This window comes from Bradyrhizobium oligotrophicum (assembly GCF_051168495.1).
GTDB classification, from domain to species: Bacteria; Pseudomonadota; Alphaproteobacteria; order Rhizobiales; family Xanthobacteraceae; genus Bradyrhizobium; species Bradyrhizobium oligotrophicum_A.
The window spans coordinates 283,351-395,330 of sequence record NZ_JBNPVB010000002.1 but is presented as its reverse complement, the minus strand read 5'-3'; the positions used below and the strand labels follow the sequence as shown (position 1 = coordinate 395,330).

The window sequence follows — 111,980 nt, the reverse complement described above, 5'->3', positions numbered from 1 at the left end:
AGATCAGTTGGTCCGGGCGCGGAATGCCGAGCTTCACGCCCTGCGGGAATGTGGTCACGGCCGCCAGAGGTCGGTCGCGCGAGAACGGATCGAGCGCGTCGGGCGCCGCCATCACCGACAGCGCCGCGACGGCGTCGTCGACGGTGAGCGCAAACACCGAGATGCAGTCGAGCGTGCGGCAGGCCGGCACCAACCCTGCGGTCGAGATCATGCCGAGGCTCGGCTTCAGCCCGACGATGTTGTTGAGCATTGCCGGCACGCGGCCGGAGCCCGCCGTATCCGTTCCGAGGGAGAGCGGCACGAGACCGGCTGAGACGGCGACCGCCGAGCCGGAGCTCGACCCACCCGGGACCAGATCAGCGCGCACAGGGTTGTTCGGGATGCCGTAGGGCGAGCGCACGCCGACGAGGCCGGTGGCGAACTGGTCGAGATTGGTCTTGCCGATGATGATCGCGCCGGCCGCGCGCAGTCGCGCGACGGCCGTGGAATCCCGCGCAGGCGTATAGGCGAAGGCGGGGCAGGCCGCCGTGGTCGGCAGGCCCGCGACGTCGATGTTGTCCTTGATGGCGACGGGGACGCCGCAGAGCGGCAGCGCCGCGGTGTCCTTGGCCGCAAGGGCTTCGGCTTCGGCCAATGCGTCAGCTTCGTCGCGCAGGCTGATGAAGATGGCGGCGTCGTTGTGCGCGCGGATGCGGGCGAACGTGCGCGCGACCGTGTCCCTCGGCGTCATCAGGCCGGCGCGGTGGGCGGCGACGATCTCGGCAACGGTTTCGGTCACGCGGCGCACCGCGTCTGTCGTGAGCCCGCTCTCTCGCCTGCCATTCCCTTGCGCTCCGCGTCCGCCAATCCTGCTGCGAACGTAGCAAGGCACATGCCATTGTGTACACGGCGGGAGCGCCGATGCTGGGATGAAAATTCTTGTCTGTCAGAGGCTTGGCACGGCGCTTAGCGGGGGCTTGGCGGGCGGTGGGGCGCGCTTCTCAGCGATTTGCCCAATCGATAGGCAGTCGCGCCTCGCTACACCGAGGCCGTCTACCACCCGCGCCGCCCCGCGTCGCTGCCGCCGGTGATGCGGGCGAGTCGGGCTTCCGTCGCCGATCCCGCGCTGCGGGCGCTCCGGGACGGCGCGGAGGGTGTGCGGCTCACAGGGGGGCCACCGTAGGATGATGCGTCATCGGCGCCGCTCGGGAAGAACAGCAGCGCCACGCTCAGGCCGAGATTGATCAGCCCGCCGACCCAGGTGCCATGATGCGACGACGTGGCCGCATATTCCGGAAACCGGCCGGCGACGACGTAGTCCAGCACCATGATGGCGATCCAGGCCGGGATCACGCAGACCGGATCCCAGCCGATGTCGCGGAAACGCATCGCCTGCAGCATCAGGTTCGCGATCAGGAACAGGCCGATCATCGCGATGATCGGCCAGCCGAACGCCGCGCCCGAATTCTGTGTGGTCGCGCCCGCGAGCCCCATGACCATCACGACGGCCAGAATGGTGAAAACGGCACCGAGGCCAAGCGAGGCCAGGAAATATTGCAGCCGCCCGAGGCGCATATTGAAACCGAAGATGAATCCCAACATCCGCTTCACCCTGCCGGCCGCGCCACAGTTCACGAGGGCGCCGTCCCGATGAGGCATAGCAGGGCGAAATTGCCGCGCGCCTTCGCCGATGATTAAAAATGTAACGATCGCGCATCATGGGTTTGCCGCGCTGCGAAAGTCAGGCCGCCTGAATTTTATAGTTGCTAAAGCAACTAATCCGTGGAACGATCGAGACCGTGAAGAATGGCGGCTGCGGGATGACTGCGCCGCGAAGAAGAAGGGATGGAGACGCCATGCGCAGCCTGCTCGCCGCAGGCGCGGCAGCTCGCGCGCGCGCCGGCACGTATCCTGGGCGGACAGGTCAGCCGCTCGACGGCTTTTGTCACCGCGGCTCAACTCGCGCCGGTAACAGCGTCGAGATTGTCGTGGATGCGGCGCAGCAACGCGATCAGCACTTCCTGCTCATTTTCGTCCAGGCACGCCAGGAGGCGCCGCTCGCGCTCCAGCGCAGCGACGATGACCTTGTCGTGGGTCGCACGTCCCTTGGCCGTGAGCGAGATCGAATGGCTGCGGCCGTCCTGCGGGTCGTTGCGGATCGCGATCAGGCCGTGGCTCTTCATCGCCGCCAGCGTGCGGCTGACCGGCCCCTTGTCGAAGCCGATCACGCTGCAGATGCGCGAGGCCGGAATACCAGGCTCGATCGCCAGCAGCGACATGATCCGCCATTCCGTGACGTTGACCCCGAAATTGCGCTGGTAGAATGCGGTGGCGCTGTTCGACAGCTTGTTGGCGATGAAGGTGATGAAGGCCGGCACATAGCGGTCGAGATCGAGCGTGAGGCCTTGCCCCCGACCTTGACCCTCAGGCTCGCGCGGCGGCGCTTTGCGCGGCGTCCCGGATTTCTCGCTCATGACCAGCGTCCCTGCATCGTCCGACATAGGGATACGAAAAGCCGCATGACAAGGCCAAATTTCGGGAGCAACGCATGAACACAACAGGTCTTTCCGCCGATGCCGGCGCGCCGCCGTCCGCGATCCCGCATCTCGACATCGATCCGTTCTCCTATCCCTTCTTCGACGATCCCTATCCCGCGCATCAGGAGATGCGCGAGGCCGGTCCGGTCGTCTATCTCGACAAATGGAGCGTCTACGGCGTCGCGCGCTACGCCGAGGTCTATGCCGTCTTCAATGATCCCCAGACCTTCTGTTCCAGCCGCGGGGTGGGCCTCAGCGACTTCGCCAAGGAGAAGCCGTGGCGGCCGCCGAGCCTGATCCTCGAGGCCGATCCACCGGCACACGGGCGCACGCGCGCTGTGCTGAGCAAGGTGCTGTCGCCGGCGGTGATGAAGCGGCTGCGCGACGGCTTCATGGCGGCGGCCGAGGCCAAGGTCGACGAACTCGTGGCACGCGGCTCGTTCGACGCCATCTCCGCTCTCGCCGAGGCCTATCCGCTGTCGGTGTTCCCCGATGCGCTGGGTCTCCAGGCGGAGGGCCGCGATCATCTCATTCCCTATGCGAGCCTCGTGTTCAACGCGTTCGGGCCGCCCAACGAATTGCGGCAGCAGGCGATCGAGCGCTCGGCGCCGCACCAGGCCTATGTCACCGCGCAGTGCCAGCGCGACAATCTCGCGCCCGGCGGCTTCGGCGCCTGCATCCATGCCTTCAGCGACAGCGGCGAGATCACGCCGGCGGAGGCGCCGCTGCTGGTGCGCTCGCTGCTGTCGGCAGGCCTCGACACCACGGTCTATGGTATCGGAGCAGCGGTGTATTGCCTCGCGCGCTTTCCCGATCAATGGGCGCGGCTGCGCGCCGATCCGTCGCTGGCGCGCAACGCGTTCGAGGAGGCGGTGCGGTTCGAGAGTCCGGTGCAGACCTTCTTCCGCACCACCACCCGCGATGTCGAACTCGGTGGCGTCACCATTCCCGAAGGCGAGAAGATCCTGATGTTCTTAGGTGCCGCGAACCGCGATCCGCGGCGCTGGGAGCAGCCGGACAGCTACGACATCACGCGAAAAGTCTCCGGCCATGTCGGCTTCGGCTCCGGCATTCACATGTGCGTCGGCCAGCTCGTCGCCCGGCTCGAGGGTGAGGCGGTGCTGACGGCGCTCGCGCGCAAGGTCGACAGCATCACGATGAGCGGCGCGCCGAAGCGCCGCTACAACAACACGCTGCGTGGGCTCGAAAGCCTGCCGGTCATTTTCACGCCAGCCTGAGCAATGTCATGACGACGATTACCTTCATCCATCCCGACAACCGCAGCCAGACCGTCGAGGCCGAGGACGGCGCCAGCGTCATGCTGGCCGCGCTGACCCACGGCGTCGACGGCATCGTCGCCGAATGCGGCGGCAATGCCGTCTGCGCGACCTGCCACGTCTATGTCGACGAGGCCTGGACGTCGAAGCTCGATCCGGTCACGGACGACGAGGACGCGCTGCTCGACGGCACCGCCGCCGAGCGCCTGCCGAACAGCCGGCTGTCCTGCCAGCTCAAGGTGCAGCCGGCGCTCGCCGGACTCGTGATCCGGATTCCGGACCGGCAGAGCTGATTCCTTTGCTCACGACAACAATCAGAACAAGCAACACACGGGGAGGAACTTCATGAAACCACTCAATTCCTGCGCATTGGCGCTCGCGGCATCGCTCGGTCTGGCAGCCACGGCGTCTGCCGGAGAAATTTCGGACAACGTCGTGCGCGTCGGCGTGCTCAACGACATCTCCGGCATCTTCCAGGACACCAACGGCATGGGCTCGGTCGAGGCCGCCCGCATGGCCGCGGAGGATTTCAACGGCGGCGGCAAAGGCATCAAGGTCGAGATCGTCTATGCCGATCACCAGAACAAGGCCGATGTCGGCTCGGCGATCACGCGCAAATGGCTCGATGTCGACAAGGTCGATGCCGTCGTCGACGTGCCCAACTCGGCGGTGGGCCTGACTATCAACGAGTTGCTGCGCAACAGCCGGATGACGTTCCTGGCGTCGTCGACCGCAAGCTCGGATCTGACCGGCAAGGCGTGTTCGCCCAACACCATCCAGTGGGTCAACGACGCCTGGGCGACCGGCAACACCACGGCGGCCGCGATGATGGGCCGCGGCGGCAAGGATTGGTACTTCATCACGGTCAACTATGCGCTCGGCCAGGGCATCGAGGCCGAGGCGACCAACTACATCGACAAGCACGGGGGCAAGGTGCTGGGCTCGGCCAAGCATCCGCTCGGCACGACGGACTTCGCCTCGTTCCTGCTGCAGGCGCAGGGCTCGAAGGCCAAGGTGATCGGGCTTGCGAACGCCGGCGGCGATACGATCAATGCGGTCAAGCAGGCGTCCGAGTTCGGTATCCAGCAGAGCGGGCAGTCGCTGGTCGCGTTCCTGCTGTTCATCAACGACATCCACGGCATGGGCCTGAAAGCGGCGCAGGACCTGCAACTGCTCGAAGCCTTTTATTGGGACATGGACGACGACACCCGCGCCTTCGCCAAGCGTTTCGCCGCGCGTCCCGGAATGAACGGCAAGATGCCGAGCGGCAACCAGGCCGGCGTCTATGCCGCCACGCTCGCTTATCTCAACGCGGTCGCTGCGACCGGCAGCGATAATGCCAAGGACGTCGTGCCGCAGATGAAGTCGGTCAAGGGCAAGGACAAGCTGTTTGGCGACGTCACCATTCGCGCCGACGGCCGCGTGATCCATCCGATGTATCTGTTCGAGATCAAGAAACCGGAGGAGTCCAAATATCCCTACGACTACTATCGGCTGGTCGCGACGATCCCGGCCGAGCAGGCATTCCGGCCGATGGCCGATGGAGGTTGTGCGTTGGTGAAGTGATGCAGTCCGCTACCAATGGCGACGTATATGGCGTTGAGAGACAGATCCTCCGAGAGCTGCTGCTGATCAGTTGCTCCGTCATGCCCGGGCTCGTCCCGGGCATCCACGTTGGGCGGCGGTCGTCGAAAGACGTGGATGGCCGGGACAAGCCCGGCCATGACGTCGTGTGTGGGAGGCGTTTTCCCCTTTCACGAGCTTCTTCCCGCCCGCCTTCTGCTGTGCTGCAAAATCCTTAACAAGCACTATAGTTCTTGCGTTTGCCCGTTTCCGGGAATTATGGTGCATGGATCGGTGGCGCGCGGGACAAACTGGCGCGACGGGACGCTGCGGCGAAACGCCGCCGCCCGCCAGGGTGCTGCGTGCCGGTGACGAAACAACGATAAGAACTGAGCGTGATCAGGGGAGGGAAGACCATGAAGACGAGCTTCTGGCTGGCGGGTGCTGCGGCGCTCATCGTTTCAAATGCCGCCTTTGCCGGCGACACCATCAAGATCGGCTTCGTCTCGACGTTCAGCGGTCCGACCGCCGTGATCGGCAACGACATGCGCAACTCATTCGAGCTCGCGCTCGACCATCTCGGCCGCAAGATCGACGGCAAGCCGGTCGAGGTGATCTACGAGGACGACCAGCAGAAGCCTGACGTCGGCAAGCAGAAGACCGAGAAGCTGGTGCAGTCCGACAAGGTCGACTTCATCGTCGGCTACATCTGGTCGAATGTTCTGCTGGCCTCGCTCAAGACGGCGGTGGATTCCCAGACCTTCCTGATCTCGGCCAATGCCGGCCCGTCGCAGCTCGCCGGCGAATTGTGCTCGCCCTATGTATTCTCGACCTCCTGGCAGAACGACCAGACGCCTGCGGCAATGGGCCTCTACATGAACCAGAAGGGCGTCAAATCGGTGTTCCTGATCGGCCCGAACTATGCGGCCGGTAAAGACATGCTGGCGGGCGTGAAGAGCACCTTCAAGGGCCAAGTCGTCGGCGAGGAATATACGGTGTGGCCGAGCCAGCTCGACTTCTCGGCCGAGCTCTCCAAGGCCCGCGCCTCGGGTGCCGAGTCGATCTTCGTGTTCTATCCGGGAGCGGCCGGCGTGCAGTTCCTCAATCAATATTCGCAGGCCGGCCTCAAGGAGAAAATGCCGCTCTATACCGCCTTCACGGTCGACGAATTGTCGCTGCCGCTGCAGAAGGACAATGCGATCGGCGTGCCCGGCGCGCAGGAATGGGTCAATGATCTGCCGAATGAGCAGAACAAGAAATTCGTTGCCGACTACCGCAAGAAATACACCGGCCTGCGTCCGACCTATTACGGCGCCCAGGCCTATGACGCGGCGCAGCTGATCAACAGCGCCGTGGTTGCGGTCAAAGGCGACACCTCCAAGAAGGATGCGATGAAGGCCGAGATGGAGAAGGCCAGCTTCAAATCGCTGCGCGGCTCGTTCAAGTTCGGCAACAATCACATTCCGATCCAGAATTTCTACCTGCAGGACGTGGTCAAGGATGCCGACGGCCAGCTCTCGCTGAAGACCGTCGCCACCATCGTCGAGAACGACCAGGATCGCTTCCACGACAAGTGCCCGATGAAATAGGCGGAAAGAAAGTTCCTCGTCCGGCCCTGACCGGCCTGGAATTTGCTTGAAGCTTAAAACATCTCCGTTCTAAGATCGGAACGGGCATGGCGGCAGCGCCTGAAACGGTTCTGCCGCCGTCTTTTTGAGCGTGAAGTGAGGGGCATGCTGCTCGTCGTCGAACAATTCCTGAACGGGCTGCAGTTCGGACTGCTGCTGTTCCTGCTGGCTGCCGGCCTGACGCTGGTGTTCGGCATCATGGACCTCGTCAACCTCGCCCATGGCTCGCTCTACATGATGGGGGCCTATTTCGCGGCGACCTTCGTTGCCTGGACCGGCAGTTTCGTGTTTGGCGCGGTCCTGGCGCTTGGTGCCACGCTTCTGCTCGGCATCGTGCTCGAATATGCGGCACTGCGGCATCTCTATGGGCGGGACCATCTCGACCACGTGCTGGCGACCTTCGGTCTGATCCTGTTCTTCAACGAGGCGGTCCGGCTGATCTGGGGCCCGGCCGGGCTTGCGTTGCCGCTGCCGTACTGGCTCGCCTTTCCGGTGACGATCATGCCGGGCATCCAATATCCGGCCTATCGGCTCGCCATCATCGTCGTGGCGCTGCTGGTCGCGCTGCTGCTGTATCTCGGCGTGATGCGCACCCGCATCGGCATGCTGATCCGCGCCGGCGCCTCCAACCGCGAGATGATCGGCGCGCTCGGCATCAACATCAAGCTGCTCTACACGCTGGTGTTCGGTCTCGGCGCTGCGCTCGCCGGGCTTGCCGGGCTGATGCAGGCGCCGATCCTCACGGTGCAGATCGGCATGGGCGAGAACATCCTCATCCTCGCCTTCGTCGTGATCGTGATCGGCGGCATCGGCTCGATCCGCGGCGCCTTCATCGCCGCGATCATGATCGGCCTGATCGACACGATGGGCCGCGCCTTCCTGCCCAATCTGCTGCGCCAGGTGCTGAACTCGGCGGCAGCGTCCACGGCGGCGCCGGCGATGTCGTCGATGCTGATCTACCTCCTGATGGCGATCGTGCTGGTGGCGCGGCCTGAAGGTCTGTTTCCGGCCAATCGCAGATGAAATCCCAGCTCAACGTCCAGACTATTGTCGCCACTGCGGTCGTGGCCGGCCTCGTGCTGCTGCCGGTCTATTCGAACCTGTCCGGCAACATCTTCATCCTCACGCTGTTCACCCGGATCGTGATCCTGGCGTTGTCAGCCGTCAGCCTGAACCTGATCATGGGCTATGGCGGCATGATGAGTTTTGGCCACGCCGCCTATCTCGGCATCGGCGGTTACGCGGTGGGCATCCTGGCGCAGGAGGGCATCGGCTCCGGCTGGGCGCAGTTCGCCGTCGCCATCGCGGTGTCAGCGCTCTATGCGCTGGTGATCGGCGCGCTCAGTTTGCGCACCCGCGGCGTCTATTTCATCATGATCACGTTGGCCTTTGCGCAGATGGCCTATTACGTCGCCTCCGGCCTCGCCCGCTATGGCGGCGATGACGGCCTCACGGTCTACAAGCGCAGCGATTTCGGCGGCCTGATCAATCTCGGCAACCGCGTGCAGTTCTATTATCTCTGCCTGTTCTGTCTGCTCGCCGTCGTGGCGCTGGTCTGGCGCATCGTCAATTCGCGCTTCGGCCTGGTGCTGCAGGGTCTGCGCTCCAACGAGCAGCGCATGCAGGCGATCGGTTTTCCGTCCAAGCGCTACAAGCTCGCCTGCTTCGTCATCGCCGGCATGCTGTGCGGACTCTCAGGCGCGCTGCTCGCCAACAACACCGACTTCGTCAGCCCCGCCGTGATGTACTGGACCCGCTCCGGCGACCTGATGGTGATGGTGATCTTGGGCGGCATGGGCACCTTGATGGGGCCGGTCGTCGGCTCGGTGGTATTCCTGGTGCTGGAGGAAGTGCTGTCGCAGCTCACCGAATATTGGGCGCTGATCATGGGGCCGCTGCTGCTGCTGATCGTGCTGTTCGGCCGCGGCGGCATCATGGGCATGCTCGGGAGGTTGAACCGTGGCTGAACCTCTGCTTCGCGTCGACAATCTGGTGCGCCGGTTCGGCGGCATCATCGCTACCGATCACGTCTGCCTCGACGTTTTCAAGGGCGAGATCCACGCCATCATCGGCCCGAACGGCGCCGGCAAGACTACCTTGATCAGCCAGCTGACCGGCCATCTCGCGCCGCATGCCGGCCGTATCCTTCTCGGCGGGCGCGACATTTCGCATTTCCCGGCCTACAAGCGCAGCGCGCTGGGGCTGGCACGCTCGTTCCAGATCACCTCGCTGCTGACCGACTTCACCGCGGCCGACAACGTCGCGCTCGCCGCGCAGGCGCATGACGGCAAGCATTCGTTCCGCTTCTTTGCCAATGCGCGCAAGGAAAAGCCGCTGCGCGCCGCCGCCCACGCCACGCTGGAGCGCGTCGGTCTCAGTCATCGCGCCGAGGTTCCGGTGTCGAGACTGAGTCATGGCGAGCAGCGCGAGCTCGAACTGGCCGTGGCGCTTGCGACCAGGCCGCAGCTCCTGCTGCTGGACGAGCCGATGGCGGGCCTCGGCGTCACCGAGTCGCAGCGCATGGTGAAGCTGCTCGCCGAGTTGCGCCGCGAGGTGTCGATCGTGCTGGTCGAGCACGACATGGAGGCGGTGTTCGCGCTGGCTGACCGCATTTCCGTGCTGGTCTATGGCCGCATCATTGCGTCGGGATTGCCGGACGAGATCCGGCAGAACGACGAGGTCAAGCGCGCCTATCTCGGCGATCAGCACGTGGTGGTCGGCCATGGGTGATCAGAAAGCGAACGGCATGCTGCTCGAGGTCGACGGCATCGAGACCTGCTACGGCCTGAGCCAGGTCCTGTTCGGTCTATCTTTGTCGATCCGTCCCGGCGAGATGGTGTCGCTGATGGGCCGCAACGGCATGGGCAAGACCACCACCATCCGCTCGATCATGGGCCTCACCCAGGCCCGCGCGGGGACCATCCGCTTCAGCGGTCAGGAGACGCGCCGGCTGCCGGCCTACAGGATCGCGCAGCTCGGCATCGGCCTCGTGCCCGAGGGGCGGCAGATCTTCCCGAATCTGACCGTCACTGAAAATCTCGTGGCCGCCTCGACCAACCGGCTCGGCGCGGCCGATCCCTGGACGCTGGACAAGATCCATGCGCTGTTTCCGCGGCTGGCCGAGCGCGGCAGCAACATGGGCAATCAGCTCTCCGGCGGCGAGCAGCAGATGCTGGCGATCGGCCGGGCGCTGATGACCAATCCAAAACTCCTCATCCTCGACGAGGCGACCGAGGGGCTGGCGCCGCTGATCCGCGAGGAGATCTGGAATTGCCTGTCGCTGCTGAAATCGCGCGGGCAGTCGATCCTGGTGATCGACAAGAACGTCGAGCATCTGACTCGGATCTGCGACCGCCACACGATCATCGAACGCGGCCGCACGGTTTGGAGCGGGACCTCGGAGCAACTGATGGCCGAGCCCGAGCTGCAGCACCGCTATCTCGGGATCTGAAAGTTTCTCCCGTCATTCCGGGGCAATCGTCAATGCGAAGGCGCGGAGCGACGACGCGTTGACGATTGAACCCGGAATGACGAGATGGCGGAAAGTGGATGCAAAACAATCTCCAGATTCCGGGTTCAAGGCCTGCGGCCTTGCCCCGGAATGACGGCGGTTGACTCGCTCGGTTTGCATGCGGCTGGACTGGCGAATCCGGCGGTCATGCCGCCATGCGCCGTTTTTTCGCATTGAGATGCAGCTCAGGGAAGCCTATTCTCCAGGGTAGTGGTTTGTTTTTCCTTTTATCAAAGGTTGAGCAAATGCGTGCGCGTCATCTGGGAATCGAGGCGCCGAAAAAGGCCGCATCCGGGCTGCGCAACTTCTTGTCGGGTGACTCCGATCTCGAGACGGTGCTGTGTCTCGCCTTCATGCTGATCGTCGGAATCGTCGTGAAGTTCACGCCGCCACCTTAGGCGCGCCCGGCCGGCGCTGTGCCGGGTCCGATCTCAGCGGTCGAAGGGAATGTACTTCTGGTACTCCCTCGGTACCTGGCTGCGGTAGCGCGACGGGACGGTGCCGCTGCGAAGCGAGTCCTCAACTTCCTTGCGCGTGCTGGTCCGGGTCCGCTTCTTCTTCGGTGCGGTCGCTTCGCTTGCGGGCTTGGTGTCGCCGGCCTTGTCGGGGGAGGCCGCAGGCGGTGGCGCAGGGGGAGACGTCCCGGCAGGAGCGGGGCTCGCGGCGGGAGCGGGTTGGGCCGGCGCATCTGCGGCCGGTGCGCCCTGCGCCAAGGCTGCTCCGGCTGAGAGACCCAGGGCCAAGAGGGTGACTGCAATCCCCGAGAACTTGATCATAACGGCGAGACTCCGAACCAAGGCGGCTGACGTGGCCTGATGAGGTCGTTCGTACGCGTCGACGGGTTCATGCGCCCTGCGCATGGCGTCGCCTGCCTCCGGCCTCATCGCTCAAGATGAATTCCTGGTGCCAATTTTTTGAGCACATGCTGCGATTGGATTCCTTGAATCGCAAGCATTTTTCTCTGGCACAGGGATTGCTGACCTCAGTGCTCAGAGTTGGCAGCTAGGGTTCCGGTTCTCCTCGAGAACGCTGGTCCGAGAGCAGCCGCCGGGGGAGAGCCCTGGTGCACGGCGGGATAAAAGCCCGGGAGACCTCAGTGGCCGCGCTTGGCAGGCTCGAGGTTGTTCATGCCAGTCCGCGGTCAGAAAACCGATGAGGGACTGGACATGGGAAAAGCGCGAAATCTGTTGGTTGCCTTGATCGCTGCTACGACGCTGGCGAGCACGTCGCTGTCGCCGGCCTTCGCTGAGAAGAAGAAGGAATTCAACATCGCCTGGACGATCTATGTCGGCTGGATGCCGTGGCCCTACGCGGCCGAGTCCGGCATCGTTAAAAAGTGGGCCGACAAATACGGCATCTCGATCAAGGTCACCCAGATCAACGACTACGTCGAATCGATCAATCAATACACGGCCGGCAAGTTCGACGGCGTCACCGTCACCAACATGGACGCGCTGACGATCCCGGCCGCCGGTGGTGTCGATACGTCGGCCATCATCATGGGCGACTATTCCAACGGCAATGACGGCGTCGTGCTCAAGAAGGGCAAGACGCTGGCCGACATCAAGGGCCAGAAGGTCAATCTCGTCGAACTCTCGGTGTCGCATTATCTGCTGGCGCGCGGCCTCGATACGGTGAAGCTGTCCGAGAAGGCCATCAAGACAGTCAACACGTCCGACGCCGACATCGTCGCGGCGGCGAAGTCGCCCGACACGACCGCAGTCGTCACCTGGAATCCGCAGCTGCTGGAAGTGAAGGCCGAGCCGGGCGCGACGCTCGTCTTCGACTCCAGCAACATTCCCGGCGAGATCGAGGATCTCCTGGTCGTCAACAGCGCCACGCTGAAAGACAATCCGGAACTCGGCAAGGCGCTGACCGGCATCTGGTACGAGACCATCGCGCTGATGAAGGACCAGGGCGAGAAGGGCAAGGCCGCGCGCGAGGCGATGGCGAAACTGTCGGGCACCGATCTTGCGGGCTTCGAGGCCCAGCTCAAGACCACGTTCATGTACTACGAGCCGAAGGACGCGCTCGCCTTCATGACCGGGCCGGAGCTGCCGAAGATCATGGATCACGTCCGCACCTTCTGCTTCGACCACAATCTGCTCGGCGAGAATGTGAAGTCGAAAGACTCGGTCGGCATCTCGACGCCGGCGAAAGCGCTGGGCTCCGCGACCAACGTCAAGCTGCGCTTCGACCCGACCTACATGAAGATGGCGGCCGAAGGCAAGCTCTGATCGCGTTTCCGCTGAGCACCTGCGTCACCCCTCACCCTGAGGAGCTTGCGTCAGCAAGCGTCTCGAAGGGTGAGGCCCCAGCTGGGGCCTCATGGTTCGAGACGGCGCTGGCGCGCCTCCTCACCATGAGGAGTTAGGGAGGCCTCCATGCCGCGTGCCATGAACGTCGTTCCAAACCGGGGCAGCCGGCTGCTGCTGGCGTTGCTGCCGTTCCTGCTGATCGCGCTGATCTACGTGGTCGGCTCGGCGCAGCGGCGCGCGGACAATCCCGACGACAAGCTGTTGCCGCCGGTCTCGGAGATGGTCGCGACATCGAAGCGGCTCGCGATCGAGCCCGACCGGCGCTCCGGCGACTACGTGCTGTGGTCGGACACGGCGGCGAGTCTGCAGCGCCTCGCGCTCGGCCTCGGCATTTCCGCTGTCATCGGCCTTACCCTCGGCCTTGCGATCGGCCTGCTCCCCATCGCAGGGGCCGGCTTTGGCACGCTCGTCGCGGTGCTGTCGATGATCCCGCCGATGGCGGTGCTGCCGGTGCTGTTCATCGTGTTCGGCCTCGGTGAATTGTCCAAGGTGGTGCTGATCGTCATCGGCGTCACGCCGACCCTGGTCCGCGACCTGTCGCTCGAGGTGCAGAGCATGCCGCGCGAGCAACTGATCAAGGCGCAGACCCTGGGCGCGTCGACCTGGCAGGTCGCGATCCGCGTGGTGCTGCCGCAGGCCATGCCCCGCCTGATCAAGTGTTTGCGGCTGATGATCGGCCCCGCCTTCCTGTTTTTGATCTCGGCGGAGGCGATCGCCTCCGATGTCGGGCTCGGCTATCGCGTCTTCCTGGTCAGGCGCTATTTGTCGATGGACGTGATCCTGCCCTACGTCGTCTGGATCACGCTGCTCGCCTATGTGTTCGATCTAGCTCTGGTCTGGATCGGGCAGCGCGCATTCCCCTGGGCCTACCAGCAGGGCTCGCGCTGATGAGCACGCTGTCCTTCCGCAACGTCTGGGTCGAGTACGGCAACCAGGTCGTGCTCGAGCGCATCAATATCGAGATTGCCTCCGGCACGTTCCTGTCGATCGTCGGTCCGTCAGGCGCGGGCAAAAGCACGTTCCTGCGTCTGATCCTCGGCCAGGAGAAACCGAGCCAGGGCGCCGTTCTGCTCGATGGCCAGCCGTTTCCCGCCGAACCCGGACCCGATCGCGGCATCGTCTTCCAGCGCTACTCGGTGTTCCCGCATCTCACCGTGCTCGGCAACGTCCTGCTCGGCTATGAGCTCGCCGCCAGTCCGTTCACAGCGCGCCTGTTCGGCACGGCGCGCAAAGAAGCGCTGGAGAAGAGCCGCGCGCTGCTCAATGCGGTCGGGCTTGGTCCTCACGGCGACAAATATCCGAGCGCGCTGTCGGGCGGCATGCAGCAGCGGCTGGCGATTGCGCAGGCATTGGCGAAGCAGCCGCGCGTGCTGCTGCTCGACGAGCCGTTCGGCGCGCTCGATCCCGGCACCCGCGCCCAGATGCACGCGCTGATCAAGCCGCTGTGGCACGAGCACCGGATGACCATTGTGATGGTCACCCACGACATCAAGGAGGCGTTCGGCCTCGCAACGCGGCTGATCGCGCTCGACCGGCCGCGCAAGGACCCGCAAGCGCCTGAACGATTCGGCGCGCGCATCACCTACGACCTCGATCTCACCCGCGACAGCGCCGTACCCGTGCTCGGATTCATCCGCGCCAGCGTGCACGCGGCGCAATAACTGCACCAGAAGAAACGAAGGAGAATTCCATGTCATTCCCCGCCATGCGGCGCACCCGCCGTGCCGGCTTGCAGCCGCAGCGCCAGAGCCTGCGCCGTCACCATCCGGACTTTGACAAGATGGCCACGCAGGGCTGGCAGGCGCTGGAGGCCGAGGGCAAGCTGCCGACGAACGGCTGGCGCAAGGAGCGGCAATGGGCGCTCGATATGGGCCTGCCCGGCGCCGACACGCTGACGGATCGCGACATCCCGACCTTCGCGCGCGGCGAGCTACCGCATTTCGCGGGGATCAACACCTTCATGAAGGCGCCCTATGTCGAGAACGTCCGCGACGTGGGCAAATACGACGCCGCGGTGATCGGCATCCCGTTCGATTCCGGCACGACCTATCGCCCCGGCACCCGCTTCGGGCCGCAGGGCATCCGCCGCATCTCCGCGCTCTACACGCCCTACAATTACGAGCTCGGCGTCGACCTGCGCGAGCAGATGACGCTGTGCGATGCCGGCGATGTCTTCACGATTCCTGCGAATCTGGAAAAGAGCTTCGACCAGATCAGCCGCGGCGTCGCGCATGTGGCCTCGTCCGGCGCGCTGCCGATCATGCTCGGCGGCGACCACTCGATCGGCTTTCCCTGCGTGCGCGGCATCGCGCAATGCACCGACAAGCGCATCGGCATCATCCATTTCGACCGCCACATCGACATCCAGGAAAAGGATCTCGACGAGCGCATGCACACCACGCCGTGGTACTGGGCGACCAACCTGCCGAACGTGTCGCCGACCAATCTGGTGCAGCTCGGCATCGGCGGCTGGCAGGTGCCGCGCGAGGGCGTCGAGGTCGCGCGCAAGCGCAACACCAACGTGCTGACCATCGCCGATATCGAGAAGATCGGCCTGGAGAAGACCGCCGAGATCGCGCTGGAGCTGGCCTGGAAGGATGCCGACGCCGTCTACATCTCGTTCGACGTCGATTCCATTGATTGCGGTTTCGTGCCCGGCACCGGCTGGCCGGAGCCCGGCGGCTTCCTTCCGCGCGAGGCGCTGAAGCTTCTGGGACTCGTCGCAGCCGAGGGCCTGTGCGGGCTGGAAGTGGTCGAGGTCTCGCCGCCCTACGACACCTCGGATATCACCGCGCTGATCGGCGTCCGCGTCGTCGTCGAGGCGCTGGGCTCGATGGTCGCCCACGGCAAGCTCGGCAGCCATAAGCACATCATCAACAAGCCCGTCAGCTATTGAGGCCCGCGATGCGCCACCACCACCACCATCACGGCCATCCCCATGATCACCACCACGATCATGGCCATGACCATCATCACGACCATGATCACCCGCCGCACGGGCCCGGGCACAACCATGCGCACGGCCGCTCGCCGGTGCAGTGGCAGACGCCGCATCAGCCGGAAGGCGCCAAGCCCGCACCGGTGCTCGAGCCCGATCTCGACAAGGTCGAGGCGGCGTTCGTCGACGGCTTCATCGCCGCGCCGGATCCGACCAGCTTTCTCAGATTGGCCCGTGTGCCGTTCGAGATCCTGCGCGACGGCGAAAGCCTCAAGCTGCTGCGCGTGGAGATCGACGCGCTCACCGACGTCGGCAGCCTGACGCCGCATCTCGGCGGCAGCACCTTCCGCTACGATCCGCTGCCCTCGAACTTCATCTCCCGCCGCCGCCGCCTGCGCTTCATCTTTTTCGACGGCGCGGGCCTGACGTCGTTGAGCTATGCCGAGCTGCGGGAGATGGAGACGCGGGGCTAGATTATGATGCGCTTCCTCGGAATTGAATCATGATCTCATCTCTGTGTTCGAGCATGATCTTTTCGGAAAACCGGTTTCCATCTTTCCGGATCATGCTCTAGCGGATCGCGCCGTTCGGACTCACGGCGCAGTCCCAGTCCCCACGTCTGCCCCGGGGCTTGCTACGGAGACATTGCAACCAGGGCGCGATTTGGCTAACAGCAGAGCCCATGGAGACGAACTCTGAGGGGAGCGGTGGCGGCGGGCGCTGGAGATTCGCTCTCCTTGCGCTCGTGCTGATTCCATTCCTCCCCGAAATTGCGATATGGCTCGTCTCCTTCGGTGCGCAGCTGGGCGGCTGCGAGCCCTCCGCCAACGCGCCTTGCCATCTTGGCCCGCTCGCGGCCAGCGCCCTGATCCGCGGCGCGCTCCGGGCCGGCTCCATGGTTGCGATCGGCTTCTCGTTCGGTCTCTCCGCGGTATGGCTGGCCCTGTGCTACCTGGCGATCGTCCGGGGATGGCGGCGGCGTTGGAGCCGCATTCTGCTTGCGCTGGCAACGAGCCTCCCGCTGGCGGTGCTTCCCTATTTCGGGCCGATGTTGTCGATCTCGCCACTGGTGAACGCCGAGTGCCATCCCAATGAGGGCGGTATTCCGCCCTGGTGCAGAATCTACGGCGGAGACGTCGGCGATCCCGCGCATGAAGCCGTGCGGATCGGCTGGAATGTCTTCATCGGGGCCCCCGTGGCCTTGGTGGCGTTTCTCGTGTTCGTCGTCGCGTTGCTCGTGGCGGGCAGGCGGACGTCACCGCAGCAGGGTGAACGGGTGTCAGGGTAGGGTTCTGCAGCAGCGCCCCGGTCGAACCATATTGCCGCTCGCGAGCGGTCGTGTTCATATGCATCCCCAGATTGATTTCAATCGTGAGATGCTGCAATGCGCAGAAAATTCATTTCGGCGGCACACCTTGTCATTTCGATCTTCCTTGGATTGCTGATCGCCTGCCCGGCCCATGCGCAGAAGGCGTCCGATGAAGACGTCCAGCGGATCAAGGCCTCACCATTCGTGAAATACGCGCGCTACTATGCGCCCTATGCCATCCAGGCCGCGGCGGCCTATCTCGCGATCGATGATCTCGACCGCTACAGGTTCAAGCAGGACGATGACGGAGTTGGCGCCGACGTCAATTTCGTGGTCGGCAACATCTTCGAGCCAAAGGCTGCCCCGTTCGGCCAAGCCGCGCTGAAGGGATGGCAATATCAGTTCGGAAGCGACAGGCCGTTGACGTGCGTCGTGCCCACCGATGCCGCATGTCAGGCAGCCTTCAAGAACCGGGGATGGGAGTTCGGCAGCGGGCCCGCCTTCCAGGTCTGGGCCCGCAAGCGTTCGCCGGCCGTCGATCACACTGCGTGCAGCGAAGTCAATCTCGTGTTTCGCGGTACTGTCGGCCTCAGCACCGGCGACTGGCTGTCGAACGCCAACCGCTTCTATTCGCCCTACGATGACTACTATCAACAACTGCGCCGCAACATCGACGGCATTCTTGGCGTGATTCAGGGTCTCGACTGCTACCGTGTGGCGCGGAGGAAGCCGCAGATCGTATCGACGGGGCATTCGCTCGGCGGCGGCCTGGCGCAGTTCGTCGCGCTCGCTCACGACCCGAACGGCCCGAAGATCGTGAAGGTGTTTGCGTTCGATCCCTCGCCCGTAACCGGCGCGCATCTGCTCGCCAAGACGATCCGCACCGCCAACTCCCAGCAACTCGTGATCGATCGCATCTATCAGGAGGGCGAGATCCTGGCGTGGCCGCGCTGGGCGGTCCAGGAATATCCGTCGGCGAGTTCGACCTGCGGCCCGTTCGTCAGGACCGTCAAGGTCGACGCAGTCCCGGGCTCCGGACTGCTGAACCTTCATGGGATTCGCCCGCTCGCCGTCAAGACGGTCGAGCTATCCTATGACGGCGATCGCCTGAAGACCTATCAGGTGCCACCGTCGCCCGTGGACTGCAGGTTGAGATACGAGCCGCCTGGTGAGGATGGCGACGTGCTGGTGTCGATGGCCGATGGCCAGCAGCCGACGCGCTACGCCTCGACACATGTTCGCGCGCGAACGACCGTGGCGGTCTCGCCAGATGCGCTGCCGCCGGGATGGCGGACGCGGCTGGACGGTTCGACCGCACGGCTGGTGTCGATGCGTTCGCATCAGAAGCTCAAGCTCGGATCCTCGAAAGTTCGCAGGCAGCGCGTCGCTCACCTCTGAGCGTCAGTCACCCGCGCGCAAACATCCTGGCCTCATTCGCAATCACCGGCTTCACCGCGTCGCTGAGCCGCGCGGCCGCCGCATCCACCGTAAGTCCCGCCGTATCGACCACCGCATTGGCGCGGGCATAGAGCGGCTCGCGGCTGGCCAGGATGTTGCGCAGCTCGGCCATCGCCGAGCGGTCGTCGGCCATCGGGCGCAAATCGCCCTGGCGGCGCACGCGGGCCATGTGCTCCTCCGGCTCGGCCTTGAGCCAGATCGTGTAGAACGCATTGAGGATGAGGTCGAAGGTGACGGGCTCGGAGACGATGCCGCCGCCGGTCGCCAGCACCATCAGTTCGTTGCGTGCGAGCAACTGCACCAGCGCGGCCTGCTCCATGCGGCGAAAGCCTTCCTGGCCGTACAGCGCGATGATCTCGGCGACCGAGAGCCCGTTCTGCCGCTCGATCTCCTTGTTGAGCTCGACGAAGCTCCAGCCGATCCGCTCCGCCAGCATCCGGCCGAGCGTGGACTTGCCGGCGCCGCGCAGTCCGATCAGGGCAATGCCGGAGAACGTGCGCCGCAGCGGCGCCGACGGGCCGCCCGCCAGCAACTCCTTGACCTGCGCGATCTGGCTCGCGCTCGCCTTCTTCAGGAGATCACGGATCACGGGCCAGTCCTGGGACGGCTCACCACCGGGAATGATGTCGTCGAGCGGCGCGTTGATGGCATTGGCAATCCGGCGCAGTAGCACGATCGAGACGTTGCCTTTGCCGCTTTCGAGCTGGGCAATATAGCGTTCGGAAATACCGGAGACCTCGGCCAGCACCTTGCGCGACATGCCGGCGAGGCCGCGCATCCGCCGCACCCGCTGGCCCAGCTGGTCGAGGAAGTCGGTCTCGGCCGCAGACTGGCCGTCGTCGTCTCGCGCGGCGTCGCTGGGTAGCGTCATATGGCTGTGACACTCATGTGAATCGGAAACATAATGCCGGGCGGGATTGACAGCAAGCGCCGATAGTGGCCTTCTATGAATTATAATGCAAAAATCCGGGGAGAAATGCCGTGAAATCGTACAATGCGGTGTCGTGGTTGCTGGACCGCAATGTCGAGGCGGGCCGTGGCGACAAGCTTGCCTACACGGACACGGTCTCCGAGCTGAGCTATCGCGCTTTGCAGCAGCAGAGCTGCCGCGTCGCCAACATGCTGCGCCGCCTCGGCGTCCGCCGCGAGGAGCGCGTGGCAATGATCATGCTCGACACGGTGGATTTCCCATCCGTCTTTCTCGGCAGCATGCGCGCCGGCATCGTCCCGGTGCCGCTCAACACGCTGCTGACCTCGGAGCAATACGCTTATGTGCTCGCGGATTGCCGCGCCCGGGTGCTGTTCGTCTCCGAGGCACTGTATCCTGCCGTGAAGGATATCGTCGGGCGGATGCCCGATCTCGACTGCGTCGTCGTGTCCGGCACGAACGCCTTCGGCCACAAGCTGCTGGCTGAGGAGCTCGCGCGCGAGAGCGATCAGTTCGAGACGGTGGCGACCCACGAGGACGAGCCGGCGTTCTGGCTGTATTCCTCCGGCTCGACCGGCATGCCCAAGGGCGTGCGCCACCTGCACGGCAATCTCGCCGCCACCGCCGAGACCTACGCCAAACAGGTGCTCGGCATTCGCGAGAGCGACACCTGCCTCTCCGCAGCAAAGCTGTTCTTCGCCTACGGCCTCGGCAACGCGCTGACCTTCCCGCTCTCGGTCGGCGCCACCACGATCCTCAATTCCGAGCGGCCGACGCCGGCGCTGATGTTCAAGCTGCTCAACCGCTACAACCCCACCATCTTCTATGGCGTGCCGACCTTGTTCGCGGCGATGCTGCATGACGAGTCGCTGCGTCACGAAACTGCCGGCAGCGGCTTGCGCATCTGCACCTCGGCCGGCGAGGCGCTTCCCGAGTCGGTCGGCAATGCGTGGCGCGCGCGTTTCGGTGTCGACATTCTCGACGGCGTCGGCTCCACCGAGCTCTTGCACATCTTCCTGTCGAACGCGCCCGGCGACATCAAATACGGCTCCTCTGGCCGTCCGGTGCCGGGCTATCAGGTCCGCCTCGTCAACGAGGCCGGCGAGGGCGTGCCGGACGGCGAGGTCGGCGAGATGCTGGTGCATGCGCCCTCGGCCGGCGAGGGCTATTGGAATCAGCGCCACAAGACCCGCTCGACGTTCGAGGGCTATTGGACGCGCACCGGCGACAAATATGTCCGCGACGCCGAGGGCCGCTACACCTTCTGCGGCCGCTCCGACGACATGTTCAAGGTCTCCGGCATCTGGGTGTCGCCGTTCGAGGTCGAGAGCGCGCTGATCACGCATCCGTCGGTGCTGGAGGCTGCCGTGGTGCCGGAGGCCGATCCGGAGGGGCTGCTCAAGCCGAAAGCCTATGTCGTGCTGCGCCCGAGCGTCGATCGCTCCACCCTTCACGAGGCGTTGAAGGACCACGTCAAGCAGAAGATCGGCCCGTGGAAATATCCGCGCTGGATCGAGGTGGTGGACTCCTTGCCGAAGACCGCGACCGGCAAGATCCAGCGCTTCAAGCTGCGCGAGGGCGCTAATTAGAACGATATCTCGCCCGGGCGGCACTGCGCTCCCTCTCCCCGTTCTTCACGGGGAGAGGGTTGGGGTGAGGGGCAGCCGCACGGGTGGTGCGATTTGTTAGATCTCTCCGGGTCAGCCACAAGCGCCGACCGTGCGGAGAGCCCCCCTCACCCGGATGGCATCTGGCGATGCCATCCGACCTCTCCCCGCGCGCGGGGAGAGGCGAGCACCGAGCGCGCCGGGATGGCACCTTCCTTCATACGACCTCATTCAGTGCGGAGATCGCGATGACCTTGGCTGCATCTGGCTTCCTCACCATCGACGGCGCCCAGCTCGAATACCGCCTGATCGGTCCGCAGCCGTCCGACGCTCCATGCATCGTGCTGCTGCATGAAGGCCTCGGCTCTGTCGGCCTGTGGGGCGACTTCCCCGACAAGCTGCAAGCCGCGACCGGCGCTTCCGTATTCGCCTATTCCCGCGCCGGCTATGGCGCCTCCAGCCCGGTGACCTTGCCGCGTCCCCTCGACTACATGCAGCGCGAGGCGCGCGAGGTGCTGCCGACGCTGCTCGACGCGATCGGTTTCCAGCGCGGCCTGCTGGTCGGCCACTCCGATGGCGCCTCGATCGCCGCGATCTATGCCGGCAGCCGCGCCGACCATCGTCTCGACGGCATCGTGCTGATCGCGCCGCATGTCATCGTCGAGGACGTCTCGGTCTCTGCCATCGCCGCGATCAAGACCACCTACGAGACCACCGATCTGCCCGCCAGGCTGGCGCGCTGGCACAAGGACGTCGACAACGCATTCCGTGGCTGGAACGGCGCTTGGCTCGATCCGGCGTTCCGGTCCTGGGACATTACCACCGAGCTCGCCTACATCCGCGTCCCCGTGGCCGTCATCCAGGGCGTCGATGACCAGTACGGCACGGCCCGCCAGGTCGAGATCATCCAGGAGGAGTGCTATTGCCCGGTCGAGGTGGCCATGCTGCCGAAAGTCGGCCATTCCCCGCACCGTGAGGCGCCCGAGGCCACCCTGCGGGTCATTGCCGAATTCGCGGCGGCCACCTTGCCGGCGCCGGTATCACAAACATGAAACAAAGTGCATGTTTCGGCTTTTCGGCGTAGACGCCAGCCAAAACATGAATTATTGTGCATCTCAACGATAAGCACTCCAACGCAAGGGTGACTCATGGCCGGGGAAGACCGCGTGCTCGCGGGAGGCAAGACGTTCATCGATTTCCAGACTGATCCCTCCCGCTACAGGCATTGGAAGCTCTCGATCGACGGCGAGGTGGCGACGCTCGCCATGGACGTCGACGAGAATGGCGGCCTGTTCGAGGGCTACCAGCTCAAGCTCAATTCCTATGATCTCGGCGTCGACATCGAACTGGCGGATGCCGTCCAGCGTCTGCGCTTCGAGCATCCCGAGGTGAAGGTCGTCGTGCTGCGCTCGGCCAAGCCGCGCGTGTTCTGCGCCGGCGCCAACATCCGCATGCTCGCCGGCGCCACCCACGCCCACAAGGTGAACTTCTGCAAGTTCACCAACGAGACCCGCAACGGCTTCGAGGACTCATCCGAGAATTCCGGCCAGCGCTTCATCACCGTCGTCAACGGCACCGCAGCCGGCGGCGGCTATGAGCTCGCGCTCGCCACCGACCACATCATCCTCGCCGATGACGGCTCGTCCTCGGTGTCGCTGCCGGAAGTGCCGCTGCTTGCGGTGCTGCCGGGCACCGGCGGTCTGACGCGGGTCGTCGACAAGCGCAAGGTCCGCCGCGACCGCGCCGACGCATTCTGCACGACGGAAGAGGGCGTCAAGGGCAAGCGCGCCGTGCAATGGCGCCTCGTCGACGAGATCGCGCCAAATTCCAAGGTCGATGCCAAGGTCGCCGAGCGCGCCAAGGAATTCGCGGCCGCCTCCAAGCGCAACGGCAGCGGCAAGGGCGTCGCGCTGACGCCGCTGAAGCGCGTGATCGATGCGTCGAGCGTGCGCTACGGCTTCGTCAATGTCGACATCGACCGCGCCGCGCGCATCGCCACCATCACGATATCAGCGCCCGAAGCCGCACCGCCGACCGACATCGATGGCATGATCGGGCAGGGCGCTTCGTTCTGGCCGCTCCAGGTCGCGCGCGAACTGGATGACGCCATCCTGCATCTGCGCATCAACGAGCTCGGCATCGCGATGCTGGTGTTCAAATCGCATGGCGACCGCGCGCAGGTGCTGGCGCATGATGCCTTCCTCGAAGCCAACAAGGCGCATTGGCTGGTCAACGAAATCAGGCACTATTGGAAGCGCGTGCTGAAGCGCATCGACGTCACGTCGCGCACGCTGGTGACGCTGGTCGAGCCGGGCTCCTGCTTCGCCGGCACGCTCGCCGAACTCGTGTTCGCCTCCGACCGCTCTTACATGCTGATCGGCACCATCCAGGGCGACAACCGGCCGGCGCCGGCGATCGAATTGTCGGCGATGAATTTTGGGCCCTATCCGATGAGCCACGGCCTGACGCGGCTGCAGTCGCGTTTCCTTGACGATCCCAACGGGCTCGCGCGCGTGCACGAGCATGTGGGCAAGCCGCTGGAGGCGGAGGACGCCGAGGAACTCGGGCTCGTCACCTTCGCGCTCGACGACATCGACTGGGAGGACGAGATCCGCGTGTTCCTCGAGGAACGCGCCAGCTTCTCGCCGGACAGTCTCACCGGTCTCGAAGCCAATCTGCGCTTCGCCGGTCCCGAGACGATGGAATCGAAGATCTTCGCCCGCCTCACCGCCTGGCAGAACTGGATCTTCCAGCGTCCCAACGCGGTCGGCGAGGAGGGCGCGCTCCGGCGCTACGGCACCGGCGAGCGGCCGAGCTACGATATGACGCGCGTGTAAGGGAAGCGAATAGGGAGTGGCGAATAGCGACTAGGGAAGAATGTAGCGAAGCGCCATTCGCTACTCGCCATTCGCTGCTCGCCTCCAACAGATCAAAGCCCCCGGGAGGTCTCCATGAACATGAACATCATGAACGTCGACTACTCGACCAAGATTCCGAACAACGTGAATCTCGCCGAGGACCGTCAGGTCCTGAAGGCGCTGGAAGGCTGGCATCCGGGCTATGTCGACTGGTGGAACGACATGGGGCCCGAGGGCTTCCAGCAGTCGCTGGTGTACCTGCGCACGGCCTATTCGGTCGATCCGCGCGGCTGGGCCAAGTTCGACTACGTCAAGATGCCCGACTATCGCTGGGGCATTCTCCTCGCCCCGCAGGAAGAAGACCGCAAGATCCCGTTCGGCGAGCATTACGGCGAGCCGGCGTGGCAGGAGGTCCCCGGCGAATACCGCGCGCTGATGCGCCGCCTGATCGTGATCCAGGGCGACACCGAGCCGGCCTCGGTCGAGCAGCAGCGCCATCTCGGCAAGACCGCGCCGTCGCTCTACGACATGCGCAATCTGTTCCAGGTCAACGTCGAGGAGGGCCGTCACCTCTGGGCGATGGTCTATCTGCTGCAGAAATATTTCGGCCGCGATGGCCGCGAGGAGGCCGACGAGTTGCTGCGCCGCCGCTCGGGCGACGCGGATTCTCCGCGCATGCTCGGCGCCTTCAACGAGAAGACGCCGGACTGGCTGTCCTTCTTCATGTTCACCTATTTCACCGACCGCGACGGCAAGATGCAGCTGCACTCGCTCGCGCAGTCCGGCTTCGATCCGCTGTCGCGCACTTGCCGCTTCATGCTGACCGAAGAGGCGCACCACATGTTCGTCGGCGAGACCGGCGTCGGCCGCGTCATCCAGCGCACGGTGGAAGCGATGCGCGCTGCCGGCATCGATGATCCCTCCGACATCGCCAAGGTCCGCGCGCTCGGCGTGATCGACCTGCCGACCATCCAGAAGAAGCTGAACCTGCACTACACGCTGTCACTCGATCTGTTCGGCTCGGAGGTCTCGACCAATGCCGCCAACGCCTTCAATTCGGGCATCAAGGGCCGCTATCACGAGACCCAGATCCAGGACGATCACCAGCTCAAGAACGCGACCTATCCGGTGCTGAAGTTCGTCGACGGCGAGATCAAGCGGGTCGACGAGCCGGCGCTGACCGCGCTCAACATGCGCCTGCGCGACGACTACTCGCAGGACTGCATCAAGGGTCTGCTGCGCTGGAACAAGATCATCACCGCGGCCGGCTACCAGTTCGAGCTCAAGCTGCCGCACACCGCCTTCCATCGCGCGATCGGTGAGTTCAAGGACATCCATGCGACGCCGGATGGCATCCTGATCGACGAGGGCACGTGGGCGAAGCGCAAGGGCGACTGGCTGCCGTCGACCGACGACGGTGCCTACATCGCCTCGCTGATGAAGCCCGTCACCGAGATCGGCGAATACGCCTCCTGGATCGCCCCGCCGAAGGTCGGCATCGACAACAAGCCGGGCGACTTCGAGTACGTCAAGATCGAGACCTGATCCTCAACACAGGTGTCGTCCCGGGCAAGCCTGACGCCGCGGCAGCGGCGTCGGGCGCCGACCCGGGACCCATACCGAGTGATCTCGCGGTGTGAGCGTTGTGGCAGTCGCCGTGCGCTAAGATTGTCAGCGGTGGTTATGGGTCCCTGCGTTCGCAGGGACGACACTGGTTGTGTAGTTGCAGTCTTGGCCTCAACTATCCCATCCCGCGCCGGGAATGCCCGGGTTCGCGTAGACGATGCCGCCGTCCACTGCGATCGTATTCCCGACCACGTAGTCCCCCGCGCGCGAGGCGAGGAAGATCGCGGTGCCTGCCATGTCCTCGTCGGTGCCGATGCGGCCGGCCGGCACGCGCGAGGCGACCTCGTCGGCGTTGTCGCGCGCCGCCTTGTTCATGTCCGACTTGAACGGACCCGGCGCGATCGCCGTCACCACGATGTGGTCGTGGATCAACTTGGCCGCCATCCGCCGCGTCAGATGGATCAGTCCGGACTTGCTCGCCGCATAGGAATACGTCTCGAGCGGGTTGACGAAGATGCCGTCGATCGAGGCGATGTTGATGACCTTCGCCGGCCGTTCGGCGCTGGCCGCCGCACGCAGGGGAGCTGCGAGCGCCTTGGTCAGGAAGAACGGCGTCTTGAGGTTGAGGTTCATCACCTTGTCCCAGCCGCTCTCGGGAAATTCGTCGAAGTCGGCGCCCCAGGCCGCGCCCGCATTGTTGACGAGGATGTCGAGCTTCGGCTCGCGCGTCTTGATCTCACTCGCAAGCATGTCGATGCCGGCCATCGTCGAGATGTCGATCGGAAGCGCGATGCATTCGCCTTCATACTCGGCCGACAGCGCCTTGGCCGTCTCCTCGCACGGGCCGGCCTTGCGCGCGGTGATGTAGACCCGCGCCGCGCCATGGGCGAGCAGGCCGGTCGCGATCATCCTGCCGATGCCGCGCGAGCCGCCGGTGACGAGCGCGATGCGCCCCTCGAGCGAGAACAGGTTCCTGAGCATGACGCCTCCCTTTGATTGATTGTCGATTGCGCTTGTGGGCGTGGCGCAGCGGCACTGTCAAGTGAGACGCAGTCGCACGATCGCGCCGCAATCAGTCGGAGGGCGGGGGCGTCAAGCCAGGGTCACGCCGCGTCGATGCGGCGGAAACCGTTCCACATCGCGGTCGCGGCGCCGGAGGTCAGCACCGGCAGCACGCGGGCGTCCTGATAGTGGCCGTTGAGCGAGACGCGCGACAAGGCGGTGAGATGATCGGCGCTCTCGGCGAAGATCATGCCCGGGCGGGTCGTGACGGCGGTCTTGTAGCCGCTTGCGGCGGCCAGCACGAATTCGCGCTGCGCCGCGGCAGCGCGGTCGCCATAGGGGTAGGCCATGTGCCGCACCGGCCGCTGCAATTCGGTCTCGATCCGAGTTCGGCTTTCGGCGATCTCGATGCGGGCCGTCTCTTCGGTCTGCTTGGCGAGATTGCAGTGGCTGATCGAATGCGCGCCGATCGAGACGAGCGGCTCGGCGGACAGCGCCCTCAGCTCATCCCAGGACATGCAGAGCTTGCGACAGATCGACGCCTCGTCGACGCCGTGGCGCGCGCACAGCGCGCTGATCTCGCGCGCGACGTCGTGCTCACCTGGCAGCGAACGCAGCCAGTCGTGCAGGCGCTGGAACGTCACGCATTTGGCCGCCGGCGTCGAGGCGTCGAGCCGCAATGCGAGGCCGCCGATCGCGACCTCGATCTCGCGCGCCTTCGCCACCACGAGCTCCAGCGTGATCCACCACAGCCTTCCGCGGCCTGCCGCGAAATCGCTGGTGACGTAGATCGTGAAGGGCGCGTCGAATTCGCGCAGCACCGGCAGCGCGAAGTCGCGGTTGTCGCGATAGCCGTCGTCGAAGGTGAAGCAGGCGAAGCGGCGGGCGAAGTCGCGCTCCACCAGCCGGTGATGCAGCTCGTCGAGCGTGATGATGTCGATGTCGAGGTCGCGCAGATGCGACAGCATCTCGCGCAGGAAATCGGGCGTGATCTCGAGATGGCCGTTGGGCTGGAAATCGGCGTCGCGGCGCGGCCGCACGTGATGCAGCGTGTAGATCGCGCCCACGCCTGAGAAAATCGGTCGCAGCCAGACATGCGCGCCGCTCAGATAGAGCGCCTCCAGGCCGGCGCGAATGAATGTCTTGCGAAATCGTCTCATCTGAAACGCGCGGCCCGGTGCAGTGTCGGACGACATTACCGACGAAACGTTGAACAAAACCTTAGTCCGATCGCCGGCCCAATCGGGACGCCTGCGCCATTTCCGGTTTGACAGGCCCCCAAGGGTTTGTTTTCTCTCTGCTTCCTCGATGCGACGGATGACGAATGCGCGGACTTTTCAGGTGGAGCGGCAAATGGTGGCCTGGAGTCATCCCGCTGATGGTGCTTTGGGGCTTTGCGGCCTGGACCAGCACCGTTCCGCTCGAAAATGATCTCGCCGGCCGCAGTTCGGCCGCACTCAAGGGCTCCGTTCTCGACAGGACCAGCATCACGGTCGACGGCCGCGACGTCTATCTGCGCGCCAATGCCTTTTCCGAGGCGGGACGCCGCGACGCGGTGGCGGCGGTCGATGCGGTGGCCGGCGTGCGTCTCGTCAATGACGAGACCCGGCTGGTGCCCGAGGCCAAGCCGTTCGTGTGGTCCGCCGAACGCGACGTCGTCAGGGTGACGCTCGGCGGTAATGCGCCGCTGCCGGCGCTCAAGGGCCGGCTGGTGGAGGCGACACGCGCGGCGCTGCCCGGCGTCGAGGTTGCCGACCAGATGGGGCTGGCGCGCGGTGCGCCGCCTCGCTTGGAGGACGCCGCGCTGCTGCTGATCGGCCAGATCGGCAAGCTCAAGGACGGCAAGTTCACGATCTCCGACGGCGACGTCACGCTGACCGGCATGGCGCGCGAGCTCGGCGGCCGCGAGTCGATCGCAGTTGCGCTCGGCAAGCTGCCGGACGGCTTCAAGGTCGCCAGCAACGAGGTCAAGGCGCCGCCCTACATCTTCCAGGCCTACAAGGATCCGGTCGCCGTCACCGTGACGCTCGCCGGCAACGTGCCCGACGAGAACATCCATGCCGTCGTGGTCGGCTCGTCGTCGCGCAAATTCTTCAGCGAGAAGGTCGTCGACAATCTCAAGAACAGCATCGGCGCGCCGGCGAATTTCGTGAACGCGGCGGTGCCGGCGCTGGGCGCCTTGTCGCGGCTGTCGACCGGCACGCTGGTGGTGTCCGACCGCGACATCAAGATTTCCGGCGATGCCCTCTATGACGCCGCCGCCGCCCAGATCCGGACCGGGCTCGCCAAGGACGTCCCGCAGGGCTGGCAGGTGAAGGCCGACATCACGGTCAAGCCGGCGGCGGCGCCGGTCGACCCCACGGTGTGCCAGCAGCTGTTTTCGGACCTGCTCGGCAAGGCCAAGATCCGCTTCGAGACCGGCCGCAGCGACCTCGACCGGGATTCCACCGGGCTGCTCGATCGCCTCGCCGAGATCGCCTTCCGCTGCCCTGGTGCCAATGTCGAGATCATCGGCCACACCGATGCCGACGGCGATGCTGCGGCCAATCAGGTTCTGTCGCAACGGCGAGCCGAGGCCGTGGTCGACTATCTGGTCAAGGCCGGGCTGCCGGCGGACCGTTTCACTGCGGTCGGCTACGGCAGCACCCAGCCGGTCGCCTCCAACGACACCAGCGACGGCCGGGCGCAGAACCGACGCATCGAATTCCTGGTGAGGTGACGGACATGGCCTATCTCGTTGCCTTCCACTGGAGCTGGCTGGCCGGCGCGTTCGCCATCGGGCTGGCGATGGGCTGGATTGCCGTGGTTCACCGTGCGCCCGGCGTCTCGGGGTGGCTGACCTGGTCGCTGGCGGCGCTGGCCGCGGGTCTGGTGGCGGCGGCCGTGGCCAGCCTGATCCCCGGCCGGGCCGGCTACTGGCTCGAGCTGCTGCTGATCCTGTTCGTGCCCTATCTCGTCGGCTGCGCGATCGGCACCTGGCTGCGGGCGCTGGTGGTGAGGCGCAGCATGCGGCGGCGGTCCGCGGTCTGACGCCTGTTCGCTTCCGCGGCATTGAACTGGCCGGACCCTCGCCGCAGTGCGGTCGCGGGACACGAAGGTTTGACAGCGGCCGAGCCTGTGAAAGCGGCAGCGGACGCTTATCGTTGAGGCCGGCGTCTCCCCATCCTGTCGCCCCCGGACCGCCGGAGGCGCCGCTCCTCACCGAAGTTTAACCCCGGGGCGCGCAGGTTGAACGGGATCGCCGGCTGCCCATGTCCCCCTGCCTCGTCTGCTTGCCTCATGTGCGGCAAAACGGTGCATCGTATTTTTGCGAAGCCTGCTAAGTATATCCATGTGTACGCTTTTGTTCGCACGCCCCGTGTTCCCCAATGCGCCGAAACGCGCTACGAGGGCGTTGTATGCGCACATGACGAGGCGACCTCCAGGGCGCCATGTCCCCGGCCGTCGTGATTGGATCACGGTGAGAGGTGTAGATGCTTGAAGCCATACGCGGAGCGGTCACGTTCCTGCGCGAGAAGCAAGTGCTGCACAAGCTTGGCGTGCTGATCAGCATCGCGGTCATCGCGGCCGCCTGCTACGTCCTCTACCACATGCTGCGCGGGATCGACACCTACGAGGTGCTCGAAGCGATCAAGAGCACGGAGCCGCATCAGATTGCGCTTGCCGCCTTGTTCGTCGCCGCCGGCTATTTCACGCTGACGTTCTACGACCTGTTCGCGGTGCGCGCGATCGGACACGACCACGTGCCCTACCGCATCAATGCGCTGGCCGCCTTCACCAGCTATTCGATCGGCCACAATGTCGGCGCCAGCGTCTTCACCGGCGGGGCCGTGCGCTACCGTATCTATTCGGCTCATGGGCTGAACGCGATCGACGTCGCCAAGATCTGCTTTCTCGCCGGCCTCACCTTCTGGCTCGGCAACGCCGCCGTGCTCGGTCTCGGCATCTGCTATCACCCGGAGGCGGCGGCCTCGATCGACCAGCTGCCGCCCTGGGTGAACCGCATGGCCGCGATCGGCATCCTGGTCGGTCTGATGGGCTATGTCGCCTGGGTCTGGACCAAGCCGCGCGTGGTCGGCCGCGGGCCGTGGACCGTGGTCTTGCCGGGCGGCCCGCTGACCCTGCTGCAGATCGCGATCGGCATCGTCGATCTCGGTTTCTGCGCGCTCGCGATGTACGTGCTGGTGCCGGACGAGCCCAATCTCGGCTTCGTCGTGGTCGCCGTGATCTTCGTGTCGGCGACCCTGCTCGGTTTTGCCAGCCATTCGCCGGGCGGGCTCGGCGTGTTCGATGCCGCGATGCTGGTCGGGCTGTGGCAGATGGACCGCGAGGAGCTGCTGGCCGGCATGCTGCTGTTCCGGATTCTGTATTATCTGGCGCCGTTCCTCATTTCTGTAATCCTGCTGACGTTTCGCGAGGTTATTCTTAGCGCCAGGTCGAAGCGGCTGCGCCAGGCGGCGCTCAGCCTCGACCCGGGCCCCCCGCCTGAAGCCGCTTATGTGAGGAAGCGCAGCGATTCCGGTGCCTGACGCGACTTCAAGGGAACAATAGGACGCGATGGCCCTCGACGCTCCCTCCGCGACGCCACTCTCGATGTTCACCCCCTGGCCGGACCGGCTGCGCCATTCCGCGATCATCCTGCTCGCCGCGGCGCTCGCGCTGGCCGGGCTGGTGCTGCTCGACGAATTGCTGCCGCTGCGGGCTCTGGTGGTCTTCCTGTGCATCGCCGGCGCAGCCCTGGTGCCGTGGCGGCTGCACGGCGCGGTTGCCAAGCGGGAGGAGGAGCGCCACGCCAATCCGGTCGAGGCGCCGGCCGTCAGCGCCGTGGTCGAAGGCATTCCGGATCCCGCCGTGCTGCTCGACCGCGCCGGCCGCGTTATCCACCTCAATGCCGCCGCCGCCGAGCTCGCGCCCGCCTTGCGCAAGGGCGAGCTCGCCCAGTTCGCGCTGCGCATGCCGGAGATCATCACCGCATTGCGCGAGGCGATCGCCACCACCGAGATCCGCCGCGCCAGCTACCACGACCATGTCCCGGTCGACCGCTGGATGGAATTGGTCATCACCCCCGTTCCGGTGCCGACGGCGTTCGGCGGCACCGACAAATGCATGCTGATGACCTTCCACGATCTGACGCCGCTGCGCCGGGTCGAGGAGATGCGCGCCGACTTCGTCGCCAATGCCAGCCACGAGCTGCGCACGCCGCTCGCCGCGCTGTCGGGCTTCATCGACACCCTGCAGGGCCCGGCCAAGGACGATCCCAAGGCGCGCGAGCGCTTCCTCGGCATCATGCACACCCAGGCGACGCGCATGGCGCGGCTGATCGACGATCTGTTGTCGCTGTCGCGCGTGGAATTGTCGGCGCATGTCCAGCCGCACACCATGGTCGACGTCGTCGCCATCATCCGCCAGGTCACCGACGGGCTGGAGTCGCTGGCGCGCGAGCGCCAGGTCGTGATCGAGACCAGCCTGCCGGACGCCCCCGTCACCATCGCCGGCGACCGCGAGGAGCTGTTGCGCGTGTTCGAGAACCTGATCGAGAACGCGCTGAAATACGGCGCCTCCGGCGAGCGCGTGGTCGTGTCGCTGGAGCAGGCGGTCTCCGCCGACAACGCGCCGGAGATCCGGGTCAAGGTGCGCGATTTCGGCCCCGGTATTGCGCCCGAGCATCTGCCGCGCCTGACCGAGCGCTTCTATCGCGTCGATGTCGGCGACAGTCGCGCACAGGGCGGCACCGGGCTCGGTCTGTCGCTGGTGAAGCACATCCTCAACCGCCATCGCGGCCGGCTGCTGATCGAGAGCGTGCCGCGCAACGGCGCCGCCTTTACCGCGTGCTTCCCGCAGGCGAGATCCGCGCGCAGCGCCTGATCAGAACGCAATCGGCCCGGCGCAGGCCGGGCCATCGTGATCTCTGGCCGTTGGTCGACGCTTGCAGCCGCCGGACACGCGGCGCTGCGAAAGCGTCCTCATCGCCGGCCATCGCCGAGTGATCAGCGCGGGCTCGACTTCGACGGCTGGCGGCGGCGGTCGGCCGCAGGCTGATAGGCGACGCGCGAATGCTGCGCGCAATAGGGCAGGCCGGCGAGCGCCTTGCCGCCGCAGAAGAAGAAGTCCGGGCTCGACGGGTCGCCGACCGGCCAGTGGCAGGTCGCCTCGTTGAGCTCCAGCAGCGACAGCCGCTGATTCATCGGCACGACGTTGTCGAATGCAACCGGATCGGGCTCCGCTTCGACTTCGAAAACCTGTGCGAGTGCGGTGTTGCCGCGCGCCACCGGACGCGTCACCCGCATCATCGGCTGCGCCGGACGGGCGGGCTTGCGCTGGCGCGGTGCCGCGGTCGCCGGGCTCTTGGCACGGCCGGACAAGCCCAGCCGGTGCACCTTGCCGATCACGGCGTTGCGCGTCACGTTTCCGAGTTCCGCGGCGATCTGGCTGGCCGACAGTCCGGCCTCCCAGAGTTTCTTCAACTGCTCGACGCGATCGTCGGACCAGGTCAATACCGTCATCGAACCCTTCCCTTCGCGGTGCGCCGGCCAATTCCGGGACGGCGCTGCGATCTCTGTCTCAAGAAAATCCCTGACGGCAGAATCCCTTATCCCTCGCCGGGCACGCACATGGCACCCGGACGTTTACGCGAACAAAAACTCCTGAGGGATCAGAACTGCCGCACGAGATGTCGTACTCGACGTTGAAAACGCTACAATATGGCGTGACTCTCGCGCAAGAGTCGGCAAACACCGTCCACACATTCCGCGGTTCCGCGCGGCGTGTCTCGCGCGTGTCATGCGTCCGCAATCACACGGGTCCGCGCTGGCGCAGGGCAGACGACGCGTAGTTGACTCCGAGCGCCGCCAGCATACAATAGCTGTACGTGCCGCCTTGAAAAGGCGGCACATTTTGTTTTCCAGGGTGGGGTCCCTGATGCGCGATGGCGCCACGTGGCGCGTGTCTCGGCCAGCCCGTCAGCTCATGTGATCGCAATGACAAGTGTTGCTGCTACGCATCTTCTCCCCGTATTCGCCCGGGTCGATCTTTCCTTCGAGCGCGGCGAGGGCGCGTGGCTGATCGCGACCAATGGCGATCGCTATCTCGACTTCACCTCCGGCGTCGCCGTCAATTCGCTCGGCCATGCGCATCCGCATCTGGTCAAGGCGCTGCAGGAGCAGGCCACCAGGCTCTGGCACATGTCGAACCTGTTCAAGAGCCCGGACGGCGAACGGCTCGCCGCACGGCTGTGCGAGCAGAGCTTTGCCGACTACGTGTTCTTCGCCAATTCCGGCGCCGAGGCGATGGAAGGCGCGATCAAGATCACGCGCAAATATCAGGCGTCCAAGGGCCATCCCGAACGTTATCGTATCATTACGTTCGAAGGCGCGTTCCACGGCCGCACGCTGGCGACGCTCGCCGCGACCGGATCCGCGAAATATCTCGAGGGCTTCGGCCCGCCGATGGACGGCTTCGACCAGGTGCCGCTCGGCGACATCGAGGCCGTGAAGAAGGCGATCGGGCCGCACACGGCCGGCATCCTGATCGAGCCGGTGCAGGGCGAGGGCGGCGTGCGCACCGCGCCGCTGTCGTTCTACAAGGCGCTGCGCCAGCTCTGTGACGACCATGGCCTGCTGCTCGTCGTCGACGAGGTGCAGACCGGCATGGGCCGCACCGGCGATCTGTTCGCGCATCGCTGGCTCGGCGTCACCCCTGACGTGATGTCGCTGGCCAAGGCGCTCGGCGGCGGCTTCCCGATCGGCGCGGTGCTTGCCACCGCCGAAGCCGCCTCCGGCATGACACCCGGCTCGCACGGCTCGACCTTCGGCGGCAATCCGCTCGCGGTCGCCGCTGCCAATGCCGTGCTCGACGTGATGCTGGCGCCCGGCTTCTTCGATCACGTCCGCAGGATGTCGCTGCTGCTCAAACAGAAGCTCGCATCCGTGGTCGACCGTCATCCTGATGTCATTTCCGAGATCCGCGGCGAAGGCCTTTTGATCGGCATCAAGGCGGTGGTGCCGTCGGGCGATCTGGTGGCGGCGCTGCGCGACCAGAAGCTGCTCACGGTCGGCGCCGGCGACAACGTCGTCCGTTTCCTGCCGCCGCTGATCGTCAATGAATCCGAAATCGAACAATCGGTCGAGATGCTCGATCGCGCCTGCACGGCGCTGTCGGGCGGTCCTGGAAAGCAGGCGGCCGCATCATGAGCAAGACCATGGGCAACACGCCGCGTCATTTCCTCGATCTCACCGAGATGCCGGTCGAGGAGCTGCGCAACATGCTGGCGCTGTCCAGCGCCATGAAGAAGACGCTGAAGTCGCGCGAGCCGGCCCGGAAGCCGCTCGACGGCAAGGTGCTGGCGATGATCTTCGACAAGCCGTCGACGCGCACCCGCGTGTCGTTCGACGTCGGCATGCGCCAGCTCGGCGGCGAGGCGATCATGCTGACCGGCACCGAGATGCAGCTCGGTCGCGGCGAGACCATCGCCGACACCGCGCGCGTGCTGTCGCGCTACGTCGATGCGATCATGATCCGCATTCTCAGCCACGAGGCGCTGCTCGAGCTCGCCGCGCACGCCACCGTGCCCGTCATCAACGGCCTGACGCGGCGCTCGCATCCCTGCCAGGTGATGGCCGACGTGATGACCTTCGAGGAGCATCGCGGCCCGATCGAGGGCCGCACCGTGGCCTGGACCGGCGACGACAACAACGTGCTGGCGTCATGGGCGCATGCCGCCGAGCGTTTCAAGTTCCGCCTCAACGTCGCCACCCCGCCGCAGTTGTCGCCGGGCAAGCCGATGAAGGATTTCATCCGCGCCACCAGGGCCGACATCCATCTCAGCCACGACCCGGAGGCGGCGGTGACCGGCGCCGACTGCGTCGTCACCGACACCTGGGTCTCGATGGGCGACAAGGACGGCGAGCACCGCCACAATCTGCTCAAGCCCTATCAGGTGAACTCCAAGCTGATGTCGCTCGCCAATCCGGAAGCGATCTTCATGCACTGCCTGCCCGCCCATCGCGGCGAGGAGGTCACCGACGAGGTCATCGACGGCCCGCAGTCGGTCGTGTTCGACGAAGCCGAAAACCGCCTGCACGCGCAGAAGGGCATCCTGGCCTGGTGTTTCGGTGAGCGGGCGTAGATCGTCGCCAGCAGGCTCTAGTAGTTAAATAATCTTTGAGCCACGCATCCGGTGCACCCTCTCCCCTTGTGGGAGAGGGTGGTTTCCCCCTTGTGGGAGAGGGTGGTTTCCATGCGCAGCATGGAAACCGGGTGAGGGGTTGCCCCGGGCTCAGGCTTGAGTTTGTGGCACCAACCCCTCACCCGAGTGAGCTTGGAGTTGCCGACTGTGTAGCCCTCTCCCACAAGTGGAGAGGGCGCAGTCATGAGCGCTGCGATGGGGCTGATCGTTCGATCGTCATGGGCCGATGAAATGAGTTCAATGTGAGCCGACATCGCGCGGCATCCTCGGTGCACCCTCTCCCCTTGTGGGAGAGGGTGGTTTCCATGCGGGAGCATGGAAACCGGGTGAGGGGTTGCCCCGGGCGCAGGCCTGAGTTTGCGGCACGAACCCCTCACCCGAGGGAGCTTGGAGTTGCCGACTGTGTAGCCCTCTCCCACAAGGGGAGAGGGCGCAGTCATGGGCACCGTGAAGCAGCTGATCGTTCAATCAGCGTAGACGGACTACCACAATTTAGCAGGCTCGCGTCGAGATCGCGCGGCTTGCTCGGTGCACCCTCTCCCCTTGTGGGAGAGGGTGGTATGATCGAGCGAAGCTCGATCATACCGGGTGAGGGGTCTCCCTCCGCTCGCTGAGCTTCGCGAGAATGTCCTCGAGAACGGCCGTTCGTTGCTGGAGCACATCGTTGTTCCAGTATCGCGCGACCTCAAACCCCTCGCTGGAAAGAACCTCGTCTCTCGTTCGATCACTCATGGCATCGGCGTGCTGGCTGCCATCGATCTCGATGACCAGCCGCTGTTCGAAGCAGACGAAGTCGAGGATGTAGCTCCGGAACGGCACTTGGCGGCGAAACTTGAACTGCGACAATCGCCGGTCGCGCAGCAATCGCCACATCGCGGCTTCGGCTTCAGTTGGCTCTCGGCGCATCGCCTTTGCGAAGCTGCGGATGCGCTTGCCGGCCGGTCGATGATGCGGAATTCGTGGCATCGATTCACCCCCCCCGAAGCGGTCATCTCCTCCCGCGCGAAGGGTATACGGAGCCCGCCTCATGCGGTAGTTCCAAACCCCTTTCACTTTCCCCGCATCGTCCCCAAATAGGCGCCATGACAGGCTCTTCCCCCGACAACGACATCCATCTCGACACCGGCCGTGCGCCCTCGGCCGTGCCGGTCGACGACGCCGTGCTGCCGTTCGAGGTCGCGGCGCTCGATCTGCGCGGCCGCCTCACCCGCATGGGACCGGCGCTCGACGACATTCTCACCAAGCACGCCTATCCGGCGCCGGTCGGCAAGCTGCTCGGCGAGGCCATCGTGCTGACGACCCTGCTCGGCTCGCAGCTGAAATTCGACGGCCGCTTCATCCTGCAGACCCAGACCGACGGTCCGGTGTCGTTCCTGGTGGTCGACTTCCAGGCGCCCGATCGTCTCCGCGCCTATGCGCGTTACGATGAGGCGCGCCTCGGCGACGCCAAGGATTCCGGCAGCCTGCTCGGCAAGGGCCATCTGGCGATGACCATCGACCAAGGCGCCGACATGAGCCGCTATCAGGGTCTCGTCGCGCTCACCGGCGGCAGCCTGGAGGACGCGGCGCACGAATACTTCCTGCGCTCGGAGCAGATCCCCACGCGGGTGCGCCTCGCCGTCGGCGAGGAGTGGAGCGGCGGCAAGCATCGCTGGCGCGCCGGCGGCCTGTTGACGCAGTTCCTGCCGCAGGCGCCCGAGCGTCTGCGCCAGGCCGATTTGCATCCCGGCGATGCCCCCGAAGGCACCGAGATCCACGCAATCGAGGAGGACGAGGCCTGGGTCGAAGGCCAGTCACTGGTCGCGACCGTCGAGGACGTCGAACTGATCGATCCCGCGCTGTCCGGCGAACGGCTGCTGTACCGCCTGTTCCACGAGCGCGGCGTCCGCGTGTTCGACCTCGTGCCGCTGCAGGCGCGCTGCTCCTGCTCGCGCGACGCGGTCGCCAACATGTTGAAGAGCTTCTCAGCCGAGGATCGCGCCGACATGGTCAAGGACGACAAGGTCGTCGTCACCTGCGAGTTCTGCTCCTCGGTCTATCAGTTCACCCCGCACGAAGCCGGCGTGACGGAGAACTGAGCGGGCCAGTCTCTCTCTATGGGCCATGACGAGCGAGCGCCTTGCGCGCCTCGTTGCGAACGAAGCAATCCGGCATCTTTTTGCGTCGCCGGATTGCGCCGTCGCCTTCGACACTACGCTCTGACCAAGTCGGGTTCTCGATTCACGCGAGGTCGGCGTCTCTTGAACCCGCCGCAAGCGCGCCACCGCTGCCGCGGCCGCGCCCGCTCTCGGTTCGACCGGCCGGCTCGCACTCTCAGGATCGCTGTCCGTTTGGCGAACCAAGGCCTCGGACGCGTCGGTTATTGATCTCACGTTGTAGTTGCGTGTCGCGCATAAACGTGATCACATAGTTCCGCGGATTTTTTTTGAAAGATTTTTGCGGCGGTGACGCCGCACCGTTGATCTAGCTCGCTGCGTATTGGGGGAAACCAATGCCCGCAGGCACAATTGATGACGATGATGACGATGATGGCGCCGCTGTTGGGGCTGGCGCCGCGGAGCCCGTCCCAGCGGCTGGCACGCCAGAGCTCACGTCCGAGGCAAAGGACGAGGTGCTCCCCGATGCGGATGTGTTGGTCACCAGCAGGGTCCACAACGAGGTGGAAGAGGCGCTTGAGCTGGCCGAATACATCGTCAAGCACGGCGCGAAGCGCAACGACAGCAGCCTGCCCTCCCACATCCTCAGGACGATCAAGGTGACCGCAGGGAAGGTCGGCTTGTTCGAGCGCCAGCAGGCTCTGGAGCGAGGTGCATCCCCGGAGACGATCGCGGCGGTCTACATCAAGGCGTCGGATTGGACGCGCTTCGAACTCGCCTACTACGCACTGGCGGAATTCAGTGCTCCAATCACGATCGAAACCCTGCGCGACACGCGTTCGACCGGCAAGAGACAAGGTTCTCCGGCGCAGAGATTTACGCGTCTGCTGTGGGCGATCACGGGCCTCTTTGCCGTTTTAGTCGTCGGCGGCGGAATCATCACCACGGGTGCCGAGAGCTCCGCCAGGAACGCGTGGGTCCTGGGATTCCGGGCGATCAATGACTACGTACCGATCCTCGTGCCCTGGATGTATGGTGGGCTCGGCGCCTGCGCCTACCTGCTGCGCACCGCACATGACATGATTGCGAAGCGCTGCTTCGACGTGCGCCGCCAACCCGAATATTTCAACCGGATCCTGCTCGGCATGGTCAGCGGCGGGGCGATCGTCCTGCTGGTCAGTCCGTCGGACGACAGCGAGGCGGTCAAGATCAGCGCCGCTGCGCTGGGCTTCCTTGCGGGCTACAGCAACGATCTGCTGTTCAACGCCGTCGAGCGCGTCACCGCGGCACTGCTGCCGAAGGTCGGGCTCGAAACCGTTCAACGCGAGAACTTCGTCCCGAAACAGATCGAGCTTCCGACCGGCGGATTGACGCTCAAGGAACTGATGGAGCGCATGGAGCAGGCTGCCAAGCCGGAGGACAAAGAGCTCTATCGCTCCCTGATCGAGAAGCTGCGCGACCGCCTGTGAGGCGACGGTCGTCGAGAAGTCTCAAGGAGCGTGCCGGTGAAGAATCTGGTTCTGTGCTGCGACGGTACCGCCAACGAGTTTGCGGCGGATCGCACCAACGTGATCAAGCTCTGCTACACATTGGTTCAAGCTGCGGGGCAACAGCAGGTCTACTATCATCCCGGGCTCGGCACGATCGAGCCCGCCGGCGCGCTGACGCCTTTGTCCCGCCGCGCCACGCGGTTGCTCGGCCAAGCCATCGGTGCCGGACTCGGGGACGATGTCCGCGACGCCTATGTCTTCCTGATGCGGCATTTTGACCCGGGCGACCGCGTCTTCCTGTTCGGCTTCAGCCGCGGCGCCTACACGGTGCGCGCGCTCGCTTCACTGCTGCACATGTATGGATTGATCTCGGCCGGCAATGAGCCGCTGGTGCCCTATGCGATCCGCATGCTGACGGCAATCCAGAAGCTCGATGCCCGCGGCGACAGCGAAGGGAAGCAGCACTATTTTCGCCTTGCGGAGGAGTTCAAGGACACCTTCTGCCGCACAGTCTGCAAGCCCTGGTTCGTCGGCGTCTGGGACACGGTGAGTTCGGTCGGCTGGATCGAGAACCAGCTGCGCCTGCCCTTTGTTGCCGACAATCCCGACATCGCGATCGGGCGGCATGCGCTCGCGCTGGACGAACGGCGAGCGTTCTTCCGCACCAATCTGTGGCGGCCGCGGTCTGAGTCCGCCGACAGCGGACCGAAGGACCTCAAGCAGGTCTGGTTCGCCGGCGTGCATTGCGACGTGGGTGGCGGCTACCGGGAGGCCGAGAGCGGCGCCTCGAAGATTCCGTTGCAATGGATGATCAGGGAGGCCATGGACAAACATCTCCTGGTCGATCCGGCGCGGCTGGCCCTGGTGTTGGGCGGCAGTGGCGCCGGCTATGTCGCGCCCGACGTCGATGGGCCGCTGCATGAATCGCTCAGCCCGTCGTGGTGGCCTGCCGAACTCATTCCAAAGCGCCACTTCAATGCCCAGACGAAACTGTGGGAGCGCCGCGCCAATATGGGGCGGCGGCGCACCATGCCGAAGGCGCCGATGGTGCATGAATCGGTGTTCCGGCGCGCCGGTGACTACAAGTCGCGGCTGCCGCCGGACGCAGTCAGCGTGTCTTGAGGAGGACGGCCGCGATGAACGGATCATGTGTCGCGCGATCCCTCGTAGGAGCGCGGGCTGCGCTGCTGGCGCTGCTGCTCACGCTGTCGGCGTTCAGCAATGACGATGCGGCGCGCGCCGCCGATGCGCCGGTGCCGCTGATCGCGAAGGATCAGCCGGTCGACTGGTGGTTCGTCTACAAGTTTAATTCCGCCACTTTCCCGGCCTGCGGCAAGGAACTGACGGACGAATCTGCCGAGCGGGAGTGTCCGTTCGGCGGCGAGCCGATGGGCTATGCGAACAGCCAGCAATTCGTGGTCGCCAGCAGCAAGAAGGCCTCGTTCGACAAGAGTGACGGCTGCGCCGGCACCAGCGATCCCGTCGCCGTGACGTTCGAGCAGATCTATCGCGGCAAGTTTCGCTACCTTGCCTGGAACGACCAGTTTTACGGCGAGCCGCGGATGAAGGGTTGCGGCAAGACCGGCAACTGCACCGGTTCCTGGGGGCATTCGAAGGGCATCCTGGCATGGAACAAGGATGGGGATGGGCTCGTGATCCAAGTCACGACGCCGGCTTGGCCCGGTTTTGCGGCCAGGAAATTCCAGCGCGAGGCCGGCAATACGCTGGGCTGCATCAAGAAGCCGAACAATATCCAGAACGCCCAGCATTTCTTCGCGCTGAAACTGTCGAAGGCAGGCATCGTCAGCGTGATCGAGGCGTTGAAGAATGCCAGCGTGGTAACAGACGTCGCGCAGCTCGAGATCGTCGATGCCCGCGGCAGTCCGAAAGAGATCACGGATGCCCTTGAAGGGCTCGGCACCAAATCCGACAGCGTCGAAGTGAAGGAGTTTACGCTGCCTGGCGGTCCTACGCTCAAGAGTGATGTCAGGCTGATCTCGAAACCGTCGGCACTGCATGTGCCGCCCTGGCAGATGCTGTCGGCCAAGCTCGGCGGCATCGATCTGAAGGCTGCCACCTGGTGGTCGTCGCCGCAGATTCCGACCACGACGAGCACGCGGCGCATCGCCTGTTGGGACGATAGCTTGGGGCCGCCGGGCGCCGTGGCCATTGCGATCACGGGCCAGTGGGGCGAGCCGGGCAAGGAGGAGACGATCGGTCTCGTCGGCGGCCAGAACCACGCCAAGGTCGGCGTCTCCCAGTCTGGCGAGCAATCCCTGTCGATTTTTGCCGACCTCAACCAGCAGGGCGCGCTTAATGCCAATTGCAAGAGCAGCCAGAACGGACGTGGCGGCCTGTTCTACGTGGTCGACAATGACGACCTGTTCAACGACCTGACCAGGCTGCTGACCGGCAAGATCGCGTCCACGCGGGCGCCGCAGAAGAAAGTCAACGTGAAGGACGAGTAGGACCGGACTTGATGAGCGCGGCCGTCTTGAGACGCTGTCGGTCGCAACGGTCACAATCTCCGCGGCGCGATGCGTCCGATGCCTTTTGGCGCCACTGCTCAGCCGTTAAATCAAGCCCCGCCATCGATGTGCGCGGAGCCTGCACTATCGGCTTCGTTGTGCCGCCAGTGAGGTGTCTTTGCCTGTGCTAAAGACTTGCTTCGATGGCGCCATTTGCCCGACGGGTGTCATGCGTCGCGCTCCCCCAGCCCGACCTCTGTTAGTTGGTTCAATCACAAAAATAAGCCGGTCCGCGCGCTCCATTCCGCCTGCTTTTTTTTTCGCAGGCGGGCCTCAGCCGAGGCCTGGCCTTCCCTGCGCCCTCTGCTTGGAGAGGGCGGACCAATGGACACAGCTCGGGCGCGGCATGCGTCGCGACAACGATGGCGTGCAGCGTGAGGTCACGATCAGGTCGCGGGCTGATGCGTGTATGATGCACCCTGCCTCGACACCAATGGCGGCGTCCCCGCGAACGCGGGGACCCATAACCCCAGGCGGACATTGCTGGAAAGATCGGAGCTCCGGCCTTCGCCAAACCGGACCCCGTGGTTATGGATCCCGGGCAAGCTTCCGCCAACGCTGCGCGTGGCCGGAAGCTTGCCCGGGACGACAGCGGGGCAGACGCAACACCTCGGGAAGGCGGAAAGAGCAGGGTGCCGAGGATCAACGGCGAACAATCAAAACGACCGAAGCGCGAACGCTCCGTCGTGAACCGAAGGGAAGCGTCCCGGCTAATTCAACACCCGCTTGCCGCCATCCGGGCTGTCGAGCGAGAACGCCGGCACCGCGATGTCGAACTGCTCGCCGCTGTCGCTCTCCATCTGGTAGGAGCCGGACATGAAGCCGGACGCGGTCGTCAGCGGAACGCCGGAGGTGTATTCGAAGCGCTCGCCGGGGGCGAGCACCGGCTGCTCGCCGACCACGCCCTCGCCGCGGACCTCCTGCTGCCGGCCGACGCCGTCGGTGATGATCCAGTGCCGGCTGCGCAGCCGCACGGTCTCCTCGCCGGTGTTGGTGATGACGACGGTATACGACCAGAACCACCGTCCATCCGTGACCGAGGATTTCTCGGGCAGGAAGTTCGGCTCGACGGTCACTTCGATGAGGCGAGTCACGGCGCGGTACATGACTGCATTGTAGCGGAAACCGATGCCGGAACCAATCGTAACGCCATCGTGCTTTCAACACAGTTCCGCCGTATGGCACCCGAATCGCGGACTCTGCTGCCGAGTCCCATCCGCTCCTCAACATGCGCGGGGCGCCCGGCGGCTGGTGAGTCATCCCCTGTGATGCGTAGGGTCGCTACCGATCGTCCGCGACGGCCGAAAAACTGGGCACGGCCCAGCTGACAAGTCCTTCATCGCTTGCGCAAAAATTGCGCAGCCCTACATTTCTCCTGCCGGGCCTCTCCGGGCTGGCAGCCTTGACGTGGTGCCCGATGACGTCGATTGCCGATCGCCTTGCCGGACCATCCGTCCCCGCATCCCCGGCCGCACCTGCGCCGGCTGCGGAGACTGTCGCGGCCGAAGGCACGGCCGCGCCTGCCGTGACTGCCGCGCCCGCCGTGACGACCGCGCCGGCGATCACCTTCCCTGCTGTCGGCGAACGTGAGCTGCGGCTCGACCTGTTCCGCGGGCTGGCACTGTGGCTGATCTTCATCGATCACCTGCCGCCGAATTTGCTGACCTGGTTCACGATCCGCAACTACGGCTTCTCCGACGCCACCGAAATCTTCATCTTCATTTCCGGCTACACGGCCGCCTTCGTGTATGGCCGGGCGATGCAGGATGCCGGATTCATCGTCGCCAGCGCGCGCATCCTGCGCCGGGTCTGGCAGATCTACGTCGCCCACGTCTTCCTGTTCACGATCTTCCTCGCCGAAATCTCCTACGTCGCGACCAGCTTCGAGAACCCGCTCTACACCGAAGAGATGGGCATCATGGACTTCCTGAAGCAGCCCGACGTGACCATCGTGCAAGCGCTGATCCTGCGCTTCCGCCCCGTCAACATGGACGTGCTGCCGCTCTACATCGTGCTGATGCTGTTCCTGCCGCTGATCCTGTGGCTGATGCGGTGGCGGCCCGACGTGACGCTTGGGCTTTCGGTCGTGCTCTACGCGGTGACCTGGGAATTCGACCTCTATCTCTCGGCCTATCCGAACGGCTTCTGGGCCTTCAATCCGTTCGCCTGGCAGCTCCTGTTCGTGTTCGGCGCCTGGTGCGCGCTCGGCGGCGCCAGGCGGATGTCACGCATCATCAACTCGCCCGTCACGCTCGGGCTCTGCGTCGCCTATCTGGTCGCCGCGTTCTTCGTCACGCTGACCTGGTACATCCCGCAGCTCGGCCCGCTGATGCCGCGTCGAATCGAGCAATGGATGTATCCGATCGACAAGACCGACCTTGACGTGTTGCGTTTCGCGCATTTCCTCGCACTCGCAGCACTCACGGTGCATTATTTGCGCAAGGATTGGCCTCTGCTCAAATCCCGCTGGCTGCGCCCGCTGATTGTTTGCGGGCAACACTCGCTGGAGATTTTCTGTCTCGGCGTCTTTCTGGCGTTTGCAGGCCACTTCGTTCTTGCCGAAGTGTCCGGCGGCGCCATGATGCACGCGATGATCAGCGTGTGCGGCATCCTCGTCATGTGGGGGGTGGCATCGCTGATTTCGTGGTACAAGCGTGAGGCCGATAAGGGTGCGGCGCGAAAAGGTGCGCGCAGCAACGCCGATCTGGCGGGAGGGGGCTGATGAAGTCCGTCTCGTGGTTAAGCTTTGGTATCGCGGCGCTGGCGGTTTTGCTGGCGGCGTCCGCGCGCGCCGAAGACGCGCCGCAGACCTGCGAGGTGCCGGCCTACCTGCTCTCCACCGAGAGCCCGCTCCCGAAAGTTGCCGAGGCCGTCAAGAAAGGCCAAACGCTCGACATTCTGGTGGTCGGAAGCCGCTCCTCGGCGATCGTCAGCGCGTCCGATGCCAATGCCTACCCCGCCCGGCTGCAGGCGGCGCTGAAGGACAAGCTGCCCGCGGTCACCGTCAACCTCGGCGTCGAGCTGCAGCCGAAGAAGACCGCCGAGGAAATCGCCGCCAATCTTGTTAAACTGGTGGAAGGAAAAAGGCCTAATTTGGTCATCTGGCAGACAGGCACGGTCGACGCCATGCGCTCGATCGATCCGGACGAGTTCCGCCAGGCGGTCAATGACGGCGTGGTAACGCTGCAGAATGCGGGGGCTGACGTCATCTTGATGAATCTGCAGTACAGCCCGCGGACGGAGACGCTGATCTCCGTGCCGCCCTATATCGACAACATGCGGGTGGTGGCGCAGCAGCGCGACATCCCACTGTTCGATCGCTTCGCGATCATGCGGCAATGGAACGAGCAGGGCGATTTCGACCTGTTCAATCCGACGCACGGAATCGAGCTGGCCAAGCAGGTTCACGACTGTCTCGGCCGGGCGCTGTCGAAGTTCATCATCGACGCGGCGCGTATCGGGCCGGCGCAACAGAACTAAGGTTTGACGTGTTCATGACTTCCAATTTTTGTAACCGCGTATCTGGGACATGGGAGAAGCTGTCCGCCGTTGCTGCAACGGTGCTTGCACTCTCGCTGACACCGCAGCTGGCTCATGCGCAGAGCGCGGCGCCGACGGCGCCCTTCGAGGCCGTGCCGTCTCCCATCAGCGAATTGCGGCCGACGGTCGGTCACATCACCATAGCCCAGGCAGCCAGTCAGGCGCCCGGCCAGATCGCCGCCGTGCGTCCGTCGGGCGCGATCAATCAACCGCCGGTGACGATCACGCCGCCGGAGCCGAATGCGCCGGTGGCTGCAGCCGCGCAGCCCGTTGCGGCCGTACAGCCGCCGTCGCGCAGCATCACCGAGCGGGCGATCGACAAGGTCAAGCAGGTCGCCAAATCCACCAGCGACATCTTCAACCGCGTGCCGTGCCTGCCGCCGAAGGGCGTCGCGAAGAAGAACTTCATCTCGCTGCCCCATGTCGCCAACAAGCTCGCCTCGGGCCTGCCGGTCGTCATCGTCGCGTTCGGCTCGTCGTCCACGCAGGGCTATGGCGCGAGCGCGCCGGACTACACCTATCCGAACCGGCTCGCCGCGCAATTGCGCCGGCAATATCCGATGGCCGACATCAGCGTCATCAATGCCGGCGTCGGCGGCGAGGATGCGCCGGAGATGATGAAACGTCTGGAGACATCGGTGATCGACCGTCATCCGGATCTCGTGATCTGGCAGGTCGGCACCAATGCGGTGCTGCGCGACCTCGATCCGACCGAGACCGCGAAGCTCGTCGACGACGGGGTCGCCAAGATCCAGGCCGCCGCCTCCGATGTGGTGCTGGTCGACCTGCAATATTCGCCGCGCGTCAACGAGCGTTCGGAGAACGCGGGCCGCATGAACAGACTGCTCGGCCGCATCGCCGAGCTGCATCACGCCGGCATCTTCCCGCGCTTCGAAGTGATGCGCGACTGGCACGAGCGCCAGGCGATCCCGATCAACGAGTTCGTCATTTCGGACGGCCTGCACATGAGCGACTGGGGCTACGCCTGTTTCGCCCAGCTGCTGGGCGACGACATCATCCGCTCGGTCGGGCAAGTGAAGCTCGGCATCAACGCGCCGGCCGACGTGCTGATGTATCGGCCGATGTGAGGCGGGGGAATAGCGAGTAGCGAGTAGGGAGAGATCCTCCTATTCGCTACTCCCTATTCGCCATTCGCTACTCGCCCTTCGCTATGCCGCCCGCAGGGCGTCGTCGAGATCCTCGATCAGGTCGTCCGCATGCTCGAGCCCAGCGGAGAAGCGGATGAAGCCCTCGCTGATGCCGAGTTCGGCGCGCGCCTCCGGCGTCAGCCGCTGATGCGTCGTCGTCGCGGGATGCGTGACCAGCGTCTTGGCGTCGCCGAGATTGTTGGAGATGCGCGCGAGCTTGAGCCCGTTGAGCGTGCGGAATGCGGCCGCCTTGCCGCCCTTGACCTCGAAGCCCACCAGGGTCGAGCCGGCCCGCATCTGCTTGCGCACGGTCGCGGCCTGCGGATGGTCCTCACGGCCCGGATAGATCAGCCGCGAGACCTTCGGATGCGCGGCGAGGAAGTCCGCGACCTTGCCCGCAGTCTCGGTCTGCGCGCGCACGCGCACCGCCAGCGTCTCCAAGCCCTTGAGCAGCACCCAGGCGTTGAACGGCGAGATCGACGGGCCGGTCTGGCGCATGAAATTGTGGATGTGCTCGGCGATGAAGGCCTCCGACGACAGGATCACGCCGCCGAGACAGCGGCCCTGGCCGTCGATGTGCTTGGTCGCTGAATAGACCACGACGTCGGCGCCGAGCGCGAGCGGGCTCTGCCAGATCGGGGTGGCGAACACGTTGTCGACGATCAGCCGCGCGCCATTCGCATGCGCGATCTCCGCGATCGCGGGGATGTCCATCACGTCGAGCGTCGGATTGGTCGGGCTCTCCAGGAAGAACGTCTTGGTGTTCGGCCTGACCGCCTTCTGCCACTGGTCGAGATCGAGCCCGTCGACCAGCGTCGATTCGATGCCGTAGCGCGGCAGGAGGTCCTCGACCACGTAGCGGCAGGAGCCGAACAGCGCCTTCGCCGCGACGACGTGGTCGCCGGCGCGCAGGGGCGCCAGGATCGCTGTCGTGACGGCGGCCATGCCGGTCGCGGCGGAGCGGCAGGCCTCGGCGCCTTCGAGCTCGATCATGCGGCGCTCGAACATCGCGGTCGTCGGATTGGAGAAGCGCGAATAGATGAAGCCGGGATCCTCGCCCTTGAAGCGTGCCTCGCATTCCTCGGCAGTGGCGTAGACGAAGCCCTGCGTGAGGTAGAGCGCCTCGGCGGTCTCGCCGAATTCGGAGCGTAAGCCGCCGGAATGCACCAGCCGGGTTTCAGGACGATAGTGAGCGAACGACGCCGGCGCCTTCGCGGGGGACTTCGACATGTGACCTCCATCGTGACCACCGCCTGGGCGATGGGCACAAAAAAACCGGCCTGGGAAACTATCCTCACGGCCGGGATCACAATCGTCCCCGGCCTGTTTAGCGATTTATTTAACGTGGCTGCAAGCCGGCCGGCTCAAATCACCACGGGATAAGTGTCGCTCTTAGTCGCAACCGGCCTTTCCGTCAAGCCAGCCATCGGATAACCGGTAAAAAGACCCTATATAGGCTGGTCAGCCGCCGTTCCGGCGCCTGCAAAGGATCAGGTCTTGCCGTTTTCGCTTAGCCCCGACGCCCATGGCATCCTGCCCGATCGCATGATCGTGGCGATGGCGGAGGCCGGCCTGATCCTGCCGGCGTATGATTTCGTCGAGAGCCAGATCCAGCCGGCGAGCCTCGATCTGCGGCTCGGCGACGTGGCCTATCGCGTGCGCGCGAGCTTTCTGCCCGGGCCGGGATCGACCGTGGCCGAGCGCATCGACGAGTTGAAACTGCACGAATTCTCGCTCGCCGACGGCGCGGTGCTGGAGACCAACTGCGTCTACATCGTGCCGCTGCTGGAGAGTCTCGCGCTGCCGAAGGACATCGTCGCGGCCGCCAATCCGAAGAGTTCGACCGGCCGGCTCGACGTGTTCACGCGTGTGATCGCCGACGGCACCCGCCGCTTCGACATGATCGGCGCCGGCTATCACGGTCCGCTCTATGCCGAGATTAGTCCCAAGACGTTTCCCGTTTTGCTGCGCGAAGGCTCCCGCCTGTCGCAGGTCCGCTTCCGCTACCGCGATGCGGTGCTGTCGGAGGATGAGCTGATCGCGCTGCATCGGGCCGAGCGGCTGGTCGATCGCGACGATGCCGATCTCGCCGGCGGTGTCGCGCTGTCCGTCGATCTGTCCGGCACCAATGCCAATGGCTTTGTCGGCTACCGCGCCAAACGCCATACCGGCGTCGTCGACGTCGACCGCCGCGCCGGCTATGCGGTCGAGGAGTTCTGGGAGCCGATCAAGGCGCGACCCGACGGCAGCCTCATTCTCGATCCCGGCGAGTTCTACATCCTGGCCTCCAAGGAAGCCGTGCAGGTGCCGCCGGACTACGCTGCGGAGATGGTGCCGTTCGATCCCCTGGTCGGCGAATTCCGCGTCCATTATGCCGGATTCTTCGATCCTGGCTTCGGCTATGCCGGCGCCGGCGGGCAGGGCTCGCGCGCGGTGCTCGAGGTGCGCTCCCGCGAGGTGCCGTTCATCCTCGAGCATGGCCAGATCGTCGGCCGCCTCGTCTACGAGAAGATGCTGGCGCGGCCGAACGCGATGTATGGCAGCCGCATCGGCTCCAACTACCAGGCCCAGGGCCTCAAGCTCTCCAAGCACTTTCGCGTCTAGCTGCGGCCGCGCGCCGGAAGCGCACCCCCAATGCGTCAGCCGCACGGGCCGCGGTTCCGCAGTGTGCTAGGAACAACGACACCGGCGCGCAATCCAACGCGGCCGGGCGGGGAGCGAACATGTCCGAGATCGGCCTGGCCGACAATCCGGTCGGCGAGGGGCGGACCTTGCCGCCCATCGAAAAGCCGATGCGGAACGCAATTGCCGACGGGCCGATCCTGCGGACGCTGCTGTCGCTGGCCTGGCCGAACATCATCGCCAACTCTGCCGGTACCTGCGTCGTCATTGCCGAGACCTCCTATATCGGCCGGCTCGGGATCGAGGCGCTGGCGGCGATGGCGCTGGTGTTTCCGCTCGTCATCCTGACCATGACGATGTCCGGCGGCGCCATGGGCGGCGGCGTGGCCTCGGCGATCGCCCGCGCGCTCGGCGCCGGCGATACCGAGCGCGCCTCGACGCTCGCCGCGCACGCGCTGCTGATCGCGCTGTCGTTCGGCGCGACCTTCATGGTCGGGATGCTGGTGTTCGGCCCCGGCCTGCTCGAAACCCTCGGCGGCCGCGGCACGGTGCTGAGCCATGCCACGGCCTACCTGCAGATCTTCTTCGGCGGCGCCATGCTGCCGTGGCTGATGAACTCGATGGCGGGCATCCTGCGTGGCACCGGCAACATGAAGCTGCCGTCGTTCATGATCCTCAGCTCGGCGATGTTGCAGATCGTGCTCGGCGGAACGCTGAGCCTCAGCTTCGGGCTCGGCATGCGCGGGGTTGCCGCCGGCGCGCTGCTGGCCTTCAGCGTCAGCATCTCGGTGATGGGCTGGTACCTGTTCTCCGGCCGTGCGCGCGTGCGGCCGAAGCTGCGCGGGCTCGAGATCAGCCGCGCGATGTTCGCCGACATCCTCAAGGTCGGCGCGGTCGCCTGCTTCTCGCCGCTGCAATCGGTGCTGTCGATCGCCATCTTCACGCACATGCTCGCGGGCTTCGGCACCGCGGTGCTCGCCGGGTACGGCATCGGCGCCCGCCTGGAGTTCATGATGACGACGGTGGCTTTCTCGGTCGGCATGGCCTCGGTACCGATGGTCGGCATGGCCGTTGGCGCGGAACGGATCGCGCGCGCCCGCCGCATTGCCTGGACGGCGGGGATCGCCTCGTTCGTCTCTGTCGGCGCGCTGTCGACCGTGATCGCGTTCGTCCCGCAATTGTGGGTCGACATCTTCACACAGGACCAGAGCGCGCGTGCCGCCGGCGCCCATTACTTGCGGATCGCCGCGCCGATGTATGCCTTCATTGGTCTGGCGATCTCGATGTACTTCTCCTCGCAGGGCGCGGCCAACGTGCTCGGGCCGGTGCTGGCGCAGACGGTGCGGCTCATCTTCATCGCCGCCGGCGGCAGCTATCTGTTGCAGCATGCCGCGACCGAAGGCGAGTTCTTCATGCTCGCAGCGTCGTCGATGGTCCTGCTCGGGACGCTGACGCTGGCCAGCGTGATGCTGACCCGTTGGGGACCGAAGCCGGCCGCGATCGCGCTGCGCCCGGCCGTGCGGCTCGTGTCCGGGTCGGAGGCGCCGCCACCGGCGCGCCGCGCCGGCTGACCTGGCGTTATGTGCCGAGCTTGCTCATCGTTTCCCGCACGGCCGCCGCGCCGAGTTCCATCTGCCCGGCGATATAGGGCGCGATCTCGTTCGGCAGCACGTCGGTGATCCAGATCATCCGGCAGCTTGTCTCACCCTCCGGAATGATCTGGATCGAGGCGCTATGATGGGTCATGCGCTCGCTGTCGATGGTGTAGACCAGCCGTCGCCGCGCGTCATCGCAGTCGACCAATTTCTCCCGCACGACGCTGCCGTTGACGAAAGTCACGATGCGGACATCGCCATCGAGCGTCGTGTCGGTGACGAAGCCCGGCGCCAGCCTGGTATGAACGGCGCCGAAATCGCGCACCGCCTCCCACACTGCGGCCGCAGGGGCTGCAAGACAGATGTCCTTCTGAATGGAGGCCATGGCGTGACCTCACGGACACACGGCTTCGATGTTGTTGCCGTCGGGATCGATCAGGAACGCCGCGTAGTAGGTCGCGCTGTAATCCGCGCGCGGCCCTGCGCCGCCATTGTCGCTGCCGCCGGCCTTCAATCCCTCGCTGTGAAATCTGGCGACCGCCGCATGGTCCTTGGCGCGGAACGCGACATGCGCGGCGCCTCCCGTCGCGGCCTTGTCGAGATAGAGCCACAGCGCCGGCGCACCCTTGGGGCCGATGCCGGCCGAGGTCTCGTCCTTCGAGCAGAGGATATGACCGAGCGGCGCGAGCGCGGCCGTGTAGAAGCGCACGCTGGCGTCGAGATTGCCGACCTTCAGGCCTATGTGATCGAACATCGATGATCTCCATGTCTCGCACGCGGCTGCCGCATGCGCCGGGATCATCCAATCAATGGCGGCGCAATCGATCTTGGAAAATCTTGCGCTCGCCGCGCGATGCCTTGCGGAATTTCAGCGGCGAGACGCCTGCGGCGCGGGTGAAGGTGCGCGTGAAGTTGGACAGATCGGCAAAGCCGATGTCATAGGCGATCTCGGTGACCGGGGTATCCTCTTCGCTGAGGCGCCGGGCGGCGCGCCGCAAGCGGGCGCGGATCAGATATTGATGCGGGGTCACGCCGATCGTGGCCGCGAACAGCCGCAGGAAGTGGAATGGACTGACGCCGGCTTCGCGCGCCGCGTCCGCCAGATCGATGTCGCGCTCGGCATTGTCGTCGATCCATCGCGCGCCGTCGACGGCGCGCCGCCGGTCGCGAAGGCTCGGCTTTGACGGCCGTTCCTCCCGTCCGGTGGCCGTTGCGACGAAGCGGCGGGCGATGAGATGGCCGACCTCGTCGAGGCCGAGCGTCTGCTCGCGGGCGGCCGCGGCCTGCGCGAGCTCGCCGAGCACCATGAGTTGCGGCAGCGGCGGCATCGCCCCTGCCTGCCACGCCTGCTTGCTGCCGCCGATCTCGTCGATGATCGAATCATCGAAGGAGAACGACAGGCACTCGTCGCCGCAGACGTGATCGTGCGTGCACATGAACTCGTCGCCGGGATATCCGACCAGCAATGCGCCGGTGACCAGCTCGAAGAAGCGGCCGCGATGATGGCAGCCGAAGCTGCCCTTGCGCACGTAGGACAGCGAGTAGCCGGCATATTGCTCGGCATAGGGACGTTCGCCCGGCACCGCCGCACAGCGGAACTCGGACACGGTGACGGGGCTGCTCTCGAACAGGATGGTCGCGGTCATCCTGCAAATCTAGCGCATGGCGAACAAAAGGGGAGGGCGCCGTGCGAGATAATCCCGCACGACGCTACGAGCTCGTTACGAGGCGCGCGGCCGATCGAGCAGGGCGTCGAACAAGGTCAGGCCGGCATGTGACCGGGCGCCTTCGAGCGACAGCAGTCGCCGCTTGGAGATGCTGCCGCTATTGGGCGACGGCTTGTCGAGGCCGTTGCCGATGTCGCGCACGCGGTGACACGGCACGATCAGGACGAACGTGTTCTTGGTCAGGGCCTGCGCAAGCGAATTCAGCGCCCCGGGGACGTGCAGTCCGGCTGCGAGCTGGTCGGCGCTGCGTGTCTGGCCGCGCGGAATGGCGCGGATGGCGTCATAGACGCGCTGGTTGAACGGCGTCACGCCGCCGAGATCGAGCACGACCTCGGAGAAGTCGACGTCACGTCCGCGCAACGCGGCGCTGATGCCTTCGATGGCGAGTTCGACATTCGAACACGGGCGCTGTTCCCGTGCTTCGGGGAACTGGCGAAACAAGCGTCGCCGCGTTTCGATTTCCCGCGCTTCCGGCAACTGCACGCCGGTGATCCCGGCATCGCTCCACACGATGCCGCAACGGCCAAGGGCCGTATCAAAGATCGTATACAAACGCCCCATGACGCCACCCCAACCCACGCCACATCATATCACTGTCACGATCGCCCGCATCAACTTTGTTTACAAAGTGTTAACATGGCGGCGCGACCGGGGCGGGTTTGCCCTGATTTGGGTCATGGTTGTCAAGTGTGGTGTTACGATCTCTTTCATCGGTATCGCGATGATGAGACGCGGCGCAGCAACAGCCCCGCACGCGAGGCGAGCACGCGCGTCGCGGTCATCCGTTCAGGCGACGTCGGACGGCGCGGTGAAATCCGGTTCATGCGCAAGCCACAGTTCGAGCAGGCTCAGAAACGTAACGACGATGCCGATCGCGATGCTGACATGCATCGCGGAGGTGTGAACGAAGCCGAGCAGCCACGGGGCCGCGACCAGCCACAGGCCGAGCGCAACCTTCAGCCATTCTTCCCAGTCCGTGAAAGCGGCGAGGCCGGCCATCGACAACACCATCACGGCCACGCCGACGATCTCTGCATCGACCCTGCCGACGGAGCGGGCGAAGCCGAACAGAAACGGCGCGCAGACCAGGAACGCGCCGCACGCCAGCGTGTAGAGATCGAGCGCCGAAGGGCGCGTCATGATCAAGCGGGTTCTGGACGCGGCGGACGAGCGGGATGCGCGGCTGTGGCTCAGCATGATATCGACTCCTGGAGCTGGCCGGTCACCTGGAGCAAGCGCAGGCACGGCCTTGGACTGGCAGAAGCGCGACCCGGGCCATCCGTTCCGGCATCGGCTGCCTGCGCCGATCACGATCGGTCGACCGTCATCGCCGGGCACGGTCGATGAAGCGACCCCTGGCGACCCGCGGCGAACAAGCCGCTTGGCGAAACGCATCGTCTCGGCTAAGCATGGACCAGCGCGGGCGTAGTTCAATGGTAGAACGGCAGCTTCCCAAGCTGCATACGAGGGTTCGATTCCCTTCGCCCGCTCCAATGGTCCGCAGATCACCGCTGATTGTCAGCTCCTCGTGCCCGTCGCTGACGACGTGACCACGATCCGCAGTCGCGCAGGGATCGCCTCGATCTCCTTGGCGAACGCCCACTCGATCGCCGGGTGCTCGTTCTTCAATGTCGCGTGATGATCGGTGGGGTTGATTGCTGAACGCCCATCTTCGCGGATCCCGAATACGTCGCTGACTGGCCCGCGCAGGCGGCGCGCCGGACCGGAGCGCCGACCGTCGTCGATCAGGCGCCCTCGGGCACGCGGTCGAGAAATCCGGTGACGCGCCGGATGCGGCCGTCGGCGAGCTCCACGAAGTCCGTGCCCTGAATCGGGCCGTCGGCCGAGTCCGGACCGAGCGTCCAGGAGAAGCGGACGTAGTTGCCGTGGCCGTCGGCGGCGCCCAGCAGGCGGAAGCGGAAGTCAGGGAAGCGCTGCTGCACGCCTTCCACCAGCGCCTCGATACCGTCATGGCCGTCGCCGCGCATCAGCGGATCGACATAGCTGGCGTCGGTGCGCCAGTGAACGCCGAGCAGTGTGCGGCGTTGCGCGGTTTCGCGCGCGTTCCACAGTGCAATGTAGCCGTCGGCAATTGCGGCGGTGTCGGTCATCGGTGCTCTCCATGTTGTGAACGACGAGGAGGCGAAGATCGCGCCGCTCGCGCGACGAATCGATTACGTCCGGCGTCATCTCATTTGCCATGACAAAACTGTAAGTTGCCGGTTCTTCCGATGACGCTTAACAAGCGTACGGAGACTGTGCGGGGGAATTGCGTCGCATGTTGTCCGACACCTGGAAATGGATTGCCGTCGCAATCTGTCTCGTGCTGTTCACGGCGGATACCGTGCTCAAGCCGCACGACAAGCCCAATCGCATGGTGTTCTTCGAGCTGCATCGGGGCGACGGCCCGACGATGATCGGCATGATGCGCGACGATCTGCTCAAACTGCCGGGACGCGGCGCGAGCCGCATCCGCGACGCGTTGGCGCGCGGTGAGGCGTTAACGGTCTGGCAATACGCGTTGAGAAAGACTGAAGACGGCAGCTACCAGGAGGTGCCCGAGCGGCAGATCGAGCTTGGTGCCGCCGATGCGCCGCGCGTCACCTTCGGCGCGAGCATCCGCCTGCCCGACGATTAGTTCGATGGCGGCGGGGCAGGGCGAAGAAGTCGCGCGGTCCGCGGCGAGCGCGTTCCCGCGCTAGAGGGCATCGCATAGGACCATCCAAGGTTCGGGTTTGGCTCCTTTCGCAAGGTTGCGGCCGGGCTCCGTCCCGCCGGCGCGGCCGAAGCGGCTTCGGCTGGCCTGGGAATGATCCTCACGACAGCTTGAATGGCACCCTTGGGTTGCATCGGCCGTGACACTCGGTTCCTGTCGTCAGAGCTTCTCGCATTACCGTGATCGCGACCGTCATCGGCTGCATCGCCGCTCAGCCGTCTCAGGCGTGCCGGCGACCTCCGGAGTCTTACGGGGCTTTTTTCGCCGCCATGATGCTGAGACCGCGCGCCTCGGGCGAATCATGCCGGGCCGTTGCCCAGCTCGTGGCGCGACTGCCATGCTCGGAACCAGGGTGAGGCGATTTTCTCCCCATGACAACCGCATGGTGCAGCGGGCTTGCAACACTTGACCTGAATTTGGTTGGGGTCGCTGCACCGTCCTGGACAAAAACACGATCTCGCAACACGCTGCACCTGCGATTTGGATTTGGCTTTCGCGTTGCGGTTCTGGGGAAGGCGCGTGGTTGCAGGGTTCGTCGCAGTCCAAGCATCACAAGATACATCACAGTCGGTCAGATCGGTTTTGCCGGGTTGAACTGGGGCTCGACATGAAATTCTGGACGGGGTTGCTCGCGGTCGTATTGCTGCTCTCGGGGGTCGGCGCGAGTCAGGCCGTTGTCCGGATCGCCGACGACCGCGGCGGCCGGATCGGCACCTATGTCGACAAGTACCAGGGTCTGAGATCCGCCGGTGAGTATGTGATCATCGACGGGCTGTGCGCGTCGGCCTGCACGATCGTGCTCGGCGCCGTCCCCCACGACAAGATCTGCGTCACCTCGCATGCGAATCTCGGCTTCCATGCGGCCTGGGATTTCGGCGCCAATGGCCGCGCCGTCACCAATCCCGAGGCGACCCAGATGCTGTATTCGATGTATCCCTCGCAGATTCGCCGCTGGATCTCCCAGCGCGGCGGGCTCACGCCCCGGATGATCTTCCTGAAGGGCAAGGAACTGCAGGCGATGTACAAGCCCTGCTACATGGACGCCCAGGCGGCGTCTCCGGCTTCGCCGCAGGTTGCGCCCAATGCTCCGGCGATCTCGCCGGCCGCCGCCAAGGCCTCCGCCTCGCACTGATTCGGCTTCGGCCCCGCTCTCCGCACCATGTGACCGGCCGGAACCGCGCCGCGCTTGCCTTGCCTGCCGGCGCGGCCTATCTGGTTGGTATGGAGAGGCGGGCAGCGGCTTGTGCCATTTCTGGCCGGTTTCCCGCCGGATGAGCACGCCATCATGCCGCCAGTTTCAGCGCCGCAAGAGATATCGTTCGCCATGGCGGCCGGGGTCGTGGCCGTCGTCCTGGTCGGCGGCGCCGTGACCCTGTGGGCGCGATACGGGACCGCGGTGTTCTTCGAGACCATCGCGGCCGGCCTCAGCGCCTGCTTCTGAGACAGAATGAAGGAATTCGGCATGCCATCCAATGCCACCCGCCCGCTGGTGATCGTCGGAGCCTTTGCCGCAAGCCTGGTGGTCGGGCTGTCGCTGATGTTCCTCGTCATGGGCGGCGGCGGCCGCAACATCGCGGCGCCGGCCGCGATCGGCGGACCGTTCCAGCTCACCGACCAGAGCGGGGCCGTCGTCACCGAGAAGAGCCTCGAGGGCCGTCCGAGCCTGATCTTCTTCGGCTTCACCCATTGTCCGGACGTCTGTCCGACCTCGCTGTTCGAAATCTCCGAGGTGCTGCGCGCGATGGGCAAGGACGCCGACGGGGTCAACGCCTATTTCATCTCGGTCGATCCCGAGCGCGACAATCCGGCGGCGATGAAGGACTATCTTGCGAGCTTCGATCCGCGCCTGAAGGGCCTGACCGGCGATCCCGAGGTGCTGGCCAAGGTCCTCACCGAGTACCGGGTCTATGCCAAGAAGGTCCCCCTGAAGGACGGCGACTACACCATGGACCACACCGCCCTGATCTATCTGATGGACCGCAACGGCCGCTTCGTCGCGCCGTTCAACCTGAAACGGACCCCTGAGGAAGCGGCCGCGGACCTGAAGAAATACCTCTGAGCGCGTTAACGCTCGCGCCGGGGCGGCCGCCGCGGAGCTCAATCCAGCCTCGAATTTGCACAGGGATGGTCTATAAGGCGCGCTGACCATCGGGACCGCTGATGCCGACCGCCTCGTCACCACCCGTGAGATTCATCCGCCCGGCCCGCGCCGCGATCGCCGGCGTGCTGCTCTGTGTCGGCCTCGCCGCAGCCGGCTCCGAGGTGCGCGCCCAGGCCCCCGTCCGGCCCGCCGTCGAAGCGGCGCCGCAGGCCGTCCCCGGCTTCTGGGATCCGCGGCGCCGCCCCGAACGGCCCGATCTGTCGCGTCTCACCGTGATCCGGTTCCTCACCGAGACCGACTATCCGCCGTTCAATTTCACCGGCCCGGACGGCAATCCGGCCGGCTTCAACGTCGACCTGGCGCGCGCGATCTGCGACGAGATCAAGGTCACCTGCACCGTGCAGATGCGCCGCTTCGAGACGCTGCTGGACGCGGTGTCCTCCAACCGCGGCGATGCGATCATCGCCTCCATCGCCGTGACGCCGCAGATGCGCGCGCGCCTCGATTTCTCCGACCCCTATTACCGGGCGCCGGCGCGCTTCGCGTCGCGGCGCGATGCGGTCATGACCGAGATCCGCCCGGAATTTCTCGAGGGCAAGAAGATCGGCGCCGTCGCCGGCACCGCGCATGAGGCCTACCTCAAGGCGATGTTCACCGATGCCGAGATCAAGTCCTATCCGAACGACGATGCGCTGCGCCAGGCGCTGCGCCGCTCCGAGGTCGATCTGATCTTCGGCGACGGCATTTCGCTGGCATTCTGGGTCAACGGCACCGATTCCGGCGATTGCTGCGCCTTTTCCGGTGGACCTTTCGTCGAAAGCCGCTATTTCGGCGAGGGCGTCGGGATCGGGGTGCGCAAGGGCAACGACCTGTTGCGCCAGGCCCTGAACTGGGCGCTGTTCCGGGTCTGGGAAAAAGGCCGCTACACCGATCTGTGGCTGCGCTATTTCTCGATCAGCCCGTTCTGAAAGATTCACCCGTAGGGTGGGCTAAGGCGCGCAGCGCCGTGCCCACCATCACCAGCGGTGGGCACGCCTTCGCTTTGCCCACCCTACGTTTTCGAAAACCGGTACTTCAAATGTCCACGATCGATCTCGTCCCGACCAGCCCGAGCGACCTGCGCGCGCTCGCCGAAAACTCCAATGCCTGGCCGTTCGAGCAGGCGAAGGCGATCGTCAACCGGCTGAAGAAGACCCCGAAGGACGAGGTGCTGTTCGAGACCGGCTATGGCCCGTCGGGCCTGCCGCATATCGGCACCTTCGGCGAGGTCGCGCGTACCACCATGGTGCGCCATGCCTTCCGCGTGCTGACCGAGGACAAGATCAAGACCCGGCTGCTGGCATTTTCCGACGACATGGACGGCCTGCGCAAGGTGCCGGACAACGTGCCGAACAAGGAGATGCTGGCGAGCCATCTCGGCAAGCCGCTGTCGCGCATCCCCGATCCATTCTCCAACGAATATCCCTCGTTCGCCGCGCACAACAATGCCCGGCTGCGCGCCTTCCTCGACCGCTTCGGCTTCGACTACGAGTTTGCGTCGGCGACCGACTACTACACCTCCGGCAAGTTCGACGCGGCGCTCTTGCGCATGCTGGAGCGGCTGGAGAAGGTGATGGCGATCATGGTGCCGTCGCTCCGCGAGGAGCGCGCCGCGAGCTACTCGCCGTTCCTGCCCATTTGCCCGCGCACCGGCCTCGTGCTGTACGTGCCGATCGTCGCGCACGACGCCAAGGCCGGCACCATCTCCTACGACGATCCGGAGACCCGCGAGCGGATGACCGTCCCGGTGACCGGCGGCCATTGCAAGCTGCAGTGGAAGCCGGACTGGGCGATGCGTTGGCACGCGCTCGGCGTCGACTATGAAATGGCCGGCAAGGACCTGATCGATTCGGTGAAGCTGTCGGGCAAGATCTGCGCGGCGCTCGGCAGCACTCCGCCGGAGGGCTTCAACTACGAGCTCTTCCTCGACGAGAAGGGCCAGAAGATCTCGAAGTCGAAGGGCAACGGCCTGACCATCGACGAATGGCTGCGCTACGCCTCGCCGGAATCGCTGTCGCTGTTCATGTACCGCGAGCCGAAGGCGGCGAAGCGGCTGTATTTCGACGTGATCCCGCGCAACGTCGACGACTATCAGCAGTTCCTGGAAGGCTTCCCAAAGCAGGACCCCAAGCAGCAGCTCGGCAATCCCGTGTGGCACATCCATTCCGGCACGCCGCCGAAGGCCGACATGCCGGTTACGTTCCAGCTGCTGCTGACCTTGGTGTCGTCGTCGAACGCGGAGAACGCCGAGACCTTGTGGGGCTTCATCGGCCGCTACCGTCCGGGCGTCACGCCGGCGACGCATCCGAAGCTGGATGCGATGGTCGGCTACGCCATCAACTACTACCGCGACTTCGTCGCCCCGACCAAGACCTTCCGCGAGCCGACGGAGGGCGAGCGCGTGGCGCTGCAGGACCTGCGCGATGCGCTGTCCAATCTTCCGGCCGAGGCGACGGCCGAAGATATCCAGAACATCGTCTACGAGATCGGCCGCCGCGAGCCGTTCCTCGACCACGTCAAGAAGGGCAAGGACGGCCGGCCCGGCGTGTCGCTGGACTGGTTCAACATGCTCTACCAGGTGCTGCTCGGCCAGGAGAAGGGCCCGCGCTTCGGCTCCTTCGTCGCGGTCTACGGCATCAGCAATGCGGTCAGCATGATCGACGGGGCACTGGCGCGCAGCGCGTGAGGGGCACGTCGTTCACCGTACAAAAGGTGTCGTCCCGGCCTTGAGCCGGGACCCATAGCCACCGGCCAATGTGAGGTGACGGATATCCGCCACCTCGCAAGACAACTGAAATTCCGCGGTATGGGTCCCGGCTCGGAGGCCGGGACGACGGCGGAGTGCTGGGTGGCCGCCTCGCTTCGAAGCGACCAGCGGCGAGAGAACTACACCCCCCGCAGCACGAAGCGGCGGTCGAGCTGCTGCACCGGACGTGCGTTCATCGGATAGAGCTTGGCGAATTTCGCGACGTCGGCGTCCGCAACCGAGATCGGCGTGCTCAGCAGCAGCCATTCCACCACCTCCGAGCAGGGCGGCGTCGTCAGCGATCCGGCGTAGCGATAGTAGGAGCGGCGCGCCGGCAGCATCAGATTGGGATTGATGCGCGGATCGGCCTTGACCGCGGGACCTTCCTCGCCCGGCATCGTGGCCACGATCTGTGCGAAGGCGGGATTGGGGCGGCCGGTGGTCATCAGCACGCCGACCACGGCGAGGTTGCCCGACGCGGCGCGATGCACGAAATGGGCCTCCATCGGAAAATTCCTGCCGCCGATCTGGTGCTCGCTCGGCCGGTGGAAATGGACCTGCATCAGCTTGTAGGTGGTGCCGGCGAGGTTCAGCGTCCCACTGCCGTCGGCGAAGTTGAGCTGGATGGTGTGGCCGTTATTGACGATGGTGTCGGCGCTTCTGGTCCAGTTGATTCTGAAGTCGGGCAATTGGGCCCGGGTCGGATTCTCGATGTTGACAGGCGACTGCTGCGTACCGACGCCGCAGACCTTGTTCGCCGCATCGAGATCACCCCATTTGGCCGGGCCGGTGTTGCCCTCGTAACTCCAATGATGTGATCCGCCTTCGGCGGCGAAGCCTGGGGTGGCGCAGACGGGGCAGAGGGCGAGCCCGGCGAGGGCCTTCAAGACGTGACGACGGTCCATGGCAATCTCCAAAATTCAAGTGTGATGCTTGCTATCCGTGCGGCACGCCCGAGGGGCCGCACGAATCAGCAAAACCGAATCAGGTTAATCCTTGCTGAGGAACGCTACGTTCACGCCAGTTCCATCGGGTACCGACGCAGGCTGGCTGTCCGGTCGAGACAGTTCGGGCAAACGAGGCTTGAGTTCGCAGGCCCCTGCCGATACGGTCAGCCGCTCCCGAAAAACACCAGCAAACTCAAGATCAAGCCAGGACTGCACCAAGGTGCCTAAAATCTACAAAATCTGCTCAGCTTCGGCCTGGCGCGAGGCGGAGCGGCACGGCGTTTACCGCGGCAGCGTAGATGATCTGCGCGACGGTTTCATCCATTTTTCGACCGCCATGCAGCTCCCGGAGACGGCGCGTAAGCACTTCTTTGGGCAGAGCGCGCTGTTTCTGGTCGAGGTCGATTCGGATGCGCTGGGCGCCGGCTTGCGCTGGGAGCGCTCCCGCAACGACGAGCTGTTTCCGCATCTCTACGGTGAGCTCGATCTCGGCGCTGTGACGGCCGTCCACCAGATGCACAGCCGTGCCGATGGCGGCCACGACATTCCGGAACTCGTGCCGTGATCCGCGCCTTCGATACTGTTTCGCTGCCGTTGCTGCGCTGGCTCGGTGCCGAGGACGCGCACCGTCTGGCCATCCAGGGCCTCAAGCTGCTGCCAGCCTTCAAGCCGCGGCCCGACGATGCCAAGCTCGCGGTGCGCGCCTTCGGGCTCAACTTCCCGAACCCGGTCGGCATGGCCGCCGGCTTCGACAAGAACGCCGAGGCACCAGACGCTTTGCTGCGGCTCGGCTTCGGCTTCGTCGAGATCGGCACGGTGACGCCGCGGCCGCAGGGCGGCAATCCGCGGCCCCGGCTGTTTCGCCTGGAGCGCGACGAGGCCATCATCAACCGCATGGGCTTCAACAATGACGGTGCCGAGCAGGTCTTGCGCCGTCTCGCCGGCCGCGCCCATCACGGCGGCATCGTCGGCGTCAACGTCGGCGCCAACAAGGACTCGGCCGACCGCGTCGCCGACTATGTCCGCCTGATCGAGACCTTTGCACCGGTGGCAAGCTACTTCACCGTCAACGTCTCCTCGCCGAACACGCCGGGCCTGCGCAATCTGCAGCAGGCCGCGCAGCTCGATGAGCTGCTGTCCAAGGTGCTGGAGGCGCGCGACCGTATCAGGCGCAAGGCCGGCGACACCCCTGTGCTGCTCAAGATCGCGCCCGATCTCAGCCTCGCCGAGCTCGACGACGTCGTCCATGTCGCGCGCTCGCGCGGCGTCGACGGCATGATCGTGTCGAACACGACCTTGGCCCGCCCCGGCAGCCTGCGCGAACAGCTACGCGCCAAGGAGCAGGGTGGACTGTCGGGGCGGCCGCTGTTCCGGCTGTCGACCCGCATGGTCGCGGAGACCTTCGTGCGCGTCGAAGGCGCATTCCCGCTGATCGGCGTCGGCGGCATCGACACCGGCGGCGCCGCGCTGACCAAGATCCGCGCCGGCGCCAGCCTGATCCAGATCTACTCCTCGCTGGTCTACAAGGGCCTCGGCCTCGTCGAGAGCATCAAGGCCGACCTGACCTCGACCCTGCTGCGCACCGGGCGGGAGCAGCTGTCGGAGATCGTCGGCGCCGACGCGGCGGCGATCACGGCCGAGGACTGGCCGGTTTAGGTCGCTGCTGTCTCTGCTCGGGCCGATGCGTAGGGTGCGCAAGGCGCGCGGCGGCGATCAGCCGCGTCGCGCCGTGCCCACCAGAACTCTCTGCTCTATTTCCCGAACGACGCCTTCAGCAGCGCCGGATAGCGCGCGGCCTGGAAGCCGCCGCGGGCGGCGTAGAAGCCGAGCATCGCGATCCACAGGCCGGTATTGCCGAAGCCGCGCAGCGCCAGCCAGATCGCGAGGAACACGGCCAGTGCCGCCACCATGAGATTGCGCATGTCGCGCGCCCAGGTGGCGCCGATATAGACGCCGTCGAACGCGAAGGCGAACACCGACAGCAGCGGCGAGGCCACCACGAACGGCAGATAGTCGCGCGCGGCGCTGCGCACCGCCGGGCTCGCCGTCATCACGTCGATCAGCAGCGGCCCGAACAGCGCGAAGATCACGGCCACCACCAGCGCGAAGCCGAAGCCCCACGCCAGCACCAGCCGGGTCGCGCCGGCAAAGCCGTCGCGGTCGCGGGCGCCGAACGCATAGCCGCAGAGCTGCTCGGCGGCGTTGGCGAGACCGTCGAGAAAGAAGGCGGCGACCAGCAGGAAGTTGTTCAGCACGGCGTTGGCGGCGAGCGTGGTATCACCGGCGCGTGCGCCCTGCGAGGTGAAGAACAGGAACGCCACGATCATCGCCGCGGTGCGGATCATGATGTCGCGGTTGACCGCCATCATGTGCATCAGCTTGGCGCGGTCGAGCAGCGCCGGCCGCGAGATCCCGGCCGCCCCCTGCACCAGCCGTCGCGCGAGCACGACGCCGATCGCGACGCCGATGGCCTCGGCGAAGACGGCGGCGATTGCCGCGCCGGCAATGCCGGCCTGAAGCACCTGCACCAGCAGGATCGTCGCCGCCATGTTGATCAGGTTGATCGCGACCTGGACCGCCAGCGCCAGCCGCGCGCGCGCCAGCCCGACCAGCCAGCCGAGCACCACGTAGTTGGCGAGCGCCAGCGGCGCCGACCAGATCCGCACCATGAAATAGGTCCGGGCGGCGCCGAGCACGGCCTCGCTGCCGCCCATGACCTGGAAGATGACGGCGCCCAGCGGCAGCTGCAGCAGGATCAAGGCAAGGCCGATCAGCGCCGCCAAAGCCAGGCCGCGGATCAGCACCATCAGGACTTCGTCGGTCTCGCCGGCGCCGAGCGATTGCGCGGTGAAGGCGAGCGTGCTCGCGCGCAGGAATGCGAACAGCCAGAACAGGCAGTCGAAGATCACCGAGGCCATCGCGACGCCGCCGAGCATGGCGGCCTCGCCGAGCCGGCCGATCGCGGTGGTCGAGACGATGCCGATCAGCGGCGTGGTCAGGTTGGCGATCATCGCAGGCCCTGCGATGTCGAACACCTGCCTCGAGGTGACGGCCGGTTTGTTCAGCCCCGGTGAATGCAACGGAATGCTCGCCTTGCCGGCACAGCGCGCCGCGCGGGTGCGGCGGGTCTCAGCCCCGGTCCGGACCGAGCTTAACCGGGTTTCCGGGTATGAGGCTATAGATCAATCGTCATACCGTCATGCGCGGCCGCGTGAGGCAGGGTGCCGAGCCGCGCCAGCATGTCCTCGCCCATATGGGTGAGCACCAGCCGCTTCGGCCTGATGTCGTCGAGACGCGCCTCCAGCGCCGCAAGGCTGAGATGGTTCTTCACGGCCTTGTCGTAGGTGTAGGCTTCGGCGATGAGCAGGTCGGCGTCGCGGCCGAGCGGGATCAGGCTCTCCGTCCACTCGGTGTCGGCCGTGTAGCCGATCACGCGCCCCTCGGCCGCGATGCGATAGCCGAGAAACGGCCCGCCGGAGTTGCCGTGCACGACCGGATAGGGCGTCACGCTCACGTCGCCGAAGCGCGTCGTTCGTTCGGGCTGGAGCGCGACCACCGACAGTTCGAATTTGCGCGGCGTCGTCGACGAATGCTCGAACAGCGTCTCCATCACTTGGCCCAGTCGCGCCGCGATGCCGTCCGGGCCGGCGATCACCAGCGGCTGCGTCCGCTTGGAAAACTGCGCATCGAGCAGCAGGAACGGGAGGCCCGCAAAATGATCGCCATGGAAATGCGTGATCAGGATCAGCGCGACATCGTTGCAGGCGATGCCGAGCCGCTTCAAACCCGGCAGCGACGACGCGCCGCAATCGATCAGCAGATTGGTGTGCGCGCCGCCCAGGTGGAAGCAGGTGTTGGCCCTGCCACCCGAGCCGAACGCATCGCCGCAGCCGACGAAGCGGAGCTGCATCGGCTGCGTCTCCTCACCGCCCGCGCGGGGCGAACAGCCGCGACAGGAACCAGAGCGGGATCACGATCACGGCGCCGAGCAGGAAATAACGCCACAGCCAGTTGAAGGCGTCGAAGCCGAGCTCGTAGAGCCGGATGAACAGCAGCCGGATGCTGTAGAGGATGTTGAGCGGATCGAAGCCGATCGCCGACAGCACCACGCCGACCAGGATCGACAGCAGCACCAGCCGGAACGCCACCGACAGCGGTGAGCCGCCGAGAAAGCGATACAGGCCATCCGAGCTGCGGGCGCGGGCCGGATAGTCCCTGACGTCGTTCGACATGTCATCGTCTCCAGGCGGGTTCGTCGGATTCGCGACCCCGAGTATAAAGCACGGCAGGGCAGGTGGGGAACCCGCGTCACCGCCGCAAGCCGGTTACTGGCATTTAATGTTCCCGCGATGTCAGGCCGCCGTCTCGCTTTTCAGCATGCGCTCCAGCGTTTCCAGCCGGTCGGCGTCGCGCGGCGGCTTGTCCCAGCGCAGCCGGCTGATACGCGGGAAGCGCATCGCCACACCGGATTTGTGCCGCGGCGAGCGCTGCAGGCCCTCGAACGCGACTTCCAGCACCAGCCCTTGCTCCGGCTCGTGGACGACATGGCGCACCGGGCCGAACTTCTCGGTGGTATTGCGGCGGACGAAGCGGTCGATCTGCAACAGCTCCTCGTCGGTGAAGCCGAAATAGGCCTTGCCGACGGGCACGAGCTGATCGCCGGTCTCGCCTGCGGTCCACACCCCGAACGTGTAGTCGGAGTAATAGGACGAGCGCTTGCCGTGGCCGCGCTGCGCATACATCAGCACCGCGTCGATGATGTGCGGGTCATGCTTCCACTTCCACCATTGTCCCTTCGGACGGCCCGGCAGATACGGCGCGTCGCGCCGCTTCAGCATCACGCCTTCGACCGCTTCGGCATCGTCGCCGGCACCGGCCGACGCCGGATCGGCGCGCGCCGCCTTCAGTTCGTCCCAGCTCGCGAAGGCAATCGTCGGCGACAGGTCGACGCGCGGGTCGTCCAGCCGCCTGATGAATGCGTCCAGCTTCGCGCGCCGTTCGGCAAACGGCAATTCGCGCAGATCGTGATCCTCGTCGCCGAGCAGGTCGTAGGCGCGCAAATGGATCGGATACTCCTTCATCAGCTTCGGCGACACCGTCTTGCGGTTCAGCCGCTGCTGCAGCACGTTGAAGCTCTGCACGCGGCGATCGCGCACCACCAGCAGCTCGCCGTCGAGCGCGCCGGGCAGATGCAGCGACGGCAGCAGGTCCGGAAAGCTGGCCGTGATGTCCTCGCCGCTGCGCGAATACAGCCGTGTGACGATGCGGCCATCGGCGTCGCGGCCGCTGACCGCCTGCACGCGGATGCCGTCCCATTTCCATTCGGCGATGTAGTCGGTCGCCTCCATGCTCGCGAAGTCATTGTCCTCGACGGCATGGGCCAGCATCACGGGACGGAACGGCGCCGGGTCCTGGTTGACCGGCTTGTCGCCGCGGCCCTCCAGCCAGGCGAACAGGTCGAGATAGGGCGGCGACAGCCCGGGCCACACCAGTTCGACCTCGTGCGGATCCTTGGTGCCGAGCGCGGCGGCTGCGGTCTTGGCGAGGCGCGCGGAGATGCCGATGCGCAAAGCACCGGTGACGAGCTTCAGCAGTGCCCAGCGCCCGGTCTCGTCGAGCTCGTCCAGCCATTGCGCGAGCTGCCGCGGCATCTCGGTCTTGCCGAGCCTGCGCAAGGTGGTGACGACCTCGGTGAGCGTCGGCGGTGGCGGATTGTTGTGCCCAGCCTGCTCGTGCGCGGCTGCGCGCGGCTCTGCGCCTCCCCCGCTTGCGGGGAAGGGAGTCGAGCGAGCTTGCGGCGCCGGCTTCGGCCACATCAGCGCGACGGTCTCGGAGAGATCGCCGACATAGTCATACGACAGCGCGAACAGCACGGGATCGGTGCGCGCGGCGATCAGGTCGCGGATCAGCGCCGGCTTGGCGTGCTTGAACGACAGCGCGCCGGTCAGCGCGGCCAGCGCGTAGCCGCGGTCGGGGTCCTCGACCTCACGGAAATAGGCCGTCAGCAGCCGCAGCTTGTTGTTGCGGCCGGGCTCGTAGGCGAGACGGTCGAGCAGTTCGGCGAAGCGGTTCATGCCTCCGCGCCCTCGCTCGCCACCGTCTCGCTCTCCTCCTCGTCGCCATAGCCGACGAGGTCGAGCGGCCGCGCCGCCAGGCCCTTGCTCCGGCACCAATGCACCAGCGCATCCTCCTGGCCGTGGGTGACCCAGATTTCACCGGCACCGGTCGCCGCGATCGTCGCGGTCAGCCCGTCCCAGTCGGCATGATCCGAGATCACCAGCGGCAGCTCGATGCCGCGCTGGCGCGCACGGGCGCGCACGCGCATCCAGCCCGACGCGAAGGCGGTGACCGGATCGGGGAAGCGCCGCGTCCACAGATCGGAGGTCGCGCTCGGCGGCGCCAGCGTGATGGTGCCGGCGAGCTCGGCCTTCTTGACGCCCTTGACCGGCCTGAGTTCGCCGAGCGCAATGCCCCTGTCCTGATAGTAGCGCGTGATCTTCTCCATCGCGCCATGCAGATAGATCGGCTGATCATAACCGGCCTCGCGGATCAGCGCGATCACGCGCTGCGCCTTGCCGAGGGAATACGCGCCGACCAGATGCGCACGCTCCGGAAACAGCGCCACCGACGCCAGCAGCTTCCGCACCTCGACGGCTGCATCGCCATGGCGGAACACCGGCAGGCCGAACGTCGCCTCGGTGATGAACACGTCGCATTGCACGAGCTCGAACGGCGCGCAGGTCGGATCGCGCGCATCCTTGTAGTCGCCCGAGGCGACGATGCTGGTGCCGCCGGATGACACCTTGATCTGCGCAGAGCCGAGCACGTGGCCCGCAGGATGAAAACTCACGCCGACGTCGCCGAGCCTGACCTCCTCGCCATAGCGGATCGCCTGGGTCGAGCCGGCAAAGTTCTCGCCATAGCGCAGCCGCATGATGTCGAGCGTCTCCTGCGTCGCCAGCACCGCGCCATGGCCAGCCCGGGCATGATCCGAATGGCCATGCGTGATCAGCGCCCGCTCGACCGGGCGCACGGGATCGATATGGAAGCTGCCGGCCTTGCAACACAGGCCGGCGGGAACGGGCAGCAGGATGTCTTGCGGGCGCATCCCGGTCATATAGGTCTCGCGTGGGAGAATTTCAGCTCGTCGCATCCTCGGTCCGTCATGCGCGGGCTTGACCCGCGTATCGATCTCCTGGAATGACAGCCGCGCACCGACGATGGTTCCAGCATGCCCCACCGCCTGTTCCTGTCCTCCGGCGATCTGATCGCCGACCGCCGCTACGAGTTCGCCCGCGACCTGCATCTCAAGGGCGATCCGGTCGCGGCCGCCGAGGTGATGGAGCAGGCGATCGAGGTCGCGCCCAACTTCGCCTCGGCCTGGTTCGAACTCGGCAGGATCCGCGTCGAGCTCGGCGAAACGGACAAGGCGATCGCGGCCTTTCAAGGCGCCATCGCCGCCGATCCGGAGGACCGCCACGGCGCCCATGTGCGGCTGATGCAGCTCGGCGCCGTGCCGCTCACGGACATGCCGAAGGCCTATGTGCAGTCGCTGTTCGACCAATATGCGCCGCGCTTCGAGTCCGAACTGATCGAGCGGCTCAACTACCGGGCGCCGGCGATCCTGTTCAAGGCGGTGCTCGCGGTGTGCGCGGCCGAGAACAAGCCGGCCTATTTCCGGCGGGCGGTCGATCTCGGCTGTGGCACCGGCCTCGGCGCCGCCGCATTCGCGACCAATGTCGACAGCTTCATCGGCATCGACCTGTCGGCCGGCATGATCGTCGAGGCGCGCGCAACCGGCCTCTATGCCGAGCTCGAGGTCGATGACATGACGGCCGCGCTGCAGCGGCAGTCGGACGCTTCCGCGGACCTCGTTCTCGCGGCGGACGCGATGGTCTATGTTGGCGATCTCGCCCCGGTGCTGCGCGAAACGCAGCGTGTGCTGCGACCGGGCGGGCTGCTGACGTTCACCGTGGAGACCCATGACGGCGGTGGTGTGATCATGGGCAAGGGACTGCGCTATGCCCATGGAGCGGAATATATCACCGGCGTCATCGCATCCATCGGCTTGGCGCTGATGCATCTCGCGCCGGCATCGCCGCGAACCGAGGATCAGGCGCCCGTGCGCGGGCTCGTCGTCGTTGCCGGCAAAACTTGAGTCTACACGCTGGCACAGCCCCGGCATCGCATTGCACTGCGCCGGTTGGTCGCAACTTGGCTCTTGCGTGACTCTCCCGATCCCAGAAAGATGCGGGCATCTAGGGAGAGACAACAAATGAAAAACAATCTGACGCGGCGCGATTTCTGCGCCACCGCGCTCGCGACCATCGGTGCATCCACCATCGCTTCGCCTTCCGTCTGGGCGGCCGACAAGAAGTACGACGCCGGCGCCAGCGATACCGAGATCAAGCTCGGACAGACCGTGCCGCACTCCGGCCCAGGCTCGCTGTACGGCGTGCTCGGCCGCGTCGGCGAGGCCTATTTCCAGATGCTCAACGAGCAAGGCGGCATCAACGGCCGCAAGATCAAGTTCCTGACCATGGACGACGGCTACAGCGCGCCGAAATGCGTCGAGGCGACGCGCCGCCTCGTCGAGCAGGAGGAGGTGCTGGCGCTGTACGGCTCGCTCGGCACCGCGCCGCAAACCGCCGTGCACAAATATCTCAACTCCAAGGGCGTGCCGCAGCTGCTGCTCAACACCGGCGCCTCGAAGTGGAACGACCCCAAGACCTACAAATGGACCATGGCGGGCCTGCCGCTGTATCCGACCGAGGCGCGGATTCTCGCCAGGCACGTGCTGAGCGTGAAGCCCGAAGGCAGGATCGGCATCCTCTATCAGAACGATGATTTCGGCCGCGACTTCCTAGGGCCCTTCAAGAAGGTGCTGGCCGATGCCGGCGGCAAGGCGCAGGTGATCATGGAGCAGACCTATGATCTCACCGAGCCGACCGTCGACTCGCAGCTGATCAACCTGTCGAAGTCGGGCGCGGACGTGTTCTACAACATCACAACCGGCAAGGCGACGTCGCAGTCGATCCGGAAGGTGGCGGAGCTCGGCTGGAAGCCGCTGCAGCTGTTGTCGGCGGGCTCGACCGGACGCTCGATCCTGTCCGCGGCGGGTCTGGAGAACGCCAAGGACATCGTTGCCATCCGCTACTCCAAGGATGCCGGCGTGCCGCAATGGAAGGACGATCCGGACGTCAAGAGGTTCGAGGCGCTGCGCGCCAAGTACCTGCCCAACGTCGATCCCGACAACAGCATCGCCTATGCCGGCTACGGCCAGGCGGCGTCGATGGCCGAAATCCTGCGCCGCTGCGGCGACACGCTGACCCGGGAGAACGTGCTCAAGCACGCCACGACGCTCGCCGGCTTCCACTCGCCCTATTTCCTCGACGGCGTCAACTACGCCTACACGCCCGACGACTACACGCCGATGAAGACGCTCTACATCTCGATCTTCGACGGCAAGGACTGGCAGATCTCGGAGAAGCCGATGACGGAATAGGCGCTGCGGGCTCATCCGTCATTGCGAGCGAAGCGACGCAATCCAGATGCCATCCGCGGACGCAATCTGGATTGCTTCGTCGCCGCGCTCCTTGCAATGACGATGGGGCAGGGATGCGCCCCCGAGCACTGCTGTCGTCCCTGCGAACGCAGGGACCCATAACCACCGGTTTGGGTGGGACGATGACTGGCAGTTGCACCTCACCGATCGATTCCGCGGTATGGGTCCCTGCGTTCGCAGGGACGACAGCGCAATGTGATGCGGCGCCGATGCCATTTCGGTTCGTTTGATTCCGAAAAAAATAAATGACTTGCGTTTTTACAGAAGTTGTGGTTCTCTCTCCCCATCCCGCCTCAAGCAGAAGGGGCGTTGCGCGCGATCGTCACGACACGCGAGGCGGGGATGCGATGGCCGCGAGAGGTCGCAGCATGCCCTGTCGGGTGTGCGGACGAACGGCAGCTTGCGGACGTGAAGTCGCGTGGTCCTGGCGCCCCGATGCTGGCGTCAAGTCCGGGGATGATCCCCTGGGCGACGGTGGCTATCAAGCCGGACACCGGGGAGAGCGCGAAGTAAGCGTGAAAACCATCGCGCAGGGAAGGCCGGGCGTTTTCCGGCTGCACCTGTGGTACCTGCCGCCTGCATTTCTTTCGCAGGCGGGCCGCAGGCGTCAGCCGACGCCTGGCCTTCCCTGCGCCCTCTGCACTCGCGGAGGGAGACGTCATTGCAAATAAGCTCGGGCGCGATCCGCCGCGAGGCCGCGGTTGCGTGTCCTGCCGTGATCGCCGTCATGTTTCGTAGGGATCACGATGAGACCCGAAGTGAAGCCAAACACTCCGCTGTCGTCCCTGCGAACGCAGGGACCCATACCGCGGAATCTTTCTGTCAGGCACAACTGCCAGTCATCGTCCCACAGAGGACGGTGGTTATGGGTCCCTGCGTTCGCAGGGACGACAGCGGTGGGTGGCGCAGCGCGGGAGGGCTCCTCGATACGCTCGGCCTTTAGCCGTTGTTTCGGAGCCAGCCACACGTCATCGACCGCGACCCTCGACGAACCGGCGATGACTGCCTACCTTCCCCCGGTGCCGCCCCGCGTCTCACCAGCCCCGCAAGACGACCCCACCGCGCTGCCTGACCATTTCGTGAAATGGTTCGCTGCGCGCGGCTGGACGCCGCGTGCGCATCAGCTGGCGCTGCTGGACAAGGCGCGTGCCCGGCGCTCGGCGCTGCTGATCGCGCCCACCGGCGCCGGCAAGACGCTCGCTGGGTTCCTGCCGACCCTGGTGGAGCTGGGACCGAAGGCGACGGCCCGCTCAATTGCCCGCCCCGCCGGCCTGCACACGCTCTACATCTCGCCGCTGAAAGCGCTCGCCGTCGACATCGCGCGCAACCTCGACGCGCCGATCTCCGAGATGGGGCTGCCGATCAAGGTCGAGACCCGCACCGGCGATACGCCGGTGTCGCGGCGGCAGCGGCAGCGCCGCTATCCGCCGGACATCCTGCTGACCACGCCCGAGCAGCTCGCGCTGCTGCTGGCGTCCGACGACGCGCCGTTTCTGTTCTCGTCGCTGCAGCGCGTCGTGCTCGACGAACTGCACGCGCTGGTCACCTCCAAGCGCGGCGACTTGCTGTCGCTGGCGCTGGCGCGGCTGTGGCGGCTGGCGCCGGACATGCGCATGATCGGCCTGTCGGCGACCGTCGCCGAGCCTGATCAGCTCGCACGCTTTCTGGTGCCGCAGCCAGGCGGCACCGTTGCGGCAGCCGATGTCGTCGTGGCCGGCGGCGCTGCGCCGCCGGTGGTCGAGATGCTCGATACCCAGGAGCGCCTGCCCTGGGCGGGGCATACCGCGCGCCATGCGCTGGCCGAGATGTACGCGCTGATCAAGGCCAACAAGACCTCGCTGGTGTTCGTCAACACCCGCAGCCAGGCGGAGATGCTGTTCCAGGAGTTCTGGCGCATCAACGACGATAATCTCGCCATCGCGCTGCATCACGGCTCGCTCGACGTCGCCCAGCGCCGCAAGGTCGAGGATGCGATGGCGGCGGGGAAACTCCGCGGCGTGGTCTGCACCTCGTCACTCGATCTCGGCGTCGACTGGGGCGATGTCGATCTCGTCATCAATGTCGGCGCGCCCAAGGGCTGCTCGCGGCTGATGCAGCGGATCGGGCGCGCCAACCACCGGCTCGACGAAGCCTCGCGCGCGGTGCTGGTGCCGGCCAACCGCTTCGAGGTGCTGGAATGCTCGGTGGCGATCGACGCCATCGCCGACAATGCGCAGGACACGCCGCCGCTGCGCACGGGCGGCCTCGACGTGCTGGCCCAGCACGTGCTCGGCTGCGCCTGCGCCGAGCCGTTTTCTGCCGACGAACTCTATGCCGAGGTCCTCACCGCCGCGCCCTATGCATCGCTGTCGCGTGCCGATTTCGACGACGTCGTCGACTTCGTCGCGTCCGGTGGCTACGCGCTGAAGACCTATGAGCGTTTCGCCCGCATCAAACAGGATGCCCAGGGGCGCTGGCGCGTCGCCAATCCCAAGGTGCGGCAGAGCTATCGTCTCAACGTCGGCACCATCGTCGAGGAGGCGATGCTGAAGGTGCGGCTGGTGCGGGGGCGTGGCGGGGCCAAGGGAACGACAGGCGCGATCGCGCGCGGCGGCCGGTTGTTAGGTGAGATCGAGGAATATTTCATCGAAGGCCTGACACCGGGCGATACCTTCGTGTTCGGCGGCGAGATCGTGCGCTACGAGGCGCTCGCTGAAGATCAGGTCTACGTCAGCAGAGCCAATGATGCCGATCCGAAGGTGCCGTCCTACATGGGCGGCAAGTTTCCGCTGTCGACCTATCTGGCCGAGCGCGTGCGCGGGCTGCTCGCCGACCGCCGGGCCTGGGGGCAATTGCCGGAGCAGGTGCGCGATTGGCTGGCGCTGCAGACCGACGTCTCGCGCATCCCGGCACGGCGCGAGCTGCTGGTCGAGTCCTTCCCGCGCTCCAACAAGCATTATCTCGTCTGCTACCCGTTCGAGGGCCGGCTCGCGCATCAGACGCTCGGCATGCTGCTGACGCGGCGGCTGGAGCGGGCGCGGGCCCGTCCGCTCGGCTTCGTCGCCAACGAATATGCGCTCGCGGTGTGGGGCCTCGGCGACATGTCGCTGATGGTGGCCCAAGGCCGGCTCGATCTCGCCGCACTGTTCGATCCGGACATGCTGGGCGACGACCTCGAGGCGTGGCTCGCCGAATCGGCGCTGATGAAGCGCACCTTCCGCTCTTGCGCGGTCATTTCGGGGCTGATCCCGCGCCGTTTTACCGGCGAGGAGAAGAGCCGCCGCCAGGTGCTGTTCTCGACCGATCTCGTCTACGACGTGCTGCGGAAGCATCAGCCCGATCACATGCTGTTGCGCGCCGCGCGTGCCGATGCGGCCACCGGCCTGCTCGATCTGAAGCGGCTCGGTGATATGCTCCAGCGCATCGAGGGCCGAATCACCCATCGCCCGCTCGATCGCGTCTCGCCTTTGGCGGTGCCGGTGATGCTGGAAATCGGCCGAGAATCCGTCTATGGCGAGGCCGCCGACGAGCTCCTGGCCGAAGCCGCCGAGGAACTCGTGAAGGAAGCGATGGGGTAGCGGGAGGCGAGGACTTGCGGGGGACTTTCTGCGCATCGGGCATGATGGACGTCGCCGGCACCGCGCTGCGCGTCGATCTCTCCGGCGCGCTGGTGTGGGACGAGCAGCGCCTGCTCGTCGTCTCCGACCTGCATCTGGAGAAGGGCTCGAGCTACGCATCGCGCGGCACCCTGCTGCCGCCGTTCGACACCGTGGCGACCTTGCGCCGGCTCGCGACCGTCATCGCGCACTACGATCCGCGCACCGTGATCGCGCTCGGCGACAGCTTTCATGACCGCGATGCGCATCTGCGCCTCACAGGCGATGACCGCGCCTGCATCGCCAATCTGCAGGTCGGCCGCGACTGGGTGTGGATCACGGGCAATCACGATCCGGCCCCGCACGGCATCGGCGGCGAGGTTGCCGACGCGGTCACGCTCGGTGCAGTGACCTTCCGACATGAGCCAACCGGCGCGCGCGGCGAGATCGCCGGCCATCTGCATCCCAAGGCCCGCGTGGCGACCCGGGTGCGCACGCTGGAGCGGCGCTGCTTCGTCTCCGACGGCGAGCGCGCCGTGATGCCGGCCTTCGGCGCCTATGCCGGCGGCCTGAGCGTCTGCGACGCCGCCTTCGCCAAACTGTTTCCCAAGCGGGCCTTCATTGCGCATGTGCTCGGCGACACGCGCCTGCACAGCATCGCGGCGGCGAGGTGCTATTAGTTGAGTGAAGAGGTGTTGTTGGTTGGATGAATGATCGGACGTCGGATGGATCATTCGCGGGCGCGGAGGCTGCCCATTAGGCCGCCTTCGCCTGCACCTTCTCGCAGAACTCGGCCAGCCGGTCGGCCAGTCGCAGAGTCGCCGGGCTCGCGGCGGGCGAGGCGACGAGGGCGACTTCGGTGCGGTCGATCGGCGCAAAACCTTCGCGCGCGGTCAGCACGCGGTGGTCGGCCTGCACCGACATCTCGGAGAGGATGCTCAGCCCCATGCCGGCGGCGACCGCGGCCTGAATGCCCGCGAGGCTCGACGAGGTGTAGGCCATGTGCCAGGCGCGTCCGCCGCTTTCCAGCGCATGGATCGCGCGGCTGCGATAGAGGCAGCCAAGCGGAAAGCCGATCAGCGGCAGCGAGCGGGCGTCGAGGTTGACCGGATGGCTCCTGCTGGTCACCCAATGCACCTGCTCCGGCCACGCCGCGATCGCCGCGCTGGCGTCGTCGACGCCGCGCTTGAGCAGCGCGAGATCGAGGTCGCCGCGCTCGATGTCGCGCTTGAGGTTCAGGCTCTGGTCGGCACGGACGTCGAGCCTGAGATGGGGATGTGCGCGCGAGAACGCGGCGAGCAGCTTGGCGAGCCGGTAGGCGGCGAAATCCTCGGGGATGCCGAGCTTCACCGCGCCGTCCGGTCCGGGCCGTCCGACGACGTCGCGCGCCTCCTCGGCCAGCGCCAGCAGGCGGCGGGCGTAGGACAACAGCCGCTCGCCGGCCTCGGTCGGCGTCACCTCGCGGCCGTCGCGGTCGAGCAGCGTCTGTCCCAGATCCTCCTCCAGCCGCCGGATCTGCTGGCTGACGGTCGACTGGGTGCGGTGCACGCGCTCGCCGGCGCGGGTGAAGCCGCCGGCCTCGACCACCGAGACGAAGCTGCGCAGCAGCTCCAGATCGAGCATCGGGGACCTCCATTCGAAATTCCACTGAGTTTCAGTCTATCATTTAATTTCCAAATGAGAAAGAACGGCCCTACAGCGGCGGCAAAGGAGAGCCCTGATGTCGTCCGTCTCATCCCCGGTTGCCGTGCCCCGCATGACGTCAAGCCTGCTGCCGCTCGAGATCGCCCTGTTCTGCCTGCTGTGGAGCTTCGCCTTCGCCGCCGGCAAGATCGGCGTGACCTATTGCCCGCCGCTGCTGCTGCTCGCGGCGCGGTTCTCGCTCGCCGGTGTCCTCATCCTGGTGGTCCCGGCGATCCGCGGCGAGCTGCGGATGAGCTGGCGCGACGCCGCGGTGTTTGCGATCATCGGCATCGCCAACAACGCGCTCTATCTCGGCCTCGGCTATACCGGGCTGCAGACGGTGTCGGCGGGGCTCGGCGGTCTGATCGTCTCGGCCAATCCGGTGTTCACGGCGGTGTTCGCAGCACTGCTGCTGGGCGAGCCGCTGACCCTGCGCAAGGTCGCGGGCCTCGCGCTCGGCACGATCGGCGTTGCCATGATCGTCTGGCACCGCATGTCGGTCGGCACCGACCAGCTCGAAGGCATCCTCTACACTCTGGCGGCGCTGGCCTCGATCGTCACCGGCACCATCCTGTTCAAGCAGCTGGCGCCGCAGGGCAGCCTGTGGGTCGGCAACGGCATCCAGAACCTCTCCGCCGGCGTCGTGCTGTGGCCGGTCGCGCTCTCGATCTCCAGCGTCCACGACGTCGTGCCGAATGCGCAACTGGCCGGCGCGTTCGCCTTTCTGGTGCTGGGCGGCTCGATCCTGGCCTATGTGCTCTGGTTCCATCTGCTGAAGGTCTGTGGCGCGACCGCGGCCAGCGCCTATCACTTCGTGATGCCGCCGCTGGCGATGATCTTCGCCTTCCTGGTGCTCGGCGAGCACGTCGCGCTGCAGGATCTGTTCGGCGTCGTGCCGGTCGTGCTCGGGATCTATCTGGTGACACGGGCGCCGGCCCGGACAATGGGAGCACAATCATGAGCGTTGCGATCACCCTGATCGGCGGTCCGACCGCCTTGATCGAAATCGACGGCTTCCGCCTGCTGACCGATCCGACCTTTGACGGCCCCGGCACATATCAGCTGCCGCACGTCACCTTGGAGAAGCTCTCGCGGCCGGCGCTGACGGCTGATGCGATCGGCGACGTCGATGCGGTGCTGCTCAGCCATGATCAGCATTCCGACAATCTCGATCATGGCGGACGGGCCTTCCTCACCCGCGCGCCGCGCGTGCTGACCACCGAGATCGGCGCAACGCGGCTCGGTGCCAATGCCGAAGGTCTCGCGCCCTGGCGCGAAACCGAGCTGACGAAGGATGGGCAATCGCTGAAGGTGACGGCGACGCCGGCGCGCCATGGTCCGGCCGGCATCGAGCCGCTCGCAGGCGATGTCATCGGCTTCGTGCTGCAGCCCGACGGAGGTGCGCCGATCTATATCAGCGGCGACACTGTGTTCTACGACGGCGTCGCCGAGGTGGCGCGGCGCTTCAATGCGGGAATCGTGCTGCCGTTCGCCGGCGCGGCGCAGACGCGCGGGCCGTTCCATCTGACGATGGACACCAACGATACAATCGAGACGGCGCGCGTCTTTGCCGACGCTGTCATCGTGCCCGTCCACACCGATGGCTGGGCCCATTTCCGCCAGAGCGCGCAGGATCTGCGCAACACCTTCGATGCGCTCGGGTTCGGCGCGCGGCTGCAGCTGCTCGAGCCGGGTGTGAGGACGGTGATCGACAGATAAGCTCGATGACCGCGGATCGACTAATCCCTTCGGAACACGATCGAGGCCATCCAGCCCGTCATCAGCGCCATCGCAGCCGTGACCAGGCCATAGACGAAGCCGTTCTGCCGCGCGTTGGTCGCGACGAACTGCTCGAAGCCGACCTTGACGATCTCGAACGCGGTCTCGGTCTTGGTGACGAGCGCGCCGTCCGCGAGCAGCTTGATCTCGATCTCATAGGTGCCGATCGGCACCGCCGCGGGCAGCGGAATGCCGGTGCGGAACAGGGTCGGCGTCAGGAAGGTCACCGCGGACGTGTCCTCGCGGTACAGCCCATGCTGCGACTGCAGCCGCACGAAGGCGCTGCGGAAGACATCGTTCGGCACCACGTCGGCATAATCGGGCCCGACACGCTGGGTCAGCAGCACGTTGGTGAGGCCGAGTTGCTGCCGCCGCTGCACCTCGGGCGCGGCTATCGCATCGAACGGCCGGTTGGCGAACAGCGCGAGATAGCCCGGCACCTTCAGGAACTGGCGCGAGTCGGTGTTGATCCAGATGCCGAACCTGCGCTCCTTGCGCCGGGTCACCATGTCGGCGCGCGGCCCCCGCACGGTGACCACGAGATCATAGGCGGTGCGGCCCGGCGGCGTCTGCGCGTCCCTCTCGACCGAGCCGAACAGCACCAGTTCCTCGCCGGAATAGTTCGGCGTCACCGTGACGCGATGATTGGAGACGGAGGCGATCAGGCGTTCGGCGCGCGCCGATGCCGCGTCCGCCAGCAGGAGCAGCAATGCCAGGCCGGCGAGGCGGAACGGCCTCATTGGCTGCCTCCGGTCTCACGCACCGTGAACAGGTCGTCAGGCTTGATCACGAGCTCGATGGCGAAGCGGATGCCGACGGCGAGGATCAGCAGGCCGAGCAGCAGCCGCAGCTGTTCGCCGCGGATCATCTGCCCGGCGCGGGCGCCGAACTGCGCCCCGGTGACGCCACCGACCATCAGGATCAGCGCCAGGACGGCATCGACCAGATGATTGCTCAGCGCGTGCAGCATGGTCGCGATCATCATCGTGGCAAGCGTCAGCACCATCGAGGTGCCGATCACGGTCGAGGTCGGAACGCGCAGCAGATAGATCAGCAGCGGCACCAGGATGAAGCCGCCGCCGATGCCCATGACGGCGCCGAGAAAGCCGATCAGGAGGCCGATGCCGATCACGGGGATGACGGAGACGTAGATCTTGGAGCGCTTGAACCGCATCTTCAGCGGCAGGCCATGCACCCAGACGTGGCTGCCCGGCCGCCGCACCGTGGCGGCGGCGCCGCGCTGCGCGCGCAGGATGGCGCTCAGGCCTTCCCAGAACATGACGCCGCCGACGCTGGTCAGCAGCGCCACGTACGACAGCGCGATCATCAGATCGAGCTGGCCGAGCGAGCGCAACAAAGTGAAGGTCGCGACGCCGAGCGCGGTCCCGAGCGTGCCGCCGATCATCAGCACCAGCGCGAGCGAGGGATCGATCGCGCGCCGCCGCCAATACGAGAGCGCGCCCGAGAAGGAGGAGGCGGCGATGTGGCTGGAGACCGAGGCGACCGCGACCGCCGGCGTGATGCCGACGAAGATCAGCAGCGGCGTCATCAGGAAGCCGCCGCCGATGCCGAACATGCCGGAGACGAACCCGACCGCAGCCCCCATGGCCAGCAGCAGGAAGATGTTGACCGGGAGATCGGCGATCGGGAGGTAGATCTGCATCCGCGCGGCCCTGCGAGTTCAACCGGAGCATCCCGCGCATGCGAAGCAGGTGCCAGGGTCCTGCATAACCGAAAACGGGCGCGAATGGATCAGGGATTCCCTGCCCAGCCATCGAGATTCGAAGGTGCGTCTCGCCGGCGCGATCGGTCACCTCGCCGCGAGCGGCGCCGTGACGAGCTTCATCGATTCGGCTTCCCTCGGCTCCAGCCAGCGGATGTCGCGAGTCTCGGACATGGCTTCGATGACCTGGGACGAGACGCCCATGCGGGTCATGTAGCCGAGGATCGCGCCCGTCACGCGCTGGGTATCGGCGACGGCGTCCTCGCCCTGGGCCGCCGAGGTGAACCGGTGCACCCCGAGCGCCGATCCGTCGAGGCCATAGCGGATCTGGCCGCCGGCGAAGGCAAAGACGCAGGCGCTGGCGCAGCCGGAAGCGCGGATGCGGCCGGCATCGTCGACCGCCCCGACTGTCGTCGCGAGGCCGTGCGCACGGATGATGTCGCCCATGATCACGCCCTGGTCGAGATTGCCGCCCGGCGAGGACAGCAGGATCACGTCGCCGGGCTTCAGATAGGCCTCGTCGATCCGTTCGCGCAGCCAGCCGGCCGCCGCCGGGCCGATGCGGCCGCTGACGGCGAGCACGGTGCGCCTGTCGCGAAGCCCCGGAATTGCGGCATCGGCGATCACCGTCGACGACAGGCTCGGCGAGACGTACTGATCCTTCCAGAACGACCAGGCGTCCGGGCGCGACATGTCCCGATAGGCGCGAATGCCGGTGCCGAGCACGATCGCGACGAAGAAGACGACCGAGGCCAGCCGCCGCCATCTGAACGCCGCCGGATAGCCGTCGGTCACCTGCGGGGCGCGCGAAGGAGGTGCGGCGGTGACGTCCGCCGGTCTCTTTGGCGCGATCCGGGGGCCGGTGGGCGATTGTCGAAACGGCCGGCCACCGTGCTGGCCTTCGTCGGATGTCACGTCAGTTCACTCCCTCCACGCCGCAGGCCGTCGGGCGCCGCCGATGATCTGCATCGTATGGGTGCACGAGACTATGGCGCGCAAGTGCCCGCCGCCAGGAGGGGGCGTGGAGATGTCGCGCCGCTGCGGCCCGCAGTTCAGAGCAGGGCGTGGCCGCCTGGTGTGGCGAGGTCAGCGCGGTGCTGTCACCGCGGCCCGCTTGGCCAGTGCCGCCTTGGCGGCTGCGGCCTTGGCGATCGCCTGCGCGCCATCCCAGCCGCCGGCCGGCGTCGGCACGTTGATGGCGTCATCGGGCTGCGGTTCGACCGTGAAGGTCTGGATCGCGAGCTTGGCCGCCGCCAGCGACTGTGCATCGAGCCGCTTGGCGACGTCGTCGCGCTTGCGCCCGGCGTCGGCATCGCCCTGCGCTGCGGCCAGGGTGAACCATTTGTAGGATTCGGCAAGGTTCTGCTCGACGCCGATGCCGCGGGCATAGAGGATGCCGAGGTTGAACTGGCTGTCGGCAACGCCGCGCTCGGCCGCCTTGCGGAACCATTGCGACGCGCTCTTGTAGTTCGCTCCCTTGCCGCCGCCGTCGGCATCGAGCACGGCGAGGTTATGCATCGCCTTGGCATTGCCGCGCTCGGCGGCGACGACGTAATAGCGGCGCGCGACGTCGGCATCCTTCTTCACGCCGAGGCCCTTCTCGTAAAAGGTGCCGAGACGGAACACGGCTGGAATGAGCCCGGCCTGGGCCGCGCGGTCATACCATTTCGCGGCCTCCTCGTAGTTCGCCGCGATGCCCTTGCCCTCGGCAAAGCGCACGCCGATCTCGTAGGCCGCGGTCGGATCGCCCTTGAGGGCCGCATTGCGCAGCCCCATTCCGCCGATCGCATCCGGCAGCTTCTCGGACGCCGGCACCTGGACGAGGCCGAGCTTCTGGCCGTTGGCGGCGGTCGGGATCGTGCCGGTGACGTCGCCCGCGGCGGCCTGCTTCTCGGTGTCCTGCGGGATCGCAAGCATCGCGATCGTCTCCGACTCCGTCGGCATCGACCTGTTGTAGGACTGCCGATCGATCGGCGTCGGCGATGTCAGGGAGGGCACGTTCTGGTCCGGTGTGGCCGGCCGCGGCGACAGGCTGGGGGAGGCCGACGGCATTTGCGCGCGCGGCGCCTCGCTTTGGCTTTCCATCGGCGAGACGGGCGGGGGCGTGCTGCCGGTGTCGAGCAGCGACATCGCGAATTTGAAGGTGCCGAGCACGATCACCACGACGCTGGCGCCGACCAGCAGCGAGCGGATCTTCGAGCCGATGGTCGAGACCTCTTCGTCGCCCTCGGACGTCAGGGAGGCCGTCGGCTTCTCCTTGATCTTGGCCTTCGCCGGCTCCTTGGGAGCCTCCTTGGCGACATCCTTCGGCGGCTCCTTGGCCTTCTCCTTCGGCTTGTCCTTCTTGGCCTTCTTGGCGTCGACCGGTTGAGCCGCGGCGGCCGCCTGCGCCGCGCGCCGGGCGGCGGCGATGAAGCTCGACGTCGAGACGGGCTCGCGCTTGCCGGCCGGAAGCTCGCTCAGGGCATCCTCGGACGCCGCGATCCGCTCCGCGGGAGACGCGGTCCGGCCGGGCGGGCGGGTGCCCGGCTCCAGCGGATGATCCGGCGGCAGTTCGGGAACGATCGCGGCCGGACGGGCCGCCTGGGCCGCGTGCGGCTCCAGGATGTCTGCAATGGCCTTGGGCGGGATCGGCGGCGGCAAGGGAGCCGCCTGCGCCGCTGCAGCGTGGAAGTCGCGCGGGGCGGCTGCGAAGGCCGACGGCGGCGCTGCCGGGGAAGTCATGGGGACGGCGGCCTGCGCCGCCGCGGGGTTCGGCAGCTCCGGCCGATAGGAGGGTTCGGCCCTGGCCGGTTCGGCAAAGGCCTGCGGCACCGGCGCGCGAGCGGCCGGCATCGGCGGCTCGATCGGCGGGGCCAGCGGCGGCAGCGCAGCCGGTTGGCTGGTCGTCGCGCGCACGTTGCGCAGGTCGCCCTCGATCATGGCGAGGCGGTCGACGACGTGACCGAGCGTGTTGTGAACCGCCTCCAGCGAATCCTGGGTGTTGCGGTCGGTCTCGGTCTGGCTGAAACGGATGTCGGACAGCTCGCGCTTGACCATGTCGATCAGGCCGCCGTCCTGCGTGGACTCGCGCTGCGACCGGCTTTCGGCCAGCGCCGCAAAGGTCGCCTGCTGCCGCTCGAGATAGCGCAGGATGTCCTGCAGCCCGTCCTCGACGCGGGTCATGTTGCCGCCGCGCGGGTCGTTGGTGGCTTCGAGCCGCTCCAGCAGGTAGCCGATCCGCTGTTCCAGATGGGTGATCGCCGACGAGCCGTCATTGCCGACCTGCAGACGGTCGATGCGGTCGGACAGGCCGCGCAGGGCGTCTTCGATCTGGGCGGAGTTGTCGGGCGCAGCGACGGGGCGCTCCCGGCTCTCCAGGGTCGAGGTCAGCGCGGCGATGCGTTGTTCGAGCGCCGCAAACGAATCGTGGAACGAGTCGTGGCTGTCGCGCGCCTGCGTGACCTGGTCGACCTTCGAGGACAATTGCCGCAGATCGCCCGACAGCCGCTCCAGCGCGTCGTTGGACGCGACATTGGCCACGATGGTGCGCAACGCGGCGATGGCGCTCTCGAGCTGCTGAACCGTGCCGGGATCGTCATTGGCGCGCAGGATCAGATCCAGCTTGGCGCCGAGATTGCGAATGGCCTCGTCGTAGACGGCGAGCTGCTCGGCCGGCTTGAGCGCGCCGACGACCTCGCGAATGTCGGTGAGCGCGCGTTCGATGCCGGCCAGCGCCTGGCCATCGACGCCGCTCTGGCGGTTCTCGTCGATGCGGCGCGACAGCGAGCGGATCTCGTTCTCGATCGATTCGATCGCGCGTCGCGGCATCGCCTCGGTGATGGTGAGGCGAATCTCGGCGAGTTCGGTACGGAAGCCGGCAATCGACTGCTCGATTCCGTCCTCGGGGCGATGCAGCGCCTCGATCTGGCTGGTGATCTTGAGCAGATGCCGTTCGAGCAGCGAAAAATCGGGACCGGGCGCAGGCGCCGGCGGCGGCGGCGTCATCAGCGGAGCGGATGCGGGCGCCATCGCGGGCGCCGTCGGCGGCGCCTGATACGGCGGCAGCGAGCGGGCATTATCGAGTTCGCTCTGGCGGGCGCTGATCTCGGCCACGGCGACGTCGAAGGAGCCGGCGCTGAGCGGTTGCGCGGGACGATAGAGCTGGGCGGCGGCGCGCTCGACGCCGTCGGGACCGCGATAGTGGTCCTCGGTGCCGGGCTTGCGCATCGGTGTCGAGATCTGCGACAGGCGGGCGTCGAGCCGCGAGATGGCGTCGTTGAGCTGGCGGGCGACGCCCTGCTCGTCGCGTGGCGCGTCCTTGCGCGTTCCGGGACGCGACATGTGCTCGATCTGACGGGCGATGGAATCGAGCCGCTGATGAATGTCGGCGACTTCGCGGGCATCGCGATGGACCGGCGGCGCGCTGCGCGGTGCGGGGCTGCCGCGGAAATCCGGCGGGGCTGACGCGCCGAGCGTGGAATTGATCCAGTCGTTCAGCGTCATTCCCGCGCGTTGCGCCGCGGCCTCGGCCCTCTCGCGGACGGACGGGTCGATGCCTTCATTACTCCACGGTACACGCGAATTCATGTCTCGTCCGGTTCCGCTTCCGGCGCTCCACCAAGCGCCTCCAGCCTCCCCGCGCGTCCCGAAGCGAGCATGATCGGAATCCGCGCAGATCGCCTGCCACTGGTCCCGACTTTTGACTTTTACAGTAAATAACGGGTTAAGTTTACCGTCGAAGCGGTCAGAAGTTTTGCGGCACTATCAAGCGGCGCGCATCAGCCCGCATTTTCCCGTGGCGATGGATCGAGCGGCTGTACATTGCCGGGAGACGAGATGGCCGACAATGCAGTGATCGCCTCCTCGCACCATTCCGCGACCATGCGCTCATGACGCAGCCCGAGACGCAGGTTGAGCAGCTTGCCGAGGTCGGCCGGCGATGCCGTCTCGTCGGGAAAGCGCTTCTTGAGGATGCGGTCGTAGCGCTCGGCGCGATCACGATGATGCTCCAGCCGCGCCATCAGGTCGGCGCGCAGCGGCGCGATGTCGGTGGCACCCAGCGCGTAGAGGCGGACCAGGAGGTCGTCCTTGGTCGAGGCCGGCACGCTTGGCCGCGCGGCCCAGTTCCGGAACGCGGCGCGGCCTTCCGCCGTCAGGGTATAGACGAGCTTGTTCGGCTTGCCGGTCTGCACCACCTCGCGGCCCTGGATGTAGCCACGGTCGCGCAGCCGCGACAGCTCGCGATAGATCTGCTGGTGGTCGGTCTTCCAGAAGAAGCCGATCGAGGAGTCGAAGGTCTTGGCGAGCTCGTAGCCCGTCATCGGATGTTCGGTGAGACAAGCGAGGATGGCGTCGCCAAGGGCCATGGCCGGAAACTTCTCCCGTTTTTCTGATCGGCGTCTGCCCCGATGCACGCTTGACATTATGCACATTGGCGCATATGCGTCAATGTGCATATGGGGTGGTTGTGGTGCTGACCTGTCCCGCCCGAGGAGACGCCCAATGACAATGACCGGCCTCGACGGATGGTACGGCTATATGAGGTCTCACGATCATGGCGCACTTTGGGAGCTGCTGCATCCCGACGCCGTGTTCGAAAGTCCCGTCGTGCATACGCCGCAGCGCGGCCGCGACATCACGTTCAAATATCTCGCGAGTGCTGAGAAAGTCTTAGGCGGCCCGGGATTCAAGTATGTCCGCGAGTGGCGCAACGCCACGGGGGCCGTGCTCGAATTCGAGAACGAGATCGAGGGCATCCGGCTCAACGGTGTCGACATCATCAGCTTCGATCACGCCGGGCTGATCACTCACTTCAAGGTGATGGTGCGGCCGCTCAAGGCGATCAATCTGCTGCACCGCCTGATGGAGGAGCAACTGGCCGCCATGAGCAAACCGTCGTGACGCGACCACCAGCCGCAAACTAACGGCTGCCGCAAGCCCGGAGAAATCGCTACAGTCCGCGGCCACATGATTGCCGCGTCCGAGAAACGTCCCGTCTGAAACTTCAGCCTTCCTGCCGGAGACTCCGATGCCGATCTACAAAGCCCCCGTGGAAGATGTCACCTTCCTGCTCAACGACGTGTTCCAGATCGACCGCTACGACAATCTGCCCGGCTTCTCCGATGCCTCGGCCGACGTTCGCGAGGCCATCATCAGCGAAGCCGCCAAGCTCGCCGAAGAGGTGCTGCAGCCGCTCAATCGCGTGGGCGATCTCGAAGGCTGCAAGCGCCATGACGACAGCAGCGTGACCACGCCGAAGGGCTTCAAGGAGGCCTACAAGCAACTGACGGAAGGCGGCTGGCTCGGCCTGTCGGCACCGACGGAATATGGCGGGCAGGGCCTGCCGGTGACGCTGAGCCAGACCGTCAACGAATTCCAGTGCTCGGCCAACATGGCGTTTGCGATGTATGGTGGCCTCACCATGGGCGCGACCGCCGCGCTGATCGTGCATGGCAGCGAGGAGCAGAAGAAGACCTACGTGCCGAAGATGGTGGCCGGCGAGTGGACCGGCACCATGAACCTGACCGAGCCGCATTGCGGCACCGATCTCGGCCTCTTGCGCACCAAGGCGGTGCGCCAGGACGACGGCAGCTTCAGGATCTCCGGCACCAAGATCTTCATCTCGGCCGGCGAGCACGACCTGGCCCCCAACATCATCCATCTCGTGCTTGCCCGCATCGAGGGCGCGCCGGCCGGCATCAAGGGCGTGTCGCTGTTCGTGGTGCCCAAGTTCCTCGTGCAGCCGGATGGCACCGTCGGTCCGCGTAATGGCGTCAGCTGCGGCTCGATCGAGCACAAGATGGGCATCCACGGCAACTCGACCTGTGTGATGAACTACGACAACGCCACCGGCTGGCTGATCGGCGAAGAGAACAAGGGCATGCAGGGCATGTTCGTGATGATGAACGAGGCCCGGCTCGGCGTCGCCGTGCAGGGCCTCGCGCAATCCGAGGTCGCCTATCAGAACGCGGCCGCCTATGCGCGCGAGCGCATCCAGGGCCGCTCGCTGACCGGCGCCAAGGCGCCGGACAAGGCGGCCGATCCGATCATCGTGCATCCCGACGTGCGCCGCACGCTGCTGTCGATCCGCGCCTTCAACGAGGCGGCGCGCGCGATGGTGGTGTGGACCTCGCTGAAGAGCGACGTCGCCCATCGCTCGCAGGACCCGAAGGACCGCCAGGCGGCCGACGACCACATGGGCCTGATGACCCCGGTCATGAAGGGCTACATGACCGACATGGGCTTCGCCAACGCCGTCCAGGCGCAGCAGATGTATGGCGGCCACGGCTACATCGCCGAATGGGGCATGGAGCAGTTCGTTCGCGATGCGCGCATCGCCATGATCTACGAAGGCGCCAACGGCATCCAGGCGCTGGATCTCGTCGGCCGCAAGCTGCCGCGCGACGGCGGCCGTGCCGTGATGGCGTTGTTCAACGAGGTCGGCTCCTTCGCCAAGGAGCATGGCGGCAGTGAGGAGATGAAGCCGTTCATCACGCCGCTGTCGACCGCGCTCGGCCATCTGCAGCAGGCCACGACGTGGCTGATGCAGAACGCGATGACCAAGCCGGACAATGCGGGTGCTGCCGCGACCGACTACATGCATCTCTTCGCGCTGGTCACCTTCGGCTACATGTGGGCGAAGATGGCCAAGGTGGCGCAGGACAAGATTGCGGCCGGCGACAGCTCGACCTATCTCACCACCAAGCTGGTGACCGGCCGCTTCTTCATGGAGCGCGTGATCCCTGAGACCGCCGCGCATCTCGCCCGCCTGCAGGCCGGCTGCGCGACCGTGATGGAATTGCCGGCGGAAGCCTTCTGAGGACGAGACGACAGCCGGTGCTGTTCGTGCGCCGGCTGTCGTCGTCACTGCCAACAAGAACCAGACCAGATGAGGAGGGCGTGATGCCTGAGGCCTTTATCTACGACCACGTGCGTACTCCCCGCGGCCGCGGCAAGGCCGACGGCGCGCTGCATGAGGTGACCGCGCTCGCGCTCGCCACCGTTCCCTTGAAGGCGCTCAAGGACCGCAACAACATCCCCGAGGACGCCGTCGATGACGTCGTGCTCGGTGTGGTCGATCCCGTCGGCGAGGCCGGCTCCGACATCGCGCGCTTCGCGGCGCTGAACGCAGGCCTCGGCGAGGCCGTCCCCGGCATCCAGATCAGCCGCTTCTGCGCCTCGGGCCTGGATGCCGTGAACTTCGCCGCCGCGCAGATCATGAGCGGCCAGCATGAGCTCGTCATCGGCGGCGGCGCGGAATCGATGAGCCGCGTCGGCATCGGCGCCTCCGGCGGCGCCTGGCCGATGGACCCCTCGATGGCGGTGCCGTCCTACTTCATGCCGCAGGGCATCTCGGCCGATCTGATCGCCACCAAATACGGCTTCTCGCGCGACGACGTCGACGCCTATGCCGTGCAGAGCCAGCAGCGCGCCGCGAAGTCCTGGGAGGAGGGCCGTTTCGACAAGTCGGTCGTGCCCGTCAAGGACATCAACGGCCTGACCATCCTCGCCAAGGACGAGCACATGCGGCCGTCGACGACGATGCAGTCGCTGGCGCAACTGCAGCCGTCCTTTGCGGCGATGGCGCAGATGGGCGGCTTCGATGCGGTGGCGATCCAGTCGCATCCGGAAATCGAGCGCGTCAACTACGTGCACCACGCCGGCAACTCCTCAGGTATCGTCGACGGCGCCGGCGCGGTGCTGCTCGGCAGCAAGGAGGCCGGCGCGAAATACGGCATGAAAGCCCGCGCCAGGATCCGCGCCTTCGCCAATATCGGCTCGGAGCCGGCGATGATGCTGACCGGCCCGGTCGACGTCACCGAGAAGCTGTTCGAGCGCTCCGGCATGAAGAAATCGGACATCGACCTGTTCGAGCTCAACGAGGCCTTTGCCTCGGTCGTGCTGCGCTACATGCAGGCGTTCGAGATCGACAAGGACAAGATCAACGTCAATGGCGGCGCCATCGCGCTCGGCCACCCGCTCGGCGCCACCGGCGCGATGATCCTTGGCACCGTGCTCGACGAATTGGAGCGCACCGGCAAGGCCACGGCTTTGGTCACGCTGTGCATCGGCGGCGGCATGGGCACCGCGACGATTATCGAGCGGGTATAATTGCCGTAGGGCGGGTTAGCCGAAGGCGTAACCCGCCGTGTTGCGAGAATCGGTGGGTTACGCTGCGCTAACCCACCCTACGAATACAGGACAACGCCGCGCCGATCGGCTGCCGGCACCGAGGGAGATCAATATGGCCTTCAAGAACTTCAAACTCGAAACCGATGCGGACGGCATTGCGCTGATCACCTGGGACATTCCCGGACGTTCGATGAACGTGCTCGACGAGACCTCGGCGATCGAGCTCGAGACGCTCGTCAAGGACACCACCGCTGACGCTGCCATCAAGGGCGTCGTCGTCACCTCGGCCAAGGAGGCGTTCTGCGCCGGCGCCGATCTGTCGATGCTCGAGGGCATGAATCGAACCTATGCCGAGCTGCTGAAGAGCAAGGGCGACGAAGCCGCCAACCAGATGCTGTTCGACAACAGCCGGCGCTTCTCGCAGATCTACCGGGCGATGGAAACCTCGGGCAAGCCGTGGGTCGCGGCGATCAATGGCCTCGCACTCGGCGGCGGCTTCGAGCTGACGCTCGCCTGTCATCATCGCGTCGCGGCCGAGAATCCAAAGACCCGCCTCGGCCTGCCCGAGATCAAGGTCGGCCTGTTCCCCGGCGCCGGCGGCACCCAGCGCGTGCCGCGCATCGTGCAGCCACAGGACGCGATGAACCTGCTGCTGAAGGGCGAGGCGTTGACGCTCGACAAGGCCAAGGCGCTCAAGCTGGTCGATGCGATCGTGCCGGCCGCGGATCTCATCAAGGCCGCGAAGGACTGGATCAAGGGCGGCGGCAAGGCCGTCGCGCCGTGGGACGAGAAGGGCTTCAAGCTGCCCGGCGGCCCGGTGTTCTCCAAGAACGGCATGATGATGTTCCCGGCGGGCAACGCCATCTATCGCCGCGAGACCTACGACAATTATCCGGCCGCGCGCGCCATCATGAGCTGCGTGTATGAGGGCCTGCAGCTGCCGATCGACGCCGCGCTGCGCGTCGAATCGCGCTACTTCACCAAGATCCTGCGCTCGAAGGAAGCGGCCGCGATGATCCGCAGCCTGTTCCTGTCGATGCAGGAACTGAACAAGGGCGCACGCCGCCCCGCCGAGGTGCCGGCAACCAAGATCAAGAAGATCGCCGTCATCGGCGCCGGCTTCATGGGCGCATCCGTCGGCTACGTCTCGGCCCGCGGCGGACTCGAGGTCGTGCTGATCGACCGCGACCAGGAGAGCGCCGACAAGGGCCGGGCGCATGCGCAGAGCGTGATCGACGGCCTGGTCAAGAAGGGCCGCGCCAAGCCGGGCGAGGCCGAGGCGATCATGGGCCGCATCACGGCGACCGCCGACTACGCGGTGCTCAGGGATTGCGACCTCGTCATCGAGGCCGTGTTCGAGGACCGCAAGGTCAAGGCCGAGACCTACGCCAAGGCGCAAGCCTATCTGAAGGACGGCGCGATCTTCGCCTCCAACACCTCAACCCTGCCGATCACTTCGCTGGCCGAGGAGTTCAAGGACCAGGGCCGCTTCATCGGCATCCACTTCTTCTCGCCGGTCGAGAAGATGATGCTGGTCGAGATCATCATGGGCAAGGCCACCGGCGACGTCGCGCTGGCGACCGCGCTCGACTATGTCCGCACCATCGGCAAGACGCCGATCGTGGTCAACGATTCCCGCGGCTTCTTCGCCAACCGCTGCGTGATGCGCTACATCGCGGAAGGAAACGAGATGTTCCTCGAAGGCGTGCCGCCGGCGATGATCGAGAACGCCGCCAAGATGGCCGGCATGCCGGTCGGCCCGCTGTCGCTGTCCGACGAGGTTGCACTCGATCTCGGCCTCAAGATCATGAAGGCGACCGAGCACGATCTCGGACCCAACGCGATCAACCAGGACCACAAGAAGCTGATGGTCGAACTGGTCGAGAAGCAGGGCCGCTTCGGCCGCAAGAACGCCAAGGGCTTCTATGACTATCCCGAGAAGGGCAAGGGTCAGAAGAGCCTGTGGCCGGATCTTGCCAAGCTGCAGCCGAAGCACCTCGATCCCGATACGCTCGATGTCGAGGAGCTGAAGCAGCGCTTCCTGGTGGTACAGGCGGTGGAGGCCGCGCGCACCGTCGAGGACCACGTCATCACCGACGTGCGCGAGGCCGATGTCGGCTCCATCCTCGGCTTCGGCTTCGCGCCGTTCACCGGCGGCACGCTGTCCTACATCGACTTCATGGGTACGAAGACATTCGTCGAGCTGTGCCACAAGTACACGGCGAAGTACGGCTCGCGCTTCACCCCGCCGAAGCTGCTGGAGGAAATGGCCGCCAAGAACGAAACCTTCTACGGCCGCTTCCCGCCGAAGAAGGCCGCGGCCTAAGCTGTGATCCCTGGCGAGCCCTCGTGACGCTCACGCGGGGGCTTGCCGAGATGCCGCAGACGCCCGCTATCTTGGGGTCGTCTTTTCCGGTCTGTCGCGCTATATTGGGGTCATGGCCGACACGATCGACATCGCCAAGCTGACAAAAAAGGAACGGCTCGATCTCATTGGCGAGCTGTGGGACAGCTTGGCGCCCGAAGACGTCAGTCTGACTCCTGCTCAGGAGGCGGAACTTGCCCGCCGCATGGTGACCTTCGAAGCCGATGTACAAGGAGCCATGTCCTGGGACGAGGTCGAGGTCGAGCTGAATAAGCGGCGCTGATGGGATGCCGCAGGTTTTCTTGACGGCCGCCGCGCGTGGTGATCTCGAAGACGCTCTGGCCTGGTACGAAGCGCACGCGCCCGAGATCGTTTCCTCTTTCCGCGAGGCGCTGCGAGTTACCGTCTTGAGGATCGGTGATAACCCCAAACAATTCCCCGCCTCGCCCTATCGAACGCGGCGGGCGCTGCTCCGGCGCTTTCCATATCTGCTCATCTTTCGGGAGACCGGCGCGGTCGTATACGTCGTGGCCGTCTTTCACACGAGCCGCAATCCGCAGGTGTGGCAAAGCCGTACTTCTTGAGATCCATCCGCTAAGATGACGATCCCTCTGCCAGAGAACAGAGGGATCGCATCGCCTGCACTGTTCAAGTCTTCGAGGACGCCGAGACAGGCCTCACCCCGCCTTCATCAGCCCTTCCTTCGTCAGCGCCTCCTGCACCTTCGGCCGCGCGGCGACACGGTTCTTGTAGGCCGCCAGATTCGGCATCGCCGACAGGTCGAACTTCATCCGGTCCGCCCAGGTCAGGATGGTGAACAAATAGCCGTCGGCCACGGTGAACTGCTCGCCCATCAGGTAATCGCGCCCGGCGAGCTGGCCGTCGATATATTTGAACTTGCCCATCACGCGGTCCTTGAAGAACGCCTTGGCGTCGTCGGCCAGCGCCGGCGAGAACATCGAGCCGAAATTCCTGTGCAGCTCCGAGGTGATGAAGTTCAGCCACTCCAACAGCTTGTAGCGCTCGCCGCTGTCGCGGGCCGGGGCGAGGTTCTTGACCGAAGCCTGGTCGGCGATCATCTGGACGATGACCGGGCCTTCGGTCACGGTTTCGCCGCTCGGCAGTCCTAGCGCCGGCACTTGGCCCCCGGATTGACCTCGAGATAATCGTCGCCATTTTCCGAGGTCTTGGCGCGCAAATCGGCCTTGACGAGCTCGTAGGGCAGGGCGGCCTCGAGCAGGGCGATGCGGGGTGAGAGCGAGCAGGCGCCGGGTGAATAATAAAGCTTCATCTTGTATTCCCGCCGTGAGACCGTCGTTGTGGGTGGAACCGATCGGCGGGCCAAACGCGGTCGTTGCATGCATTTGCATGGAATCGTCGAGATTGATGCAGCTGCATCGAATGCGCTAGAACGGGGACCCCTGAGGACACGAGCCGGCCCATGAGACGCAAACCATCGACCGAGGCGACCGCCGCCTGGATCCGCCTGATGCGGGTCCAGAGCCGGGTGCTCGACTGTGTCGAGCAGGAGCTGAAGAAGGCCGGTTTTCCGCCGCTCGCCTGGTATGATGCGCTTCTGGAGCTGTCCCGGGCGCCGTCGGGTGAGCTGCGTCCGGTCGAGCTCGAACGGCAGATGCTGATACCGCAATATTCTACCTCCCGGCTGATCGACCGGCTCGTCGACGAAGGTCTGGTCGTCAGGCGCGAATGCAAGATGGACAAGCGGGGCCAGTTCGTCGAGATCACCGAGGCCGGGCGCGAGCTGCAGAAGCGGATGTGGTCGGCCTATTCGGCCGCCATCGAGAAGCATGTCGGCTCCAAGCTGTCGGATACCGACGCCGCCAAGCTCTGCGCGCTGCTCGACCGGCTCGGCTGTTCCTGCGGTCAGGCGGTCCCATTGTCTGCCGGAGAGGGCGCGTCGACCCGATGAAGCATCCGTTCCCATTCACATCCGCGGCCCCCTCGGGGCCGCGGCCTTTCCTGTCACCACGCGCGACCCTCGAAGCGCTTCTGAACCGAGACTCCCATGGCGCGTGACCAGATCGATATGACCCCGCTGCAGTCGCGCGACGAGCTGGTGGCGTGGCTTGCGGCCGGCGTGAAGCCGCCATCCGCCTTTCGCATCGGCACCGAGCACGAGAAGACGCCGTTCACGCTCGATGGCCACCATCCGGTGCCTTACGAGGGCGCGCGCGGCATCGGCGCGCTGCTCGAAGGCATGAAGCTCCTGCTCGGTTGGGAGCCGATCATGGAGCGCGGTAACATCATCGGGCTCTATGACGTCACCGGCGGCGGCGCGATCTCGCTGGAGCCCGGCGGCCAGTTCGAGCTGTCCGGCGCGCCGGTCGAGACCGTGCACCAGACCCAGAGCGAGCTGATGGCGCATCTGGCCCAGGTGCGCGAGATCGCGACGCCGCTCGGCATCGGCTTTCTCGGGCTCGGCATGACGCCATCCTGGTCGCGCGAACAGATTCCCGTGATGCCCAAGGGCCGCTACAAGATCATGACCGGCTACATGCCGAAGGTCGGCCGCTACGGGCTGGACATGATGTACCGGACCTGCACCGTGCAGACTAATCTCGACTTCTCCTCGGAAGCCGACATGGTCAAGAAGCTCAGGGTCTCGGTCGCGCTGCAGCCGATCGCCACCGCTTTGTTCGCCAATTCGCCGTTCACCGAAGGCAGGCCGAACGGCTATCTGTCGTTCCGCTCCGAGATCTGGCGCGACACCGACAATCAGCGCTCGGGCATGATCCCCTGGGCGTTCGAGGACGGCATGGGCTTCGAGCGCTGGGTCGACTACGCGCTCGACGTACCGATGTATTTCGTCAAGCGCGACGAGACCTATATCGACGTCTCCGGGACCTCGTTCCGCGATTTCTTCGAGGGCAGGAATCCGGCGATGCCGGGTGAGTGTCCGACCCTGTCGGACTGGGCCAATCATCTCTCGACCGCGTTTCCCGAGGTGCGGCTGAAGCGCTATCTCGAAATGCGCGGCGCCGATGGCGTGCCGTGGGGCCGCCTACCGGCGCTGCCGGCCCTCTGGGTCGGCCTGCTCTATGACGACACCAGCCTCGATGCCGCCTGGGATCTGGTCAAGGGCTGGAGCGCCGGCGAGCGTCAGGACCTGCGGGACGACGTGCCGCGGCTGGGCTTCAAGGCCAAGATCCGCGGCCGCTACGTGTTCGAGATCGCCAAGGAATGCCTGACCCTGGCGCACCACGGCCTGCGCCGGCGCGGCCGCATCGACCATCTCGGACGCGACGAAAGCCGCTATCTCGAGCCGCTCGACCAGATCATCGATTGCGGCCGTTCACCGGCCGAGGAGATGCTGGAGAAGTTCAACGGCCCCTGGCGCGGCTCGGTCGAGCCGGCCTACGACGAATACGCATTCTGAGCCACGACGGCCGGGGCCGGGCGTCTTTTGTGGAGCCGAGCCTGCGGTTTGTCGCAGGTTTGGTGAGGTCCTGTGACATGTCCGCCGGGCGGCCGACGCGTGCTTTTTTGTTGCGGTTTGTGTCTCCACCTCCGGACCGGCGCTCGGGCGCCGCTGTCCTGCCTTCAGCGCGGCCCATCCGCCGGGCCCGTTCATCCGCCATACAGGTTCGTGGCGATCAAATGACGGCCCAAGAACAGTGAAGAAAACTCAAGCGTCAACAATGGGTCGGATGTTTCAGCGGCGGCGCGCGGGGCGCTTCATCGGGGCATGGTTGCGGGCATTTGCGTGCCCGCTCGCTGCTGCGTGCCTGCTTGCCGCTGCGTGCCTGATGCCCGTGGCGGCGCAGAGCTATTCCGACCGTCCGGGTGGCGACTACATGAGCGCGCCGATCGCCTCGGGCGATCCGGCCGATTGCGCGCTGCTGTGCGAGCACGACCGGCGCTGCCGCGCCTGGAGCTTCAACTATCCGACGGTCATGGAAGCGGGCGCCGTGTGTTGGCTGAAGAACAGCGTGCCGGCGCGCGTTCCCGACAATTGCTGTGTCTCCGGCGTGCGCGGCTCCGGCGTCGTCGAGATCCGCAACGACGCCGTCGAGACCTCGATCGACCGTCCCGGCGGTGACTATCGCAGCTTCGACATCAAGACCTCCGATCTGAAGGCCAACGACAAGGTCGCGGACAAGGGGGGCGAGAAGAGCAGCGACAAGGCGGCCGACAAGAGCGCGGAGAAATCAGCCGACGCGGAAGAGATCTGCAAGGCCGCCTGCACCGGCGACAACAAATGCCGCGCCTGGACCTTCGCCCGCCCGGGCTATGCCGGCAAGGAGGCGCATTGCTTCCTGAAGAAGGAAATCAAGCCGCCGCGGCGGAGGGCGGGATTCACGTCGGGCGTGGTGCGCTGACCTGTTCAGGCCCTGGGGACGCCAGAATGTTTTTCTCCGCCGCCTCGTAACATTGCATCGGCTGCGCTCGTATTCGAGTTGCGGCGCTGGACGGCTCTGGCCGTCGGCTGCCTGTCGCAACGCAGAGATCGGGGTTTGCCATGACGTATTCGCGCAGGTTCTTCGTCACCGCAGCGCTTGCTGCCACAGTCGCCGTCGGAGGGCTTGGGACGGCATGGGCTGTCGAGACCACGCCCTACTCAGACGCGGCCTTCAAGGCGGCGCAGACCGCCGGCCAGCCGATCCTCATCAAAATCGATGCCAGTTGGTGCCCGACCTGCAAGGCGCAAAAGCCGATCATCGACAAGCTCGCGGCCGAGCCGAAATTCAAGAGCCTGAAGATTTTCCGCGTCGATTTCGACGACATGAAGCCGGTCGTCAAAGCGTTCGGCGCGCAGATGCAGTCGACCCTGATCGCCTTCAAGGGCGCAACCGAGGCCGGACGCTCCGTCGGTGATACCAAGGAAGCCTCGATCGCGGCGCTGCTCGACAAGAGCCTGTAACGCGACATGATCGCGCTGGTGCTGGCGTTCGTCGCCGGCCTGCTCTCGATCCTGTCGCCCTGCGTGCTGCCGCTGGTGCCGATCGTGCTGGGGGCGGGGGCATCAGCGCATCCGCGCGGCACGCTGGCGCTCGCGGCCGGCCTTGCCCTGTCGTTCACCGGCATCGGCCTGTTCATCGCGCTCGCAGGCAGCGGCATCGGCCTCGATGCCGGAGCGTTCCGCCTCGTCGCGGCGGTCATCATGCTGGCGATCGGTGTGGTCCTGTTGGTGCCGTCCTGGCAGGCGCAACTCGCCGTCGCCGGCGGCCCGGTGCAGCGCTGGGCCGACCGGCACTCGCAGGACTTCACTGCCTCCGGCGCCGGCGGTCAGTTCATGATGGGGCTGCTGCTCGGAGCAGTCTGGTCGCCCTGTGTCGGGCCGACATTGGGAGCCGCGTCGCTCCTGGCCTCGCAAGGGCGCGACCTCGTTCGCGTGACTCTGACTATGCTGGCGTTCGGGTTCGGAGCGGGCTTGCCGCTGGTCCTGCTCGGGGCGGTGTCGCGAACGACCATGGCGCGGCTCCGTGCGCGGCTGCTGTCCGCCGGCAAGCTCGGCAAGATGCTGATGGGCGCTGCCTTCGTGATCGTGGCGGCGGCGATCCTCAGCGGCGCCGACAAGCAGCTGGAGGCGTGGCTGGTCGATGTTTCACCCGCTTGGCTGACGGAACTGACGACGTCGATCTAGTTAGTGTCGGGCAAGGGCGCACAACACACTCAATGTCATTCCGGGACGTGACGGGCGGAGAGAGCGATGGCTCCTCCCTAAGCGCCGGTCATTCCTCTGCGGCGATCACCGTGATCTCCGGCCATAGTGCCTTCCAGCGTTCAGCCTTGGCCGCGTAGTTCGCTGCCGAAAAGTTAGCTGTGTAGTTCGGCCGTACGATCATCTGCTCGATGTCAGAGAGACCTTTGGGTGCATGGAGCTCGTATTTGCCGGCGACAGGACGCAGGCCGACCTGAGTGTTCGCCGTAAGGAAGCGGTCTATGCCGTCCGTGGAGCGCATCAGCGGCGGGTACGGGCGGCCGTGCTTGGCGGGATACCAGAGGTGGACGCGGGCCTGGTTGCGCACTTCGACCTCGGCGTCGATACCATCGAGGCGGGATGCGATACGCCGGATGACCACGTCTTCGGCCTCCCAGGACGTGTCAGGGTCGAAATAGAAGATGTCGTAGTCGTTGATGCCATGGTCGATGGGACGGCCGGTGCGCATGTTCCACACGGTTTGCGTCAGGCATCCCGCGACGATCCAGGCGTCGGGCAGCGCCGTTTCGCGCAGCACGTCCATGATGGCGAGGTTGACGGGATTGCGGAGCGCGGCCGCGATGAAGTCGTCTTCGGTCATGGCAACGGAGGGCGATGCTATGCGGGCTGATCGCAGTCTACCGTTGTCGATCGGCTTCGTCATGGCGAGCGTGCTCGCAATGACGTCATCGCGAAAGCCGCCTCGCCCTTCAGCGCACCGCAGTGAAGAAGCGATCCAGCCGGAAGCCCGACAGCCAGGCCCAGACCGGCTGGTTCTTGAAGCCGAGATCCCAGGACCCGACCACCGCGTCAGCGCGGCCGACCAGATTGTCGATCGGCAAGAAGCCGACGCCGCCGTCGCGCAGCGAGACGCGACTGTCGGCGGAGTTGTCGCGGTTGTCGCCGAGCACGAACAGCTTGCCGGTCGGCACCGTGACCTCCGGCGTGTTGTCGAGCCGGCCGTTGTCGCGCATCTTGAAGATCAGATGTGACACGCCGTTCGGCAGCGTCTCGACGTAGCGATAGGCCGGCTCGTTGCGGCCGCTGTCGTCCTCGGCATCGCCGATGCCGTCCGGCTTCAATCCGGCGGCCTCGCCGTTGATGTAGAGCTGGCCCTGGCGCATCTGGATGCGGTCGCCGGGCAGGCCGACGACGCGCTTGACCCAGGCCTGCGAGGTGTCGCCCGGCCAGCGGAACACCACGACGTCGCCGCGCTTCGGCGTCTCGCCGAACAGCCGGCCTGTCTCCGGCAGCGTGATCTGCATCGGCAGCGACGAGGTGCCGTAGCCGTAGGGGAATTTCGACGCCAGCAGGGCATCGCCGATCAGCAGCGTCGGCTCCATCGAGCCCGAGGGCACATAGAACGGCTCGGCAATCGCGCCCTTGGCGAGGAAGACGACGGCGACAACGGCGGCGAGCTGGGCGATCTGCCCGCCCCAGGTCGTTTCCTTGCGCGGGGCCTTCGTGCTGATCTTGTTCATGCCGATCTTGTTCGTGGACATCTTGTCGAGGCTCATCGGCCCGTGCCTCCAACCGTGATCTGGTCCATGCGCAACGTCGGCTGCCCGACGCCGACCGGGACGCCCTGGCCGTTCTTGCCGCAGGTGCCGATGCCGGTGTCGAGCGACAGGTCGTTACCGATCATGCTGATGCGGTTGAGGTCGGTCGGGCCGTTGCCGATCAGCATCGCGCCCTTGACCGGCGCGCCGACCTTGCCGTTCTCGATTCTGTAGGCCTCGGTGCACTGGAAGACGTATTTGCCCGAGGTGATGTCGACCTGCCCGCCGCCGAAATTGACGGCATAGATGCCGTTCTTGACGGACGCGATGATCTCGGCCGGGTCGCGTTCGCCGGCCAGCATGTAGGTGTTGGTCATGCGCGGCATCGGCACATGGGCATAGCCCTGACGGCGGCCGTTGCCGGTCGGCGCCATGTTCATCAGCCGCGCGTTCTGGCGGTCCTGCATGTAGCCGACCAGGATGCCGTCCTCGATCAGCACGGTGCGGCTGGTCGGCGTGCCCTCGTCATCGATCGACAGCGAGCCGCGGCGCGAGGCCATGGTGCCGTCATCGACCACGGTGACGCCCTTGGCGGCGACCGGCTTGCCCATCAGTCCGGCAAAGGCGGAGGTCTTCTTGCGGTTGAAGTCGCCTTCCAGGCCATGGCCAACGGCTTCGTGCAGCATCACGCCGGGCCAACCGGCGCCGAGCACGACGTCCATCTCGCCGGCAGGGGCGGGGACAGATTCGAGATTGACCAGCGCTTCGCGCAGCGCGCCGTCGGCGGCCTCGCGCCAGGCCTTGGTCTCAATGAAGCGGGCGTAGGGCTCACGGCCGCCATAGCCCTTGCTGCCGCTCTCCTGGCGGTCGCCCTGGCCTGCAACCACGGAGACGTTGACGCGCACCAGCGGACGGATGTCGCGATAACTCTCGCCGTCGGGCCTGAGAATCTCGACCACCTGCCACGTCGCGCCGAGGGATACCGTCACCTGGCGTACGCGCGGATCCTTGTCGCGGAGATAGGCGTCGATCTCGCCGAGCAGTTTGACCTTGCTCTCGAAGCCCGGCGCATCCAGCGGATTGTCGTCGCCATAGAGGCGCACATTGGTGTGCGGCGGCGCGCTGGCGAACGTGCCGGAATAGCCGCCGCGCACGGCGCTGACGGCGTCCGCCGCGCGCATCAAAGCGGGCAGCGACACGTCGGAGGAGTGGGCGTAGCCGACCGCGTCATCCTTCACCGCGCGCAGGCCGAAACCCTGGCTGGTATCATAGGTTGCCTGCTTCAGCCGGCCATTGTCGAAGGTCAGCGCCTCGGTCTGGCTGTATTCGAAGAACAATTCGCCGTCGTCGGCGCCGGCCAGGCCGCGCGCGACCTCGTTCCGGACCGCATCACGATCCAGATTGGCGCGCTCGAGCAGAGAAGTCGTGGGAGCAGTCATGGGTCAATCCGTTGTCGGAGCGTTCATTCCAAGATAGTTGTTTTGACGCGGGGGCGCGAGGGGCTGGATGATTACCGAACTGACATGGTTGAGATCGTTCCCATCACGTCCGCTCACATCGAGAGCTTCCACCGCACGCTCGACTTCGTCGCGCGTGAGCGGCGTTACCTGTCCTTCGTGCAGGCGCCGCCGCTCGACTCGACGCGCGCCTTCATTCTGAACAACATCCACGAGGGATATCCGCAATTCGTGGCAATTTCGGCCGGGGAAGTGGTCGGCTGGTGCGACGTAACGCCCAAATCAGGGCCGATCGATGCCCGGATCGGTGTGCTCGGCATGGGTCTATTGCCGCAGCACAGGCACCAGGGCATCGGCCGGCGCCTCATGACCGCAGCGCTGGAGGCGGCGCAGGCAGCCGGCTTCTCGCGCGTCGAGCTCACGGTTTACCGCAGCAACACCAATGCGATCAGGCTCTACCAGAAGGCGGGATTCCTGCTCAAGGCGGTGCAGCCGCGGGAGGCCGGCGATGACGGGTTCGACAAGACCCTGCTGGTGATGGCGCTGGCGCTCGACAGCCGCCGCTGAACCGGCATCCGGCTTCACATCGATCCGATCACGGCAATGTGCGATGAGGGGCGCTGTCAACTGGTCGTGACGTCAGGGCAGTTTGTCGAAGCCATCCGCGAGCCCGTTGAGGCTCAGCGGGAAGCCGATGCCTTCCTCCGGGGTCTCGAAGATGATGAAGGTGGCGGTCTTCGCCGTCTTGAGCTGTCCGAGCAGCTTGTCCTCGAGCACCACCTCGGCGACGCAGCCATTCGGCAGGCAGCGCACGAAGCCGGCGCGGCCGACGTCCTGATTGTCGAGCTTCAGGCCGAGGCCCGACGGCAGGAGCACGCCGAGCGGCGCCACCACGCGCATCAGCCGGCTCTTCTGGTCCGCGGTCTTCAGCATGATCACGGTGAGGCCGGCATTGGAGCGGTCCTCGGCCACCACGCTCTGGATCAGCGCGCACTGCTCGGCCTGCGCGCCCGGCGGCGTGTCGCAGCGGATCTGCCAGTCGCCATGCACCGAGCGCACCGCGCCTTGCGCCAACGCCGTTCCCGGCATGCCGATGACCGTCGTCATCACCACCGTGATCGCAGCCGCCGCGGCAGAGGTCATCGCGGCGATGCGCGTGAGTCGCGCGCGGGCCGCGCTGAATCGGCTCAAACGGCGCGAGTCACTCGCAGCTGGGGTCGACATGTCAGCTGCCCTGTCCGTTGAAACCCTGGTCCGGGTCGGTGCCATGACAATTTCCTGTGGGTGGTCCGCGCGTCAGACGCCATGATACGGCAATGATGGCGTCATGAGGACAGCGTCACCAGCGTACGGCACGAAACGACACGAAATATGGCCGCACCCCGGTGCACTGCCGCTGCGCTCGCCGAATCAGCCTCTCGCAAACGGCCGTATTCCGTTGCCTACATCGCGCCGCACGTCTGTCAAGCGCTCGTTGTCCGCGAAACCACGGCATGCGGCAATTTCCCGGAAAAATCGCTGCGTGGCGACGGCGAACGCCGCACGCGACATCCGGCACAAGACTGCATTGCGATAGATCAAGAATTATGGTTTGAGAAGAAAGATTTCGTCATTCCAGTGAACTGGCCCAGGTGCTTTTCTATGCATCCGCCCGAAGGCCATTTGTCAGGAGAGCGGATCGAACGGCGCGCCGCGTGAATCGGCCGGCGCGCCGAGGGGGAAAGTTCTGAAGGGAGCGCGACGGCATGAAGATGTCGAAAGGCCAGTTGAGCGCCTGCTTGCTGGGGTTGGCCGTAGCGGGCGTGACGCTCGTGTCGGGTGGATCGGCGTTTGCGGAGACCGGGCAGCCGGCGCCGTGGGAATACAAGCTGCAGGAGGCGGCGACGCCGGTGATGGAGAACATCACCTGGTTCCACGGACTGCTGCTGGCGATCATCACCATCATCACGCTGTTCGTGCTGGCGCTGCTCGTCGCCGTGGTCGTCAAGTTCAACGCGCGCGCCAATCCGGTGCCGTCGCGGACCACGCACAACACGCTGCTCGAAGTGGCGTGGACGCTGATCCCGGTGCTGATCCTCGTCACCATCGCGGTGCCGTCGTTCCGCCTGCTGTTCCTCGAACTCGACATCCCGAACGCCGATCTCACGATCAAGGCCACCGGCAAGCAGTGGTACTGGAGCTACGCCTATCCGGACAACGGCAAGTTCGAGTTCGACTCGCTGATGGCGCAGGACAAGAAGCCGCGCCTGCTGGCGGTCGACAACGAGATGGTCGTCCCGGTCAACAAGGTGATCCGCGTCCAGACCACCGGCGCCGACGTCATCCACTCCTTCGCGGTGCCGTCGTTCGGCATCAAGATCGACGCCATTCCCGGCCGCCTCAACGAGACCTGGTTCAAGGCGACCAAGGTCGGCATGTATTACGGCCAGTGCTCCGAACTGTGCGGCAAGGATCACGCCTACATGCCGATCGCGGTGCGTGTCGTGAGCGACCAGGAATTCACCGCCTGGGTCGAGGACGCCAAGAAGAAATACGCCAGCGCGCCCACGAGCACCTACGCGTCGGCTGCGGACATGTCGCAGTAAACGCGCCGGGACGAACGCGAGAGGATTGAGGGCCGCCCCGAGCGGTCCATGGGGACACTGAGGATTGGACAATGGCGACGAACGTAGCGACCCATATCGGCCATGACGATCACGCGCACGACCATCCGACCGGATGGCGGCGCTGGATCTATTCGACCAACCACAAAGACATCGGCACGATGTACCTGATCTTCGCGGTGTGTGCCGGCATCATCGGCCTCGCCATGTCGGTCGCGATCCGCATCGAGCTGATGTATCCGGGCGTGCAGCTCTTCCACGAGAACCACACCTACAACGTGTTCGTGACCTCGCACGGCCTGATCATGATCTTCTTCATGGTCATGCCGGCGATGATCGGCGGCTTCGGCAACTGGATGGTGCCGCTGATGATCGGCGCGCCGGACATGGCGTTCCCGCGCATGAACAACATCTCGTTCTGGCTGCTGCCGGCCTCATTCGCGCTGCTGCTGACCTCGACCTTCGTCGAGGGCGAGCCCGGCGCCAACGGCGTCGGCGCCGGCTGGACGATGTATGTGCCGCTGTCGACCTCGGGCCATCCGGGACCGGCGGTGGACTTCGCGATCCTGTCGCTGCATCTCGCCGGTGCGTCGTCGATCCTCGGCTCGATCAACTTCATCACCACCATCTTCAACATGCGCGCGCCGGGCATGACCCTGCACAAGATGCCGCTGTTCGTGTGGTCGATCCTGGTGACGGTGTTCCTGCTGCTGCTGTCGCTGCCGGTGCTCGCCGGCGCCATCACGATGATGCTGACCGACCGCAATTTCGGCACCACCTTCTTCGATCCGGCCGGCGGCGGCGACCCGCTGCTGTTCCAGCACCTGTTCTGGTTCTTCGGCCATCCCGAAGTGTACATCCTGATCCTGCCCGGCTTCGGCATGATCAGCCAGATCGTGTCGACCTTCTCGCGCAAGCCCGTGTTCGGCTATCTCGGCATGGCCTACGCCATGGTCGCGATCGGCGGCATCGGCTTCATCGTGTGGGCGCACCACATGTATACGGTCGGCATGTCGTCGGCGACGCAGGCCTATTTCGTCGCCGCCACCATGGTGATCGCGGTGCCGACCGGCGTGAAGATCTTCTCCTGGATCGCCACGATGTGGGGCGGCTCGATCGAGTTCCGCGCGCCGATGCTGTGGGCGGTGGGCTTCATCTTCCTGTTCACGGTCGGCGGCGTCACCGGCGTGGTGCTGGCGAACGCCGGCGTCGACCGCGTGCTGCAGGACACCTACTACGTCGTCGCGCACTTCCACTACGTGCTGTCGCTCGGCGCGGTGTTCGCGATCTTCGCCGGCTGGTACTACTGGTTCCCGAAGATGTTCGGCTACATGTACTCGGAGCCGATCGCCAAGGCGCATTTCTGGGTCACCTTCGTCGGCGTGAACCTGGTGTTCTTCCCGCAGCACTTCCTCGGCCTGTCGGGCATGCCGCGCCGTTACATCGACTACCCGGACGCCTATGCCGGCTGGAACCTGGTGTCCTCGCTCGGCTCCTACATCTCGGCCTTCGGCGTGCTGATCTTCATCTACGGGGTCGTCGATGCCTTCATGCGCAAGCAGCAGGCGGCGGCCAATCCGTGGGGACCGGGCGCGACCACGCTGGAATGGACGCTGTCGTCGCCGCCGCCGTTCCACCAGTTCGAGGTGCTGCCGAAGGTGCAGTGAGCCCCGACGGCTTTCGATGCGGCGCCGCTCCGGTGCCGCATCGCCATCTGCCGGCCGGCGCGTCCCGTGGCGTGCCGTCCGGATCTCCGAAGCGAGGTTCGTATAGCGCTTTGCTTCCGCCCCCTTTGAATTGAAGTCTGGATTCGCCGTGTCGGTCATTGATCAGAACGCCATCGCCGTCGGTCCGCGGATTTCCGAGGCCGATGTCGGCGATTACCTCGCACTGCTGAAGCCGCGGGTGATGTCGCTCGTGATCTTCACGGCGCTGATCGGCCTCTTGATCGCCCCCGGCCATTTCCACCCGGTGCTGGCGATCACCTCGCTGCTGTCAATCGCGGTCGGCGCCGGCGCTTCCGGCGCACTCAACATGGCGCTGGAAGGCGACATCGATGCGCTGATGTCGCGCACCGCCAACCGTCCGATCCCGCGCGGCCGCATCACCCGCCAGGAGGCGCTGGCCTTCGGCATCACGCTGTCGTTCTTCTCGGTGCTGACGCTCGGCATCCTCGTCAACTGGTTTGCCGGCGCGCTGCTCGCCTTCACCATCTTCTTCTACGTCGTGATCTACACGCTGTGGCTGAAGCGCTGGACCGCGCAGAACATCGTCATCGGCGGCGCCGCAGGCGCGCTGCCGCCGGTCGTCGCCTGGGTGTCGGCCACGGGATCGATTGCACCCGAGCCGCTCTGGCTGTTCCTGATCATCTTCTTCTGGACGCCGCCGCATTTCTGGGCGCTGGCGCTGTTCCGCAGCGACGACTATGCCCGCGCCGGCGTGCCGATGCTGCCCGTGGTCGCCGGTCCCGATGCGACCCGGCTGCAGATCCTGCTCTATACGATCGTGCTGGTCGCGGTCGCGTTGGCGCCCTGGCCGCTCGGCTATTTCGACGCCGTCTACGGCATCGTCTCGCTGGCGCTCGGCGCCGGCATGCTCTGGCTCGCGATCGAGGTGTTCCGCAAGCGCGAGCGCAGCCAATCGCTGCGCGCCAACCGCAAGCTGTTCGCGTTCTCGATCCTGTATCTGTTCGCGCTGTTCGCGACGCTCGGGCTCGAGGCCGTCGCGCGCATGATCGCGCCGCTGATCTGGTAAAGGACGCATGGCAACCGCAATGGCCGATCCGAACGAGCCGGAGGGCGTCGTCCTCACCGAGGCGCAGCTGCGCAGCCGTCGTCGGCGTTCGATCGCGATCGCGCTGGCGCTCGGCGTGCTCGTGGTGCTGTTCTTCGCGGTGACCATGGTCAAGGGACCCGTCGTGCTGAAGCGGCCGATGTAGACGGCCATGCAGAGACGTGACGCAGGATTTGTGAAGCAGGATTCGTGAAGCAGACCGAGGCGATGGAGCGAAACGACCAGACCCTTCCGACGGCCGCCCAGGCTCCGACCGAGCCGGCCGCGTCGCGCCGTGGTCTCGGCCGTGATGCGCTGGTCGGCGGCATCTGCGGCGCCGTCGTGGTGCTGATGGTCGGCGCCTCCTATGCCGCCGTGCCGTTCTACAACTGGTTCTGCCGCGCCACCGGCTTCAACGGCACCACCCAGGTCGCGACCTCTGCGCCATCCTCGGCGCCGCTCGCGCGCCGCATCGGCGTCCGCTTCGACGCCAACGTCGCCGGCGGGCTGCCGTGGAAGTTCGAGCCGGAGCAGACCGAGATCGAGGTCGCGATCGGCGAGGTGGTCACGGTCTACTACAAGGTCACCAACCAGTCGGCGCGCACCACCATGGCGCAGGCCGCCTACAACGTGACGCCGCTGACCTCGGGCGCCTATTTCCAGAAGATCAATTGCTTCTGCTTCACCGAACAGACCATGGCCGCGGGCGAGACCCGCGAGATGCCGGTCGTGTTCTACGTCGATCCGGCGATCACGGCTGATCACGAGAATGACGGGCTGAAGACGATCACGCTGTCCTACACCTTCTATCCCGTCCGCGACGCCGCCCCGAAGCCGGTTGCCGCGGGCGAGCCGGACAAGCCGCGGGGCAGCCTATGACCGCGCGGCCATCCAGGATCCGGGGACCATCGCCGTTGAACGACACCGTGCCGGGGCGACCGGCAACGATCTGGGGAGAGACCTGCCATGGCTGAGGCGCACGCCAAGCATCACGACTACCATCTCGTCGACCCAAGCCCCTGGCCGTTCGTCGGCTCGGTCTCGGCTTTCATCATGGCATTCGGCGCCATCGGCTGGATGCACAAGATGTTCGGCGCCGCGCCGATCGTGTTCGGCATCGGCACCATCGGCGTGCTCTACACGATGGCGAGCTGGTGGGGCGACGTCATCAAGGAAGCCCAGTACAAGGGCGACCACACCCGCGTCGTGCAGCTGCATCACCGCTACGGCATGATCCTGTTCATCGCCTCCGAGGTGATGTTCTTCGTCGCCTGGTTCTGGGCCTATTTCAATGTCGCGCTGTTCCCGGGCTATGAGGTGCAGGCGACCCGCGACGCGCTGATCGGCGGCGTGTGGCCGCCCAAGGGCATCGAAACCTTCGATCCCTGGCACCTGCCGCTGCTCAACACGCTGATCCTGCTGACCTCGGGCACCACGGTGACCTGGGCGCATCACGCGCTGCTCGAAGGCGATCGCAAGGGCCTCAAATATGGTCTGATCCTCACCGTCCTGCTCGGCGCGACCTTCACCTGCGTGCAGGCCTACGAGTACGGCCACGCGACGTTCTCGTTCGCCGGCCACATCTACGGCTCGACCTTCTTCATGGCGACCGGCTTCCACGGCTTCCACGTCCTGGTCGGCACGATCTTCCTGATCGTCTGCCTGGCGCGCGCCTATGCCGGCCACTTCACGCCGAAGCAGCACCTCGGCTTCGAGTTCGCCGCCTGGTACTGGCATTTCGTCGACGTGGTGTGGTTGTTCCTGTTCATCTGCATCTACGTCTGGGGCCACGGCGCCGAGAGCATGGCGCACGGCGCGCACTGAAGCCGCGCACCGCGTCCGTCGAACGTGTTAAGAGGGGCGGCCGTCGGGCCGCCCTTTCGCGTTGGGGCGGCATCCGGCGGCTGATCCAAATGTGATCCGCGTTCGCAGCCTCCGGATGGGTTCACCACGAGGCGTCGCGTCCGGCAGCTCAGGGGGCAAGACACCATGACCACGCATCCGCCCGTCACGCTGACCCAGACCGTGCTGCGCGGTCTCGCCTGCCGCTGTCCGCGCTGCGGCCGGGGCAAGCTGTTCGAGGGCTTCCTGACCTTGCGCAAGCGCTGCGAGGCCTGCGATCTCGACTACGCCTTCATCGACACCGGCGACGGTCCCGCCATCTTCATCATGATGCTCGCCGGCGCCATCGTGGTCGGCGCCGCGCTGATCGTCGAGGTCAAGTACCAGCCGCCGTTCTGGGTCCATGCCGCGCTGTGGGGACCGCTGATCCTGGTCACGACGCTTCTCCCCCTGCGCGCCATGAAGTCGCTGCTGATCGCCCTGCAATTCCACCACAAGGCCGCCCCCGGCCGACTCGTGGACAAGACGCCGCGATGAGCGGTGGCTTCGCCGGAAGAGGGCGAAGAGGGAAAATATCTGCTTGGGGAATGCCGATGTCAGCGGCGCAGACGGTGCGCTCCCTCTCCTTGTTCTTACGGGGAGAGGGTTGGGGTGAGGGGCAGCCACACGCACCGGCCGAGCGGAGAGCCCCCTCACCCGAATTGCATCTGACGATGCAATCCGGCCTCTCCCCGCACGCGGGGAGAGGCGGAGACCGAGCCCGCCGTGCCATCCGCGTACAAATCCCAACCGAGAGATGGCTCGATCAGAAGAGCTCCATGACCACATGACCACCACCCTCCCCAAAACCTCCTCCCGCGCCTTTGCCGCCTTCACCGTCGTCATGGTCGCGCTGTGCATCGGGCTCGGCGTCTGGCAGCTGCAGCGCCGCGCCGCCAAGCATGCGCTGATCGCCGCGCTCACCGATCGCGTGGCGGCTGTGCCTGCGCCGCTGCCGCCGCCGGGCGAATGGCCCGCGCTGACGCCGGAGCGCGACGAATTCCGCCGCGTCGGCTTCACCGCGACCTACGCCAAGCTGCCGGACGCCATGGTCTACAGCGCCGGCTCTGCCGTGCGCGAGGACGTCTCGGGCCCTGGCACCTGGGCATTTCTGCCGGCGCGTGTTGCCTCTGGCGAGACGGTCGTGATCGACGCCGGCTTCGTCGCCAACACGATGCAGGAGCGCAGCGTCCAGGACCGCCAGGTCGGCAAGCTCGTCACCGGCGAGCCGGTCACCCTGACCGGCTATCTGCGCTTCCCCGAGGCCGCCGGCCTGCTCACCGCCGCCGAGAACCGCGACAAGCGGCTCTGGTTCACAAGGGATCATCACGCCATGGCCAAGGCGCTCGGCTGGGGCGAGGTCGCGCCGTTCTACATCGATCTGGAAACACCGGTGCCCGACAACGGCATCCCCAAGCCCGGCCCGCTGTCGCCGCATCTGCGCGACGAGCACATGCAATATGCGATCACCTGGTTCTCGCTGGCTGCGGCGCTGACGGTGGCCTTCGCGGTGTGGGCGCGAGGACGGCGTGCGGTACGCGAGAGAACTTGAGGCTCGCAGCCCGCATGAGCGTCAACGACATGCGGGGATCGGTCCCCCCAGTGTCACCTCCCCCAGCGGGACGGATGAGACTATTCGACCGGACCGAGATCGTTGTCCGAGCAGCGCGAGCACTGCCCCACCGCCAGACGGCGGCACAGGCACCGTCCGTTATCCGATCCCTCATCGGTCGCGCAGTGCGACTGCTATTGCTTGTCTTGGCTGATAATGTTTTTTTCCGTGCCGCGCGGCGTTTCCTGAGTTCCCAGCGATTGCTGGCCAGCATTGGCCCATGCACGCATTCGCGCGGTCTGAATATTCATATATTTTTGCATGTACTTCTGATGAAGTCCTCGAAGCTTCTTTTGGATCTCCGGATCGAGAGGCTTTCCTTCAGAATTGAGGATAGCGTTTTCGTATTCTGCGCGGTCGACGAAGTAGTCTGCCTCAAGAAGCACAAGATCAGCTGATGATTTTATGAACGTCTCGATATTCTCACGAACGTGAAAGGTCGATTGCACTGACGCTAGTGCTGCGGTAACCGACGTGAGGAGAACGGACCATTTCTTTATTTCCTCAGCGTTGTCCCTCGTCGTTATCGACGCAAATACCGTCGCGAGCGGTGTAGTGAAGATCAGGGTGCACTGGATCACCATGTTTGATTTGTACCAAAGATCGAAATTTGCTGCATTCCGCTGGAGCGACTGATCGATGGCAATTTGAAATACGTCGCCTGATCCGTCGCTGACCAGCGTGGGCGTCGGTAAAGCGAGCCATGCGACGATGAGAAACAAAATCAGGATGAAGATGGCTGACATCACGATGCGAGACGTGTAGCTCAGGCGGGGGCGGTGCTGGCGCGGGGTATCGGCCTTGGCAGTGTCACCATTCATAGCTGCAGTCTCCAATCAATAGAGCGAACATTCAAGAATGTCGCGCGCCGACGACTGATCGGCAACTTAAAATAGTATCAATCCTTGGTCGCCTCTCGCGCATATTTTCGCGATAGCGTGCATAGTGAACTGCTCTGACGTGAGCGTCGCGTCCGCCTTCTCGCCCATCGCTTCGCTCATGCTTGTGTGTTCCGCTTACGATGCGTCCCGCCGCCCGCAAATCGGCGCTTGACTTAGAGCGCACTCGAACCCGTAGCCTGCCGGGCGTCGTGAATGGAGACGGGTGCGCATGAAGATCGGCGAACTGGCCAGGCAGTCTGGACTGACACCCCATACGATCCGCTACTATGAGCGGATCGGGCTGCTGCCCAGGGCCGATCGCGATCGTCAGCAGCAGCGGGACTACGACGCATCGATCCTGACCTGGATCGAATTCCTCGGCCGGATGAAAGCCACGGGAATGCCGATCCGGGACATGCTGCGCTATGCCGAGTTGCGGGCGCGCGGCGCAGCCACCGAGCCCGAGCGGCGCCAGCTCCTGGAGCGGCATCGCGATGCGGTCCGGGCGCAAGTCGCCGCGTTGCAGGAGTGCCTTCTCGTTCTCGACGGCAAGATCGCCGGCTATGCCGGTTCGAACGAGAGGACGAATGATCATGACGCAAGCAACGCCCAGCCAATCCACGACGACGAGCCCGATGCCGGGCGGCACACCATCCGGCGCCAACACCGATCAGGATCGGCTGTCGCGCGGCCGGCGCGCGCTCGATAGGATCGACGGCGAGGCCGGCCACAACGTGATCGCGGCGCTCGCCGACATCGCGCCGGACTTCGCCACCTATGTGATCGAGTTTTCGTTCGGCGACATCTATTCGCGCCCCGGCCTCGATCTGCGCAGCCGCGAGATCGCGACCATCGCGGCCCTGACGGCGCTCGGCAATGCCAGCCCGCAGCTCAAGGTGCACATCCAGGCGGGGCTCAACGTCGGCCTCAGCCGCGAGGAGATCACCGAGGTGATGATGCAGATGGCGGTCTATGCCGGCTTCCCCGCCGCGCTCAACGGCCTGTTCGCAGCCAAGGCGGTGTTCGCCGAGGCCGACGCGAAGGCCGATCAGGCCGGATCGGTCTGAGCGGCCGGCGTTACGCGCCGGGCTGGATTGATCGTACGCTGCCGGACACCCGGACCGGCGCGCCGGCGGTGTCGTCGAGGTCGACCTGCAGGCCGCACGGCACACCCATGTCCTCGCCCTGCCTGATCACGATCGGCGCCTCGGCCGACCAATTGAGCTCGCGCAGATACCCGGCCAGCGCGGCAGCCGCGGCGCCCGTCGCCGGATCCTCGTAGACGCCCCCGAACGGAAACGGGTTGCGGGCGTGGAAGAGTTGCCGCGTCTCGGCGTGCACGAGAGCGAAGGTGCAGAAGCGCTCGCGCTTGGCCAGCTCCTGGCCCCGGCCGAAGTCGTAGCTGATGGCCGCGAGGCGGCTGCGCTCCCGCAGGGCGATGACCGGATGATCCATCCCGGCATGGGCAATGACGGGCGGGATGCCGGGATCGAGGTCGTCCTGCGACAGCCCGAACAGCGCCAGGATTTCGCCGAGCGCAACAGACGGCAGCGCGCGTGTCTGCGTCGGCGGCGAGCGGAACGACGCGCTCCACTCCGTTGCGGAATGAAGGCCATCGACGGTGATGTCGGCATGATTGAGCCGCAACGCAAAGCTGCCGGACCCCTGCTGCCGGGCCAGCGCCGCGCCGAGCGCAATCGTCGCGTGCCCACAGAAATCCACCTCGGCCTGCGGCGCAAAGTAGCGCACCCGCCATTTGCCGTCATCTGCCGGTGCTGCGAACGCCGTCTCCGAATAGCCGATCTCCGCCGCCATCGCCTGCATCGATGCGGGATCGGGCAAAGCTTCGTCGATGACGACGCCGGCCGGATTGCCGCCGCGTGGGCCGTCGGTGAAGGCTGCGATGTGCTGGGTGATCATGGGGGGCTCGCACTCGATCTCTGTGTTGGCGATGCTAGGCCTTCATCGCTCGCAAGTGAAGATGCGCAAGACGCGACTTCACGCACCGCTGTCGTCCCTGCGAACGCAGGGACCCATACCGCGGAGTCGATCGGTGAGGCACAACTGTCAATTGTCGTCCCACCGAAGCCGGTGGTGATGGGTCCCTGCGTTCGCAGGGACGACAGCTGAATGTGGCGCGGCGTCCCTGGGTCGTCGGGTGCGATCCCGCGTTCGACAGCTGCTACACGGACCGTCCCGCCCGCACATACGCCCGCTCTCCGGACTTCGGCTCAAACCACACGTCCAGCGTTTCGCCGCTGCTGGGGTCGACGAAGCGCTCCTCGGTCTTGACCCAGTCCGGCCCGGGCGGCGCCGAGAGCGCATCGCGCTTGTAGCCGCCCTGGCGGAAGAAGAACCACACCAGCACGACGGCTGTGATGACCGCGAGCCAGACCACGAGACCGATCACGGTGCGGGTTCGATCACCGCCGCCGTGCCGTAGGCGACGATCTCGCTCATGGTCTGGCCGATCTCGGCGCTGTCGAAGCGCATCATCAGGATGGCGTTGGCGCCCATCGAGGTGGCGTTGGAGACGAGCCGGTCGAGCGCATGGCGCCGCGCCTCCTCCAGCATCTGCGTGTATTCGTGGATTTCGCCCCCGACGATCGAGCGCAGGCTCGCCACCAGATTGCCGCCGAGCCCGCGGCTGCGCACCACCACGCCAAAACACTGCCCCAGCATCCGCACCGTGCGGTGGCCGGTCACGTTTTCCGTCGTCACGACGATCATGGAAGGCTCCGTTGTCTGCCGGCAAACTGGGCCGGCGCTCGATTGGACAACCGAGCAGCCGTTCCGGTTCAAGCGGGCTACGGACCTGCGCCCGCAAATTCCGTCGTCGTCCCGGGCAAGC

At 65.8% G+C, this 111,980-nt stretch carries 109 protein-coding genes, 1 tRNA gene, 1 pseudogene and 2 riboswitches (1 of these 113 running past the window's edge); of the genes and pseudogenes, 73 read left to right on the top strand and 38 right to left on the bottom strand.

Features of this window, described 5'->3' with window-relative positions; genetic code table 11:
- The 3 genes from atzF to ACQR1B_RS05360 all read right to left on the bottom strand — a co-directional run.
- Positions 1-778 carry the start of an allophanate hydrolase gene (gene atzF / locus ACQR1B_RS05370; RefSeq protein ID WP_434834322.1) on the bottom strand. It extends 1,013 nt beyond the left edge of the window, so only the first 778 of its 1,791 coding nucleotides appear in the window; its start codon is at positions 776-778; its stop codon lies beyond the left edge, outside the window.
- Between the two features lie 254 nt (positions 779-1,032).
- Positions 1,033-1,581: a DUF805 domain-containing protein gene (locus ACQR1B_RS05365; RefSeq protein WP_434834323.1), complete on the bottom strand. Its 549-nt coding sequence runs from the start codon at positions 1,579-1,581 to the stop codon at positions 1,033-1,035.
- Between the two features lie 353 nt (positions 1,582-1,934).
- Positions 1,935-2,453 (bottom strand): MarR family winged helix-turn-helix transcriptional regulator, encoded by a 519-nt coding sequence (locus ACQR1B_RS05360; protein ID WP_434834324.1) that lies wholly within the window; start codon positions 2,451-2,453, stop codon positions 1,935-1,937.
- A gap of 74 nt (positions 2,454-2,527) precedes the next feature.
- Here ACQR1B_RS05360 and ACQR1B_RS05355 point away from each other — a divergent pair, with 74 nt between their 5' ends.
- The 9 genes from ACQR1B_RS05355 to ACQR1B_RS05315 all read left to right on the top strand — a co-directional run bounded on the left by ACQR1B_RS05355 (position 2,528) and on the right by ACQR1B_RS05315 (position 10,893).
- Positions 2,528-3,754, top strand: coding sequence for a cytochrome P450 (locus tag ACQR1B_RS05355; protein WP_434834325.1), 1,227 nt, complete (start codon positions 2,528-2,530; stop codon positions 3,752-3,754).
- Between the two features lie 8 nt (positions 3,755-3,762).
- Complete coding sequence (locus ACQR1B_RS05350) at positions 3,763-4,086, top strand: 2Fe-2S iron-sulfur cluster-binding protein (RefSeq protein WP_434834326.1); 324 nt, start codon at positions 3,763-3,765, stop codon at positions 4,084-4,086.
- A 52-nt stretch (positions 4,087-4,138) separates the two neighbouring features.
- The gene (locus ACQR1B_RS05345) at positions 4,139-5,359 is read left to right on the top strand and encodes an ABC transporter substrate-binding protein (protein ID WP_434834327.1); all 1,221 of its coding nucleotides are present in this window, start codon (positions 4,139-4,141) and stop codon (positions 5,357-5,359) included.
- A gap of 413 nt (positions 5,360-5,772) precedes the next feature.
- A complete protein-coding gene (locus tag ACQR1B_RS05340) occupies positions 5,773-6,945 on the top strand; it encodes an ABC transporter substrate-binding protein (protein WP_434834328.1) in 1,173 nt (390 codons plus the stop codon).
- Positions 6,946-7,089: 144 nt separating this feature from the next.
- Entirely contained in the window at positions 7,090-8,007 is a 918-nt protein-coding gene (locus ACQR1B_RS05335; RefSeq protein ID WP_434834329.1) for a branched-chain amino acid ABC transporter permease, read from the top strand.
- Positions 8,004-8,951, top strand: a complete 948-nt coding sequence (locus tag ACQR1B_RS05330; protein WP_434834330.1) for a branched-chain amino acid ABC transporter permease — start codon at positions 8,004-8,006, stop codon at positions 8,949-8,951. Before ACQR1B_RS05335 ends, ACQR1B_RS05330 begins: the two co-directional genes overlap by 4 nt.
- Positions 8,944-9,714, top strand: a complete 771-nt coding sequence (locus ACQR1B_RS05325; protein ID WP_434834331.1) for an ABC transporter ATP-binding protein — start codon at positions 8,944-8,946, stop codon at positions 9,712-9,714. The genes ACQR1B_RS05330 and ACQR1B_RS05325 overlap by 8 nt, the downstream gene beginning before the upstream one ends.
- Positions 9,715-9,730: 16 nt before the next feature.
- Positions 9,731-10,435, top strand: coding sequence for an ABC transporter ATP-binding protein (locus tag ACQR1B_RS05320; protein ID WP_434834437.1), 705 nt, complete (start codon positions 9,731-9,733; stop codon positions 10,433-10,435).
- Positions 10,436-10,740: 305 nt separating this feature from the next.
- A complete protein-coding gene (locus tag ACQR1B_RS05315; RefSeq protein ID WP_434834332.1) occupies positions 10,741-10,893 on the top strand; it encodes a transporter in 153 nt (50 codons plus the stop codon).
- 33 nt (positions 10,894-10,926) lie between these two features.
- Here the strand turns inward: ACQR1B_RS05315 and ACQR1B_RS05310 are convergent, their stop codons facing one another.
- Positions 10,927-11,208, bottom strand: a complete 282-nt coding sequence (locus ACQR1B_RS05310; RefSeq protein ID WP_434834333.1) for a hypothetical protein — start codon at positions 11,206-11,208, stop codon at positions 10,927-10,929.
- Between the two features lie 278 nt (positions 11,209-11,486).
- Positions 11,487-11,587: riboswitch (guanidine-I (ykkC/yxkD leader) on the top strand.
- Positions 11,588-11,661: 74 nt separating this feature from the next.
- On the opposite strand from ACQR1B_RS05310, the gene ACQR1B_RS05305 reads away from it, so the two are divergent.
- The 7 genes from ACQR1B_RS05305 to ACQR1B_RS05275 all read left to right on the top strand — a co-directional run bounded on the left by ACQR1B_RS05305 (position 11,662) and on the right by ACQR1B_RS05275 (position 18,458).
- Positions 11,662-12,732, top strand: a complete 1,071-nt coding sequence (locus ACQR1B_RS05305; protein WP_434834334.1) for a putative urea ABC transporter substrate-binding protein — start codon at positions 11,662-11,664, stop codon at positions 12,730-12,732.
- Positions 12,733-12,879: 147 nt separating this feature from the next.
- Positions 12,880-13,701, top strand: coding sequence for an ABC transporter permease (locus ACQR1B_RS05300; protein ID WP_434834335.1), 822 nt, complete (start codon positions 12,880-12,882; stop codon positions 13,699-13,701).
- Positions 13,701-14,474, top strand: a complete 774-nt coding sequence (locus ACQR1B_RS05295; protein ID WP_434834336.1) for an ABC transporter ATP-binding protein — start codon at positions 13,701-13,703, stop codon at positions 14,472-14,474. Before ACQR1B_RS05300 ends, ACQR1B_RS05295 begins: the two co-directional genes overlap by 1 nt.
- A gap of 29 nt (positions 14,475-14,503) precedes the next feature.
- Positions 14,504-15,709 (top strand): agmatinase family protein, encoded by a 1,206-nt coding sequence (locus ACQR1B_RS05290; RefSeq protein ID WP_434834337.1) that lies wholly within the window; start codon positions 14,504-14,506, stop codon positions 15,707-15,709.
- Positions 15,710-15,846: 137 nt separating this feature from the next.
- Entirely contained in the window at positions 15,847-16,224 is a 378-nt protein-coding gene (locus ACQR1B_RS05285) for a hypothetical protein (RefSeq protein WP_434834438.1), read from the top strand.
- 209 nt (positions 16,225-16,433) lie between these two features.
- The gene (locus tag ACQR1B_RS05280; protein ID WP_434834338.1) at positions 16,434-17,039 is read left to right on the top strand and encodes a hypothetical protein; all 606 of its coding nucleotides are present in this window, start codon (positions 16,434-16,436) and stop codon (positions 17,037-17,039) included.
- 96 nt (positions 17,040-17,135) lie between these two features.
- Entirely contained in the window at positions 17,136-18,458 is a 1,323-nt protein-coding gene (locus ACQR1B_RS05275) for a lipase family protein (protein ID WP_434834339.1), read from the top strand.
- A gap of 7 nt (positions 18,459-18,465) precedes the next feature.
- On the opposite strand, the gene ACQR1B_RS05270 is transcribed toward ACQR1B_RS05275, so the two are convergent.
- Positions 18,466-19,389 (bottom strand): helix-turn-helix transcriptional regulator, encoded by a 924-nt coding sequence (locus ACQR1B_RS05270; protein WP_434834340.1) that lies wholly within the window; start codon positions 19,387-19,389, stop codon positions 18,466-18,468.
- 128 nt (positions 19,390-19,517) lie between these two features.
- Between ACQR1B_RS05270 and ACQR1B_RS05265 the strand changes: the two genes are divergently transcribed.
- The 4 genes from ACQR1B_RS05265 to boxB all read left to right on the top strand — a co-directional run bounded on the left by ACQR1B_RS05265 (position 19,518) and on the right by boxB (position 25,456).
- On the top strand, positions 19,518-21,035 hold the full coding sequence (locus ACQR1B_RS05265) for a benzoate-CoA ligase family protein (RefSeq protein WP_434834439.1): 1,518 nt from the start codon (positions 19,518-19,520) through the stop codon (positions 21,033-21,035).
- Between the two features lie 266 nt (positions 21,036-21,301).
- Complete coding sequence (locus tag ACQR1B_RS05260; protein WP_434834341.1) at positions 21,302-22,105, top strand: alpha/beta fold hydrolase; 804 nt, start codon at positions 21,302-21,304, stop codon at positions 22,103-22,105.
- A gap of 96 nt (positions 22,106-22,201) precedes the next feature.
- A complete protein-coding gene (boxC, locus tag ACQR1B_RS05255) occupies positions 22,202-23,890 on the top strand; it encodes a 2,3-epoxybenzoyl-CoA dihydrolase (protein WP_434834342.1) in 1,689 nt (562 codons plus the stop codon).
- 114 nt (positions 23,891-24,004) lie between these two features.
- On the top strand, positions 24,005-25,456 hold the full coding sequence (gene boxB, locus ACQR1B_RS05250) for a benzoyl-CoA 2,3-epoxidase subunit BoxB (protein ID WP_434834343.1): 1,452 nt from the start codon (positions 24,005-24,007) through the stop codon (positions 25,454-25,456).
- Between the two features lie 192 nt (positions 25,457-25,648).
- Here boxB and ACQR1B_RS05245 read toward each other — a convergent pair whose 3' ends face one another.
- The gene (locus ACQR1B_RS05245; RefSeq protein ID WP_434834344.1) at positions 25,649-26,458 is read right to left on the bottom strand and encodes an SDR family oxidoreductase; all 810 of its coding nucleotides are present in this window, start codon (positions 26,456-26,458) and stop codon (positions 25,649-25,651) included.
- Between the two features lie 122 nt (positions 26,459-26,580).
- A complete protein-coding gene (locus ACQR1B_RS05240; RefSeq protein ID WP_434834345.1) occupies positions 26,581-27,639 on the bottom strand; it encodes a polysaccharide deacetylase family protein in 1,059 nt (352 codons plus the stop codon).
- A gap of 164 nt (positions 27,640-27,803) precedes the next feature.
- On the opposite strand from ACQR1B_RS05240, the gene ACQR1B_RS05235 reads away from it, so the two are divergent.
- The 4 genes from ACQR1B_RS05235 (at position 27,804) to ACQR1B_RS05220 (ending at position 32,344) form a co-directional block, all read left to right on the top strand.
- Positions 27,804-29,198 carry an OmpA family protein gene (locus ACQR1B_RS05235; RefSeq protein WP_434834346.1) on the top strand — a complete coding sequence of 465 codons (1,395 nt, stop codon included), beginning with the start codon at positions 27,804-27,806 and terminating at the stop codon, positions 29,196-29,198.
- A 5-nt stretch (positions 29,199-29,203) separates the two neighbouring features.
- A complete protein-coding gene (locus ACQR1B_RS05230; RefSeq protein WP_434834347.1) occupies positions 29,204-29,509 on the top strand; it encodes a hypothetical protein in 306 nt (101 codons plus the stop codon).
- Between the two features lie 443 nt (positions 29,510-29,952).
- Positions 29,953-31,008: a lysylphosphatidylglycerol synthase domain-containing protein gene (locus tag ACQR1B_RS05225; RefSeq protein ID WP_434834348.1), complete on the top strand. Its 1,056-nt coding sequence runs from the start codon at positions 29,953-29,955 to the stop codon at positions 31,006-31,008.
- Positions 31,009-31,036: 28 nt separating this feature from the next.
- A complete protein-coding gene (locus ACQR1B_RS05220; protein WP_434834349.1) occupies positions 31,037-32,344 on the top strand; it encodes an ATP-binding protein in 1,308 nt (435 codons plus the stop codon).
- A gap of 122 nt (positions 32,345-32,466) precedes the next feature.
- Here ACQR1B_RS05220 and ACQR1B_RS05215 read toward each other — a convergent pair whose 3' ends face one another.
- A complete protein-coding gene (locus ACQR1B_RS05215; RefSeq protein ID WP_434834350.1) occupies positions 32,467-32,982 on the bottom strand; it encodes a GcrA family cell cycle regulator in 516 nt (171 codons plus the stop codon).
- 474 nt (positions 32,983-33,456) lie between these two features.
- Here ACQR1B_RS05215 and ACQR1B_RS05210 point away from each other — a divergent pair, with 474 nt between their 5' ends.
- Positions 33,457-34,668: an aspartate aminotransferase family protein gene (locus ACQR1B_RS05210; RefSeq protein WP_434834351.1), complete on the top strand. Its 1,212-nt coding sequence runs from the start codon at positions 33,457-33,459 to the stop codon at positions 34,666-34,668.
- An 8-nt stretch (positions 34,669-34,676) separates the two neighbouring features.
- A complete protein-coding gene (gene argF, locus ACQR1B_RS05205; protein WP_434834440.1) occupies positions 34,677-35,603 on the top strand; it encodes an ornithine carbamoyltransferase in 927 nt (308 codons plus the stop codon).
- A 639-nt stretch (positions 35,604-36,242) separates the two neighbouring features.
- Here argF and ACQR1B_RS05200 read toward each other — a convergent pair.
- Positions 36,243-36,629 (bottom strand): endonuclease domain-containing protein, encoded by a 387-nt coding sequence (locus ACQR1B_RS05200; RefSeq protein ID WP_434834441.1) that lies wholly within the window; start codon positions 36,627-36,629, stop codon positions 36,243-36,245.
- A gap of 116 nt (positions 36,630-36,745) precedes the next feature.
- Between ACQR1B_RS05200 and ACQR1B_RS05195 the strand changes: the two genes are divergently transcribed.
- From ACQR1B_RS05195 to ACQR1B_RS05180, 4 genes are all read left to right on the top strand, one after another.
- Positions 36,746-37,741 carry an Hsp33 family molecular chaperone gene (locus ACQR1B_RS05195; protein ID WP_434834352.1) on the top strand — a complete coding sequence of 332 codons (996 nt, stop codon included), beginning with the start codon at positions 36,746-36,748 and terminating at the stop codon, positions 37,739-37,741.
- 413 nt (positions 37,742-38,154) lie between these two features.
- Complete coding sequence (locus ACQR1B_RS05190; protein WP_434834353.1) at positions 38,155-39,228, top strand: hypothetical protein; 1,074 nt, start codon at positions 38,155-38,157, stop codon at positions 39,226-39,228.
- A 36-nt stretch (positions 39,229-39,264) separates the two neighbouring features.
- The gene (locus ACQR1B_RS05185; protein ID WP_434834354.1) at positions 39,265-40,371 is read left to right on the top strand and encodes a T6SS phospholipase effector Tle1-like catalytic domain-containing protein; all 1,107 of its coding nucleotides are present in this window, start codon (positions 39,265-39,267) and stop codon (positions 40,369-40,371) included.
- 14 nt (positions 40,372-40,385) lie between these two features.
- Complete coding sequence (locus tag ACQR1B_RS05180; RefSeq protein ID WP_434834355.1) at positions 40,386-41,717, top strand: deoxyribonuclease II family protein; 1,332 nt, start codon at positions 40,386-40,388, stop codon at positions 41,715-41,717.
- A gap of 770 nt (positions 41,718-42,487) precedes the next feature.
- Here the strand turns inward: ACQR1B_RS05180 and apaG are convergent.
- Entirely contained in the window at positions 42,488-42,883 is a 396-nt protein-coding gene (gene apaG / locus ACQR1B_RS05175) for a Co2+/Mg2+ efflux protein ApaG (RefSeq protein ID WP_434834356.1), read from the bottom strand.
- 311 nt (positions 42,884-43,194) lie between these two features.
- On the opposite strand from apaG, the gene ACQR1B_RS05170 reads away from it, so the two are divergent.
- From ACQR1B_RS05170 to ACQR1B_RS05160, 3 genes are read left to right on the top strand one after another with little or no spacing between them, the layout of a single operon-like run.
- A complete protein-coding gene (locus tag ACQR1B_RS05170) occupies positions 43,195-44,499 on the top strand; it encodes an OpgC domain-containing protein (protein WP_434834357.1) in 1,305 nt (434 codons plus the stop codon).
- On the top strand, positions 44,499-45,257 hold the full coding sequence (locus ACQR1B_RS05165) for an SGNH/GDSL hydrolase family protein (RefSeq protein ID WP_434834358.1): 759 nt from the start codon (positions 44,499-44,501) through the stop codon (positions 45,255-45,257). Before ACQR1B_RS05170 ends, ACQR1B_RS05165 begins: the two co-directional genes overlap by 1 nt.
- 14 nt (positions 45,258-45,271) lie before the next feature.
- Positions 45,272-46,405 carry a GDSL-type esterase/lipase family protein gene (locus ACQR1B_RS05160; protein ID WP_434834359.1) on the top strand — a complete coding sequence of 378 codons (1,134 nt, stop codon included), beginning with the start codon at positions 45,272-45,274 and terminating at the stop codon, positions 46,403-46,405.
- Positions 46,406-46,486: 81 nt separating this feature from the next.
- On the opposite strand, the gene ACQR1B_RS05155 is transcribed toward ACQR1B_RS05160, so the two are convergent.
- Positions 46,487-47,695 carry an O-succinylhomoserine sulfhydrylase gene (locus ACQR1B_RS05155; RefSeq protein WP_434834360.1) on the bottom strand — a complete coding sequence of 403 codons (1,209 nt, stop codon included), beginning with the start codon at positions 47,693-47,695 and terminating at the stop codon, positions 46,487-46,489.
- 76 nt (positions 47,696-47,771) lie between these two features.
- Positions 47,772-47,851: riboswitch (SAM riboswitch) on the bottom strand.
- Between the two features lie 111 nt (positions 47,852-47,962).
- On the opposite strand from ACQR1B_RS05155, the gene ACQR1B_RS05150 reads away from it, so the two are divergent.
- Complete coding sequence (locus ACQR1B_RS05150) at positions 47,963-49,069, top strand: 2'-deoxycytidine 5'-triphosphate deaminase (RefSeq protein WP_434834361.1); 1,107 nt, start codon at positions 47,963-47,965, stop codon at positions 49,067-49,069.
- Between the two features lie 119 nt (positions 49,070-49,188).
- Positions 49,189-50,658: an MATE family efflux transporter gene (locus ACQR1B_RS05145; protein WP_434834362.1), complete on the top strand. Its 1,470-nt coding sequence runs from the start codon at positions 49,189-49,191 to the stop codon at positions 50,656-50,658.
- Between the two features lie 7 nt (positions 50,659-50,665).
- Here the strand turns inward: ACQR1B_RS05145 and ACQR1B_RS05140 are convergent, their stop codons facing one another.
- From ACQR1B_RS05140 to ACQR1B_RS05120, 5 genes are all read right to left on the bottom strand, one after another.
- Positions 50,666-51,067, bottom strand: coding sequence for an SRPBCC family protein (locus ACQR1B_RS05140; RefSeq protein ID WP_434834363.1), 402 nt, complete (start codon positions 51,065-51,067; stop codon positions 50,666-50,668).
- A 9-nt stretch (positions 51,068-51,076) separates the two neighbouring features.
- Complete coding sequence (locus tag ACQR1B_RS05135; protein ID WP_434834364.1) at positions 51,077-51,436, bottom strand: VOC family protein; 360 nt, start codon at positions 51,434-51,436, stop codon at positions 51,077-51,079.
- Positions 51,437-51,488: 52 nt separating this feature from the next.
- The gene (locus ACQR1B_RS05130; RefSeq protein ID WP_434834365.1) at positions 51,489-52,328 is read right to left on the bottom strand and encodes a helix-turn-helix transcriptional regulator; all 840 of its coding nucleotides are present in this window, start codon (positions 52,326-52,328) and stop codon (positions 51,489-51,491) included.
- 75 nt (positions 52,329-52,403) lie between these two features.
- Positions 52,404-52,970 (bottom strand): methylated-DNA--[protein]-cysteine S-methyltransferase, encoded by a 567-nt coding sequence (locus ACQR1B_RS05125; RefSeq protein WP_434834366.1) that lies wholly within the window; start codon positions 52,968-52,970, stop codon positions 52,404-52,406.
- A 225-nt stretch (positions 52,971-53,195) separates the two neighbouring features.
- Entirely contained in the window at positions 53,196-53,606 is a 411-nt protein-coding gene (locus tag ACQR1B_RS05120; protein ID WP_434834367.1) for an SPW repeat protein, read from the bottom strand.
- A gap of 222 nt (positions 53,607-53,828) precedes the next feature.
- On the opposite strand from ACQR1B_RS05120, the gene ACQR1B_RS05115 reads away from it, so the two are divergent.
- Positions 53,829-53,902: transfer RNA gene (locus ACQR1B_RS05115), tRNA-Gly, on the top strand.
- A gap of 252 nt (positions 53,903-54,154) precedes the next feature.
- Here ACQR1B_RS05115 and ACQR1B_RS05110 read toward each other — a convergent pair.
- Complete coding sequence (locus ACQR1B_RS05110; protein WP_434834368.1) at positions 54,155-54,520, bottom strand: nuclear transport factor 2 family protein; 366 nt, start codon at positions 54,518-54,520, stop codon at positions 54,155-54,157.
- A gap of 212 nt (positions 54,521-54,732) precedes the next feature.
- On the opposite strand from ACQR1B_RS05110, the gene ACQR1B_RS05105 reads away from it, so the two are divergent.
- From ACQR1B_RS05105 to ACQR1B_RS05080, 6 genes are all read left to right on the top strand, one after another.
- The gene (locus tag ACQR1B_RS05105; protein WP_434834369.1) at positions 54,733-55,047 is read left to right on the top strand and encodes a hypothetical protein; all 315 of its coding nucleotides are present in this window, start codon (positions 54,733-54,735) and stop codon (positions 55,045-55,047) included.
- A 685-nt stretch (positions 55,048-55,732) separates the two neighbouring features.
- A complete protein-coding gene (locus ACQR1B_RS05100) occupies positions 55,733-56,257 on the top strand; it encodes a hypothetical protein (RefSeq protein WP_434834370.1) in 525 nt (174 codons plus the stop codon).
- Between the two features lie 153 nt (positions 56,258-56,410).
- Positions 56,411-56,566 carry a hypothetical protein gene (locus ACQR1B_RS05095; RefSeq protein WP_434834371.1) on the top strand — a complete coding sequence of 52 codons (156 nt, stop codon included), beginning with the start codon at positions 56,411-56,413 and terminating at the stop codon, positions 56,564-56,566.
- A gap of 21 nt (positions 56,567-56,587) precedes the next feature.
- Positions 56,588-57,184: an SCO family protein gene (locus tag ACQR1B_RS05090; RefSeq protein WP_434834372.1), complete on the top strand. Its 597-nt coding sequence runs from the start codon at positions 56,588-56,590 to the stop codon at positions 57,182-57,184.
- Between the two features lie 101 nt (positions 57,185-57,285).
- Entirely contained in the window at positions 57,286-58,194 is a 909-nt protein-coding gene (locus tag ACQR1B_RS05085; protein WP_434834373.1) for a transporter substrate-binding domain-containing protein, read from the top strand.
- A gap of 110 nt (positions 58,195-58,304) precedes the next feature.
- On the top strand, positions 58,305-59,951 hold the full coding sequence (locus tag ACQR1B_RS05080; RefSeq protein WP_434834374.1) for a lysine--tRNA ligase: 1,647 nt from the start codon (positions 58,305-58,307) through the stop codon (positions 59,949-59,951).
- Positions 59,952-60,151: 200 nt separating this feature from the next.
- Here the strand turns inward: ACQR1B_RS05080 and ACQR1B_RS05075 are convergent, their stop codons facing one another.
- Complete coding sequence (locus ACQR1B_RS05075; RefSeq protein ID WP_434834375.1) at positions 60,152-60,916, bottom strand: carbonic anhydrase; 765 nt, start codon at positions 60,914-60,916, stop codon at positions 60,152-60,154.
- Between the two features lie 262 nt (positions 60,917-61,178).
- Here ACQR1B_RS05075 and ACQR1B_RS05070 point away from each other — a divergent pair, with 262 nt between their 5' ends.
- Positions 61,179-61,523 carry a DUF952 domain-containing protein gene (locus tag ACQR1B_RS05070; protein WP_434834442.1) on the top strand — a complete coding sequence of 115 codons (345 nt, stop codon included), beginning with the start codon at positions 61,179-61,181 and terminating at the stop codon, positions 61,521-61,523.
- A complete protein-coding gene (locus ACQR1B_RS05065; protein ID WP_434834376.1) occupies positions 61,520-62,614 on the top strand; it encodes a quinone-dependent dihydroorotate dehydrogenase in 1,095 nt (364 codons plus the stop codon). Before ACQR1B_RS05070 ends, ACQR1B_RS05065 begins: the two co-directional genes overlap by 4 nt.
- 95 nt (positions 62,615-62,709) lie before the next feature.
- Here the strand turns inward: ACQR1B_RS05065 and ACQR1B_RS05060 are convergent, their stop codons facing one another.
- From ACQR1B_RS05060 to ACQR1B_RS05040, 5 genes are all read right to left on the bottom strand, one after another.
- Entirely contained in the window at positions 62,710-63,993 is a 1,284-nt protein-coding gene (locus ACQR1B_RS05060) for an MATE family efflux transporter (RefSeq protein WP_434834377.1), read from the bottom strand.
- A 140-nt stretch (positions 63,994-64,133) separates the two neighbouring features.
- Positions 64,134-64,868, bottom strand: coding sequence for an MBL fold metallo-hydrolase (locus ACQR1B_RS05055; protein WP_434834378.1), 735 nt, complete (start codon positions 64,866-64,868; stop codon positions 64,134-64,136).
- 13 nt (positions 64,869-64,881) lie between these two features.
- Positions 64,882-65,190 carry a DUF6460 domain-containing protein gene (locus ACQR1B_RS05050; protein WP_434834379.1) on the bottom strand — a complete coding sequence of 103 codons (309 nt, stop codon included), beginning with the start codon at positions 65,188-65,190 and terminating at the stop codon, positions 64,882-64,884.
- 120 nt (positions 65,191-65,310) lie between these two features.
- A complete protein-coding gene (locus ACQR1B_RS05045; RefSeq protein ID WP_434834380.1) occupies positions 65,311-67,032 on the bottom strand; it encodes an ATP-dependent DNA ligase in 1,722 nt (573 codons plus the stop codon).
- A complete protein-coding gene (locus ACQR1B_RS05040; RefSeq protein ID WP_434834381.1) occupies positions 67,029-68,075 on the bottom strand; it encodes a ligase-associated DNA damage response exonuclease in 1,047 nt (348 codons plus the stop codon). Before ACQR1B_RS05040 ends, ACQR1B_RS05045 begins: the two co-directional genes overlap by 4 nt.
- Before the next feature lie 114 nt (positions 68,076-68,189).
- On the opposite strand from ACQR1B_RS05040, the gene ACQR1B_RS05035 reads away from it, so the two are divergent.
- The 4 genes from ACQR1B_RS05035 (at position 68,190) to pdeM (ending at position 74,778) form a co-directional block, all read left to right on the top strand.
- Entirely contained in the window at positions 68,190-69,116 is a 927-nt protein-coding gene (locus ACQR1B_RS05035) for a methyltransferase domain-containing protein (RefSeq protein WP_434834382.1), read from the top strand.
- 117 nt (positions 69,117-69,233) lie between these two features.
- On the top strand, positions 69,234-70,463 hold the full coding sequence (locus ACQR1B_RS05030) for an ABC transporter substrate-binding protein (protein WP_434834383.1): 1,230 nt from the start codon (positions 69,234-69,236) through the stop codon (positions 70,461-70,463).
- Between the two features lie 1,058 nt (positions 70,464-71,521).
- Positions 71,522-74,080 carry a ligase-associated DNA damage response DEXH box helicase gene (locus tag ACQR1B_RS05025; protein WP_434834384.1) on the top strand — a complete coding sequence of 853 codons (2,559 nt, stop codon included), beginning with the start codon at positions 71,522-71,524 and terminating at the stop codon, positions 74,078-74,080.
- A gap of 14 nt (positions 74,081-74,094) precedes the next feature.
- Positions 74,095-74,778, top strand: coding sequence for a ligase-associated DNA damage response endonuclease PdeM (pdeM, locus tag ACQR1B_RS05020; protein WP_434834385.1), 684 nt, complete (start codon positions 74,095-74,097; stop codon positions 74,776-74,778).
- A gap of 76 nt (positions 74,779-74,854) precedes the next feature.
- On the opposite strand, the gene ACQR1B_RS05015 is transcribed toward pdeM, so the two are convergent.
- Entirely contained in the window at positions 74,855-75,721 is an 867-nt protein-coding gene (locus tag ACQR1B_RS05015) for a LysR family transcriptional regulator (RefSeq protein ID WP_434834386.1), read from the bottom strand.
- Positions 75,722-75,818: 97 nt separating this feature from the next.
- Here ACQR1B_RS05015 and ACQR1B_RS05010 point away from each other — a divergent pair, with 97 nt between their 5' ends.
- A complete protein-coding gene (locus ACQR1B_RS05010; protein ID WP_434834387.1) occupies positions 75,819-76,742 on the top strand; it encodes a DMT family transporter in 924 nt (307 codons plus the stop codon).
- A complete protein-coding gene (locus tag ACQR1B_RS05005; protein ID WP_434834388.1) occupies positions 76,739-77,500 on the top strand; it encodes an MBL fold metallo-hydrolase in 762 nt (253 codons plus the stop codon). The genes ACQR1B_RS05010 and ACQR1B_RS05005 overlap by 4 nt, the downstream gene beginning before the upstream one ends.
- Positions 77,501-77,520: 20 nt before the next feature.
- Here the strand turns inward: ACQR1B_RS05005 and ACQR1B_RS05000 are convergent, their stop codons facing one another.
- The 5 genes from ACQR1B_RS05000 to ACQR1B_RS04980 all read right to left on the bottom strand — a co-directional run bounded on the left by ACQR1B_RS05000 (position 77,521) and on the right by ACQR1B_RS04980 (position 84,631).
- On the bottom strand, positions 77,521-78,300 hold the full coding sequence (locus ACQR1B_RS05000; RefSeq protein WP_434834389.1) for a TIGR02186 family protein: 780 nt from the start codon (positions 78,298-78,300) through the stop codon (positions 77,521-77,523).
- Positions 78,297-79,223 carry a sulfite exporter TauE/SafE family protein gene (locus ACQR1B_RS04995; protein WP_434834390.1) on the bottom strand — a complete coding sequence of 309 codons (927 nt, stop codon included), beginning with the start codon at positions 79,221-79,223 and terminating at the stop codon, positions 78,297-78,299. The genes ACQR1B_RS05000 and ACQR1B_RS04995 overlap by 4 nt, the downstream gene beginning before the upstream one ends.
- A gap of 147 nt (positions 79,224-79,370) precedes the next feature.
- Positions 79,371-80,198: a hypothetical protein gene (locus ACQR1B_RS04990; protein ID WP_434834391.1), complete on the bottom strand. Its 828-nt coding sequence runs from the start codon at positions 80,196-80,198 to the stop codon at positions 79,371-79,373.
- Between the two features lie 171 nt (positions 80,199-80,369).
- A complete protein-coding gene (locus ACQR1B_RS04985; RefSeq protein WP_434834392.1) occupies positions 80,370-83,852 on the bottom strand; it encodes a hypothetical protein in 3,483 nt (1,160 codons plus the stop codon).
- A gap of 191 nt (positions 83,853-84,043) precedes the next feature.
- Entirely contained in the window at positions 84,044-84,631 is a 588-nt protein-coding gene (locus tag ACQR1B_RS04980; protein WP_434834393.1) for a PadR family transcriptional regulator, read from the bottom strand.
- Positions 84,632-84,767: 136 nt separating this feature from the next.
- Between ACQR1B_RS04980 and ACQR1B_RS04975 the strand changes: the two genes are divergently transcribed.
- From ACQR1B_RS04975 to ACQR1B_RS04950, 6 genes are all read left to right on the top strand, one after another.
- The gene (locus ACQR1B_RS04975; RefSeq protein WP_434834394.1) at positions 84,768-85,166 is read left to right on the top strand and encodes a nuclear transport factor 2 family protein; all 399 of its coding nucleotides are present in this window, start codon (positions 84,768-84,770) and stop codon (positions 85,164-85,166) included.
- Positions 85,167-85,293: 127 nt separating this feature from the next.
- Entirely contained in the window at positions 85,294-87,084 is a 1,791-nt protein-coding gene (locus ACQR1B_RS04970) for an acyl-CoA dehydrogenase C-terminal domain-containing protein (RefSeq protein WP_434834395.1), read from the top strand.
- Positions 87,085-87,167: 83 nt separating this feature from the next.
- Positions 87,168-88,376: an acetyl-CoA C-acetyltransferase gene (locus tag ACQR1B_RS04965; RefSeq protein WP_434834396.1), complete on the top strand. Its 1,209-nt coding sequence runs from the start codon at positions 87,168-87,170 to the stop codon at positions 88,374-88,376.
- A 133-nt stretch (positions 88,377-88,509) separates the two neighbouring features.
- Positions 88,510-90,723 (top strand): 3-hydroxyacyl-CoA dehydrogenase NAD-binding domain-containing protein, encoded by a 2,214-nt coding sequence (locus ACQR1B_RS04960; protein ID WP_434834397.1) that lies wholly within the window; start codon positions 88,510-88,512, stop codon positions 90,721-90,723.
- Positions 90,724-90,835: 112 nt separating this feature from the next.
- The gene (locus ACQR1B_RS04955; protein ID WP_434834398.1) at positions 90,836-91,045 is read left to right on the top strand and encodes an addiction module protein; all 210 of its coding nucleotides are present in this window, start codon (positions 90,836-90,838) and stop codon (positions 91,043-91,045) included.
- Positions 91,046-91,049: 4 nt separating this feature from the next.
- Positions 91,050-91,346: a type II toxin-antitoxin system RelE/ParE family toxin gene (locus tag ACQR1B_RS04950; RefSeq protein WP_434834399.1), complete on the top strand. Its 297-nt coding sequence runs from the start codon at positions 91,050-91,052 to the stop codon at positions 91,344-91,346.
- Positions 91,347-91,439: 93 nt separating this feature from the next.
- On the opposite strand, the pseudogene gstA reads toward ACQR1B_RS04950, so the two are convergent.
- Positions 91,440-92,053, bottom strand: a pseudogene (gene gstA / locus ACQR1B_RS04945) (glutathione transferase GstA).
- A gap of 150 nt (positions 92,054-92,203) precedes the next feature.
- Here gstA and ACQR1B_RS04940 point away from each other — a divergent pair.
- The 5 genes from ACQR1B_RS04940 (at position 92,204) to ACQR1B_RS04920 (ending at position 96,367) form a co-directional block, all read left to right on the top strand.
- Positions 92,204-92,692, top strand: a complete 489-nt coding sequence (locus tag ACQR1B_RS04940) for a MarR family winged helix-turn-helix transcriptional regulator (protein WP_434834400.1) — start codon at positions 92,204-92,206, stop codon at positions 92,690-92,692.
- A gap of 96 nt (positions 92,693-92,788) precedes the next feature.
- A complete protein-coding gene (locus tag ACQR1B_RS04935) occupies positions 92,789-94,159 on the top strand; it encodes a glutamate--cysteine ligase (RefSeq protein WP_434834401.1) in 1,371 nt (456 codons plus the stop codon).
- Between the two features lie 271 nt (positions 94,160-94,430).
- A complete protein-coding gene (locus tag ACQR1B_RS04930; RefSeq protein ID WP_434834443.1) occupies positions 94,431-95,102 on the top strand; it encodes a PAN domain-containing protein in 672 nt (223 codons plus the stop codon).
- A 140-nt stretch (positions 95,103-95,242) separates the two neighbouring features.
- The gene (locus tag ACQR1B_RS04925) at positions 95,243-95,644 is read left to right on the top strand and encodes a thioredoxin family protein (protein WP_434834402.1); all 402 of its coding nucleotides are present in this window, start codon (positions 95,243-95,245) and stop codon (positions 95,642-95,644) included.
- A 6-nt stretch (positions 95,645-95,650) separates the two neighbouring features.
- Complete coding sequence (locus ACQR1B_RS04920) at positions 95,651-96,367, top strand: cytochrome c biogenesis CcdA family protein (RefSeq protein WP_434834403.1); 717 nt, start codon at positions 95,651-95,653, stop codon at positions 96,365-96,367.
- Between the two features lie 88 nt (positions 96,368-96,455).
- Here the strand turns inward: ACQR1B_RS04920 and ACQR1B_RS04915 are convergent, their stop codons facing one another.
- The 3 genes from ACQR1B_RS04915 to tldD all read right to left on the bottom strand — a co-directional run bounded on the left by ACQR1B_RS04915 (position 96,456) and on the right by tldD (position 99,362).
- Positions 96,456-97,025, bottom strand: coding sequence for a nucleotidyltransferase family protein (locus tag ACQR1B_RS04915; protein ID WP_434834444.1), 570 nt, complete (start codon positions 97,023-97,025; stop codon positions 96,456-96,458).
- 109 nt (positions 97,026-97,134) lie between these two features.
- Positions 97,135-97,941, bottom strand: coding sequence for a signal peptidase I (gene lepB / locus ACQR1B_RS04910; protein ID WP_434834404.1), 807 nt, complete (start codon positions 97,939-97,941; stop codon positions 97,135-97,137).
- Positions 97,938-99,362: a metalloprotease TldD gene (gene tldD, locus ACQR1B_RS04905; RefSeq protein WP_434834405.1), complete on the bottom strand. Its 1,425-nt coding sequence runs from the start codon at positions 99,360-99,362 to the stop codon at positions 97,938-97,940. The genes lepB and tldD overlap by 4 nt, the downstream gene beginning before the upstream one ends.
- Before the next feature lie 84 nt (positions 99,363-99,446).
- Between tldD and ACQR1B_RS04900 the strand changes: the two genes are divergently transcribed.
- Positions 99,447-99,947, top strand: a complete 501-nt coding sequence (locus tag ACQR1B_RS04900; protein ID WP_434834406.1) for a GNAT family N-acetyltransferase — start codon at positions 99,447-99,449, stop codon at positions 99,945-99,947.
- A gap of 72 nt (positions 99,948-100,019) precedes the next feature.
- Here the strand turns inward: ACQR1B_RS04900 and ACQR1B_RS04895 are convergent, their stop codons facing one another.
- Positions 100,020-100,649, bottom strand: a complete 630-nt coding sequence (locus tag ACQR1B_RS04895; protein WP_434834407.1) for an invasion associated locus B family protein — start codon at positions 100,647-100,649, stop codon at positions 100,020-100,022.
- Positions 100,650-100,751: 102 nt separating this feature from the next.
- Here ACQR1B_RS04895 and ACQR1B_RS04890 point away from each other — a divergent pair, with 102 nt between their 5' ends.
- From ACQR1B_RS04890 to ACQR1B_RS04850, 9 genes are all read left to right on the top strand, one after another.
- The gene (locus ACQR1B_RS04890; RefSeq protein WP_434834408.1) at positions 100,752-101,078 is read left to right on the top strand and encodes a hypothetical protein; all 327 of its coding nucleotides are present in this window, start codon (positions 100,752-100,754) and stop codon (positions 101,076-101,078) included.
- A 47-nt stretch (positions 101,079-101,125) separates the two neighbouring features.
- Positions 101,126-101,965: a cytochrome c oxidase subunit II gene (gene coxB, locus ACQR1B_RS04885; RefSeq protein WP_434834409.1), complete on the top strand. Its 840-nt coding sequence runs from the start codon at positions 101,126-101,128 to the stop codon at positions 101,963-101,965.
- Between the two features lie 71 nt (positions 101,966-102,036).
- Positions 102,037-103,650, top strand: a complete 1,614-nt coding sequence (gene ctaD / locus ACQR1B_RS04880; protein WP_434834410.1) for a cytochrome c oxidase subunit I — start codon at positions 102,037-102,039, stop codon at positions 103,648-103,650.
- Between the two features lie 148 nt (positions 103,651-103,798).
- The gene (locus tag ACQR1B_RS04875) at positions 103,799-104,737 is read left to right on the top strand and encodes a heme o synthase (RefSeq protein WP_434834411.1); all 939 of its coding nucleotides are present in this window, start codon (positions 103,799-103,801) and stop codon (positions 104,735-104,737) included.
- A gap of 7 nt (positions 104,738-104,744) precedes the next feature.
- Positions 104,745-104,921, top strand: coding sequence for a CoxF protein (locus ACQR1B_RS04870; RefSeq protein ID WP_434834412.1), 177 nt, complete (start codon positions 104,745-104,747; stop codon positions 104,919-104,921).
- A gap of 62 nt (positions 104,922-104,983) precedes the next feature.
- Positions 104,984-105,634 (top strand): cytochrome c oxidase assembly protein, encoded by a 651-nt coding sequence (locus ACQR1B_RS04865; RefSeq protein WP_434834445.1) that lies wholly within the window; start codon positions 104,984-104,986, stop codon positions 105,632-105,634.
- Positions 105,635-105,721: 87 nt separating this feature from the next.
- Positions 105,722-106,579 (top strand): cytochrome c oxidase subunit 3, encoded by an 858-nt coding sequence (locus ACQR1B_RS04860; protein ID WP_434834413.1) that lies wholly within the window; start codon positions 105,722-105,724, stop codon positions 106,577-106,579.
- 165 nt (positions 106,580-106,744) lie between these two features.
- Positions 106,745-107,134 (top strand): DUF983 domain-containing protein, encoded by a 390-nt coding sequence (locus tag ACQR1B_RS04855; RefSeq protein ID WP_434834414.1) that lies wholly within the window; start codon positions 106,745-106,747, stop codon positions 107,132-107,134.
- A gap of 289 nt (positions 107,135-107,423) precedes the next feature.
- A complete protein-coding gene (locus ACQR1B_RS04850; protein WP_434834415.1) occupies positions 107,424-108,188 on the top strand; it encodes an SURF1 family protein in 765 nt (254 codons plus the stop codon).
- Between the two features lie 194 nt (positions 108,189-108,382).
- Here ACQR1B_RS04850 and ACQR1B_RS04845 read toward each other — a convergent pair whose 3' ends face one another.
- The gene (locus tag ACQR1B_RS04845) at positions 108,383-109,069 is read right to left on the bottom strand and encodes a hypothetical protein (protein ID WP_434834416.1); all 687 of its coding nucleotides are present in this window, start codon (positions 109,067-109,069) and stop codon (positions 108,383-108,385) included.
- A gap of 289 nt (positions 109,070-109,358) precedes the next feature.
- Between ACQR1B_RS04845 and ACQR1B_RS04840 the strand changes: the two genes are divergently transcribed.
- Both ACQR1B_RS04840 and ACQR1B_RS04835 read left to right on the top strand, forming a co-directional pair.
- Positions 109,359-109,838 (top strand): MerR family transcriptional regulator, encoded by a 480-nt coding sequence (locus ACQR1B_RS04840; protein WP_434834417.1) that lies wholly within the window; start codon positions 109,359-109,361, stop codon positions 109,836-109,838.
- On the top strand, positions 109,765-110,196 hold the full coding sequence (locus tag ACQR1B_RS04835) for a carboxymuconolactone decarboxylase family protein (protein WP_434834418.1): 432 nt from the start codon (positions 109,765-109,767) through the stop codon (positions 110,194-110,196). Before ACQR1B_RS04840 ends, ACQR1B_RS04835 begins: the two co-directional genes overlap by 74 nt.
- Positions 110,197-110,206: 10 nt before the next feature.
- Here ACQR1B_RS04835 and ACQR1B_RS04830 read toward each other — a convergent pair whose 3' ends face one another.
- The 3 genes from ACQR1B_RS04830 to ACQR1B_RS04820 form a co-directional block, all read right to left on the bottom strand.
- The gene (locus ACQR1B_RS04830) at positions 110,207-111,049 is read right to left on the bottom strand and encodes a PhzF family phenazine biosynthesis protein (protein ID WP_434834419.1); all 843 of its coding nucleotides are present in this window, start codon (positions 111,047-111,049) and stop codon (positions 110,207-110,209) included.
- A 262-nt stretch (positions 111,050-111,311) separates the two neighbouring features.
- Entirely contained in the window at positions 111,312-111,539 is a 228-nt protein-coding gene (locus tag ACQR1B_RS04825; RefSeq protein ID WP_434834420.1) for a hypothetical protein, read from the bottom strand.
- Positions 111,536-111,859: a heavy metal-binding domain-containing protein gene (locus tag ACQR1B_RS04820; protein WP_315717915.1), complete on the bottom strand. Its 324-nt coding sequence runs from the start codon at positions 111,857-111,859 to the stop codon at positions 111,536-111,538. Before ACQR1B_RS04820 ends, ACQR1B_RS04825 begins: the two co-directional genes overlap by 4 nt.
- Positions 111,860-111,980 lie beyond the last annotated feature (121 nt).

Coding starts and splice junctions, on each gene's coding strand:
- ACQR1B_RS05365 (WP_434834323.1), bottom strand. CDS start 1,581: ATGTTGGGATTCATCTTCGGTTTCAATATGCGCCTCGGGCGGCTGCAA.
- ACQR1B_RS05360 (WP_434834324.1), bottom strand. CDS start 2,453: ATGAGCGAGAAATCCGGGACGCCGCGCAAAGCGCCGCCGCGCGAGCCT.
- ACQR1B_RS05355 (WP_434834325.1), top strand. CDS start 2,528: ATGAACACAACAGGTCTTTCCGCCGATGCCGGCGCGCCGCCGTCCGCG.
- ACQR1B_RS05350 (WP_434834326.1), top strand. CDS start 3,763: ATGACGACGATTACCTTCATCCATCCCGACAACCGCAGCCAGACCGTC.
- ACQR1B_RS05345 (WP_434834327.1), top strand. CDS start 4,139: ATGAAACCACTCAATTCCTGCGCATTGGCGCTCGCGGCATCGCTCGGT.
- ACQR1B_RS05340 (WP_434834328.1), top strand. CDS start 5,773: ATGAAGACGAGCTTCTGGCTGGCGGGTGCTGCGGCGCTCATCGTTTCA.
- ACQR1B_RS05335 (WP_434834329.1), top strand. CDS start 7,090: ATGCTGCTCGTCGTCGAACAATTCCTGAACGGGCTGCAGTTCGGACTG.
- ACQR1B_RS05330 (WP_434834330.1), top strand. CDS start 8,004: ATGAAATCCCAGCTCAACGTCCAGACTATTGTCGCCACTGCGGTCGTG.
- ACQR1B_RS05320 (WP_434834437.1), top strand. CDS start 9,731: ATGCTGCTCGAGGTCGACGGCATCGAGACCTGCTACGGCCTGAGCCAG.
- ACQR1B_RS05315 (WP_434834332.1), top strand. CDS start 10,741: ATGCGTGCGCGTCATCTGGGAATCGAGGCGCCGAAAAAGGCCGCATCC.
- ACQR1B_RS05305 (WP_434834334.1), top strand. CDS start 11,662: ATGGGAAAAGCGCGAAATCTGTTGGTTGCCTTGATCGCTGCTACGACG.
- ACQR1B_RS05300 (WP_434834335.1), top strand. CDS start 12,880: ATGCCGCGTGCCATGAACGTCGTTCCAAACCGGGGCAGCCGGCTGCTG.
- ACQR1B_RS05295 (WP_434834336.1), top strand. CDS start 13,701: ATGAGCACGCTGTCCTTCCGCAACGTCTGGGTCGAGTACGGCAACCAG.
- ACQR1B_RS05290 (WP_434834337.1), top strand. CDS start 14,504: ATGTCATTCCCCGCCATGCGGCGCACCCGCCGTGCCGGCTTGCAGCCG.
- ACQR1B_RS05280 (WP_434834338.1), top strand. CDS start 16,434: ATGGAGACGAACTCTGAGGGGAGCGGTGGCGGCGGGCGCTGGAGATTC.
- ACQR1B_RS05275 (WP_434834339.1), top strand. CDS start 17,136: ATGCGCAGAAAATTCATTTCGGCGGCACACCTTGTCATTTCGATCTTC.
- ACQR1B_RS05270 (WP_434834340.1), bottom strand. CDS start 19,389: ATGACGCTACCCAGCGACGCCGCGCGAGACGACGACGGCCAGTCTGCG.
- ACQR1B_RS05260 (WP_434834341.1), top strand. CDS start 21,302: ATGACCTTGGCTGCATCTGGCTTCCTCACCATCGACGGCGCCCAGCTC.
- boxC (WP_434834342.1), top strand. CDS start 22,202: ATGGCCGGGGAAGACCGCGTGCTCGCGGGAGGCAAGACGTTCATCGAT.
- boxB (WP_434834343.1), top strand. CDS start 24,005: ATGAACATGAACATCATGAACGTCGACTACTCGACCAAGATTCCGAAC.
- ACQR1B_RS05245 (WP_434834344.1), bottom strand. CDS start 26,458: ATGCTCAGGAACCTGTTCTCGCTCGAGGGGCGCATCGCGCTCGTCACC.
- ACQR1B_RS05240 (WP_434834345.1), bottom strand. CDS start 27,639: ATGAGACGATTTCGCAAGACATTCATTCGCGCCGGCCTGGAGGCGCTC.
- ACQR1B_RS05235 (WP_434834346.1), top strand. CDS start 27,804: ATGCGCGGACTTTTCAGGTGGAGCGGCAAATGGTGGCCTGGAGTCATC.
- ACQR1B_RS05230 (WP_434834347.1), top strand. CDS start 29,204: ATGGCCTATCTCGTTGCCTTCCACTGGAGCTGGCTGGCCGGCGCGTTC.
- ACQR1B_RS05225 (WP_434834348.1), top strand. CDS start 29,953: ATGCTTGAAGCCATACGCGGAGCGGTCACGTTCCTGCGCGAGAAGCAA.
- ACQR1B_RS05220 (WP_434834349.1), top strand. CDS start 31,037: ATGGCCCTCGACGCTCCCTCCGCGACGCCACTCTCGATGTTCACCCCC.
- ACQR1B_RS05215 (WP_434834350.1), bottom strand. CDS start 32,982: ATGACGGTATTGACCTGGTCCGACGATCGCGTCGAGCAGTTGAAGAAA.
- ACQR1B_RS05210 (WP_434834351.1), top strand. CDS start 33,457: ATGACAAGTGTTGCTGCTACGCATCTTCTCCCCGTATTCGCCCGGGTC.
- argF (WP_434834440.1), top strand. CDS start 34,677: ATGGGCAACACGCCGCGTCATTTCCTCGATCTCACCGAGATGCCGGTC.
- ACQR1B_RS05200 (WP_434834441.1), bottom strand. CDS start 36,629: ATGCCACGAATTCCGCATCATCGACCGGCCGGCAAGCGCATCCGCAGC.
- ACQR1B_RS05195 (WP_434834352.1), top strand. CDS start 36,746: ATGACAGGCTCTTCCCCCGACAACGACATCCATCTCGACACCGGCCGT.
- ACQR1B_RS05190 (WP_434834353.1), top strand. CDS start 38,155: ATGCCCGCAGGCACAATTGATGACGATGATGACGATGATGGCGCCGCT.
- ACQR1B_RS05180 (WP_434834355.1), top strand. CDS start 40,386: ATGAACGGATCATGTGTCGCGCGATCCCTCGTAGGAGCGCGGGCTGCG.
- apaG (WP_434834356.1), bottom strand. CDS start 42,883: ATGTACCGCGCCGTGACTCGCCTCATCGAAGTGACCGTCGAGCCGAAC.
- ACQR1B_RS05170 (WP_434834357.1), top strand. CDS start 43,195: ATGACGTCGATTGCCGATCGCCTTGCCGGACCATCCGTCCCCGCATCC.
- ACQR1B_RS05165 (WP_434834358.1), top strand. CDS start 44,499: ATGAAGTCCGTCTCGTGGTTAAGCTTTGGTATCGCGGCGCTGGCGGTT.
- ACQR1B_RS05160 (WP_434834359.1), top strand. CDS start 45,272: ATGACTTCCAATTTTTGTAACCGCGTATCTGGGACATGGGAGAAGCTG.
- ACQR1B_RS05155 (WP_434834360.1), bottom strand. CDS start 47,695: ATGTCGAAGTCCCCCGCGAAGGCGCCGGCGTCGTTCGCTCACTATCGT.
- ACQR1B_RS05145 (WP_434834362.1), top strand. CDS start 49,189: ATGTCCGAGATCGGCCTGGCCGACAATCCGGTCGGCGAGGGGCGGACC.
- ACQR1B_RS05140 (WP_434834363.1), bottom strand. CDS start 51,067: ATGGCCTCCATTCAGAAGGACATCTGTCTTGCAGCCCCTGCGGCCGCA.
- ACQR1B_RS05135 (WP_434834364.1), bottom strand. CDS start 51,436: ATGTTCGATCACATAGGCCTGAAGGTCGGCAATCTCGACGCCAGCGTG.
- ACQR1B_RS05130 (WP_434834365.1), bottom strand. CDS start 52,328: ATGACCGCGACCATCCTGTTCGAGAGCAGCCCCGTCACCGTGTCCGAG.
- ACQR1B_RS05125 (WP_434834366.1), bottom strand. CDS start 52,970: ATGGGGCGTTTGTATACGATCTTTGATACGGCCCTTGGCCGTTGCGGC.
- ACQR1B_RS05120 (WP_434834367.1), bottom strand. CDS start 53,606: ATGCTGAGCCACAGCCGCGCATCCCGCTCGTCCGCCGCGTCCAGAACC.
- ACQR1B_RS05110 (WP_434834368.1), bottom strand. CDS start 54,520: ATGACCGACACCGCCGCAATTGCCGACGGCTACATTGCACTGTGGAAC.
- ACQR1B_RS05100 (WP_434834370.1), top strand. CDS start 55,733: ATGAAATTCTGGACGGGGTTGCTCGCGGTCGTATTGCTGCTCTCGGGG.
- ACQR1B_RS05095 (WP_434834371.1), top strand. CDS start 56,411: ATGCCGCCAGTTTCAGCGCCGCAAGAGATATCGTTCGCCATGGCGGCC.
- ACQR1B_RS05090 (WP_434834372.1), top strand. CDS start 56,588: ATGCCATCCAATGCCACCCGCCCGCTGGTGATCGTCGGAGCCTTTGCC.
- ACQR1B_RS05085 (WP_434834373.1), top strand. CDS start 57,286: ATGCCGACCGCCTCGTCACCACCCGTGAGATTCATCCGCCCGGCCCGC.
- ACQR1B_RS05080 (WP_434834374.1), top strand. CDS start 58,305: ATGTCCACGATCGATCTCGTCCCGACCAGCCCGAGCGACCTGCGCGCG.
- ACQR1B_RS05075 (WP_434834375.1), bottom strand. CDS start 60,916: ATGGACCGTCGTCACGTCTTGAAGGCCCTCGCCGGGCTCGCCCTCTGC.
- ACQR1B_RS05055 (WP_434834378.1), bottom strand. CDS start 64,868: ATGCAGCTCCGCTTCGTCGGCTGCGGCGATGCGTTCGGCTCGGGTGGC.
- ACQR1B_RS05050 (WP_434834379.1), bottom strand. CDS start 65,190: ATGTCGAACGACGTCAGGGACTATCCGGCCCGCGCCCGCAGCTCGGAT.
- ACQR1B_RS05045 (WP_434834380.1), bottom strand. CDS start 67,032: ATGAACCGCTTCGCCGAACTGCTCGACCGTCTCGCCTACGAGCCCGGC.
- ACQR1B_RS05040 (WP_434834381.1), bottom strand. CDS start 68,075: ATGACCGGGATGCGCCCGCAAGACATCCTGCTGCCCGTTCCCGCCGGC.
- ACQR1B_RS05035 (WP_434834382.1), top strand. CDS start 68,190: ATGCCCCACCGCCTGTTCCTGTCCTCCGGCGATCTGATCGCCGACCGC.
- ACQR1B_RS05030 (WP_434834383.1), top strand. CDS start 69,234: ATGAAAAACAATCTGACGCGGCGCGATTTCTGCGCCACCGCGCTCGCG.
- ACQR1B_RS05025 (WP_434834384.1), top strand. CDS start 71,522: ATGACTGCCTACCTTCCCCCGGTGCCGCCCCGCGTCTCACCAGCCCCG.
- ACQR1B_RS05015 (WP_434834386.1), bottom strand. CDS start 75,721: ATGCTCGATCTGGAGCTGCTGCGCAGCTTCGTCTCGGTGGTCGAGGCC.
- ACQR1B_RS05010 (WP_434834387.1), top strand. CDS start 75,819: ATGTCGTCCGTCTCATCCCCGGTTGCCGTGCCCCGCATGACGTCAAGC.
- ACQR1B_RS05005 (WP_434834388.1), top strand. CDS start 76,739: ATGAGCGTTGCGATCACCCTGATCGGCGGTCCGACCGCCTTGATCGAA.
- ACQR1B_RS05000 (WP_434834389.1), bottom strand. CDS start 78,300: ATGAGGCCGTTCCGCCTCGCCGGCCTGGCATTGCTGCTCCTGCTGGCG.
- ACQR1B_RS04995 (WP_434834390.1), bottom strand. CDS start 79,223: ATGCAGATCTACCTCCCGATCGCCGATCTCCCGGTCAACATCTTCCTG.
- ACQR1B_RS04985 (WP_434834392.1), bottom strand. CDS start 83,852: ATGAATTCGCGTGTACCGTGGAGTAATGAAGGCATCGACCCGTCCGTC.
- ACQR1B_RS04980 (WP_434834393.1), bottom strand. CDS start 84,631: ATGGCCCTTGGCGACGCCATCCTCGCTTGTCTCACCGAACATCCGATG.
- ACQR1B_RS04975 (WP_434834394.1), top strand. CDS start 84,768: ATGACAATGACCGGCCTCGACGGATGGTACGGCTATATGAGGTCTCAC.
- ACQR1B_RS04970 (WP_434834395.1), top strand. CDS start 85,294: ATGCCGATCTACAAAGCCCCCGTGGAAGATGTCACCTTCCTGCTCAAC.
- ACQR1B_RS04965 (WP_434834396.1), top strand. CDS start 87,168: ATGCCTGAGGCCTTTATCTACGACCACGTGCGTACTCCCCGCGGCCGC.
- ACQR1B_RS04960 (WP_434834397.1), top strand. CDS start 88,510: ATGGCCTTCAAGAACTTCAAACTCGAAACCGATGCGGACGGCATTGCG.
- ACQR1B_RS04955 (WP_434834398.1), top strand. CDS start 90,836: ATGGCCGACACGATCGACATCGCCAAGCTGACAAAAAAGGAACGGCTC.
- ACQR1B_RS04950 (WP_434834399.1), top strand. CDS start 91,050: ATGCCGCAGGTTTTCTTGACGGCCGCCGCGCGTGGTGATCTCGAAGAC.
- ACQR1B_RS04940 (WP_434834400.1), top strand. CDS start 92,204: ATGAGACGCAAACCATCGACCGAGGCGACCGCCGCCTGGATCCGCCTG.
- ACQR1B_RS04935 (WP_434834401.1), top strand. CDS start 92,789: ATGGCGCGTGACCAGATCGATATGACCCCGCTGCAGTCGCGCGACGAG.
- ACQR1B_RS04930 (WP_434834443.1), top strand. CDS start 94,431: ATGTTTCAGCGGCGGCGCGCGGGGCGCTTCATCGGGGCATGGTTGCGG.
- ACQR1B_RS04925 (WP_434834402.1), top strand. CDS start 95,243: ATGACGTATTCGCGCAGGTTCTTCGTCACCGCAGCGCTTGCTGCCACA.
- ACQR1B_RS04920 (WP_434834403.1), top strand. CDS start 95,651: ATGATCGCGCTGGTGCTGGCGTTCGTCGCCGGCCTGCTCTCGATCCTG.
- ACQR1B_RS04915 (WP_434834444.1), bottom strand. CDS start 97,025: ATGACCGAAGACGACTTCATCGCGGCCGCGCTCCGCAATCCCGTCAAC.
- lepB (WP_434834404.1), bottom strand. CDS start 97,941: ATGAGCCTCGACAAGATGTCCACGAACAAGATCGGCATGAACAAGATC.
- tldD (WP_434834405.1), bottom strand. CDS start 99,362: ATGACTGCTCCCACGACTTCTCTGCTCGAGCGCGCCAATCTGGATCGT.
- ACQR1B_RS04900 (WP_434834406.1), top strand. CDS start 99,447: ATGGTTGAGATCGTTCCCATCACGTCCGCTCACATCGAGAGCTTCCAC.
- ACQR1B_RS04895 (WP_434834407.1), bottom strand. CDS start 100,649: ATGGCACCGACCCGGACCAGGGTTTCAACGGACAGGGCAGCTGACATG.
- ACQR1B_RS04890 (WP_434834408.1), top strand. CDS start 100,752: ATGGCCGCACCCCGGTGCACTGCCGCTGCGCTCGCCGAATCAGCCTCT.
- coxB (WP_434834409.1), top strand. CDS start 101,126: ATGAAGATGTCGAAAGGCCAGTTGAGCGCCTGCTTGCTGGGGTTGGCC.
- ctaD (WP_434834410.1), top strand. CDS start 102,037: ATGGCGACGAACGTAGCGACCCATATCGGCCATGACGATCACGCGCAC.
- ACQR1B_RS04870 (WP_434834412.1), top strand. CDS start 104,745: ATGGCAACCGCAATGGCCGATCCGAACGAGCCGGAGGGCGTCGTCCTC.
- ACQR1B_RS04865 (WP_434834445.1), top strand. CDS start 104,984: ATGGAGCGAAACGACCAGACCCTTCCGACGGCCGCCCAGGCTCCGACC.
- ACQR1B_RS04860 (WP_434834413.1), top strand. CDS start 105,722: ATGGCTGAGGCGCACGCCAAGCATCACGACTACCATCTCGTCGACCCA.
- ACQR1B_RS04855 (WP_434834414.1), top strand. CDS start 106,745: ATGACCACGCATCCGCCCGTCACGCTGACCCAGACCGTGCTGCGCGGT.
- ACQR1B_RS04850 (WP_434834415.1), top strand. CDS start 107,424: ATGACCACCACCCTCCCCAAAACCTCCTCCCGCGCCTTTGCCGCCTTC.
- ACQR1B_RS04845 (WP_434834416.1), bottom strand. CDS start 109,069: ATGAATGGTGACACTGCCAAGGCCGATACCCCGCGCCAGCACCGCCCC.
- ACQR1B_RS04840 (WP_434834417.1), top strand. CDS start 109,359: ATGAAGATCGGCGAACTGGCCAGGCAGTCTGGACTGACACCCCATACG.
- ACQR1B_RS04835 (WP_434834418.1), top strand. CDS start 109,765: ATGCCGGGCGGCACACCATCCGGCGCCAACACCGATCAGGATCGGCTG.
- ACQR1B_RS04830 (WP_434834419.1), bottom strand. CDS start 111,049: ATGATCACCCAGCACATCGCAGCCTTCACCGACGGCCCACGCGGCGGC.
- ACQR1B_RS04820 (WP_315717915.1), bottom strand. CDS start 111,859: ATGATCGTCGTGACGACGGAAAACGTGACCGGCCACCGCACGGTGCGG.